The sequence below is a fragment of the Pseudomonas sp. 1912-s genome, assembly GCF_029269205.1.
GTDB lineage: Bacteria > Pseudomonadota > Gammaproteobacteria > Pseudomonadales > Pseudomonadaceae > Aquipseudomonas.
The window spans coordinates 55,114-170,456 of the sequence record NZ_JARIXR010000005.1; the positions used below are offsets into that span (position 1 = coordinate 55,114).

Below are 115,343 nucleotides of genomic sequence, written 5' to 3' on the forward strand. Positions count from 1 at the left end.
GGCGAGGCGATTCGCGGCAGGCGCGACCAGGTGTTCCTGGTCAGCAAGGTGTACCCGCACAATGCCAGCCGCAAAGGTGTTCCGCAGGCCTGCGAGGCCAGTCTCCAGCGTCTGGGCACCGACTACATCGATCTGTATCTGCTGCATTGGCGTGGGCAGTATCCCCTTGAAGAAACGGTGGAAGCCTTCGAGCGCTTGCGTGAGGCTGGCAAAATCGGTCGTTGGGGCGTGTCCAACTTTGATGTGGCCGACCTGCAGGAACTGGCGTCCCCGGCCTGTGCCACCAATCAGGTGCTCTACAACATCGAAGAGCGCGGTATCGAGTTCGACCTGCTGCCCTGGTGGCAGCAACACAATTTGCCCTTGATGGCCTACTGTCCCATCGCCCAGGGTGGCGAGCTGTTGACCAGCCCGACCCTCAAACAAATTGCCCGTCGCCACGAGGTCACACCCGCCCAGGTTTCCCTGGCTTGGGTCTTGCGCCAGGACGGTGTGATCGCGATTCCCAAGGCCGTGACGCCCGAGCATGTGCGGCTCAATGCTGCGGCGGCGAAGCTTGTGCTGGATGAGCACGACCTGGACGCAATTGACCGGGTTTTCGGTGCGCCCAAACGCAAGCATCCGCTGGCGATGGTCTAGTGCCCGACAGAAACGGCGCCGTCCATGGCGTTGCCGTTTCTGTTTCGGGTTGTGCTTAGCCAGCTACCGGGCTGCGCCAATCATCAGAGCCCGAGGTGCCGGACACTTCGTGGGTCCAGACGATTTTCCGGTAAGTGAAATACACATCCTCCAGGTGCGTGAAGTGCGCGTTGTTCGGGTCCTGGCAGTTAGGCATCCGTGACTGGATGTCTACCAGGATCGCGTCCTCCAACTCGATGGTGAAGTAGTGCTCCTGCGTGCCGGCTGAAGAGGTGCGGTACCACTCAAGGCGGCACTTGACCATTTCCCCGGAGGTCAGGGCGCTGAACAGCAGCGGCGAAGACTTATCGAACACCTTGCTGATCATCAGGGGTTTGTGCACGCGCTGACCGGTCGGCTGGCCGGATTGCGGGTCTCGGGGAATGATCACCTGATGCTGGAAAGCTTCCACCAGGATCTGGTCTTCGTGGCCTTCCTGATAAATGTTGCCGACCGAGTCCTGGGTGAATGTGCCTGCCGTGATCAAGCCTTGCTTGGTGCCGGTGATGGAGAGATACGCGGGTGTTGGCATGACGGGTTTCCTTGCCTGATAAATGAGGTCGCCCCAGCCGACTGATTTGCCGGCTGGGTAATGCTCGATATCAAGAAGCGTGCCGGAAAGTTAAGGAGGTAATGAAAACAGGGAGTTAAGATTTTATCGGGTCTTGTTTCGACGGAGAGTGCTGATTTGTAGCTGGCGTTAATTGTATTTATTTGCGCATAGGTGTGCAGTTAGTTGCTCATGTCGATACAGGGTTTCGTTCGCAGGGTCTGCTTGATTAATGGTGTTAGTTGTTGTTTTGGCTGCGCAAATTGTTGCGCATCGTCGAATTATATATTTTCGTAGGAAATTCCTTAACCATCGTTTCGTGGCTTGAACATTGTTTTTTGCACGGATAAGGTTCGTGCTCTTCCCGCCGGGAAGACGAACTTTAAACAGTGTTCTGGTGGGCGCTTGAATTGCCATTAGTTCGCTGAATATATCCAGGGAAGTAAAGTGCGGCCAATGATGGTTTATTCAGACAGGCTTTCCGATTATTACCTCGAACTTGCGCAGGCACCCAACTCAAAAGCGAGTTTTGCGGGCGTCGATATGCGTTTTTCGACCGAGTATGAGGCCCTTGAAACCGAGCTCGGCAAGGCGCATTCCCTGCACGGTAACAGTCAGCCTGACTGGCAGTGGGTGGTGGAAAAAAGTGAGGCCCTGTTACGTCATCAATCCAAGGACTTGCGGGTTGCCGTCTGGTTGACCTGGGCATTGCATCAGCGCGAGTCCTTCGCCGGCCTTCTCGCCGGCCTCGGATTGTTGCGCTACCTCTGTGAGCATCATTGGGCGGTCGTATATCCAGGCAAGCTGCGCACCCGCAGCGCCGCATTTGGCTGGCTGGTGCCGCGCCTTGGGCAGGTGCTTGCGCAAAATCTTTCGTTCAAGGACCAGCGCCCCCTGTTCCATTGCATGCTCGAACACCTGGTCCGGCTGGATGAGCTATGGACCGAACATCTCTCTGAAGACGCGCCGCTGTTACTGCCTGTTCGCAGGCAACTGTCGGACAGGCTGAAGCAGGCCACCGAGAGTGACCCCCCTCCAGGCGGTACGGCCGCGGTGATCGCCCAGATCAAGCAGGTGGCCACTCAGCTGCTGGCGCCCGAGCCGGTCGTGGATAACGAAAAGGACGCTCATAAGCTGCTGCGCACGTTGCAGGAGAGTGCCCGGCCTCTGTCGGCCTGGTGGCAGCGCCAGAATGCCACGGACCTGCGTGCGCTGCGCCTGAACCGAACCTTGACCTGGCTGACGATCACCAGCCTCCCGGATTGCAACAGCGAGCAGGTCACGCCTTTGCGAGGCCCTGCGCCGGACAAGCTCAAACGTTACCAGGAGCGCTTCGCCCAGGGGCAGCACGCCGACCTGTTGTTGGAGCTTGAGGCCAGCCTGGCGTGCGCACCTTTCTGGTTTGACGGTTTGTACCGGGTGTGGGAGTGCCTGCAGGCACTTCAGGCCGATCTGGCCATGACCGAGCTGGAAGTGCACTTCGCCCTGTTGCTCCAGCGATTGCCGGGGCTCCTACAGCTGCGCTTCCACGATGGAACTCCCTTCGCCGACTCCGTTACCCGAGGCTGGATCAACACCCAGGTTACCCGCCATTTGCAAGCCACGGTGACCCCCAAGTCGGTGCCTGATGCCCAGGCAGCGCCCTGGGACAAAGCGTTGCATGACGTTATGCCCGTATTGCGCAAGGACGGGTTCAAGGCGGCCGTTCGGTCGCTCAAGCAAGGCATGCAAAGCGCTGCAGGTGAGCGTGCCCGGTTTCATTGGCGACTTGGCCTGGCCCGGTTGTGTGTCCTGGCGGGCAAGCATGACCTCGCCAAAGTCCAGCTCGACCATCTGGACCACGAACTGCAGCAATCAGGCTTGCAGCGCTGGGAGCCCGAGCTGGCGGTTGAAGTGCTGCAACTCTTGTATGGCTGTTGTGATGTGTTGCCGCAAAGCCATTCCGTGCGTGAGCGCAAGGAAGAAGTCCATCGCAGGCTGTGCCACTTCGATCTTGAAGCGGTACTTGAATAGGCTTTCGAGCCACCCGAAAAAGGAGAAACACCATGGCGAAAGAAGGTTCGGTAGCCCCCAAGGAACGCATCAATATCACGTTCAAACCCGCCGTCGGCACTGCGCAGGAAGAGGTCGAGCTGCCGTTGAAACTGCTGGTGCTCGGCGACTTCACCCAGCGTGAAGACCTGCGCAAGCTGGAAGATCGCAAGCCCATCGGTATCGACAAGAACAGCCTTGACGAAGTGCTGGCCAAGCAAGCCTTGAGCCTGACGTTAAACGTTGCCAATCGGCTCCAGGACGCTGCCGAACCTGATGAGTTGGCGATCCAGGTCAGGATCAATGCGATGAAGGATTTCAACCCTGCACACCTGATTGAGCAAATTCCCGAGCTGAAAAAGCTCATGGAATTGCGTGATGCACTTGTTGCGCTCAAGGGACCGCTGGGCAACACACCCAGCTTTCGAAAAGCCATTGAAGACGCCCTCGGCGATGACGAGTCCCGCACCCGGGTCTTGGCTGAACTGGGGCTGGACAGCTCCGCCGTATGACTCTTTCAGTAAAAGGACACTGACGCCATGACAACCCGCCAAAGCCCGCTGCACGCTCCGAAAACCGATGAATACAGCATTCTCGACAACATCATTGCCCAAACCCGCCTCAGTGCTGACGACGAGGCCTATGGCATCGCGAAACGCGGGGTATCGGCATTTATCGAGGAGCTGATCAAGCCACAGAACAGGGGCGAGCCGGTCAAAAAGCGCCTGGTTGACCGGATGATCGCCGAGATTGACGCAAGGCTCAGCCAGCAAATGGATGAAATTCTTCACCACCCGGAATTCCAGGCCCTGGAGTCATCCTGGCGTGGCCTGCAGTTGCTGGTCGACCGCACCAATTTCCGTGAAAACATCAAGATCGAATTGCTGAGCGTCTCCCGCCAGGACTTGCTGGATGACTTTGAGGACTCACCTGAGGTAACTCAGTCCGGGCTCTACAAGCATATCTACAGTGCCGAATACGGTCAGTTCGGCGGTCAGCCCGTAGGGGCAATCATCGCCAATTATTTCCTGTCGCCCAGTGCTCCCGACGTCAGGCTGATGCAGTACGTCTCCAGCGTGGCCTGCATGGCCCATGCACCGTTCATTGCGGCGGCTGGTCCGGGGTTCTTCGGCCTGGAGAGCTTCACCGGCCTGCCTGACCTCAAGGACCTGAAAGACCATTTCGAGGGGCCGCAGTTTGCCAAATGGCAGAGTTTTCGCCAGAGCGAAGATGCCCGTTACGTCGGTCTCACCGTACCGCGCTTTCTACTGCGTACGCCTTACGATCCCGTGGATTGCCCGGTCAAGACGTTCGCCTACCAGGAAAATGTGGTTAACAGCCACGAGCACTATCTGTGGGGCAACACGGCGTTTGCCTTTGCTACGCGCCTGACGGACAGCTTCGCCCGCTTTCGCTGGTGCCCGAACATTATCGGCCCGCAAAGTGGGGGCGCAGTGGAGGACTTGCCGCTGCATCACTTTCACAGCATGGGCGAGATCGAAACCAAGATTCCTACCGAGGTGCTGGTATCCGACCGACGTGAATACGAACTGGCGCAAGAGGGTTTCATTGCCCTGACCATGCGCAAGGGCAGCGACAACGCGGCGTTCTTTTCTGCAAGCTCGGTGCAGAAGCCCAAGTCCTTTGGAATCAGTGCGGAGGGCAAGGTTGCCGAACTGAATTACCGGCTGGGCACCCAGTTGCCCTACATGATGATCGTCAATCGCCTGGCTCATTACCTCAAGGTTTTGCAGCGTGAGCAATTGGGATCGTGGAAGGAACGTACCGACCTGGAGCTGGAACTCAACAAGTGGATTCGCCAATACGTAGCTGACCAGGATAACCCCAGTGCCGAAGTGCGTGGACGACGCCCACTCAGGGCGGCGCGCATTGTGGTCAGCGATGTCGACGGGGAGCCCGGCTGGTATCGCGTCAACCTGAGCGTTCGCCCGCATTTCAAGTACATGGGGGCGGACTTCACGTTGTCGCTCGTCGGCAAGCTCGATAAAGAATGAGTCGCAGCCACGTGACCCTCCAGAACCGTAGCCTTTTCGAACGCCTGGAGTCCGGCGCGAGTCGCCGTCCGCAGGGCAGCGTCGTGGAGTCCGTGGCGAGCCATTTGGCGAAAATGCTCAGCACCCGTGTGGGTAGCGTGCAGACGCTACCGGATTACGGGTTGCCTGACCTGAACGACATGCGCTTCAGCCTGCATGACGCGTTGAGCCAGGCACGCTTTCTCATTGAGCGTTTTATCCAGTCCTATGAACCACGGCTGAAGGATGTACGTGTCAGGGTATTGCCTCAGGACCGTGATCCGTTGGTGCTGGCTTTTTCCATCGAGGGCGTCATGGAAATCGATGGCGTGAAGCAAACAGTCGCCTTCTGCGCAAACCTGGCCCATGGCGCACAGGTTGAGGTCACGCCTGATGTCCTTTAACCGCTACTACCAAAGCGAGCTGGGTGCACTGCGACAGTTGGGGCGGCGCTTCTGCGAGCGCAACCCGGCACTTGCGCCGTTTCTTGGGGGCGCCGGCCAGGACCCGGATGTAGAGCGCTTGCTTGAAGGCTTTGCATTCCTCACCGGTCGCTTGCGTCAGAAGCTCGATGACCAGTTGCCGGAGCTGAGTCACTCGTTGATGCATTTGCTGTGGCCCAACTATATGCGGCCGCTGCCTTCGTTCAGCATGCTGCAATTCGACCCCCTCAAGCAGGCGGGGCCTGCCATCAACGTCGAGCGGGACACCCCGGTGGAAAGTGTTGCGATCAACGGTGAGCGTTGCCGTTTTCGTACCTGTTACCCGACGCAGGTTTTACCGCTGCAACTGGCCGCCCTGGAATACTCGGTAAAGGGCGAGGGGACGCTGCTGTGCCTTCGCCTGGAAATGACAGCCGAGGGCGACTTCAGCGAGTTGGCACTGGGCTGCCTGCGTCTGCATCTTGCGGGGGAGCAATCCGTCAGTCAGGCGCTGTACCTGGGCCTTTTGCGGCACTTGGATGGGTTCGAGTTGCAACCCTTGGGCCGTGATGGACGGCCGGTAATCGGCAGCGACGGTGAGGCTGTGTCGCTGCGTCTGTCCAGTAGCCAGATCAGTCCAGTGGGTTTTTCCGAGCATGAGGCACTGATCCCTTATCCGTTGAATACCTTTCGTGGCTATCGCCATTTGCAGGAGTACTTCGCCTTTCCCGATAAATACCTGTTTGTCGATGTGGGTGGCCTTGACGTGTTGAACAGGTTGCCCATTGACCTGCTCAAACAGGTCCATGGGCTGGTGCTGTGCTTCAACCTGCGTGGCCGCGGTCTTGAGCGACTGAAGCCGACCCTGGACAACGTGAAGCTGTACTGCACGCCCATCGTCAATCTGTTCAAGCACGATGGCGTGCCGATTCGTTTGGATGGCAAGCAGGACGAATACCTGTTGTTGCCTGGCGAATACACCCGGGGAAACTGCGGTGTATTTTCAGTCGACAAAGTCACGGGATGGCGGCCGGGGGGCCTGGGGTACCAGGAATACGTGCCCTTCGAGTCGCTTGAACACGATTTTGGCGGCGCCTCGCCCAGCTATGGCGTTCGCCAGCGGCCATCACTGCACCATACCGGCCTGGATACCTGGCTGAGTTTCGACCCGCGTCGGGGACATGATCAGGAAACCCTGTCGGTTGAACTGACCTGCACCAACCACAACCTGCCACGCCAACTGCAGGTGGGAGACATCAACCAGGCTTGCGAGCAGACACCCGAGTTTGTTTCGTTCCGCGACATCACGGCGGCAACCCCGAGTTTTGCGCCGCCCCTGGACAGCGACTTCCTGTGGCGACTGATCAGCAATATGTCGCTCAACTATTTGTCGCTGACCGATATCAGCGCCCTGAGAGTCATCCTCGAAACCTACGACCTGCCGCGCTATCACGACCGGCAGGTGGAGAAGGTCAGCCGGAGAAGGCTTGGCGCACTCCAGTCGATCAGCCATCAGCCTGTGGACCGGCTGCACCGGGGCCTGCCATTTCGCGGCTTGCGTGTTGACCTCACCATCGATCCCGAAGGCTACCTGGGGGAGGGCGACGTGTTTGTCTTTGCCTCGGTACTGAATGAGTTCTTCGCGCTATACGCCAGCCTCAACTCATACCACGAACTGCGAGTCATCAGCACACAAGGAGACGTGTACCTATGGCCACCCCGGATGGGCCAGCAGCCCCTGCTTTAAACGCATTATCCCGAGTGATTCGCGAGTACTCGGTGTTTCAGGCTGTCGCGCAGATCATCGAGCGCTTGCGCGAGGCGCACCCCTCTCTGGACGAAGAGGGGTTGTACGACCAATTGGAGTTCCAGGCCAATCCAGGCTTTGGGTTTCCCGGCAACGATATTGACCGTGTGGAGTTTTTTGTCGAGCACGGCCATTTGCGGGCGCGGGTTCGTCTCAACGTGCTGGGCCTGTTTGGAACAGGGTCGCCGCTGCCGGCGTTCTATGGCGAGCAAGCCTTTGCCGAGGTCTCGGGCGGCAATACGACGCGTGATTTCCTGGATCTTTTTCACCATCGCCTGCACCGGCTGATAGTGCCGATCTGGCGAAAATATCGTTATCAGGCGAGTTTTCGAACCGGCGCCAGCGATCCATTTTCCGAGCAGATGTTTGCGCTGGTGGGCCTCGGCGGCAGCGTGATTCGAAGCACCGCTCGACTGAACTGGAAGCGCCTGTTGCCCTACCTCGGGCTGCTGAGTCTGCGGGCGCACTCTGCCGCGCTGATCGAGACCGTGCTGCGTTATTACTTCAAGCACAGCCGGCTGGTTATAGAGCAGTGGGTCAAGCGCACGGTAGTGATTGCCCACGAGCAGCGCAATGACCTTGGCCGCAGCTATAGCTCGTTGGGTTCCGATCTGGTGCTGGGGGATTCCATCCTCGACCGCAGTGGCATGTTCAGGGTCCATGTGCTGGCACTCGACTGGGAGCGTTTTCACGAGTTTTTGCCCACCGGGACGGGTTATGAGCCGCTGTGTGCGCTGGTGCGTTTCGCCGCCCGGGACCCCTTGGAATACGACGTTCGGCTGGTGTTGGCAGAGGGTGAGGTTCGGCCATTGCACATCGGTGAACACAACGTCTGCCGCTTGGGCTGGACCAGTTGGCTGGGGCATGAGCGGGCTGACGGCATGGTCACCCTGACCAGTAAATCTCATTAGGGACGGATGAATATGATGAATGTGGATCTGCAACAACTTATCCAGGCATTGACGGCGCCCACACGGCGCGATCTGGAACGCTGCGCGGAACGTTGTGTCACTCGGGGCGGCGGCGAGGTCTTGGTGGAAGACCTGCTGTTGACCCTCCTGGAACATCCAGAAGGCCTGTTGATGCGTGCGCTGCAGGACGCGGGCGTGGATGCCGGCGAACTGCACGCCGTGCTGCAACCAAGGATCGACCAGAGCGCCTCCCGAAACCCGGTGTTTTCACCTGCGTTGGTGCAATGGTTGCAACAAGCGGTGCTGGTTGCCCGCCTGGAGTTGGGCCGAATCGAAGTGGAACACGGTGCCTTGTTGCTGGCGGTGTTGCGCAACCCGTTGCAGCACGCAGGCAGCCGATACCAGGCGGTGTTGAGCAAGCTGGATGTGCAGCGTGTGCTCGGTTTTGTCTTGAGTGAAAGCCCGCAGACACCTTCACCTGAAGGAGGGCATTCATTGCTGGAGCGTTTTACCCATGACCTGACTCGCCAGGCTCGGGACGGAAAACTCGACCCGGTACTTTGTCGCGATAACGAAATCCGGCAAATGATCGATACCCTTGCGCGGCGGCGCAAGAACAACCCGATCCTTGTAGGCGAAGCGGGTGTGGGGAAAACCGCGATAGTCGAGGGCCTGGCTATGCAGATCGTGAGTGGGCAAGTGCCAGAGGTGCTCAGGAACGTGCGTCTGCTCACGTTGGACATGGGCTTGCTGCAAGCCGGCGCCAGTATCAAGGGCGAGTTCGAACGACGCTTGAAAGGCTTGATCGACGAGGTCGGTGCTTCTTTGCAACCGATCGTCCTGTTTATCGACGAGGCCCATACCCTGGTGGGCGCAGGCGGCCAGGCAGGCGCTTCCGATGCTGCCAACCTGCTCAAGCCGGCGCTGGCCCGTGGCGAGTTGCGCACCATCGCCGCCACGACCTGGTCGGAGTACAAGAAATACTTCGAGAAAGACCCGGCGTTGGCGCGGCGTTTCCAACCGGTACTCGTGCGCGAGCCGGTGATTGAGGATGCGGTGACGATTTTGCGTGGGCTGGCCCCGGTATATGAGGCCAGTCACGGCGTTTACGTGCGCGATGATGCCGTGGTCGCCGCCGCGCAGTTGAGTGCCCGTTACCTGACGGGCCGCCAGTTGCCGGACAAGGCTGTGGACGTATTGGACACCGCTTGTGCCCGGGTGCGTATCAGCCTGGTGACGGCACCGGACGAACTGCAACGTCTGCGCGCCGAGCTGGCCGAAGGCACGCGTCAGCAGGCCGCCGTGCGCCGGGATGCCGACGCAGGATTGACCATCGATGAACCGGCGTTGCAGCAACTCACACGGCGACTGGAAGAAGTAAAGGTCGCACAGCTACAGCTTGAACAACGCTGGGCCTACCAGCGCGACCTGGCCGAGAAGGTGCTCTCGCTGCGCCAGCAACTGGCCGAATCCCGCGGCAGAGGCGAACGGATTGAGGCCCTTGAACAGAGCCTCGCTGAAAACCGGCAAGCGTTGCAGGCTGCGCAGCACGAGCAACGATTGGTCAGCTTCGAAGTGTGCCCGCGGTTGGTGGCACAGGTGATCAGTGCCTGGACCGGTATCCCGCTGGAACAGCTTGCCCGTGAACACAGTGCGAAGGTCCTGAGCGTTGCCGAGGATCTGCGTGGCCGCATTCTCGGCCAGGCGTACGCTGTGCAGGTCCTGGATCGTTGCCTGCGCGCTGTCGCGGCCGGCGTGAACAGGCCTGATGCGCCGGTAGGTGTATTCCTGCTGGTGGGCCCCAGCGGCGTGGGCAAGACAGAAACTGCACACGTTCTGGCCGACCTGTTGTATGGCGGCGAGCGTTTTGTCACCACGATCAATATGTCGGAGTACCAGGAGAAACATTCCCTGTCCCGGTTGATCGGTGCACCGCCGGGTTACGTCGGCTACGGGGAGGGCGGGGTGCTGACTGAGGCGGTGCGACAGAAGCCCTATTCCGTTGTGCTGCTCGATGAGGTCGAGAAGGCCGACCCGGATGTGTTGAACCTGTTTTATCAGGTGTTCGACAAAGGGGTGGCCAATGACGGCGAAGGGCGTGAAATCGATTTTCGCAACACCCTGATCCTGATGACTTCCAACCTGGGCAGCGAACGTATCACCGAGCTGTGCACCGACGGGCAACGACCGGATATCGAGGTGCTGCATGCCGCTATCCGGCCGGCCCTGAATGCTCATTTCAAACCGGCGTTGTTGGCTCGTATGCGTGTAGTCCCGTATTACCCGATTGCGGGCGCAGTGCTGCATCAGCTGGTTGAAAACAAGCTTCAACGCCTGGCGCACCGGCTGCTTCAACGCAAGCTGACATTCAGTCACACGGAGGCGTTGGTCACCCACATGGCCGAGCGCTGCAGCCACAGTGAGAGTGGCGCGAGGTTTGTCGATCAATGGATCGAGGCGAACCTGGTGCCACAGGTGGTGGACCGACTGCTGGAGGCCATGGCCGCTGGCAAGTCCCTGGAGTTTGCCCACGCCAGCCTCGATTCCAACGGCACTGTTGTCTGTGAGTTCAACTGATGGCGGACGACCTGTTTACCCACCTGCCAAGCCCGCTGGATTACGCCGCTGCCTTGCTGGGGTGTTTCGCCCGATTAGGTGTTGCTGGCGACGAATCGACATTGGCCGAGGATTTTGCGGCAGCCGTCGCACAGTTGAGTGCGTGCGAACTCAGCCAGTTGTACCTGCTGGATCAGGCCACCGGCCGCCTCGATCTGGCTGCCCAGTATTTTCCGGAACGGCCACCATCCGGTGATGGTGCAAACCCGGCAACGGACTTCAAGAACGAGCAACTGTTGCAGTACGTTCTGGGACAGAACCGCGTAATCAACCTCGTTGAGCTGGACAGCAGTGTGTATGACACGGGGTTTCTACCGGCAGCCACATTGCCTTGGCAATCCCTGTTGTGTGTGCCATTGCCGGGGCAGGGCAAGCAGATGTCCGGGGTGTTGTTGTGTGCCAGTCAGCGAGCGATGGAGCTGGCTGGCTACGGTGCCTCCCTCGGGCAATTGGGGTGCTTTGTCGTGAACCAGTTGGCCATGTTGCGGCGAATGCGCCGGGGCAGCGGCGCTTTGAAGGTGGTGCGCAGTACCCCTGTCGCCAGCGCCTACGGCTTGATCGGTAACAGCACGGCGATGGACGAAACGTGTCGCTTGATTGGCAAGGTGGTGCACAGCCCCTACACCGTTTTGCTGCGGGGAGAGACCGGCACCGGAAAAGAAGTGGTCGCACGGGCCATTCATGCGGCCGGGCCGCGCAGCAACAAGGCGTTTGTGGTGCAAAACTGCGCCGCATTTCCCGAGGGCTTGCTGGAAAGCGAGTTGTTCGGCTACCGCAAGGGTGCTTTCACGGGGGCTGAAAGAGATTACGCCGGTCTGTTTGACACCGCCCACGGCGGCACGCTGCTGCTCGACGAAATCGGTGACATGCCGCTGTCACTGCAGGCCAAGTTACTGCGGGTGCTGCAGGAAGGCGAGATCCGGCCGTTGGGCGCCAATACGGCCCACAAGGTCGATGTACGGATCCTCGCGGCGACCCATCGGGACCTCACTGGCATGGTGGCTGAGGGCAGCTTTCGCGAGGATCTTTATTACCGCTTGGCGCAGTTCCCTATCGAGTTACCGGCGCTGCGCCAGCGAGACGGTGACGTGCTGCAACTGGCCCGGCATTTCGCCGATAAGGCCTGCGCGATGCTGGGTCGGGCGCCGGTAGGCTGGTCGAGTGCGGCCCTGGACCAACTGTCCAGCCACAGCTTCCCCGGCAATGTTCGCGAGCTTAAATGCATGGTGGAGCGAGCAGTCCTGCTTTGTGATGACGACGTCATCCTGCCCACGCATTTATTGCTGTCGTCCGGCCTCGCTGCACCAGCGGTTGACGCGACGTTTCGCCAGCGGATGGAGCGGGTCGAGCGCGTTGTTTTGATCGACTGCCTGCGCAAGAACCGCGGCAATCGCACCCGCACTGCCCGTGAGTTGGGCCTCGCGCGGCGCACGCTGCTGTACCGCCTTGCACGCCTGGACATTCCCTTTGGCGACGCCAGGGGAGAGTGCTGAATGGTGCCCCCTTCAAATTCTGCAATGGCCCGCTTGAAAGCGGGACCCACCCCAATGGGAGATACCTCATGGCTGTTTGTCAGTGGCAAGCCCTGGTGCTTGTGTTGTTTGTGCTGGGTGGCTGTAACACCAATCACGTCTTTGACGACGGTGACTACCGCCCGCTGGGTGACCCGCAGCCCATCAGTCGTGGCCGTTGAGCGCAGGGGAGTTCAACCATGCAACTAGTGTTTGAGGTGTGTCCTGTGGGGCACGCAGGTTCAGCGCCGGCCCTGCGTAAAACCTTTGACCGTGTTGGCGGTGTCATAGGCCGGGGAGCCAGTTGTGACTGGACGCTTCCTGACCCCAGCCGCCAGGTTTCCAGCCGTCACGCGGTGGTTAGCTATCGTGACGGCCGGTACTTTCTGACGGACGTCAGCAGTAATGGAACCCGCCTGGCAGGCAGCGGTGAGCGTTTGCGGGAGGGGCTGGAACGACCGATAGACGACGGCACGGTCTTTCAATTCGGGCCGCTGAATATCCGCGCATGGCTGGTCAGTCCGGCGACGGCGTCAGGCCCGGATGGATTGCACACGCTGATACCCGATGATGCATTTCTTGACCTGGATCCGGTGCGGGCACTGGCCTGCGAACGTCAGCTGGAGGACGAGTCGCAAGAGTTGGCCGCTCTGGTCATGACACCCCATGAGGCATTGCAGTGGACAGATCATGCAGCCGCGGACAGGAATCATCTGACGGTTCCTGAGCTTGTGGAGCCGGGGCACAACGCTGCCATGAGCGTGGAGGCGCCGCAGCCAAGCCAGGGTTCAGAGCAATTTTGGTCGGCGTTTGCGCAGGCACTTGGAATCGACCTGGACACCCTTGATGGGCCGGGAAGAGAGGTGCTTGCGATCAAGGCGGCCGGGTTGCTCAGGCAAATGACTGAAGGATTGCAACAGAACCTGGGCACCCGCAACGAACTCAAGCATGAGCTGAAACTGGCGCCCACCCACACGGCGCTCCAGAGCCCCAATCCTTTCAAAGACAGCTCTGACGCCAGTGAGGCCTTGGGGTTGCTGCTGGGCACCGGGCAGTTGGGACAGGTGCCGGCCGAGAGGGTGGTCATGCGCGCCTACCGCGACATGCAGGCTCACCAGGTGGCTTTACTGGTGGCCTGCCGCGCAGCCGTGCGCGGGGCTCTGGTGGCCTTTGCACCGGGTCATCTGCTCCTGTGCTTCGAGCGTCAGGCGAAGCCTGCGCTGATTCCCCGGAGTAGCACCCACTGGCGGGCGTATCAACGCCATTACCAGGCGCTGATCGAAGATGAACATCTGAGTGAGCGCCTGCTGGGCAGTGACTTCAGCAAGGCCTACGAGGAGCAGATTCGTCTGATCTCAACCCTTCACCGTTATCCAGGATGATCGTCATGTCCCGAGTCACCGCTGCATTGTTGTGCGCCGTAATCGGCTTGCTGGGGGGGTGTTCGCTGTCGCCCTTTTCGACGTTGACCAAGCTGGACCTGACACTGACGGCCAGCGAGCGGGTCAACCCGGATATCCATGGCCGGCCATCGCCGATTGTGGTGCGGCTGATGGAGCTTCGACACCCAGTGGCTTTCGAGCATGCGGACTTTTTCAGCCTTTACGGCCATGGAGCGCAGGCGCTGCCCAAAGACCTGGTGAACCTCGAAGAACTCGAGTTGCGCCCCGGCGAGCACACCACCCTCAAACTCAGTCTGGAGCCGGGCAGTCGCTATGTCGGCGTGCTGGCGGCTTACCGTGATTTGCCCCACGCGCAATGGCGCTATGTGTTGCCGGTGACGGTGCAGCAATTGACGCGCGCCGAACTGGTACTTGATCAAACCGGTATTCGGTCAGCGAGCCCACACTCGGCCAGGGCGGGGGACTGACATGCACAGTCAAAAAGTCATCTGGCAGGAAGGCATGTTGCTGCGCCCTCAGCATTTTCAGCAAAACGATCGGTATCACGATCAGCAACTCAAGCGTCGCACCCAGTTGTTGTGCCGCCATGCCTGGGGTTTCCTGGCCCTGGACATCGATGTGCAGTACCTCAATATGGGCAAGATCGTTGTCAGCCAGGCCAGCGGGGTATTACCGGATGGCAGCCTGTTCGAGCTGGGCGGGGCCATGGAGTCACTGGTGCTGGAGGTGCCAGCAAATACCGGAAAACAGGCGGTGTACCTGGCGTTGCCGCTGACCACGAGTAACTGTGTGGAAGCCCGTCTACCCGAACAGCTTGAGGTAGTGGCGCGCTACAAGACCCTTGCGATAGACGTCAGTGACTCCAACGCCGGGGAAGACTCTCGCCGTCAGGTCAATTGCGGGCAGCTGGATTTTCGCCTGCTGCTGGGGGAGCAGCACAGCGACCAACATTACGTGAAACTCAAGGTTGCGCAGGTGCTCGGTTGCACCGAGGAGGGTATCCGCCTGGATGCCGATTTTATTCCGACCTTCATTCACCTGCAGGGCTCCGGGTACCTGTTGTCTTGCCTCAAGGAGGTGATCAGCCTGCTCGCTTACCGGGGAGACGCCATCGCCGGGCGGATTCGCGCCAACGGCACTGCCGCCGGCGCGGAGGTCGGTGACTTCCTGATGTTGCAATTGATTAATCGCACCGAACTGGTCTTGCGTCACTACCTGGGCCTGAGCCAGGTCAGCCCTGAAACGTTGTATCGAACACTGCTGTCGGTCCTGGGTGAGCTGGCGACGTTTGCCAGCGACAGCAAGCGTGCGCATTTTGAGGGGCATTACCGGCACAGCGATCAGGGCGCCAGTTTTCGTGGGTTGATGGAGCCGATTCGCAGCCTGTTGTCGAGGGTGCTTGAACAGCATGCCGTTGAGCTTGGGCTGCAACCTCGCCAGTACGGGGTATTGGTGTGCCCGGTAAGCGACCTCAACCTGTTGGGCTCGGCGACTTTCATTCTGACCGCCAGTGCACATTGTGACTCCGAGGAACTGCGCCACCGGCTTCCGGCGCACCTCAAGGTTGGCCCTGTGGAGCGGATTCGCGAGCTGGTCAACCTGCATTTGGCGGGCATCAAGGTCAAACCGCTGCCGGTGGCTCCCCGGCAGATCCCGTTCCATGCCGAAAAAACCTATTTCTTGCTTGAACTCGATGCCCGCGACATCGAGCAGTTGAAGCATTCGGGAGGGTTTGCCTTCCACGTCAGCGGCGAATTTGCCGAACTGGAACTGAAATTCTGGGCCATCAGGAACTGAGACCATGGACAGGGAACACCCGCAGGATGAAAAAACCGTCCTGCTCGATCGACAGGGGCGCGGGCCGGTGCAAGGGCCGATAACCGACTTCGCTTCGCCGCCCCATTTCGAACACCTGGAAGACCGGATGATTTACGCCGCCCGATTGCAGGGCGCGGAGCACTTCAACGTTGGCCTGAATGGTTTGGTAGCGCCTGCCTGGGAGTTGTTGTCCGAGGTGGTGAAGCTCAAGCGCAGCAATGCCGAGGAAAGCCTGCGGGCACTCAACGAACGGTTGTCATCCGCGGTCACGCTTTTCGAGACCAGGGCTCGACATGACGGAGCGCAGGGCAGCGAGGTCATGGCGGCGCGGTATGTGCTGTGCAGTGTGATCGACGAGGCCGTGGTCACTACTTCATGGGGCAGCCAGAGCGATTGGTCGAAGATGAGCCTGCTGAGCAGCTTTCACAACGAAACCTTTGGCGGCGAGAAGTTTTTCCAACTGCTTGAGCGGATGTCGAGAGACCCCGTCAAGCACCTGGCGATGCTGGAGCTGATGTACCTGTGCCTGTCACTCGGATTTGAGGGCAAGTACCGGGTGATGGAGCGCGGGTTGTTGCAGCTTGAACAGGTTCGGGACGCGCTCTATCGGCAGATCCGGCATGTACGGGGCGACTCGCCTCCTGCATGCGTACCGCCGCCCAGGACGGGGCAGCCACGTCAGAGGCGGCTGAGGGTGGTGCCTGCCACCTGGGTCGCTGTGGGTGTCGTGGCCTGCCTGTTGACCCTGTATTCGGGGTTTGCCTGGGTGCTGGGCCAGCAGCGCGAGACGGCGCTGCAACCGTATCAACTATTGGCGCCGGATATTACCCGGACGCCCCTCTAACGCAGGGAGCAACTCATGAACGCATTCTTCCGGAACGCGGGCACCGTGCTGGGCAGGATTTGGGTCTGGAGCCTGTTGCTGGTGCTCGCGGTCGCGATGATCGTGTGGTTCTTCGGGCCATTGCTGGCGGTCGATGATTATCGATTCTGGCAAACGGCAGCGGCGCGCCTGCTGACGATCAGCGCGCTGTTTTTGTTGTGGGGCCTGGGGATGGTGTATGCCAATTGGCGCAGCACGGCCCGGCAAGGAACCGTCGACAATGTTGAACTGCGCTCGCGTAAAGGGCTGGTCGAAAGCGAGCAGCGGCATCTGCGCGGTCTTTTCAAGGACGCGCTGTACACCCTGAAAAACTCGAGCATTTACGGCGAGCGCAGCCCGCGTTGGCGCAATGCGTTGCCGTGGTACCTGCTGATCGGCAAGGAAGGCAGCGGCAAATCCCGAATGTTGGCCGCCAGTGGATTGCAATTGCTCCCGGATCGGGGCGGGTCGATGGCGACGACAGACGTCGGTGGCACCGGTTACGGTGAGTGGCATTTCACCGAAGACGGCGTGTTGCTCGACACTGCTGGCCGCTACCTCACCCAGCCCGACGGCAGTGTGGATGGCGCAGGCTGGTCGACGCTGCTGGGCCTGCTCAAGGCGCGTCGCCGAACGCGCCCGCTGAATGGCGTGGTGGTGGCGCTGTCCATGGACACACTGCTCCATGGCAGCGAGCGTGATCTGGAGAAGGAGGCGCGGGCGGTCCAAAGTCGGCTGCAGGAAATCCGGCACACGTTGCATGTGGATTTGCCGATCTATCTGGTGGTGACCCAGGCCGACCGTCTGCCGGGGTTTGCGGAGTTCTTCGAGCATCCACTGGGGGAGGGCAGTGACGCGGTGCTCGGCGAATATATCGTCCCGGGCAAAGCCGGTATTGAAAACGGCCAGGTCCGCCAGGCGTTCGAAGCGCTGCTGCAGCGTTTGAGCGGTGAACTTGTACAGCGTCTGCACCAGGAGCGTAACAGCGACCTGCGTGGCCGGATGCTCGATTTCCCTCATCAGGCGGCCCGGATTGGTGAGCGTCTCAGCCTGTATATCGAAGTGGCGTTTTGCGGTCCGCGTTATCAGCGCACCAACGGATTTCGTGGCTTCTACTTCACCAGTGCGGGCGGTAGCCCACAGGCGCTGGAACCTCGGCCGCGTTTTATCCAGGGCCTGTTCAGCCGGGTGATTCTGGCTGAAGCGGATCTGGCGGGCCTCGACAGCCTGGAGCGGCGTCGGATTCGCTGGCGCCAGGGGCTGATGGCGCTGAGTGCGTTAGTGGTTGTCGGGACGGCGGGACTGCTTTGGAGCCACAGTTACTCCTCCAATCATCAACGTCTGGAACAACTGCAAAGTCTGGTGCACCCACCCACGACCGCGCAGCCCGGCCTGGACGCTACCCTGGCACTCTTGCCTCTGCTGGACAGCCGCCTGGCGGCCACACAGGTTTTCCCTGCCCAGGGTGAGGCCAGGCTGGCTGAGCGGATGGGCTTGTATCAGGGCAATGTCACCCGCCCCGTACTGGAACAGGCCTATGAGCAGGCGCTGGGTCAGTTACTGCTGTCCCAGGTCAGCGAGATGCTGCAAGAGCAGGTTCGGGGCAGCCTGGAAGATCGTGAGCGGTTGGTGGACAACCTTCGTGCGTACCTGATGCTCAACCTGCGAGAGCGCCGGGACGTCGGCTGGCTGCGTGAACGGGTGGCGGGGCATTGGTCGGTACGGTTTGCCGGCGAGCCCTCTGTGCAAAGTCGTTTGAATGGGCACTTCGCGCGCTTGCTGGAACAGCCCTTCGTGCAGCCGCTCGATGACGAACTGGTGGCCCACGCGCGGCACGTGTTGCGAGGCGAGTCACTGGTCGATGTGGTGTACCGCGTGCTGCGGGAACAAGCCCGCGACCTTGAACCTGTGCGCCTTGCCCACGGGCGGGTATTTGACGGCGGCGACCGTCCCATTCCGGGGTTTTATACCCGCAAGTACTTGCGGCATTTCGAAGAGCAGGGCGGGCGACTGGTGAACGCCATTGTTCAGGACAACTGGGTACTGGGAGAGGGCGCCGACCTGAGCGCCATGGACCTGCAACGGTTGATGGTGGAACTCGAACAGCGCTACTTCAGCGAGTATGCGGATGCCTGGGGCGAGGCACTTGGGCAGATTAGCCTGCGTGAAACTGACAGTTCCAGGCAAGGTACCGAGCAGCTCGCCAGTTTGACGTCGGCCCAGTCACCGTTGTTGCAGTTGTTGCAACAGGTGCGTGACAACACGCGCTTACCGTCGGCCAGTGAGCGCCTGGACGAGCTGGCTGCCAAACTGCCGGGCGCTGTGGCAGAGCGGGTACAGACCGCTGCCGGGCTGGCCAATACGTTGCCCGATACCGCCCGGCGTGCCATGCAACGTCGCTTCGAGCCCTTGCACCAATTGCTGGACAGTCAGCAAAACCCGGGCACCGAGTTGACCGGGATGCTGCAGGCACTCAACGACTTGCACCTGCAGTTGGCGGCCTTGAATCGCGAAGGGGCGCCGGAGCCGGTGGCCTTCGAGATGGTCAAGCGGCGGATCCAGGGGCAGCAGGACGCCCTGGGTAACCTGCGTAACGTTGCCGCACGTTTGCCATTGCCGTTGGCGGGCTGGTTCGAAAGCCTGGCCGACGAACATTGGCGCCGGTTGCTCGACCAGGCCTATCGCCATGTGAACCAGCGTTATCAGAGCGAGGTGTATGGGTTTTACGCCAAGGCGATCAAGCAGCGTTTTCCGTTCGATGCCCATGCCAGCAGCGACGTTTCCCTCAACGATTTTCAGGAGTTCTTCAAGCCGGAAGGGGTGATGGCGCGTTTTTTTGACAGCTACCTGAGGCCGTTTGTCAGCGGTGAGGCAGGGCGCTACAGGCTGCGTAGCCTGGATGGGCGCAGCTTGCCGATATCACGGGCATTGCTCGACCAGCAAGCGAAGGTGCAGGTGATCAGGCGCGGTTTTTTTGGGGATGAGCCGGGTGACTTGCAGGTTCGTTTCACGCTGGCGCCCTACAGCCTGGACTCGTCGGTGAGTCGCGCGGTGTTGCGTTTCGGTGATCAGCAGATGGAGTACCGGCACGGGCCGATTGTACCCATGGCAATGCAATGGCCAACCGAGGTTGAAAATGGCCGCAGCAGCCTGGTGCTGGAGCGGGCCAGTGAGCGGGCGTTGGGCCTCGAAAAAAATACCGGGGCCTGGTCCCTGTTCCGTCTGTTCGACCTGATGCAGAGCGAACCCTCCAGCGGGCAGGATGTGCTGGTCCTCAAGGCGGACCTTGCGGGCTTGCGCGCCAACTACCTGCTGACCAGCCGGCGTACGCCCAATCCGTTTCAGATGGCGCAGTGGCGTACCTTCCGCCTGCCGGAGCAGTTGTGAGCCGGCCTCTCGACCGCTGGCACAGCGCAGGCCGAACGGACCGTGGAAAGGTCCGGCTGCGCAATGAGGATGCCTTTCTCGATTGCCCCCGGAACGGGTGCTGGGCCGTCGCGGACGGGATGGGCGGGCATCAGGCGGGGGATATTGCCAGCCAGATGGTGGTCGATAGCCTGGCGTCGTTGCCAGGCCAGGGCAGCCTGGACGAACGCGTCGAGGCAACCCGCCGTTGCCTGCAATGGCTCAACCGGCGGCTGGGCGAGGAGTTAACGTTGGCCGGCCAGGGCGCCGACTGCATCATGGGCAGCACGGTAGTGGCGTTGCTGCTTCAGGGCGACCGCGCCGCGTGTGTCTGGGCGGGTGACAGCCGTTGCTACTTGTGGCGCGGGCAGACGTTGTACCAGCTGTCGCGGGATCATTCGCTGTGCGAGCAGTTGGTTGATCAGCGAGTGAGCCTGGAACAGGCCAGGGCTCATCCTGATGCGCGGGCCTTGACCCGGGCCATCGGCTCGCGGGCTCCTCTGAATCCGCAGGTATTGGAACTCGGGACCATGGCGGGGGATGTTTTTCTGCTGTGCAGTGATGGCCTTTACCAGGCGCTTAGCCATTATGAGTTGGGCCAGGCATTGAGCCTGGGCAGCCCGCAGCAGGCGCTGGACCAACTGTTCGCCGGTGTATTGCGGGGGGCCGCCGCTGACAACCTGACCGCTGTGGTGGTGCAGTCGTGAGCGATGTGACCCACTTTGCCTTTTCCGGGGCACAGGCAACCCCGCCGCGTGACGGCACACCCGAATTGCTGGCCGGGCGCTACCTTATCGAACGTGTGCTGGGGGCTGGCGGCATGGGGGTGGTCTATCGCGCACGAGACCTGCTGCACGAAGAGTTTGGCGAGCCGCGCTCCAGTGTGGCGATCAAGGTGCTGGGTGAAGCCATCCGCGAGTCTGCAGATGCCCATGTGCTGCTTTACAGCGAGTTCGCCCTGACCCGTAGCCTGCGGCATGAGCAAGTGGTGCGTGTGTTTTCGTTTGAAGTGGACGCTCCCTGCCAGATCGCCTTCTTCACCATGGAGTTGCTCCAGGGCATGACCCTGGATCGGTTGCTGCTGGAGTGTCCTGGTGGCTTGCCCTGGCGAGAGCTGCAAAGCATCGCCGTGCAGTTACTGGATGCGCTGCGCCATAGCCATCAGCACGGCGTACTGCACGGGGATGTGAAGCCCGGCAATATCATGGTGGGCGATGGTGGCTTGCGTTTGTTTGATTTCGGCCTGGGCCAGGCTTGCGGGCAGGCTTCAACGGGGGCGCCCGGCTTGAGTCGCAGTCGTTTCAACGCCTGGACGCCCGCATACGCCGCGCCGGAGTTGCTGGCCGGCGGAGCGTTGTCGGCCAGTGCCGACCTGTATGCCGCGGCGTGTGTGCTGTATGAGTTGGCACACGGCCGACGCCAGCCCGCTGAACGTCCGCCCCGGCCCCGGCAATTACCCCGCCGTTGCTGGCCGGCATTACGCACGGCGTTGGCGGTCGACCCCGAACGCCGGACCATCACCCTTGATGAGTTACACGAGGTGCTTGGCGATACCCGCGAGGGACTGGGCCGCTGGTTCTAGCCGGGCAGGTCATGCAGTTGGCAATATTCCGTCCAACTCAGGCCTGCCATTTGCGCCACTTCCTTGTGCACCTCAAGGCGCTGGGCCTCGAACTCCGCAGGGGAGTGCGCCGTCAGTTTCAGCGTCAGCTCCCACGCAAACAAGCCTTGCTGCTCGGCTTCAGCCTCAAACGCTTCATGCAGGCGCTCGGCGCGGTACTGCTCGATGGTTTCCCCCTTGGCCTGGGCCGCCAGGGGGTTCAACGTATTCAGTTCTGCGGCCAGGGCCGGGTGCTCGTTCAGGAATCGGTCCAGGGCTAGCTGGTGGTTTTCGCCGGGTTGGGACAAAGGTTTACTCCAGGATAAGAGAGGTCAGTCTGGTTGGGTCATCAAAAAAGCCGCCATGGCCGCATAGGCCGGCAAGGTTACCCCGTCATTGGCCGCATTGCCCGCCACAGGATGTGATGCGTAGCGAACAATCACCATTTCAGCCTTGGGGTCAATGTAGATGCTCTGGCCATGTACCCCACGGGCCATGAAGGCGCCGTCCGGATTGTGGGTCACCCACCACATGTTGCGATAGCTCCAGCCCTTCAATTGAGCATAGCCGGCTTGGGCGAACGCCTGCTTGTCGCCGCCCTGGCGAATATCCTTCACCACGCTTTCGGGCACGATTTGCTGGCCATTGAAGCGCCCGCCATTGCGCAGCATCTCGGCAAACCGGGCGAGGTCCCGCAGCCCGGTGTTCAGGCCGCCACCGGCAAACGGTGTGCCGATGGAGTCGACGGTGAAGTAGGCGTCCTGTTCGGCGCCGAGCCGGCTCCAGATCCGCTCGCTGAGCAACTGCGCCACGTTGCGCCCGGTCGCGCGGGCGATCACCCAGCCCAGCACGTCGGTATTGACGGTCTTGTAGCCGAAGGCGCGGCCATGTTCGCCACGCTGTTTCACGGTTTGCAGGAACTCGTAGTAGCTGCGCGGCCCAGTGTAATCCTTGGGTTTGGGCAGCGGGTTGCCGGCCTGGGCGTGGGCCCAGACTTCGGCGTTGGGGTCGGCGTAATCTTCGCTGTAGTCCAGGGCAGTGGTCATGTCCAACACCTGGCGCAGGGTGGCGCTGCCAAACGCGGAATGTCCCAGTTCGGGCACGTAGTCGACGATGTTTTTCTGTGGATCAAGGGTGCCATCGGCCACCAGCATCGCGCCCAGGGTACCGATCACCGATTTGGTGACTGACATGGCCGCGTGTTGGCCGTCGTCCTTGAGCACTCCGAAGTAGCGCTCATACACCACCGTGCCGCGATGCATCACCACGATGCCATCGGTGTAGGTGGCGTCCAGGGTCTGGCGCCACGTCAGCGGCTTGGCGGCACCGGCGGGCTGTACGGGAAGTGCGTCGAGCCCGGGGTCGAATTTGCGCGGCAACACCAGCGGCGCCCCCAGCCCTCGGGAGACATTCACCGTGGGCATCAATTGGCGAAAGTGGGCGACACTCCAGCGCATGGCCGGGAAGCGGAAATAGCTGCCGTCTTCAAAGCGCAGGGTGCGGTCTGCCGGCGGTGGTGAGCCGACCATCCATTGCAGCCGGGCCGGGTCGCTGGCCTGGGCATCCGGGAAGGTCGGGGTGGCGGCGCCGGCCAACGGGCTGATCAGGCCGAGCAGCGCGCAGGCCATGAGGGGAGAGAATAGCAGCATCAGTCGAGTCCGTTCGAAGAGAGCGTCGTTTTTGACGACAACCAATACGCCGAAGGATGGGCCAACCCGAGCCAATCGACAAGCAGCAGGCCCATACGGCGATTCTGAATAATTGCCCCTGGGGTGGCAAAAACCTTTCGCTCGCGGTGTCAGGGCGTGTAGCGTTACCCCGTGATAAGGCGACAGCCAGGTGTTATTTTTCGAACCTGGCACCGGCGACCGAGGGACAGGTGATGGCGCAAACGCTGTTCAAGCTTTTCTTCACCCAGCGGCTGGCAGCCCTGGCCAGCACCGAGTCGTTGCGGGCCATACGCGAGGGGCTGTTGTGGATCCTGCCATGCCTGCTGGTATCGGCGGGTTTCCTGATCCTGTCCGAATGCGCCCGGGTGCTGGGTTTCGACCCGCAGGTGGTGGCTTTCCTGGCGGGCCTTCACAACAAGATCAGTTCGGTGATCCCGTTGCTGGTGGCCGCTTCCATCGGTTACATGCTCGCGATTCAATACCGCCTGCCGCAGTTGCCGGTAGCGTTCCTCTGCCTGGCCCATGTAGTGATCGCCACGTTTGTGTTGCGGGATTTCCCCCGCGCCTCCGCGACCTTTGTGTTGTTTATCGCGATTGCCTCGCCGCTGCTCAATGTGCCGGTTATCGCCTGGCTGCACCGGCGGCGCTGGACCCGGTTGGTCAACGAAGACCTGGTGGGGCACAACCTCAAGGGCACCATCAATATGGTGGTGCCGGGGGCGATTACGGCGCTCGGGCTGGTGATCGTGCTGTCGTTGCTGTTGCAGATTCCCCAGGTGGCGCAACTTCAGGGCCCGCAGGTGCTTGACGCACTGCAGTCGCCCTATGGCACCGGCTTGTTTGTGACCCTGATGAATTCGCTGCTGTGGTTTTTTGGCATCCATGGTGTCTACGCCATGCAGCCGTTGTTTGATGTGTTGGACCAGGCCGTGGCGCTCAACAATGCGGCGATGGCGGCGGGCGAACCGATCAAATATGTGTTGAACGGCGGCTTGCTGGGCAGCTTCGCGTTTATCGGTGGCTCCGGCGGTGCGTTGAGCCTGCTGCTGGCGATCCTGGTGTTTTCCAGGAGCCAGTCCATGCGATTGGTGGCGATAGCCAGCCTGCCGCTGTCCTTGTTCAATGTCAGTGAAGTGCTGTTGTTTGGCCTGCCGATTATCCTCAACCCACGCCTGTTCATTCCCTTCCTGCTGGTGCCGGCGTTCAACGCGATGCTGGCGATCACGGTGGTGCAACTGGGCTGGGTGTCGCCGGCGGTGGTCAGTGTGCCGTTTACTGCGCCGGTGTTGCTCAACGCTTACCTGAGTACCCATGGCGACCTGGCGGCGGTCGTGCTGCAGGTGCTGTTGCTGGGGGTTGGCACGCTGATTTACGCGCCCTATGTGCGGGCGATTCATCGTCAGGCCACGGAAGGTGGCACGGTGTATTTGAAGTCGCTGGACATGACCTTTCGCGGCCTGGAAGAAAAAGGCCGCTTGCTGGAACTGGACCCCGTGATGGCCTCCCATAAGGCCCAGGCGCGCCAGATTAGCGAGTTGAGCCATATCCAGCAGATCTGCGACTATGAGTTTTACCTCGAATTCCAGCCGCAGGTTTCGACCCGGACCGGGCTCTGCACCGGTTGCGAAGCGTTGATGCGTGCCCGGGACGCCGAAGGTACGGTGCATTCGCCCTGGGAATTCCTGCAATGGCTGGCCCACGCCAGGCTGATGCCCGACGTGGATGTGTGGGTGGCGTCCCAGGCTGTGCGCCAGTACCAGAAGTGGCAGAAGGTCGGCTTCGGGTTGCCGATGACGATCAATATTTCCAGCGCCACCCTCACCACCCCGGCGTACGGTGACCGGCTGGTGGAGATACTGGCCCAGGCCCACGGGCAGGTGTCGGTGGAAATCACCGAGGATGCGTTGGTGGGGGATATCCAGGGCACGCGGCAGATGATCGAGAAGCTGCAGGCGATTGGCGCCAAGGTTTACATCGATGACTTCGGCACCGGGTTTTCGGCGTTGAGTTATCTGCACCAGTTTCCGGTGGATTTCATCAAGATCGACCGCAGTTTTGTGGTGGCCCAGCATGATCCAAAGGGCGCCCAGGTGTTGACCGGGATGTTGCGGTTTTGTGAGGCGCTGAACCTCGGGGTGGTGGTCGAAGGTGTGGAAACGGCCGAGCAGTTGGCGTTTTTGCAGTCGGGCTCGGAGTTGATCATCCAGGGCTGGTATTTCAGCAAGGCGCTGCCGGGAGATGAACTGGAGCAGTTCGTGCGCGGGCGGTACACCCAGATGCAGTCTAGCGCTCCAGAACCCCTCTGAAGGTTGCACTCAAGGCCCGCAATGTCTCGCGGGAGCGGCCATCACTGATCCGGCTGTGCAGCACGATTTCGCTGACGGGCAATGCCGGTAATCCATATTGTTCACTCACATCCACAGCGCCCGCCGGTGCCACCCGCCGGGCCAGCGCCGCCACGCCCAGGCCGGCGCTGACTGCTGCCCCCACGGCCATGACGCCACCGCCGACAAACACTTCGGTCCAGTCAATACGCGCCTCATCCAGTGCGCGTACTGCCAGGTGCCGCACGCCGCAGGGCGAGGCCATGGTTGCCATGCGCAACGGTGTGCCGGGTGTGTGCTGCCAGGTGGGTGCGGCAAACCAGCCAAAACGTTCCATCACCAACACTTCAGCGTCCTGGCGATCGCCTTCGTTGCGCACGATCACCGCGTCCAGTTCGTTGCGGTCAAACGCCGCGACCAGGTCCCGGGAGGAGGCAATCCGCACCTCCAGGATGACCAGCGGGTCGTACGCGGCCAGGCGGCTGAGCCACAGCGGCAGGTCCGGCCCGGCCACATGGTCGCTGATGCCGATCACCAGCCGTCGCGGTGCACCGTTGCCCATGTCGCCCAAGGCGCGCTCATGCGCATTGAGCAGCGCACGGGCGGCCACGATGAACTGCTCGCCCTGGGGCGACAGCCGCACGTGCCGGGGCGTACGCACCAACAGGCGGTAACCGAGGCGGTCTTCCAGGCGCTTGAGCTTGAGGCTGATGGCTGCCTGTGAGGTGTCCAGGGCCTGGGCCGCCCGGGTGAAACTGGCGAAATCGGCCACCAGTACAAAGGCGTGCACCGTGTCGATATCCAGGGGCTTGAGTGCGTCGGTCATTTCAAATCCTTATCACACTTATATCCGGTGATATCTTGATGAAATCATGGCCGTTGCGCAAGCTGGCCGCTCATCTGAACAGGAGCGCCATGATGTTTGCCAAACAGTATTCACACCGCTTGCCAGCCGATTACGAGATGGGTGTCATCCGTGAGCGGGCCGCGCGCCTGGGGCCGTTGTGGGATCACGCCGAGGGTTTGCTGTTCAAGGCGTTTATCGCCCAGACCCGGGGGCAGGCGCCGGGCGTGGGCAACCTGTATTCGTCGGTCTATCTCTGGTCGGACCCGTTGCAGGCCGCGGACTTTATGCTCGGCGAGCGTTTTCAGAAAGTCCTCGACAGTTTTGGCCAGCCACACATTGAGTCCTGGCTGCCGCTGGATGTGCAGCGTGGGCCGGCGCACAACGCCTTGAGCCTGTATCGGGAGGAATGGGCGCTGGCGCCGGGGGCGGACCGTGGGCAAGTCCTGGCCGCCGAAAAGGCGCGCAATCAGCAGATCGCAGACAGCGGCGATAACTTCGCGGTGTTCCTCGCGCTCGATGTACAGGCGTGGAAACTGGTGCGGATCACCTTGTCTGGCAAGGCGCTGGATGTGAGCCATCCGGGCAGTGGCTACGAGGTGTTTTACCTAGCGCGGCCAGGGGTGTGATTGCCGGTAGCCGCCGATCCGTCGGCGGCTACCGGTGCCATCAGGAGTTGAGACGCGCCTGAGGCTGGCTCAACTTGCGCTCGGCCACGGCGCCGAACACCAGGCCCAGGGTGGTCCACAGCACCAGTTGAATCCCCAGGGAGGCCACGCGGAACTTCCACAGCAACACCGCCGAGAACTGCTCAGGCACTTCATTGATGGTCGGGAACACACTGCCGGCCACCGACACGATCACGACGTACAGCGCCACACCCAGAATGGCGCCGGCCCACACGCCACGGCTGGCAATCAGCTTGCGTGCGGCGTTGATCGCAATCACGGCGGCCGCCACCGACACCAGCAGCATCAGGAAGAACAGTTTGGTACGTTGCGCGATGGTCGCCGGGTCGCCCACCGACGGCGGGTTGGCCGGGTACTTCAGCCCCGGCACCACGATGATCGTCACAAACGCCGCCAACGCCAGCAGCGCCGCCAGGCCACGGGGGCCGACCCGGCCAATGCGGCCCAGGGAGTAGGCGAACACCAGGGCGAAAATGCCGCCCAGGGAGACGCTGTACACCACCACACCGGTGAACAGGCCGAAGGTGCTTTGTACGTCGCGACTCACCAGCTCTTCTTCCGGCGCGTCGCCGTGCATCTGTGCCATCTGATCTTCGAAGGCGATGGCCTTGTCGATCTGCGGTTCACCAAAGGTCTTGGCGAAACCAAACGCCAGGATCCCGGCCAGCAAGCCCACCAGCATCCCGCGAACGAGTAAATGCCCTGTCATGTCGTCACGCTCCAATCAATGGCAGGGGAAACCCAGCAGGTGACGACCGTCATGCACAAACTCATGCACGTACATGCCCTTGAACACGGCGGTTGCGCCTTGCTCGGCGCCAACGAAGTAAATCGCCAGCAACAGCAGCAGGCCGCCGAAGATCGCCCAGGGCAGGATTTCGCCCAGGGGAATGGACGGGATGGAAACGTTGGAATCAGTTGCAGCGGTATAAGCCATGAAAACCTCCAGGGATGACGCGTCCCGAAATGGATAGCGAGTTGGCTGAAACAGGGTCTGGCTTACGGCTATCAGGCCGAATACAGTGGCGCGACCGCGCCGGCATTGAACCGGCTTCCTGTTGCAGAATTTTTGAAACATATTGAAACAACCTCGCAAGTCTACGCTGACTGCACCTTAAAACCAGAGCGATTTGTCATGCAGGCTACCCGTTTGACCCTTATTTCCCACGCCAGAACCCGCGCCCAGAAACAGGCACGCTTTGCGCTGGATGAGTCGGTGGAGATGGACTGGCAGCAGGCGCCGTTGTCCCTCGCGCAGCGCTTCAAGCGTGCGCCCCAGGTGCTGTGTGGCCCGGAGGCACGAACCCGGCAGACGGCAACGTTGTTTGCCGCCGATGCGTCGGTTGAAGCAGCCCTGCGCGATTGCGATTTCGGCCGCTGGCAAGGGCTCGCCATCGATGAAGTCCAGCAGGCCGAACCGCAAGCGCTGCAGGCCTGGTTGACCGACAGCACCTCGGCGCCCCATGGCGGCGAATCGGTGGTGCAGCTGTGTGAGCGGGTAGGGCAGTGGTTGCAGTCCCTTGAGCAAACGCCGGGGCATGTGCTGGCCGTGACCCATCCGTTTGTCATCCGCGCAGCGCTGTTGCACGTGATGCAATGCCCGCCGTCGCAGTTCAACCTGATCGACGTCGAGCCGCTGTCATCCACCGAGTTGCGTTTCAACGGCCGTTGGCGCCTGCGCCTGGAAACTCACGCCTGACGCCCCGAACATGGCAAAATCCGCTCCCCGCACCGAGAACACCCATGAAGACTTTCCCATGAAACGCATCCTGATCATCGGCATTGGCGCCGGCAACCCCGACTACATCACGATGCAGGCGGTCAAGGCGCTCAACCGCACCGACGTGTTTTTCCTGATGGACAAGGGCCAGAGCAAGGACAAGCTGATCGACCTGCGCCGGGAAATCTGCGAGACCTACATCACCGATCAGGCCTACCGCTTTGTCGAGGCCGATTGCCCCGAGCGGGTGCGCGGTGACATCGACTACACCACCGCCGTCAAGGACCTGAACCGCGACAAGCAGCAGACCTTCGAGCGGATGATCAATGAAGAAATGGCCGACGGCGAAGTCGGCGCCTTCCTGGCCTGGGGCGACCCGGCGCTGTACGACAGCACCATCCGTATCCTGCAGGCGATTCTGGCCAGTGGCAGTTGTGTGTTCGAGTTTGAGGTGATCCCCGGGATTACCAGCGTCCAGGCCCTGGCAGCGCAGCACAAAGTGCCGTTGAACCGCATCGGCCGCTCCATCGAAATCACCACCGGGCGCCGGTTGGCGGCGGGGCAGGCGAGTGATGCCGACACCCTGGTTGTCATGCTGGATGCCGAAGATTCCTACCGCACCGTGGCCGACCAGGACCTGGATATCTACTGGGGCGCCTACCTGGGCACACCGGACGAAATCCTGATCAGCGGCAAAGTGGCCGAGGTGGCCGAAGAAATCGAACGGGTGCGCAAGGCGGCGCGCCAGGCCAATGGCTGGATCATGGATACTTATTTGTTGCGCAAACCCTGAAGGTTGATGCCCATGCTCAAACTGATCGCCCTCACCTTGGCGCTGTTTACCAGCGCTGCCCATGCCGAAGCTGAATTGCACACGGACTTGCCGCTGCCGTATCTGGAGCAGACCCAAAGCGATGCGCGCAACGAGCCACTGGTGATCTTCCTGCACGGTTATGGCAGTGACGAGGCGGACTTGTTCGGGCTCAAGGACCGCTTGCCGTCGACCTGGACCTACCTGTCTGCGCGGGCACCGATGCCGGTAGAGGGCGGTGGTTATCGCTGGTTTCGCAAGAAGCCGGGCGACGGCGATTTTGATGGCGAGACCGCCGATTTGCAGAGCAGCGCGAAGCTGATCGAAGACTTCGTCGCCCGGGCCACCACCAAGTATCACACCCAACCTGAGCGGGTGTTTCTGGTGGGCTTCAGCCAGGGGGCGATCATGTCCTACGAGGTGGGGCTACGGCATCCCGAAACCCTGCGCGGGATTGCGGCGTTAAGTGGCAGCGTGCTGCCGGTGCTCAAGGCTGAGCTAAAGCCGGACGAGCGTCTGGGCAAGCTGGCGATTTTCATCGGCCACGGGACGCTGGACCAGGCGCTGCCTTACTACTCGGCCACGCGGGCCAATGAGGCGTTGCGGGGGATTGGCCTCACGCCGGAATTCCACGGCTACCCGGGAATGATTCATACCGTCGGTGAGGCGGAATTGCTGGACTTGAAGCAGTGGCTGGAAAACAGCCTGCGCTGAGTCCCGCGATTCATTTACCGCCGATAATCTGCTTCACCAACAGCGCATGGCCTTTCTCGTCATCCGCCCGGGAAATGGCCTGCACCACCAACTGGTGGCTGCCGGAGCCCGTGAGGAATGTGGAGCTCAGGGTCTTGCCGCCGCCCATGGTCGCGGTGCTGTCAACCTGGCGCAGGGCCAGGCCCTTGACGGTGAGTTTCTTCTCGGCGCCTTTCTTGAAGTCTGGCAGGGCAGCGCTTTGCTCCTTGACGAAATCCGCCACGGCACCGTCGAGGAACTGCGGGTCATTGTCCTTGATCAGGCCGGCAGCGCTCGGCTTTTCGACGACAAAGATCACGCTTTTAGTGGCCTGGTCGCTGTACATCGTACCGGTGGCGCCTGCGGTGCCGTGCTCGGCATCACCGGCCGGCAGTGGGTCGGCCAGGTAGGACTTGGGCAGGTTGAAGCTGAACTTGCCGTCCAGGGTGGAGATGGTCTGGGTAGCGGTTTTCTGCGCGGCCGGCTTGCTGGCGGCGAGGACTTGGCTGGCGCCGAAGCCGGCGGCCAGCGCGAGGGCCAAGAGGGCTGCGGTCTTGCTGAGGGTGGCCATGAAGCTCTCCAGGGATGAACGAAATTGCGCCGTATTCTGTCAGAATTTTCGCAAGATCGTTCATCTCCGTCCTTACACCTTGTCGGACTCCTCCTCGAGTCGGTCCATCTCAAACAACCGCGCCAATTCCGTCCGGGCTTCCTGGGCCGACTGCATCACCTTGGCCGCGTCGTCATACACCGCGTGTTGCGCTGCCAGCAGCTGCAGGTCATGGTTTTTGAAGCGGCTGATGCGCGCGTCGGCCTGGGCTTGGGTCAAGCCAAGGCCCACCAGGGTGCGGCGGCTCATTTCCAGGCTGGAGTAAAACGTCTCGCGCACCGGTGACGCGTCGAGGTCCACCAGGCGGTGCACGTGCTGGCGGTTACGGGCGCGGGCGATGATCTTCATGTGCGGGTAGAGGTTGCGCACCAGCTCGGCGGTCTTGATGTTGATTTCGGGGTCGTCCATGGCGATGACGAAAAACTCGGCCTGGTCGACCTTCGCCGCGTGGAGGATTTCCGGGCGCTGGGGGTCGCCATAGAACACCGGCATGCCGCCGAAACTGCGGGTCAGCTCGATGGTTTCCACCGAGGTGTCGAGGGCGATAAACGAGATGTTTTGTGCCCGCAGGATCCGCGCCACGATCTGCCCCATACGGCCCATCCCGGCGATCACCACCCTTGGCGAATCGCTTTCGATGGCGCGGTATTCCTCGGGCACTTCCACAGGCTTGACCTTGGGCTTGAACAGCTTCGGGCAGAGCAACAGCAGCAGTGGCGTAACGGCCATGGACAGGGTGATGGTCAGCACCAGGATGTCGTAGAGGTGCGGCTCGAACAGGCCCTGGTCGCGGCCGATCTTGAACACCACGAAGGCGAACTCACCGCCGGCCGCCAGCACCACGCCCAGGCGCAATGCGCTTTCACGGTTCAGGTCACCGGCCAGGCGCCCCACGCAAAACAGCAGCGGCAGCTTGATGGCGATCAGCAGCAGGGTCAGCCCCAGCACGATCACCGGCGCGCTGAACAGCAGGCTGATATTGGCGCCCATGCCCACGCTGATAAAAAACAGGCCCAGCAGCAGGCCCTTGAACGGTTCGATTTGCGACTCCAGCTCATGCCGGTATTCGGAGTCTGCCAGCAGCAGCCCGGCAAGGAACGCGCCGAGGGCCATGGAGACGCCCACCAGTTCCATCAGCCAGGCCGTGCCGATCACTACCAGCAACGCGGTGGCGGTGGACACTTCCCGCAGGCCGGTCTTGGCCACGATGCGAAAGACCGGACGCAACAGATAACGCCCGCCGATGATCACCACCGCGATGCTGGCCAGCACCTGCAGGCCGTGCTCCAGCCCCTGGGAGGCGGTGGTGGGGTGATCGCTGCCCGCGAGCAACGGCACCATGGCGATCAGCGGGATGGCCGCGATGTCCTGGAACAACAGAATGGCAAAGGCCAGGCGCCCGTGGGGCTGGTTGAGTTCCTTGCGCTCGGCCAGGCTTTGCAGGCCAAACGCGGTGGAGGAAAGCGCCAGGCCAAGGCCCAGCACAATCGCACTGTTCCAGGATTGGCCAAACACAAACAGCGCCACCACGCCGATCACTGTACCCGTCAGCAACACTTGCGCCAGGCCCACGCCGAACACCGCCTTGCGCATCACCCACAAGCGTTTCGGTGACAACTCCAGGCCAATGATGAACAGCAGCAACACCACCCCAAGCTCGGAAAACTGGCTGACGCTTTGCGGGTTGCCCACCAGGCCCAGCACTGACGGGCCGATGATCACCCCGGCCAGCAAGTAACCCAGCACGGCGCCCAGTTGCAGGCGCTTGGCCAGGGGCACGGTCAGTACGGCGGCAAGCAGGAACACAACCGCCGCTTGTAACAGGTTGCCTTCATGGGGCATTGGGGACTCCAGGATCTTTTTGCTGAATCTACAGGTTTTACCGTAGGAGCAAGCTTGCTCGCGATGGTCGTTAACGATGACGCTGATGGGCGTGACTACACGCGATGCCTTAGCGTTTTTCGCGGGCAAGCTCGCGCCTACAGGGGTAACACAGGGCGCTATTACAGCGCTTTTTTACGTTTTGAAATCTGAATTTTTGCAGGGGCCAACGCTGTCGCCTCAGCGTTCATTGGAGGACGCCCGGTTCTTACGAGGTACTCGCGAAAGTATTAATACCATTTATTTCAATGACTTTTATGTACCCGGCTAACGTTTTGACAAACAGGATCAGTTGTCACCACGGTCAGGTATTTCGAAGTCGATGCGTGTTTGGATCTGTATTAGGGGCTTCTGCGCATTCATGGATGAAAGGCTTTGACCACAAGGAGTTTCACGTGGAAAGAAGACTTGCTACTGCCGCCATACCTCGTATTTCTCCTCTGAACCTTGCTATTCGCCTCGGTATTGCCGGCCTGGTTCTTGGCCTGGCGAGCCCGGAGGCGATGGCTGCTTGTACGCCGGCAAGTCCTGCGGCTGGCGCCACGGTCACCTGCACCGGCGTGCCTTCGCTGCCGTTGTTCTTGAACACCTTTTCCAGTGCGGTGAATGACCTGACCGTCAATGTGGGCTCGGCTGCCCAACTGAACGCGACGCTGGCTGGCCAGGCCCTGAATCTGACGGGCAACAACGTTACCTTGAACAACGCGGGTCTAATCGACCCGGCGTTGCTCGGGCTTGTCACACTCTTGAGTGGCGGTGTCGTGGTGGGTAACGCGGGGGCGAGTGTGGTGAACGTCACCAACGCCGCCACCGGGATCATCCGAGGGACCGCAGACCTGTTGGGGGTCAATCTCGCCAGTCTCAATGGTATGGCACTTAACATCCAAAACGGCGTTGGTGGCAGCACCAACATCGTGAACAATGGCACCATCGGTTCGACCGCATTGCTCAACGTGACGTTGTTCGCCGCGGACGCGCCGGTGGTGGCGATTCGCGGGGGCTCACAAGTCAACGTGATCAACGCGGGCACGATCAACGGGCGGGTAGCCTTTGAAAGTTCCACCACGGGTAATACCTTCGTCAACTCCGGTACGATTTCCGGCGGCGTCTCCATGGGGGCCGGCAGCACCAACACCTTCACCGCCATCACCGGTTCGACGATCTCCAGCGGCGGCGGTATAGGGCTTTCGCTGGGTGGCCTGATTGGCGTCAACCTGACCTTCGCCCCGACCGGCCAGATTGATGGCGGCGCAGGCGGCGTCAACTCGCTGATCCTGCAAAACTCCATTGGCATCGGCGGCGGCACCAGTGGTGCGGGCACGGTGTCCAGCGCCAACTACGTCAACTTCAACAACCTGACGCTCAACAGCGGTACCTGGACCCTGCAAGGGCCGCTCGTCAGCGGCAGCACAACCCTCAATGGCGGCATTGCGTCGTACAACAACGCTCAGTCATTCGGCACGGGTGTGCTGACCTCCAACGGCGGGACGATTCAGGCCAGTAACGCCGGGTTGACCCTCAATAATCTGATCACCCTTGGCAGTGGTGGCCTGGCCCTACAGGGGGCCAACGACACGACGCTGGGAGGCGTGATCTCCGGGACCGGCGGGTTGACCAAGTCCGGCACCGGGCAGTTGAGCCTAAGTGGTGCCAATACGTTTGCCGGCAATACCACGCTCAATGACGGTTCGGTTCAGGTCCTCAATAATCAAGCCTTCAGCACCGGCTCTGTGACGTTCGCGGGTGCGGCGACTTTGAGTGCACCGGGCACTGTCAGCCTGGACAATCTCATCACCGTCAACGGTGGAATGACGGTGACCGGATCCGGGGCCTTGACCCTGGCAGGCGTGATCAATGGGGCAGGTGGTATCAGCAAGAGTGGCAGCGGTAGCCTGACCCTCAATGGCAGCAACACTGCCTATACAGGCGCCACTAGCCTGAACACCGGCACGTTGATAGCCGGCAATAACAATGCCTTGGGTACCGGCGTACTGAACGTCAATGGCGGCGCCAACCTTGACACCAGCGCCAATGTCACCCTGAACAACGCCATGGTCCTCAATGCCAACCTGACCACGGTCGGTAGCAACGCGCTGACCCTTGCGGGCGCCATTTCGGGGGTGGGCGGCATCCTCAAGAATGGCGCCTCGACCCTGACGGTGACCGGCAACAACTCTCAGAGCGGGAATACCGCGCTCAACGCCGGCACGCTGCTGGTGGGCAATAACAATGCGCTGGGCACCGGGGCCCTGACTACCGCTGCCGGCGTTACCCTCGATGCGACCACGGCGGTGACGCTGGCCAACGCTGTGGCGCTGACTGCCGATTTGACCATTGGCGGGACCCAGGCACTGGGCCTGACGGGTGTGATCAGCGGTGCTGCCGGCCTGATCAAGAACGGTGCGGCCGCACTGAGCCTCGGTGGCGCCAATACCTACACTGGCAACACCTCGCTCAACGCCGGTTCGCTGATTGTGGGGTCCAACACCGCACTGGGCGTGGGCGGAACCTTGAACACCGCCGCCGGCACCACGCTGGACGCAAGCACTGCCGTTACCCTGGCCAATGCGGCCAACATCACCGGCAACCTGAACATCGGTGGGACCGCTGACCTGACCCTTGGCGGCCTGGTCGGGGGCAGCGGCGGCCTGACCAAGAACGGCACCGCCAAGTTGATCCTCAACGGCGCCAATACCTTCCTCAGCGGCGTCACACTCAACGCGGGTACGCTCACCGCTGGCAATAACGCCGCCCTGGGCGTCGGTAACCTGACCGTCAGCGGCGCCGCGACCCTCGACAGCAGCGCCAATGTGACCCTGGGCAATGACGTTGCGCTGAACGCCGACCTGAGTGTGGCGGGCAGCAACGCCCTGACCCTGGGTGGTGTGCTGGCCGGCACCGGTCAGTTGATCAAGAACGGCGCGGCCAACCTGACCCTCAACGGCGTGAACACCTACAGCGGCGGCAGCACCCTTAACGCCGGTTCCCTGACGCTGGGCAATGGCGCGGCGCTGGGCACCGGAGCATTGACCGTGGGCGGCGCCAGCAGCCTCAACGGCACCGGTGCGCTGGTGTTGAGCAATGCGATCAACCTGAACGCCAACCTGAGCGCCGGCGGGGCCAACCCCTTGACCCTCGGCGGGGTGATCGCCGGCACCGGCGGCCTGATCAAGACCGGCCCTTCGAGCCTGACCCTCAATGGCAACAACACCTATACCGGCACCACGGCGCTCAATGCCGGGACCTTGATTGTCGGTTCCAATACCGCGCTGGGCACGGGCGCGCTGAACGCGGCCAACGGCAGCACTCTGGATGCCAACGCTGCCATCACCCTGGCCAATGCCCTCAACCTCGGCGGCACCCTGACCGTCGGCGGCAGCAATGCGTTGACCCTCGGCGGCAGCGTCAGCGGTATCGGTGGCTTGATCAAGAACGGCGCGGCTGACCTGACGCTCAATGGCACCAATAACTACCTGGGCAATACAACGCTCAACACCGGCAAGATTATCGTCGGTGCCAATAACGCCTTGGGCAACGGTACATTGAGCACGGCGGTCAACACCGCCCTGGACGCCAGTACCTCCGTCAGCCTGAGCAATCAAATAAGCATGACCGGCCCGCTGACTATCGGCGGTAGCGCGAATCTGACCTTGGGCGGCGCAATCAGCGGCAACGGCAACCTGGTGAAAAACGGAGCGGCGAACCTGATCCTCAACGGTGCCAACACGTTTATCGACGGCACCGTCTTGAACGCGGGCACGCTGACCGTCGGCAGCAACACTGCCCTCGGCACCGGCGGCCTGGCGGTCAACGGCGCGGCGACGCTGGACAGCAATGCCCCGGTGGCGCTGGCCAACAGCATCGTCCTCAACGCCGACCTCACCGTCGGCGGCACTCAAGACCTGACGCTGGGCGGCCTTACTGGCGGCAGCGGCCAGTTGATCAAGAACGGTACGGCCAACCTGACCCTTAATGGCATCAATACCTACAGCGGCGGCAGCACCCTCAACGCCGGTACCCTGACGCTGGGCAATGGCGCAGCGCTGGGCAGCGGCAGCCTGACGGTAGGGGGCACCTCGACGCTGGACAACAGCGCGGCGATGATCGTGAACAACGGGATCGTGCTCAATGCCGGCTTGAGCGTGGCCGGCAACAACAACCTGGTGCTCGGCGGCGTCATCAGCGGCGCCGGGGCGCTGAATAAAAATGGCCTGGCCGACCTGACGCTCAGCGGCCCCAACACCTTTACCGGCGCCTTGAATATCCTGTCCGGCAGTGTCACCACCGCCAGTGCGGGCGCGCTGGGCAATACCTCGGGCGCGAATGTCAGCGCCGGTGCGTCGCTGATCATGGGCAGTGATGCCAGCCTCGCGACTCTTGCCGGCAGCGGTGATGTGCTGGTCAGCGGGAGCAACACGCTGTCGGTAGGTGGCCTCAATTCCACCAGCACCTTCGACGGCGGCCTGAGCGGCAGCGGTGGCCTGGCCAAGGTCGGCACCGGTACCCTCAACCTCACCGGCATCAATGGCCTCACCGGTGACACCAACGTGAATGCCGGCACCCTGAACCTCAGCGGCTCGCTGGGCAGTGCCAACGTCAACGTCAATACCGGCGCGACCTTCACCGGTACCGGTTCGGTGCTCGGCACGCTGAACGTCAACAACGGCGGCCACCTGGCCCTGAGCAGCGGCAATACGCTGTCGGCCGGCTCGCTGGTGATGGCCGGCAACGGCAACCTGGACGTGGCGCTCGGCGCACCCTCCACCAGCTCACTGCTCAATGTCGGCGGCAACCTGACCCTCGACGGCAACCTGAACGTCACCGATGCCGGCGGGTTTGGTGTCGGGGTGTATCGCCTGATCAACTACACCGGCTCACTGACCGATCTTGGCCTGAATGTGACGGGTGTGCCGGTGGGCTTCGGCCTTGGCGACCTGGTGGTGCAGACCTCGGTGGGCAATCAGGTCAACGTGCTGGTGTCGGCACCGAACGCCAACATTCGCTTCTGGGACGGCAGCCAGACCATCGCCAACGGCGTGGTGGACGGCGGCACGGGCACCTGGACGGCGGTCGGTACCAACTGGACGTCGGTCGACGGCCTGGTCAACCAGCCGTGGGCCGCCGACTTCGGCGTGTTCCAGGGGGCGGCGGGCACCGTCACGGTGGCGGGCACGCAAGCGTTCACCGGCCTGCAGTTTGTCACTGATGGCTACAACCTGGTGACGGGGGCGGCGGGGCAGTTGACGGCGGTGAACGGCACCGGCGGCAACACTGCGATTCGCGTCGACCCGGGTTCCACCGCCACCCTCGGCGTGGGCATTAACGGCAGTGGCACCCTGGCTAAACTCGACAGCGGCATCCTGGTACTCAACGGCGCCAACACCTTCACCGGAGGCACCGAGCTGCAAGGCGGTACCTTGGTGGCGGGCAGCAACACCGCCCTTGGCACCGGCCAACTGAGCGCATCGTCCGGCACCACGCTGGACAGCAACGCCGCCGTCACCCTGACTAACGGGGTTAGCCTGCTCGGCAACCTGACGGTGGGTGGCAGCAATGCGCTGACCCTCAACGGTGTGATCGGCGGCACAGGGGGCCTGATCAAGAACGGTGCGGCCAACCTGACCCTCGGCGGCAACAATACCTTCCTCGGCCCGGTTGCCCTGAATGCCGGCGGGCTGATCCTGGCGTCCAATTCGGCGCTCGGCAGTGGCGCGCTCAACGCCGCGAACGGCACTACGCTGGATGCGGCCACGGCGGTGAGCGTCAACAACGGGATCAACCTGGCTGGCAATCTCGGGATTGGCGGCACTGCTGACCTGACCCTCGGTGGCGCCCTCAACGGCGCAGGCAGCCTGACCAAAAACGGCGCGGCCAATCTGGTCCTCAATGGCACCAATGGCTTCCTCGGCGGGATTGCCTTGAACAGCGGGACTGTGACGGCGGGGAGCGCCACGGCGTTGGGCCTGGGCAACCTGACGGTGGCCGGCGCCTCGAACCTGGACAGCAACACCGCGGTGAGCCTGGGCAATAATGTCGTCCTGAATGCCAACCTGGCGGTCACCGGCAGCAATGACCTGACCCTCGCGGGCGTCGTCAGTGGCGCAGGGGGCTTGGCCAAGAACGGCAGCGCCAACCTGACGCTCAATGGCGTCAACACCTACACCGGCGGCACCACGCTGAACGCCGGCACCCTGACCCTCGGCACTGCCACGGCACTGGGCTCCGGTGCACTGACGGTGGCGGGGCCTTCGACACTCGACAACAGTTCGGCGCTGGTGCTGGCCAACAACGTCACGGTCAACGACAACTTGAGTGTGGCCGGAAACAACAACCTGACTTTTACCGGCGCACTGGAGGGCGCGGGCACCCTGACTAAAAATGGCGCGTCCGACCTGACGCTCGGTGGCAACAACAGCTTCAGCGGCAACTTCAACGTACTGGGCGGTAGCCTGACCACCGCCAGTGCCACGGCGCTCGGCAATAACGCCGGCTTGAACCTCGGTGCCGGTAGCCAACTCAACCTCGGCGCTTCCAACAGCCTCGGTAGCCTCACCGGCAGTGGCACGGCACTGATCGGCGCCGGGAACACCCTCAGCCTGGGCGGTGGCAACCTGAGCAGCACCTTCGCCGGTGTACTCGACGGTGCCGGGCAACTGAGCAAACTCGGCAGCGGCACCTTGACCCTCAGCGGTATCAATACCCTGGCCGGCGACACCAGCATCAACGGCGGTACCCTGAACGTCAGCGGCTCCCTGGCCAGCGGCAACGTCGCGGTCAACAGCGGTGCGACGCTGACGGGCACTGGCAGCCTGGGAGGCGCCGTCACGGTGGCTGATGGCGGTCACCTCGCAGGCGCGACCGGCAGCACCTTGTCGGTGGGCTCGCTGGTGCTGTCGGGTAATTCCAACCTGGATGTCGGGCTGGGCACACCGGTCGTCGGCGGTGGCAACGCGCTGATCAATGTCGGCGGCAACCTGACCCTCGACGGCAACCTCAATGTCAGCGATATCGGCGGCTTTGGCAGCGGCGTGTATCGCATCATCAACTACACCGGCGGCTTGACCGATAACGGCCTGGTGGTCGGCAGCGTGCCTGGCAGCGTGACGCCGGGGGATCTGCAAGTGCAAACGGCGCTTGCCAATCAAGTCAACCTGCTGGTGACGGCGCCGAACACCACCGTGCAGTTCTGGGATGGCAGCCAACTGGTGGGCGACGGCAGCATCAACGGCGGCAGCGGCACCTGGGGCACCGGCACCACCAACTGGACCAGCGTGGATGGCACCGTCAACCAGGCGTGGGGCAACAGTTTCGCGGTGTTCCAGGGCACGGCGGGCACCGTCACGGTCAACGGTACGCAAAGCATCACCGGCCTGCAGTTCGCCACCGACGGCTACAGCCTGGTGAACGGCACGGCAGGCGCGTTGAACCTGGTCAATGGCGGCACGGGGAACGCGGCAATTCGCGTCGACCCCAACAACACCGCCACGATTGGCGTGGCCATCAACGGCGCCGGTACGCTGGGCAAATACGACACCGGCACCCTGGTCCTCACTGGCACCAATGGCTACACCGGCGGCACTGCCCTCAACGGCGGCAAGCTGGTGGTGGGCAACGACAGTGCGCTGGGTACCGGCGTATTGACCACGGCCAACGGCACGGCGCTGGACAGCAATACCGGCGTCAACCTGGCCAATGCGGTGGTACTGAACGGGGCCTTGAATGTCGCAGGTTCCAACGCCTTGACCCTGGGCGGCGTGGTCAGTGGCAGCGGCAGCCTGGTCAAGAGCGGCGCAGCCAGCCTGACCCTCAATGGCAACAATACCTACAGCGGCGGGACGCAGCTGGCGGCAGGTACGCTGGTGCTCGGCAATAACAATGCCCTGGGCAGCGGCGCACTGGGCGTTACCGGCAATGGGACGCTCGACAGCACGGCGGCGTTGCAACTCAACAACGCGATCAACTTAGGTGCGCAACTGGCCCTCGCGGGGACTCAAGACACCGTCCTCGGTGGTGTTATCAGTGGCACCGGCAGCCTGTTGAAAAACGGCACTGGCGCACTGCTGCTGACCGGCGCGAACACCTACAGCGGCGGCACCACCTTGAATGGTGGCACCACCACGGGTGACTCCAGCAGCTTGCAGGGCGCGATTGCCAACAATGCGACCCTGACCTTCGAACAGGCGGCCGATGGCACCTACACCGGCAACCTCACCGGCGCCGGGGTGCTGAACAAAAACGGTACGGGCGACCTGCTGCTCAGTGGCAACAACACCTTTACCGGCGATACCAACGTCAATGCCGGCGGCCTGCTGGTCAACGGCACCCTGAACAGTGCCACTGTGCTGGTTGGCAGTGGCGCGTCCCTGGGTGGTTCAGGCCAACTGTCGGGCACGGTCACCCTGGCAAGCGGCTCGACCCTGACCGCAGGCACCGGCGGTACGCCGTTGTCGGTCGGCGGCCTCAACCTGTCCTCGGGCACTCACCTGGACTTCAGCCTCGGCGCACCGGGGGCTGCTACCTCGGTGGTGAATGTCGCGGGCAACCTGACCCTGGACGGCACACTCAACATTACCGACGCCGGTGGTTTCGGTACCGGGGTTTACCAGCTGTTCCGCTACGGCGGCAGCCTGACCGACAACGGCCTGGCGTACGGCACGTTGCCGTCGGGCATCCTGCCGAGCGCACTGACCTTGCAAACGGCACTGGCCAATCAGGTCAACCTGTTGGTGCAAACCACGCCGGGGCAAATCCAGTTCTGGAACGGCGGCACCACCAATCCTGACGGCACCATCACTGGCGGCAGTGGCACGTGGGGCCCAGGCACCAACTGGACCGATCCGAACGGCACCCAGGGCCAGGTGTCGACCAACCAGTTCGCCGTGTTTGGCGGCCAGGGCGGAACCGTGACAGTGGCGGGCAACCAGAGCTTTACCGGCGTGCAGTTCCTCGACCCGGGCTACTCGCTGGTGGCCGGTGCAGGCGGCAGCCTGAGCCCGACCAATGCACCAGACGGCAGCCTGGCCACAGCGCGGGTGAATGCCGGCGTGACCACCCAGATTGATGCGCCACTGGTGGGCGCGGGCGGTATCAACAAACTGGATGCGGGCACCCTGGTGCTGACGGGCGCCAACACCTACACCGGCGGCACCACTGTCAGTGGCGGGACCCTGGCCGGTAACACCACCAGCCTGCGGGGCAATATCCTCAACAACGCGCGGTTGCTGTTCACACAACTGAGCAGTGGCCAATTCAACGGTGTGCTGAGCGGCACCGGTGCGCTGGTCAAGCAGGGCTCGGGTACGCTGCTGCTCACCGGCAACCAGTCGTTCAGCGGAACGGTGGCGGTGGACCAGGGCGTGTTGCAAGTCGGCAACGCAGCCAATCCCAACGCCATCCTGGGCGGGCAGGTCACCGTGGCCAACGGTGCCGGGCTGACAGGTAATGGCAGTGTCGGCTCGCTGGTCAACCACGGTGCGGTGACGCCCGACAGCGGCAAACTGAGTGTTGCCGGCAACTTCACCAACGCCGCCGATGGCGCGCTGAACCTGGTCATCACCCCGTCGGCCGCCGGTGCCCTGGCGGTGGGCGGCACGGCAAACCTGGCGGGCACGCTGAACGTGGTTAACCTGGCACCTTATGCCGGGCCCACCACCTACACCTTGTTGACGGCGGGTGGCGGGGTCACGGGTACGTTTGCCAGCACCAACCTTGAGAACCTGGCGTTCCTCAATACCGCCCTCAGCTACAGCCCGAATGAGGTCGCCCTGGCGGTCAGCCGCAATAACGTCAGCTACGCCAGCGTGGCAGCCACCGGCAATCAGCGGGCGGTCGCGGCGGCACTGGGCAGTGGGGCAGCCGTGGGCGGTGCAGCGGTGCAAAACGCGCTGCTTAACGGCAGTACAGCCAGTGCCCGCGCCGCGTTCGATAACCTCTCGGGGGAAATCCACGCCAGCACCGCCAGTGCTTTGCTCGAAGACTCGCGTTACATCCGTGATGCAGTCAATGAGCGCCTGCGCCAACCCGGTTGCTACCGCCAGGACGATCCACGCAGCAGCCTGGCACCGAGCGAAAACCAGTTGAGCAGCGCCGGTTGCCAAGGCGAAATGGTCGGCTGGGCACGTGTCCTGGGCACCTGGGGCCATATGGGCGGCGACAGCAACACCGCCAACCTGGACCGCAACCTCAGTGGCTTCCTGCTGGGCACCGACAAGCAACTCGACGACGCCTGGCGCGCCGGCGTTGCTGCCGGCTACACCCGCAGCGACCTTGACGCCAAGCACCGCAACTCCAGCGCCGATGTCGACAGCTATCACCTGATGGCCTACACCGCGTACCAGCAGGAAGCGTTCGCCGCACGCATGGGCGTTGCCTACAGCTGGCATGACATCGACAGCAAGCGCGACGTGGCAGTGGGCGGTGTGGGTCAACGCCTGAAGGCCGACTACAAGGCCCGCAGTGCGCAAGTGTTTGGTGAAGTCGGCTACACCCTTCAAACCGCCAGCGTTGTCCTGGAACCGTTCGCAGGCCTGGCCTACGTCAACTACGACAGCGACACCATCAAAGAGAAGGGTGGTTCGGCGGCGCTGCGCGGTGATGCCGATCAAGACATTACCTTCTCCACGTTGGGCCTGCGTGTCGGCCAGACCCTCACCCTGGGCAACGGCTCGAAGATCACCCCGCGGGGCAGCATCGGCTGGCGTCATGCCTTCGGCGATACCAAGCCGGATGCCGACCTGAGCTTTATCAACGGCGGTGGAACTTCATTCAGCACCCAAGGCGTACCGATTGCCAAGGACAGCGCCGTACTGGAAGCAGGCATCGACTATCAGATCAGCCCCAACGGCAAGCTAGGCCTGGGCTACTCCGGACAAGTCTCGCGCAACGACAAGGACCACGCGATGACCATCAGTTTCTCCCTCGGCTTCTGATCAAGGCCGGGTCCCTTCAACCGCCCGAGAGGGCGGTTTTTTTTGATCTTTCCTGCGCTCTGCGCAGGAATGCAGCCTGGGATGCTCTGCGTCCCGCTCCGCTCCGCCAATAATCATGCGGGAATAATCTACAAACACTTTCCCGGGAAGAACGGGAGGTTGTGTGCCTCCCAAGCCTCTACAGTTATGTCCTTGAGTTTATATTCCATGGATGGCATATTTGCATGAGTTGGGACGTTGAATACACGGACGAGTTTGGAGACTGGTGGGGCGGTCTGGATGCAAGGGAGCAATCCTCAGTATCGGCCAGTGTGGATTTGCTGGGCCTCTTGGGGCCAGGCCTTGGGTTTCCTCACTGCAGTGATATCAAGGGTTCGCGGCATGGCAGCCTGCGAGAGCTGCGGGTACAGCACGCGGGGCGACCTTATCGTGTTCTGTATGCATTTGATCCACGCCGGTGTGCCTTATTGTTGATAGGCGGGAACAAAACCGGACGAGGCCGTTGGTATGACGAATACGTCCCGCTGGCTGAGAAGTTGTATGACGAACATTTGGAAACACTGCGTATAGAGGGCCGTAACCATGGCTAAAAAATTTAGCGAGCTCCAGGCTCGCATGACACCGCAAGCCCGGGCCGATGCGGAGCAAATCCTCCAGCAGCATCTGAAAGAAATGCCTCTGCATGAACTGCGCAAGGCGCAACAGATGAGCCAGGACACCTTGGCCAAGGCGCTGAATATCAACCAGGCGGCGGTGTCCAAAATGGAGCGGCGCACAGACATGTATATCAGCACGCTGCGTAATTACATTCGCGCCATGGGAGGGGAACTGGAGATCGTCGCCACGTTTCCTGATGGCCAGGTAAAGATTGAGAACTTTGCCAACTGAGTCATTCTTTCCATCAAAGCCCGGCCATGCGCCGGGCTTTTTGTTATTTGATTGGTTGTCGCTATTGTGCAGTTTTATGCACAATAATTGGAATTCTCTATCCGTCGGACATCACCGTGAACCAACTCCTTGCCATGCGCGCCTTCGTCCGTGTCGTCGAAACCGGCTCCTTCAGCCGCGCATCCGACCAACTGGCGCTGCCACGCTCTACTGTCAGCAAGCTCATCACCGACCTGGAGAAGCACCTTGGCGTCAAGCTGATGCATCGCACCACCCGTGCGCTGGCGGCTACACCGGAAGGGTTGGAGTACTACAACCACGCGCTATGCCTGGTGGCTGAACTGGACGAACTGGATAACGCCCTGCGCGGGCAGAAGCTCAAACCCGGTGGGCACCTGAAGGTGGATGCCCCCGCGTCCTTCGGCAATTGCCTGCTGATCCCGGCGCTGGTGGATTTTCATCGTGAGTATCCCGATATCACCATTGCCCTGGGCATCAGCGACCGTGCCGTGAATATCGTAGGGGAGGGGGTGGATTGTGTGCTGCGGGTTGGCAAGCTGGATGACATGGCGATGATCGGGCGCAAAGTCGTGGACCTTGAGTACGTCACCTGCGCCGCGCCGGGTTACCTGGAGCGCATGGGCACGCCCGTGTCGCCGGAAGACCTCGAACACAACCACCTCAAGGCCGGCTATTTCTTTGCCGGGTCGGGCAAGCCGGAGCCGTTGATTTTCGAGAAAGGCGCGGTCCGTCATGAAATAGGCAACTGTGCGTTTTCGACCAACGAAGGTAATGGCCTCAAGGAAATGCTGCTCGCCGGCCTGGGCGTCGGGCAGCATTTCAAGACCATCGTCGACTACTACGTGGAGGCCGGCCAGTTAGTCCCGGTACTGGCGGACTGGACTCGGCCGGCCACGCCGTTGCACATCATCTACCCACCCAACCGCCATCAAAATGCACGGTTGAAGGTGTTTATCGACTGGGTGATCGAGCGGTTTGGCGTCAGGCAATAATTGCCGTCACGCGGATCTCAATGCGCATCGCCGGCAATCCCAGGGCCTCCACCCCCAGTTCGGTCCAGATCGGCGTGTGGTTGGGCATGTAATGGCGGTACCACTTGACCATCTGCTCGTTCACTTCGGGAGGAAAACCGCCCACGTGGTAGGAGTTGACGTGGATCACGTGCTCCCAGCCGGCGCCGGCTTGTGCCAGGGTGCGTTCCAGGTTCTGAAAGGCCAGGGCGATTTCGTCGGTAAGGGATTCGGGAATCCGGAACTCGTCGTCCCAGCCGCCCTGGCCTGAGGTCTCAACGCGGTTTCCGATTTTGACGGCCTGGGCGTAATGCAGGGTGTCGCGTGCGATGTCGCCATAGCCGGGAGTGATGAAAAATTCGGGCTTGCTCATGGTGTTCCTCGGTTTCAGTGGTTGACCGAGCAAAGGCTAATGGACTGAAAGACCGAACAAAATCCGTGTTTTCTGTCATCACTGTGCATGGCTGTGGACAGTCCGGGTATCAGTTTTTCACATTCCCGGGCCTCACCCTTTGTTACTATCGCCCTCCGTCGTCACCAGGAGTCACCGCCACATGCAACACCAGTGGGATGAAATGCACCGCACCCGCAAGCCTACGTTTGTGTTGTGTGGCGAACCCCAAGGGGATGTGCTCAATCTCTATGTCCATGGTTATTCGGCGTTCTTCAACCAGCAGCAACTGGGCAATTTCTCGCAGCAACTGGCAACCATCGAAGGCTCGACCAACCTGATGCTGTTCTGGCCGGCGGGGCATTTCCTGGAAAACCTTTTTGCGCCGTTCAAGGATGTGATCACCTCAATGCTCGGCGGCGGTAGCCTGGGCGCGGCGACCATCGGGGTGGGCAAGGCGATTGCCTATTTCCTTGACCACTACAAAAGCGTCGAGGCGCGGGTGGATGAGGTCGCCAAAAGCCTGTTGCCCGAACTGGCCAACTACCTGCACGGCGAGTCGATCAAGGTGCGCCAGATCAACCTGATCGGTCACTCCCTGGGCGCGCGGATTCTGGTCAAGAGCGTGCTCGCAAGCCCCGAAGTGGCCCGTGAGCTGCCGCTGAACAACCTGTTGCTGATGGGCGGCGCCATTTGTACGTCCAGCCCGTGGGACCTGGTGTCGGCGCCGCTCAAGGGCCGGGTGATCAACTGCCACTCCAGCAAGGATTGGGCCCTGGCGCTCAAGCCCGACACCGAGCGCTGCATTGGTCGTTATGCCATCCCCCTGACACCCGCGCTCAAGGCCAAGGTTGCCAATGTGCACCTGGCCACGTTCGACCATGCCGCTTACTGGCCGCAATTGAAGACGGTGGTGCAGTACACCGACTTGCTGCAGGAGCGCCGGGGCATGATCCGCGCCGATCAGCGCAGCAGCGAAGTTCGGTTTGCCGAAGAGGATGTCGACCTGTTCCCGCTGTTGGTTCAGGCACGCCCGGAAGAGTTGAAGTTCTTCGCCGAATTGATGGCGCAGAAGCGCAGCGCCTCGATCGACGCCACGGTGCGCGAGCCGTTGAAACTGGCCATCGAATTGCAACGCATGGGTGGCGACACCTTTATGAACCTGGCACGCGGCCATGGCGTGAGCTACCGCGAGATTGCCCAGGATGTGGCGCAGCGGGTGGGCATCAAGTTCGATGAGCCGATTGAGCAAGTCGCACTCGCGGATCTGGAACTGCAAGTCGCCGAGCGGCTGATCGAGCAATACAAGGACAAACTCAGCCAGGCCGACCGCCAAGTGTTCGAGGCAGAGTTGAAGGCTGCGGCACAGAAGGAACAGGGTTTTTTCAATCGTTTCGATGTCGGGCGTTCAGCCACTACTGCCCTGAGCGGCACGGCGCTGGCCGGGCTCACCGGGTTTATCCTGCGCCGGGGCGCGGCCACGGCGATTCCGGTGGTAGGGCAGGCGTTGGCGGCGGCGATGCTGCTGGTGACCGGGGTGCGGGCATTTTCCGGCCCTGCGTATTCCATCACCACCCTGGCGGTGCTGGTGATCGGGGTGATTCGCGAGCGCATGGAGCGCGAGGCGCTGAACCAGGAGCTGGATCTGGTGGTCCAGGTGGTAGAGGCATTTGATCTGCCTCGGGAGACGGTGATGCGTACCGTGACGTCTGACTGATAAGCTGCGTAAACGTCTTGTGTGAAAGCCTGGTACCCCGCGTGAAATTCAGCCTGCCCAAAATCGCTACCGCCCCGTTCTGCCCGCCGGAAGTCGCCGGCACCATCGCCGTCGACCCCAGGGCTTCGTTTTTCAAGCGCGTGTTGAAATTTGCCGGCCCAGGCTTGCTGATCTCCATCGGTTACATGGACCCGGGCAACTGGGCCACGGCCATCGAAGCCGGCTCGCGGTACGGCTACAACTTGTTGTTTGTGGTGCTGTTGGCCAGCCTGGCGGGGATGGCGGTGCAGTGCCTGTGCTCCCGGCTGGGCATCGCCACTGGCAAGGACCTGGCGCAATTGAGCCGCGAGCGCTACAGCCGGCGCTCGTCGTTGGTGCAGTGGGTTCTCGCGGAAATCTCGATCATCGCCACCGACCTCGCCGAAGTCCTCGGCTGCGCCCTGGCGTTTCACCTGTTGCTGGGCGTGTCCCTGACCACCGGGATCGTGATCACCGCCTTCGATACGTTGTTGATCCTGGCCCTGCAAAACCGCGGTTTCCGCCGACTGGAAGCGATCATGCTGGCGCTGGTGGCAACCATCGGCGTGTGTTTTTTCATTGAGCTGGTGCTGATCAAACCTTACTGGCCCGACGTGTTTCGTGGCTTCACGCCCTCGCTGTCGGTCATCAGCGATGCAGCACCGTTGTACCTGGCCATTGGCATCCTGGGCGCCACGGTGATGCCCCATAACCTGTACCTGCATACCTCCATTGTGCAAACCCGGATGTTCGGCAAGGACCTGGCGAGCCGCCAGGACGCGGTCAAGCTGGCACGTATCGACACCATTGGTTCCCTGGCCCTGGCGCTGCTGGTCAACGCGGCCATCCTGATACTGGCCGCCGCGGCGTTCCACCAGACCGGTCACACGGACGTGGTGGAAATCCAGGACGCCTACCACTTGCTGGACCCGCTGGTGGGCGGCGCCTTCGCCAGTGTGCTGTTTGGTGTCGCGCTGCTGGCGTCCGGCCAGAGCTCCACGTTCACCGGCACCATCGCCGGGCAAGTGATCATGGAGGGCTACCTCAACCTGCGTATTCCCTGCTGGCAGCGGCGCCTGATCACCCGTGGCCTGGCGCTGATCCCGGCGTTCCTCGGGGTGTGGCTGATGGGGGACGATGCCATCGGCAAGTTGCTGATTCTCAGCCAGGTGGTGTTGAGCCTGCAGTTGCCGTTTGCGCTGTACCCGTTGATCCGCATGACGGGCGACAAGCGCCTGATGGGACCGTTCGTTAACCGTTTGCCAACGCGACTGCTGGCCTGGGGCTTGTTTGTGGTGATCAGCGGGGCGAATGCCTGGCTGATCGGGCAGTGGTTGTTCTGAACGAAGCGGCTTACGCCAACACAGCCAGCGATGTGTATTTCGCCACTATCGGGTCCGCCGTTAACAGCTTCATCGGTTCGATGATGGCCGTCGCGATGATGAGTCGATCAAACGGGTCCCTGTGATGGGCCTCAAGGTCCTTGACCGCGATAGCGTGTTCGGAGGTGATGGGTAATTCCACGTAGCCGCTTTCAAGGCAGTACTCGCGGATTTCCTCCAGGTTTACGTTGAGTTTTCCGAGACCGACCTTTATTGCCAGCTCCCAGAATGTGGCGGCGCTGACGTAGATTTCTGCCGCGTTCTCGATCAGCTTCCTGGCCCTGGCAGACAGTTTCGGATCATCGCTCAGGGCCCAAAGCAGGATATGGGTATCCAGCAATACCCTCATGGGTGATTTCCCTCGAACGCGTCCAGCATGTCGTCTGGCAATGGCGCATCAAAGTCGTCCGGCACCACCAGTTTTCCTTTCATGGCGCCGATACGCCGGCCTGTCGGTTTCCCGACGGGGACAAGGCGAGCCATGGCGCGCCCATGCTTGGCGATGGTGATGATTTGGCCGGAGGCGGCATCATCGACCAGTTTTGACAGGTTATTTTTTGCTTCGCCCAACGGTACGGTAATCATGTGGTCTTCCCCGGATTTTGGCCAAATATAGCCAAAATTTCGTAGGCAGGCAAAGATCAGCCGACTGCTGGTTGAGGGTGATTTTTGCGAGAGTGGTTGTGTGTTTCCGAACGGGTAATGACTGGCATCCATGACGTCTCTCCTGAAGGAAGTTGTCGGAGTCTGCCGGAGTGCAAGTGGAATTGGACCTGTGTTTCATAAAAACAGACAGGCCTTACGGGGAGGGGGATTTTTCCTGACACCTCAACGGTCCCAGTACGGCACCGTCCCAAAACACTCGACGAAGTAGTCGATCACCGTGCGTACCTTCAACGACAACCGCCGGCTGCCCGGCCATAGCGCTGCAATCTGTTGCGGCTCCAGGGTCGTCGCCACTTCATAGTCGGTCAGCACCGCCTGCAGCGTGCCGGCGCGCAGGCCTTCGCCGATCAACCACGATGGAAATACCACCAGCCCCAGGCCTTGTTCGGCAGCGTGGGTCAGGGTGTCGGCGTGGTTGCCGGTGATCGGGCCCTTGACGCTGTAGGACGTCCAGTCACCCTGGTCGCGGCGGAAGAACCAGCGCTGCTGGCCCGTTACGCCCTTGTAGGCGAGGCATTGGTGGTTGGCCAGCTCGTCGGGATGTTGAGGGGTACCGAAACGCTCCAGGTAGCCGGGGCTGGCGGCGAGGCGAAAGCGTTGGGGTGCGAAGATTCTCGCCTGCATGCCGGAATCGTTCAGCACGCCAATGCGAAACAGCAGGTCTGTACCGTCTTGCAACGGGTCGACATAGGTGTCGGTTTGCTGGATATCCAGTTGCAGCTTCGGATAACGCCGGCACAACTCCCCCAGCCACGGCGACAGATGGCGCTGGCCAAACACCATCGGTGCATTGATGCGCACCAGGCCACTGGGTTCGCTTTCCTGTTCCTGCAGTGCCTGGCCGGCGGCTTCCAGCTGCTCCAGCATCAGCCGTGCATGGCGGCCCAACAGGCGCCCGGCTTCCGTAGGGCTGACCGCACGGGTATGCCGATACAACAGCTGTTGGCCCAGGGCCTGTTCCATCAACTGGATTTGCCGGGAAATGGAGGAGGGCGCCAGGCCCTCGCGGCGTGCGACTTCAGAGAAACTGCCGTAGTCCAGCACGGCGACAAACAGGCGAAGCGCCTTGAAACTCAGTTCGTTCAAGCCCTGCATCATGACTCCGTGCTGTGCGAGTTACGCAAAGGTGTTGTCGGCATGCTCCCATTTATCGCACAGCAGTGCCACCGGATAATGCGCGCCATTGTTCCTCTCCCTAACGCGCAGGTGATGTATGCAGGCTTCTTCAACGGCGGCTGTGGCTCAGGCCCGGCCCAAGACATTTCTTCGATTACTGTTGCTGCCGCTGGTGATTTTCGCCGGCATGGGTTTGTCGGTAGAGGCCGGGTTGCTGGGCCCGCTGGGTGTGCAGGTCGGGCACTTGTGGGCGACCTTGAGCATCTTCGGCGTTGGCTCGGCGATTTTGTTTCTGCTGCTGCTGTTCAGCGGCCCGCAAAAGGGTCCGGCGTTGACCGATCTGCCGCGCTGGCAACTGGTGGGTGGGTTTCTGGGGCCGATGTACGTGGTCGTGCTGACCCTGGCAACGCCGCACATCGGCATCGCGATGACCATGATTGCGATTTTGTCGGGCCAGGTGGGCAAGAGCGTGCTGATTGATCACTTTGGCTGGTTCGGCACTGCCCGCAAGCGGGTCAACGTGGAGCGCTGGATCGCATTGGGGTTGATTGTGGTGGCACTTGTTTTGATTGCGCGGGGTTAAGGCGATGAATCTGATTCTGTTGTTGGTAGTGGTCGTGGCCGCCGGTGCGGTGTTGAGTGTGCAGGCCGCCATCAACGGCCGCCTCGGCCAGGCGGTGGGTGTATTGCGCAGCAGCCTGCTGACGTTCGTGGTGGGGGCGATCAGCACCGGGTTGCTGATTCTGTTTTTCGAACCGGCCCATGCGGTCAGCCTGCTGGATGTGCCGAAATGGCAATTGACCGGGGCGTTGTTTGGCGTGGTGTACATGATGGTGATGGTTGGCGCGGTACCGATTGTGGGCACTGCGGTGGCCACGGTGGCGGTGATTGTCGGCCAGTTGGGCATGGGCATGCTGATCGACAACTTCGGCTGGCTCGGCAACCCGGCCATCGAGTTATCCGGCAGCCGGATTGTGGCGATGCTCTGCCTGGCGCTGGCCCTGGTGTTCATGTACCGCAGCAACGCTCGTCGGGCTGACTGACGGGCCTTTGAACCTTGCATGATTGCCTATAGTCATTCCTTGAGGTGCCGGCGTTCGCCGCACCGGGACGACCACGAAAAAGGAGTCTGACCATGCAAGAGAAAACATGCGCCTGCCCTCACTGCAACTGCCAGTTGGGGAAAAACGCGGTGATGAAGGATGGCAAGGGCTATTGCTGCCAAGGCTGCGCCGAGCATCATGCCCATGGTGAGCCTTGTGCTTCGGCGACCGGGTGCGAGTGTGCCAAGTCGGCGCACGGCTAACGCGGGCTGCCGCCTGTAGGAGCGAGCAAGCTCGCTCCTACAGTTTCACGCGCTGGGGCGCGCATCCGAGCGGCGCCATTGCACGTTTTCGATGCCGAATTTCTCGGCCTGTGGCTGGCTGGTCTTCTTCACTTGCTCCCGGGCAAAGCGTCCGATACGACCCACGCCCGCGTCGCAGCTCGCCCAATGCCAGGCTTCGGCGTTGTCGAGTTTTTCCAGGCGGATGATGAATGACTTGGGCTGGCCATGCAGCGTGTAGTCGATCACGAAAAGTTTTGCGTTAGTCATGGATCCGTTAACCCTCCTTGTGTCTTTAAGTGACCCTCCCCAGGCGGTAAAAATTCACTCGGATTATCCGGCACGGGTCATTACCATGGCTGTCCATCCTTGACCGATGTGCCTTCCATGGCCCTGGCCGCACCCCCCGACCTCAGTGATCACGCCGTCCCCGTGCAACCCTTGGCGCGTACCTACCCGCGTGGGTTGTACGTTGAGCCTCATCAACACGATTGGGGCCAGTTGCTTTATGCGATGAGCGGTGTGATGTGGGTCGAGACGCCGCAGGAAGCGCTGGTGGTGCCGCCTCAGCGCGCGGTGTGGCTGCCGCCGGGTGTCGAGCACGGGATTCGCGTGGTGTCCGACTTGCAGATGCGCAACATCTACCTGCGCCCGGCGCTGGCTGCGACCCTGGACAGCCAGGTGCAAGTGATCGAGGTGGGCGGGTTGCTGCGCGAACTGATCGTGGCGTTGGTCGAACAGGGCGACAAGGGTGATCAGGCCTACTACGAGGCAGTGGTCGGCCTGGCCCTGCTGGAGCTGCAGCGGGCCCGGCGTTCGCCGATACGCATTGCCTTGCCCGTGGGTGCCGACCGCCGCCTGATGAGTGCCTGCCAGGCAGTCATGGCGTCGCCTTCCCTGGACATTCCCTTCGAGCAGCACGCCGAAGCCTCCGGCGCCAGCGTGCGCACCCTGGCCCGGCTGTTCCAGAACAGCCTGGGCATGGGCTTTGCCGAGTGGCGCCGCCAGGTGCAGTTGGCCACAGCAGTGGCCGAGCTGATCCAGGGCCAGTCGGTCAGCGCTATCGCCCGCTCCCTGGGCTATTCACCCAGCAGTTTCAGCGACATGTTTCGTCGCGAACTGGGAATGGCACCGTCGCAGTACCCCGTCTGAGGCTTGGCCGAAATTCTGAAGCAGTTGGCCGATGCTTCGGATTTGGGGCCCCTACACTGACCGCATCAACCCTTGCTGCGGAGTGTTCCATGAATTACCTGATTTCCTTGGCCATCGGCCTGTTGGTCGGCGTGATTTACGGTGCCCTGGACTTTCGTTCGCCCGCGCCTCCGGCCATTGCCCTGGTAGGGCTGATGGGCATGTTGCTGGGGGAAAAGCTCTGGCCCATGGGCCGGCAGCTGGTCAGCGCCTGGTTGTCCTGAAACCCTTTTAACCTCGATGGATATTGGCCATGAAAGCACTGCAATTTTCCGCCACCGGCGATCTCGCTGCCCTCGCTTACGTTGACGTCGCTACTCCGGTGCCGGCGGCCGGTGAAGTCCTGGTACACATCAAGGCTGCCGGGCTGAACCCCAGCGACGTGAAGAACGTACTCGGGCGCTTCCCCTACACCACCTTGCCACGCGTCCCCGGCCGGGACTTTGCCGGGGTGGTGGTGGAGGGCCCGCAGGAGCTGGTAGGCCAGGAAGTCTGGGGCACCGGCCGCGACCTGGGCTTTTTTGCCGACGGTTCCCACGCCCAGTACCTCACCGTGTCGGCCAAGGGCGTGGCCCACAAGCCCAGCCATCTGAGCTTTGCCCAGGCTGCCAGTCTCGGCGTGCCGTACACCACGGCGTGGGATGCACTTGAGCGCAGCGGTGTTGGCCAAGGCACGCGTTTGCTGGTGATTGGCGCCAATGGAGCCGTAGGCAGTGCGGCCCTGGCCCTGGCGAAAATTCGTGGGGCCCAGGTGCTCGGGGCGGTGCGTCGGCCGGAACAGGTCGAGGCATTGCGCGAGCAGGGTTTCGAGGGGCTGTTACTGGGCCAGCCGGAAGCGCTGGGCGGGCAGGTCAATGCGCTGTTTGGTGCGGGCGCCGATGTGATTTTCGACACCACCGGTTTCTGGCTGCCGGCAGCCGTGGCGGCGCTGGCACCCTTTGGCCGGATCGCGATCATTGCCGCACCGGTGGACGGGCACGTACAACTGCCGGCCCTGGCGTTGTACCGCAAGGGCGGTTCGGTGGTGGGGATCAATTCGTTGCTCTACAACTGCGAGCAATGCGCGGTGATGCTGGAGCAGTTCGGGCGGTTCTTCGATGAAGGCTTGTTGCCGCTGCCGACCGGCTTGCGGGAAGTGTCGCTGGCCGACGGTGTGAAGTGCTTTGAGGAAGTGAACCAGGGCAGTGCAGACAAGATTATCTTCCTGCCCTGATCACCAAGGGAGAGGGGGCAAGCCCCCTCATCCGGTTCAGGCGTCGGGAACGCCTTTCTCCCACGCCGACCAGTTCTTCAGAATCGCCTGCACCAGCGGGTTACCGGTGCGGTACAGGTTCTCCAGCGCCGGTACAAAACCGCCCTGGTCCGCGTACTTCAACAGGTTGTCCACTTCGCTGTAGCCCGGGTATGGCCGATCAAAGTCGGAGCCGGCCCGCACGACGGCCAAACGCTTGATATCCACCAAGCCTTCGCGGCTGGCTCGCAGCAACGCCTCATAGGTGGAGTTGTCTTCCTGCTGGGTGGTGCAATACACGCCTTTATTGTCCGTCAGCAACTTGGTCCAGACTTCGGCGCGCTCACTCAGGCGAGTCCCGGAGAACCAGGTATTGCCCGCCAGGGTGTCACACTGGGTAACTTGCGGCGGCTGATTGGCCGGTGCGTACGGGTAGTGTTTGCGCCAGGCCGTGGACTCCTTGCTTTCGCTGAGTTCGACTTTCTGCGACAGCGCAAACGCCTTGGCCTGCAGCTTGGGGTTGAGCTCAAACACTTCGGTCTTGTAGTCCAGCGGCGGCTTCTCGTTCGGGCCCTTGGTGTTGATGCCGATATAGCCGGTCGGCCAATCCTTCGGCGCATCCCGTGAATCCAGCTCCCACTGGGTGCCGAACTCCACCAGGTAATGGGCCCACGCGGCGGTGCCGATGGTGCCGTGGTGCGGGTTGATCCCGGCAATCCCTGCGATCAGGAAGTAGCTCTGGCGCAGGTCGAACTTGGGCGACAACGCCAGCGCCAGGGTCGAGGCCGCTGCGTTGGTCTGGCCCATGCCGGTTACCAGCAGGCACACGTCCTGGGTGTTGCAGCGGATCACCGGGTACTCGGCCGACAAGCCCGGCACGCGTACTTCCTGTTTAAGCTCCAGGCGGTCGATCCAGTTCTGCGCCTCGGGGGCGAACATGGTGATCAGCATCACCTTGGGCTTGATCGGGGCCGGCGTATCGGCCAACGCGACCTGCGGCAACAGCGCCCCGGCGGCCAGGCCGATGGCGATAGAAAGGCGGGTAAAGGTCTTCATCTACTGCTCCTTGTTCACACTCAGAATTGATAGCCCACACCGGCGTAGTAACCCCAGCCGTTGGAGCGGGCGCGGAAATTACCGTCGCCAAAGTTCAGCTCGCTGCCGTCTTCCCAGTTGCCGCCGTTGTGGAAGTAACGGCCGACCAGGGTGAAACGCAAGTGAGTGAACGAATACAACAACACGTTTGTTGCAACCAGGGAGTTGGCGGTGCGCGCGGGGTTGTCTTTGTGCAGGTCCGAGCCGAAATCGTAGTTGGTGAAGCCGATATAGGTCAGCGAAGCACCATTGTCGAAGCTGCCGATGGGCACGATGTACTTCATCTGCGCCCGGTAGCCGTCCCACGAGTATTCGTTGCTGGCGCCGTAGTTTTCCCACTGGTAGCGGCCATAGAAGTTCGCCGACAGGTTCACCCGCGAGTGGGTCTCGATGTCGGTGCCCAGGCCGCTGTACAAGGTGTTGGCGCGGTTGGCCTTGTTGCTGCCGTGGTCGTAGATCCAGTCAAACGCCACGTACCATTCCTTGAACGGCCCGATGGCCAGGCTGCGACCGGCCAGGTAGTCGATGGAGATACGCGGTTCGTGTTCCATGAACACTGGGGAACCGTGGTCCCAGGCACCTTTGTCATTGCTGTTGCCGATGCCGAAGATCTTCGGGATATCGACGTAGCCATACAGTTCGAACGGGCCCTTGCGGCCGAAGTATTCGTACTCCAGGTAAACGTCATCGGCGGGTTTGGGGCCGAAGCTGATGTCTTTGCTGCCGATGACCGTCAGGTCCTGGTTGATCCAGTCCGACAGGTACACGCCTTTTTTCGAGGGGCTGGCTTCCGGGGCCAGGGTTTCGCCCTGTGCTGAGTCATCGGAGGGTTTTTCCTGCGCCAAAATGGGTGCGCTGAGTACTCCCGTAACGGCAGCCAGTAGCAGGGAAACAGCAAAAGGAGTAGCCGACGCGGTTCGTCTGGAAGTGGGGTGCATTGAAAATCCCTGTTCGTACGCGGTTTGGGCCCGATTCTTCGGGTTGAGGTGAACTTGGCTGCCAAGTTCGTTCCGCAAACGTTTGCACAGGTTGTACCAATTTGTGTCAATTGCATGAAGGAATTGAGAAAAGTGGGAAATAGTCGGCCTTTTGGTCAGAAACCGGAGGGGTCGGGTAAACACGCTTGTGGCATCCTGAAGGGCCTCGCACTGGGAGTCATCCGATGTTCGATCATTATTTGAAACGCTGGAAACTCACCCCCGAGGGTGACGCGATCATCACCCACAGCAGCGATCTGCTGCCGGTACGCTGGGACGGCCAGCCGGCGATGCTCAAGATCGCCCGCGAGCCCGAGGAAAAACTCGGCGGTGTGTTGATGACCTGGTGGGCGGGCGAGGGCGCCGCACGGGTATTTCTCCATGACGACGATGCCGTGGTGATGGAGCGCGCGACCGGCCCGCGTTCACTGATGCACATGGCCCTCAATGGCCACGACGATGAAGCCAGCCGCATTGCCTGCGCCACCGTGGCTTTATTGCATGCCCCGCGCCCGTCGCCGCCGGAGGGTTTGCATTCATTGGAGCAATGGTTTGAGTCCCTGTGGCTCGCCGCTGAGCGCAAAGGCGGGCTGATACGCGAGTGCGCCACCACGGCGCGCAACCTGCTGGCGTCGCCCCAGGAACAGGTGGTACTGCACGGTGACGTGCACCACGACAACATCCTAGACTTCGGCCCACGGGGCTGGCTGGCGATCGACCCCAAGCGGGTGACCGGCGAGCGCGGCTATGACTACGCGAACCTGATCTGCAATCCGGATTTGCCCACGTGTACCGACCCTGTGCGATTTGCACGCCAGGTCGAGGTCATCGCCCGGGCAGCGGGCCTGGAGCGCCAGCGTCTGTTGCAATGGGTGATGGCCCATGCCGGTTTGTCCGCGGCCTGGTTTCTGGAGGATAACGAGCGGCACCGGGCCGATGTAGACCTGGAAGTGGCCCGCCTGGCTCAGTGGGCCTTGGTAAACGGCAGTGCCTGATCACCGTTGCGGTTGAACAGGTACGTCGCGGTTTCCCGGCGATACTCGCTGGGCGTCTGGTTCATCTCGATGCGAAAGTGCCGGTTGAAGTTGGAGAGGTTGGCGTAGCCCACTTCAAAGCAGATATCTGCCACCGACATGTCGCTTTGCAGCAACAGGCGGCAGGCGCGCTGCACCCGGAACTTGCGCATCAGGTCGATAAAACCGTGGCCGGTGACGCGCTTGAAAAAGCGCGAAAACCCCGGCTCGCTCATGTCCAGGCGCTGGGCGATGACCGACAGCCTTAAATCGCCAGTCAGTTCCGTCATCAAGTATTCGAAGGCCTTGTGGATACGCTCCGAGCTGCGGGCATCCAGGCTTGGCGTGTAGCAGGCGCTGGCCAGGCAGTGGGTTTCGCGGTCGGGCGCCTGCATCAAGGTGTGCAGCAACTGGATGAACAGGATCAGGCGCGCCAGGCCTTGGGCAGGGCCGATGGATTCCAGCAGATGCGCGGCCTTCAGGGCGGTTTCGCCGGTGAATTCCAGGCCGCGGCGGGCCCGGTCAAACAGGGATTGCAGGTCACCCAGCTCCGGCAGGGTGGTGCGCAGGGCCAGCAGTGCGGCGCCGTCGAACTGCAGCACCACATCGCGCCCGGTCAGGTAGTCGCCGGGCGCCAGGTCGCCGATCCAGTCGTGGGGCAGGTCGGGGCCGATCAGCGCGACGTGGCCGGCGCCAAACGCACCGATATAGTCACCTGCCACCAGCTTGCCGCTGCCTTGGCGGATCAGGTGAATCTCGAATTCCGGGTGATGGTTCCAGCGGGCGAGTTCGAACGGATAGTCATGTTCGTACCAGCGAAAGGCATGCTCGGGCTCGGCCAGAATCACTTCCAGCTCGGCGGGGCGTTGCTCGAAAAGGGCGGAGCGGCTTGCAGGCATGGGCTTGGCCCTTCTGGGCTTTTTGGAATGGAACCAAAATACGCCCTTTGCCCAGGCAGCCGCTACCTCGGGTTTTGCCCGCCACTGATACTTTTTTGATTTCGTGGTGGCGGTTAAAAAAGTATCAGTCAGGCATCCGCCATGCGTTTGTCGAGCCCCGGGCAAGCTGCTGTAATCGGCCCGTCAACAACAAAAACAATAAGTGGAAACCGCCATGTTCAAGATTTCGAAAGCGCTGTTCCTGCTCTCCGGCCTCACGCTGGCAATCGCCGCGCACGCGGCCGAAACCGTGACCATCGCCACGGTCAACAACAGTGACATGATCCGCATGCAACGCCTGTCCAAGGTGTTCGAACAACAACACCCCGAGGTGAAGCTCAATTGGGTGGTGCTCGAAGAAAACGTCCTGCGCCAACGCCTCACTACCGACATCGCCACCCAGGGCGGCCAGTTCGACGTGCTGACCATCGGCACCTACGAAACCCCGTTGTGGGGCGCCAAGCACTGGCTGGAACCGATCACGCCCCTGCCCGCCGACTACGACGTGGACGACATCTTCCCGGCCGTGCGCCAGGGCCTGTCGGTGAACAACACCCTCTACGCCTTGCCGTTCTATGGCGAAAGCACCGTCACCTATTACCGCACCGACCTGTTCAAGCAGGCGGGCCTGACGATGCCCGAGCACCCGACCTGGACCCAACTGGGCGAGTTCGCCGCCAGACTCAACCAACCCGCCAAGGACCAATACGGCATGTGCCTGCGGGGCAAGGCTGGCTGGGGTGAAAACATCGCGCTGCTGAGCACCATGGCCAACGCCTTTGGCGCCCGCTGGTTTGACGAACAATGGAAGCCCGAGCTGACGAGCCCCGAGTGGACCGCCGCGGCGAACTTCTACGTCAATACCCTGAAAAACTACGGCCCGCCGGGCGTCTCCAGCAACGGTTTCAACGAAACCCTGGCGCTGTTCAACAGTGGCAAATGCGCAATCTGGGTGGATGCCAGCGTCGCGGGCTCGTTCACCACCGACAAAACCCAAAGCAAGGTCGCCGACAGCGTGGGCTTTGCCGCCGCCCCCACCGAGTTTACCGACAAGGGCTCGTCGTGGCTCTACGCCTGGTCCCTGGCGATTCCGGCCACCTCCAAACACAAGGACGCCGCCAAAGCCTTCATCACCTGGGCCACCTCCAAGGAATACATCCAGTTGGTGGCGGACAAGGACGGCATTACCAACGTGCCGCCGGGCACACGCCAGTCCACTTACAACGCGGCGTACCTGGCTGCGGCGCCGTTCGCCCAGGTGACCTTGCAGATGATGCAACACGCCGACCCGGCGCATCCGTCGGCCAAGCCTGTGCCGTACGTGGGCATCCAATACGTGACCATCCCCGAGTTCCAGGCCATCGGCACCTCGGTGGGCAAGCTGTTTTCGGCAGCGCTCACCGGTGGCATGACCGTCGACAAGGCACTGGCCGTGGCGCAGGCCACCACGACGCGCGAAATGAAACGCGCCGGCTACCCGAAATAATCACCTTAGGGACACTGCATTCATGAAACGACTGGAAGGTAAAAGCGCGCTGGTCACCGGCAGCGCCCGGGGCATTGGCCGGGCGTTTGCCCAGGCCTACATCAACGAAGGCGCCACGGTCGCCATCGCCGACATCAATCTGGAGCGGGCCCGGGCCACCGCCGCCGAATTGGGCCCGAAGGCCTACGCGGTAGCGATGGACGTCACCGACCAGGCCTCCATCGACGCGGCGATTGCTGCCGTGGTGGCGCAGGCCGGCAAGCTCGATATCCTGATCAACAACGCGGCCTTGTTCGACCTGGCACCGATCATCGAGATCACCCGCGACAGCTTTGACCGGCTGTTCTCAATCAACTTCGCCGGTACGCTGTTCACCTTGCAGGCGGCAGCCAAGCAGATGATCAAGCAGGGGCACGGCGGCAAGATCATCAACATGGCCAGCCAGGCCGGGCGTCGGGGGGAGCCGCTGGTGGCGGTGTACTGCGCGACCAAGGCCGCGGTGATCAGCCTCACGCAGTCGGCGGGGTTGAATCTGATCAAGCAGGGCATCAACGTGAATGCCATCGCCCCGGGCGTGGTGGACGGTGAGCATTGGGACGGGGTGGATGCGATGTTCGCCCGGCATGAAGGGCTGCCGCTGGGGGAGAAGAAAAAACGCGTCGGGGCCGAGGTGCCTTACGGGCGCATGGGCACGGCGGAAGACCTCACCGGCATGGCGATTTTCCTCGCTTCAAAAGAGGCCGACTACGTGGTTGCCCAGACCTACAACGTCGACGGCGGGAACTGGATGAACTGACGGCACTTGCTCCTGTACCTGGCCTTGTGCTTTTGTGCGCATGCCAGAGGAGAACGCCAAAATGACCGTCCCGAAAAACGCTGTTGCCTCATTTGATGTCGATGCCCAGAAGAGCTTCACGCCGCTGTGCCCCGCTGAACTGCCGGTGGCCGGCGGCGACCAGATCGGCGCCGAGCTCAACTATATGGCCAGCCTCGCCGGGCGCCGTGTGGGCAGCAAGGACGCCCACACCCCGCACGCGCCCTGGGTGGTCTCGCAGCACAGCGAGATGCTGCAACCCACCGGCCTGGTGCACGCCGATGTCACCTGGGTGGCCCACTGCGTGCCCGGCACCGTGGGTTTCACCCTGCTTGACGAATTGCCTGCGCCCTATGACTACGACTACTTCATCTGGAAAGGCGTCGAGCCCGACCTGCATCCCTACGGCGCCTGCTACCACGACCTTCACGACAAACTCTCCACCGGGGTCATCGAGTACCTCAATGCCCAGGGTATCCGGCGCGTAATCGTCGGCGGCCTGGCGCTGGACTACTGCGTCAAGACTACCGTGTTGCAGCTGTTCAAGGCCGGTTTCGAGGTCATCCTGCACCTGCCGGCGTGCCGTGGCATCAGCGAGGAGGGAGGTGTGGCAGCGGTTGACCATCTTGCACAAATCGGCGTGATGATCAGCCGCAGCCGGGAAGAACTGGCCGCGATGGTGGTGGGCGCTGTCGAGCCTTAGCGAGGCTGCGACGGGATTATCGCGGTGTGACCGAGGTACCGAGTCGCCCGCATTGCGGGCAAGCCCGGCTCTCACGCTAGAGCTTCATGCCGACTAAGACTTCCTGCTCCTTCCCCGCACTGTTGACGTTGACCGTACGCGCCACACGCACGCGGTCACCGTCAAACTCACACACCACCCGATCTCGAAACGCCGTCTGCGGATAGATCCAGGTCATCTCCAGCGTCCGGGTATCCAGCCAGCGCGCGCCGGCAATAATCTGCGCGTCCTTGAACTCATAACCGTGGTGCAACGCCCGACCCGGCATGCTGGTGGTGCCGCTGACCCAGTGATCAATCCCGATTTCCAGGGCATGCCCAGCCTTGCTGTCGGTCAGCTGGAAGCGCAGTACATTGCCCTCAACGGCAAACGCCACTTGCTGCACATCCAGCCCATTCGGTTCTACCTGATAGACACCGGTGAAATCCGCCAGCCCGGCACACGCTGAAAGCAAATCAGGCCGCAGCGCCATGCTCGCCAGACGTTGCTCCAACCGCGCATCCGCGTCAGGCTTGACGTTGCAATCACTGCCGAACGCCGCCGGAAAATGCCGCTCTACAAACGGGATCAGCTCCGCCGAATTCTTCATCCCGCCGATCACCACCAGCGTTGCGCCGTATTCGCGGAACACCATCGCCATTTGCACAAACACGCCAACGGCACTGAATGCTTGAGCCGGTTTCATCATCCAGTGATAACCGTAACGGCTGTCCGACCCGCCTTGTGGCCGGGTGGCCGCAGCAACCCAGGCGGCCGGCAGAATCTGCTGGCCATTCCAGACTCCGCCTTGTGCATGCAGCACGGCCAGCTTGAGCATGGCCGACGTCGGTGCTTTCAGCCCGTTGCCGCCGGGATTCACCCCATCGGGGCCGATGTCCCAGCTTTCATTATGGATGTCCAGCGGCACAAACAGCCGGGGCTTGAGGTACGCGTGCAAGGTTTGCCCACTGACCTTGTTGATCAGCGCCGAGAGCATGTAACTCGCCGCACTGGTATAGACGTAGGTGGTGCCCGGCGCATAGGCCAGCGGGATCTTGAAGAATTCGGCAATCCAGCTGGTCTCGATTCCGCGCCACACCGAGCCCGAGGTATTGGCGGCGTGGCCGGTGCGCATGCTCAGCAGGTGTTCCACGGTCATGTCCGCCACGCGCGGGTCAGCGGCCGCCGGTACGAACTCGGGGAAGAATTCAACGAGCCGGTCATCCAGCTTCAGCAACCCTTCATCCAGGGCCAGGCCAATGGCGCAAGCGGTAAAGCTCTTGGCCACCGAGTGCAATACCCGGGGTTCGTTGGGGTCCACCGGCCAGCTCCAGCCTTCGGCGACCACCTGGCCGTGGCGATGCAGCATCAGGCCTTGCAGGTCGAGACCGGCGGCTTTCACCTCATCGAGAAAGGCAATCAGGTGCTCGGGATCAACGCCGACGCTGCTGGCGCTGGCGCGGGACAAACCATCGTAGGACATGGGCATAAACAGGCTCGTGGGGGGAGGAGAGTCAACGGCTGCGGTGCACCAGCCGCGAATAGGAAATCAGCATGCTGGTCAGTTCCTGGCTGACGCTGGTGAGCGGCGATGAGCGGCGGCTGATCAGGCACACATCGCGGGTGGCCAGCGGTTCTTCGATGGCGATGGTGGTCAGGGCGCTGGAAAACAGCTTCATCCCCGGCAGCATGCGCGGCTCGATGGTCAGGTAATCGGTTTCCGAGACGATGTGCAGGGTTTCCAGCAACGAATCGGTGGTGATCGCGATCTTCGGCGGCGCCAGGCCCTGGGTGCGGAACAGCTCGATCAAGCGGTTCTCCGCGCCGCCTACCACGCCGGCCGGGCGCACGCTGATCCACTGGCAGTCGGTGAGGGCTTGCACGGATTTTGCGTGCGCCTGGGGGTGGCCCTTGCGCGCAATGATGCCGGCGTTGGAGCTGTAGAGGCGGTCGATGGCCAGGTCGATATCGGCGACGTTGGGCGCCAGCGGGCACAAGACGAAATCCAGGCGGCCATCGCGGACCTTCTCCACCAGCCCCTTGGTGGTGCCGCTGGCCACGTGCACCTGCATGCGCGGGAAGCGCTGGGTGAAGTTGCTCAGTACCGGCAGCAGCAATTCGGCCAAGGGTTCGGAGGTCACACCCAGGGCGATATGGCCTTCGGGTTCGCCTTTCCAGGGTTGCAGGTCGAGCAGGGCGCGTTCGCAGTCGAGGGTGATGGAGCGGGCGCGGGCCAGGAACACCTCGCCGGCCGGCGTCAGGTTGATGCCCTGGTTGGAACGTTGCAGCAGCACCACCCCGAGTTCTTTTTCCAGGGTCTGGATCGACTGGGTCAGGGTGCTTTGCGCCACATCCAATTGACGCGCGGCAGAGCGGAAGCTGCCTTTTTCAACCACGGAGCAGAACGCACGAAGATGGGTGAGGGTCATGGCGGTTGGCTCAGTCAGTGCTGCATTTAAACCATTGAATGTCAGCCAGCTTATCTGATGACTCCAGGTGCGCACAGATCGGTATTTACGATCACGATCATTATTTTTGATCGTTAAAACCGCATCTTTTCCGGCTCAAGGCCCTGATTTCTCGATACGGTAAGGCCAGGGCAACACACGGACGGTTGATGATCGGATAAACCGAGCCCGATCACTCGGAGCGTTCTTCTCAAGTTCATTGGGTGGCGAATAAGATCGGTCCAGGAACATTCGCAAACCGTAGTCAGCGACTAAAACAACAACAACTATTCAGGTGTTCGGCCGTGCCTCTTTTTGGGTCCTGCCAGCGTCCGAACCCAAGCGTAAGGATCATTCAAGGTGCATTTATCATGAACAAGACTTTAATCCTGGCTGGCGCCTTGTCCGCCGCGCTGGTGGGCACTGCCCACGCCGAGAATCTGCTGAAGGTCGCGTTGAACGCCGACATTCGCAGCACCGAGCCAGGCGTCAACCGTGACACCAACTCCGACGCCGTCATCTTGCACATTACCGAAGGACTGGTGGCCTTCCGTGAAGATGCCACCGTCGGCCCGCTGCTGGCCAAGGACGTGCAGGTGTCCGACGACGGCCTGCGCTACACCTTCCACTTGCGCAGCGGGGTGAAGTTCCAGAACGGTGCGCCGTTGACCTCCGCCGAAGTGCTGTGGACCTGGAAACACTACCTCGACCCGAAAACCCAATGGCGCTGCGCCCCCGAATTCGACGGCCATGGCGGCGCCAAAATCGTCGACATGAGCGCCCCGGACCCGCTCACCGTGGTGTTCACCCTGGACAAGCCCAACGGCCTGTTCCTCACCAGTACGGCACTGCCCGAATGCGGCGGCAGCGGCATCCTGCACCCCGACTCGGTAGTCAACGGCCAATGGAAAGCCCCGATCGGTACCGGCCCGTTCCGCCTGGGCGAGTGGAAGCCCGGCCAGTACGTCGACCTGCTGCGCAACGCCGACTACACCCCGCGTGACGAGAAAGAGCCGGACGGCTACACCGGCAATAAAACCACCACCCTGGACCGCGTGCGCCTGCTGGTGATCCCCGACCCGGCGGCGGCCAAGGCGGCCTTGCTGTCGAAGAACGTCGACCTGCTGATTGACGTCACGCCGCTGGACGCCACCGAACTGGCCGCCAACCCCGGCATCAAGGTCACCTCCAGCGGCACCATGTCGGTCAACGCACTGTTGTTCCAGACCCGCGACCCGTTGCTCAAAGATGTGCGCCTGCGCCAGGCCATCGCCCACTCGCTGGACACCGCACAAATCGTCGCCGCCTTGACCGGTGGCCGCTCCCAGGCCAACAACTCGATGGTCGCCAGCGGCAGCCACTACCACCAGGCCATCGAGAACCAGGGCTTCGACTTCGACCCGGCCAAGACCGCCCAACTGCTGCGCGAAGCCGGCTATAAAGGCCAGCCGATCAAGCTGATCGTCAACAAGCGCTACGCCGCGATCTTCGACATGGGCGTGTTCGTGCAAGCCATGGCCAAGGCCAGTGGCCTCAACCTGGAACTGGAAACCCTGGAGTGGGGCACTCAGCTGGAGCGCTACCAGACCGGCAACTACCAGATGATGGCGTTCCCGTATTCCGAACGCCTCGACCCGGCCCTGAGTTTCGACTCCATGACCGGCGACAAGGACAAGGAAGCGCGCAAGGTCTGGGACAACCGCCAGGCTCAGGAATGGCTGCGTGAAGCCCAGCGCGAAGGCGACATCACCAAGCGCCAGGCGCTGTTCGATCAACTGCACCAGCAGATGCTCAAGGACGTGCCGCTGATCCCGATGTACAACGGCAACGCCATCGCCGCCAGCCGCGACTACGTGCAGGGGCTGCGTACCTGGCCGGTGTCCAAGCCGCGCTTGTGGACCGTCAGCGTGCCTGCGACCGGGAGTAACTGAGGATGTTGCGTTTCATCTTCCAACGGCTGGCGATGTCGATCCCGACCTTGCTGCTGATCTCGCTGATGGTGTTCGCGATCATCCGGCTGGTGCCCGGCGACCCGGCGCTGCTGATGCTCGGCGACATGGCCGATGCCCACAGCCTGGAGGTCGCGCGTGCGTCCCTGGGCCTGGACCAGCCGTTGCCGCTGCAGTTTGTGATCTGGCTCAAGGCGGTGCTCAGTGGCGACCTTGGGCATTCCATCACCACCAATGAGGCAGTGCTGCCGCTGATCCTTGACCGCTTCCAGGTGAGTGCCGGGATCGTGCTGGTCTCGGTGTTGCTCGCGGCGTTGATTGCGGTACCGGCCGGTTTGCTCTCGGCCTGGAAACAGAACAGCTCCCTGGACTTTGGCGTGGTCTCCACCGCGACCCTGTTGCTGTCGATCCCGAGCTTCTGGCTGGGCCTGCTGTTGCTCTACGCGTTCGGTATCAAGCTGGGCTGGTTGCCGGTGGTGGGTTATGTGTCGTTCGGCCAGTCACCGTGGCAGGCCTTGAGTTTTATCGTGCTGCCGATTGTCACCCTGACGTTGGTGGAGCTCGGGGCGATCACCCGCATGGCCCGGGCCAGTGCGATTGAAGTGCTGCGCCTGGAGTACATCACCCACGCCCGGGCCAAGGGCCTGTCGGAACGGGCGGTGTTGTGGCGGCATGCGCTGCGCAACTCGTTTGCGCCGACCCTGACCCTGATCGGCCTGATCCTCGGCAACCTGCTCAGCGGCATCGCGGTGCTGGAGACCGTGTTCACCCTGCCAGGCATCGGCCGGCTGATGGTCGACGCCATCTACGCCCGGGACTACCCGGTGCTGCAAGGCTGCCTGCTGCTGGTGACCTTTGTTTATGTGCTGGTCAACCTGTTGGTGGACCTGCTGTACCCGCTCTTCGACCCCAGGGTTAAGTTATGAATAAGCCTCTACCTGCCGCACCCGAGGTGCTGTTGCCGGCACCGGCGCGTGCCCCTAGGGCCTGGCGTGTGCCGCCGTTGAACGCGCTGATCGGTGCGCTGCTGCTGGCCTTGTTGTTGATCATGGCCTTGCTGGGCTTGGTCTGGACGCCCCATGACCCGTTGGCCCTGAACCTGTTGGCGCGTTTGCAGGCGCCCACGGCCGCCCACTGGCTGGGCACTGACGAATACGGCCGCGATGTGCTGAGCCGCCTGATGATCGGCGCGCACACCAGCCTGTGGGTGAGTGTGTTGACGGTGACGCTGGCGATCACCGCCGGCACGGTGCTCGGCCTGCTGGCCGGGTTCCTGCGGGGCTGGGTCGACCGTGGCCTGATGATGGTCAACGACGCATTGCTGGCATTTCCCGGGATCCTGCTGGCCCTGGGCTTGATGGCAATCATCGGCCCGAGCCTGTACGGCATTGTCTTCGCCTTGAGCCTGGCCTACACGCCGTCGGTGGTGCGGGTGGTGCGCGGCACGGTGTTGTCGCTGCGCGAGAAAGAGTTTGTCGAAGCCTCGCGGGTGATCGGCAACTCCGAGCTGTACACCATGCTGCGGCACATTGCGCCGAACTGCGTGGCGCCGGTGTGCGTGCTGGCCACCAGCATGTTCGGCTGGGCGATCCTCGCGGAAAGCTCCCTGAGTTTCCTCGGCCTGGGCGTCCCGCCGCCGGCCGCCACCTGGGGCAACATGCTCGCCGCCAGCCGGCCGTATATCGCCACGGCCAGTTGGCTGGGGCTGTTTCCCGGTGTCTGCATCGCCATGGCGTTGCTGGCGTTCAACCTGTGCGGCGATGCCTTGCGCGATCGTCTCGACCCGCGGATGAGTAAATGACCATGACTGACATCCTTCTGGCAGTCGACCAGCTGAAAATCCGCGTGGGGGCCAACGGCCCGCTGGCGGTCAACGACCTGAGCTTCACCATCGCGCCCGGCGAAATCGTGGCGCTGGTGGGCGAGTCCGGCAGCGGCAAGACCATGGCCGCCCGCGCCGCCATCGGCCTGTTGCCACCGCCGCTTGAGCAATGCAGCGGCCAGGTGCGCTTCCAGGGCCATGACCTGGGCAGCCTCGCGCCGGAGCAACTGCGCCAGTTGCGCGGGGCGAAGATCGGCATGGTGTTCCAGGAACCCATGGTGTCCCTCAACCCGTCCATGAGCATCGGCGAGCAAATGGCCGAGGGCCTGCGCCTGCACACCAAGCTGAGCGATGCGCAGATCCGTGAGCGCAGCCTGGAAATGCTCGGGCATATCGGCATCAAGGACGCCGAGCGTTGCCTGGCGGCGTTTCCCCACGAGTTCTCCGGCGGCATGCGCCAGCGCATCATGCTGGCCTCGGTGATGCTGCTGCGCCCGGCGTTGCTGATTGCCGACGAGCCCACCACGGCCCTGGATTGCCTGGCGCAACTGGACGTGTTGAAACTGATGCTCGACCTGACACGCGAGCAGGGCACGGCGATCCTGTTTATCAGCCACGACCTGTCGCTGGTGGCGCGCTACGCCGACAAAGTGGTGGTGATGCGCGAAGGCCGCGCGGTGGAGCAGGGCACCATCGAGCAGATCCTGCTGGCGCCCAAGGCCGAGTACACCCGGCAACTGCTGGAGGCGTTGCCTCGGCGCGGCACCCTGGCGGCCTTGCCCAAGGCAGACCGGCCGTTGCTGACAGTCAAGGACGTATGCATCGAGCACCCGGGGCCGCGCAGCCTGTGGGGTCGCAGCCAGTTAAAACGGGTGGTGCATTCGGCCAACCTGTCCATCGCTCCCGGGGAAACGCTGGCGCTGGTGGGCGGCAGTGGCTCCGGCAAGACCACCCTGGGCCGGGCGATTGTCGGCCTGAACAGTCCGTGTTCCGGCGCCATCGAATTTGAAGGCGTGGACATTCTCAAGGCCGGCAACCGCGAGCATCGGCTGCAATGCCAGATGATCTTCCAAGACCCGTATTCGTCCCTCGACCCGCGCATGAAAATCGGCGACATCCTCGCCGAACCCCTGCGCCATGTGCCCGGCATGACGCCTGCGCAACGGCGTGAGCGGGTGACGAAAACGCTGCTGGACATCGGCCTGGCCGAGCAGTTTGTCGACCGTTTTCCGCACCAGTTGTCCGGTGGTCAACGCCAACGCGTGGCCATCGGCCGGGCGCTGGTGCGTCACCCGCGCCTGGTGATCGCCGATGAGCCGATCTCGGCGTTGGACATGACCATCCAGAAGCAGATCCTTGAGCTGTTCGAACGCCTGCAGGCGCAGTACGGCTTTGCCTGCCTGTTCATCTCCCACGACCTGGCGGCGGTGGAACGCATCGCCCACCGGGTGGCGGTGATGAGCGAGGGCAGGGTGGTGGAAATGGGCGCCCGCGACGAGATTTTCGACCGCCCGCAACACCCTTACACCCGCAAGCTGCTGGCCGCCGCCAGCCCCTTGGAGAAACTTGAAAACGGTGGCTACCGCATCCGCCAGGGCCCCGTACCGCTAGCGCTGTAACCCAGGACAGGCATCACCTGCCGCGCAAATCGCTGATTTGCGCGAACGGCGAAGCCATGCCCGAAGAACAATAAAAACACCACCCCCCACCCCACTGCCAGGAGCTAAAAAAATGAAAAAATCCCTGACTCAACTCATCACCGGCGTCGGCGTTGTCAGCAGCGGGCTGGTCCCGTCACTGGCCCATGCAGACTTCATCAAGGACAGCAGCGGTACGCTGGACTTGAAGAACTACTACTTCAACCGTGACTACCGCGAGGCGGCTTCCCAGTCGATGCGCGCCGAGTGGGCCCAAGGTTTTATCCTCGGTATCAAGTCCGGTTTCACCGAAGGCACCGTGGGCTTCGGCCTGGACCTGACCGGCATGCTGGGGGTGAAACTCGACTCCAGCCCGGGGCTGTCCGGTACCGGCTTGCTGCAGCGTGACAGCGACAAGAATGTCTCCGACGAGTACTCCAAGCTGGGGGTGACCGCCAAGGCCCGCTTCGCCCAAAGCGAGCTGCGTGTGGGCTACCTGGTGCCGGACCTTCCGATCCTGCAACCCAACACCAGCCGTCTGTTCCCGCAATCGTTCAGCGGCACCCAGTTGGTGTCCAACGACATCAGCAACCTGAAAATCACCCTCGGGCAGATCGACCAGGCCAAGGACCGCGACTCCACCAACTACGAAGACATGAAGCTGACCACGGTGAGCAAGGTCTACAAAAGCACCGCCCTGAGCGACCAGTTCCGCTTTGCCGGTGGCGACTATTCGCTGACCCCCAACACCTTGCTCAGCTACCACTTCGCCGCGCTGGACAGCATCTACCAGCAGCAATACATAGGCTTCAAGAACAACTTCGGCCTGGGGCCGGGCACGCTGAAAACCGACGTGCGCTACTTCAAGTCCGACAAGGACGGCGCGGGCCTGGCGGGCAAAGTCGACAACAGCGCCTTGAGCAGCCGCCTGACTTACCAGTACGGCGGCCACAGCATCGGCGGCGGCTTCCAGCAGCAATACGGCACCACGCCGTTTACCTACCTGGATGGCTCCATCACCTACCTGTTCACCGAGTACCAGTTCAGCAACTTCACCCAGACCAAGGAGCGAGCCTGGCACGCCCGTTATGACTACAACTTCGCCGACCTCGGCTTGCCGGGCCTGCTGTTCGGCATCAAGTACGCCAAGGGTGATTCGGCCGAGGTGCTCGGCTTCAACCGCGAAGGCCGCGAGTGGGAGCGCGACCTGGACCTGGGCTACGTGGTGCAGAACGGGCCTTTCAAGGGCGTGTCGATGCGCTGGCGCAACGCGCTGAGCAAAGGCAACTACTTCAACGACGTTAACGAGAACCGCGTGATGCTGGGCTACACCCTGGCGCTCTGGTAGGTCCGGGAAGGCCAGGGCTGATCGGATTTACAGATCGAGATAGCCCTGGCCGCCCTTACAGACGATCACGCCGGCTCGTTAATATTTCTTCAGCGTTCATCACTCGAATATCGAGATTTCCGGTTTATGAAACTTAAATCACACCCCTTGCTGCAAGCGACACAAGGCACCCACAGGCACGTGGACAGTGAGCATTACGGTGCAATGGGTGCAGGTCGAAAAATCTATATCCAGGCGGCGCTGCATGCCGACGAAACCCCGGCGCTGCTGGTGGCCGCGCAACTGCGCCGGCACCTGGTGGAACTGGAAAATGCCAACCGCCTGAAGGCTGAAATCGTGCTGGTGGCCGTGGCMAACCCCACCGGGCTGAGCCAGTACATCATGGGCGCCCCCAGCGGACGTTTCGAGCTGGGCAGCGGGCGTAATTACAACCGGGGTTTCCCGGTGCCGTATCAGGCAATCGCCGACAAGATCGAACACCTGCTGGGCCAGGACATTGACGCCAATCGCCAATTGATCCGCCAGGCCTGGGGCGAATGCCTGCTGGACTCGCAACCGCTGGATGAATTCCAGTCGCTGCAACGTACCCTGATGCTGCTGGCCCACGACGCGGATATCGTGCTGGACCTGCATTGCTCCCGTGAGGCCTCGATGCACGTGTACACCGGTGAAGCCGTGTGGGCGACCGTGGAACCGTTGGCGCGCTACATCGGCTCCGAAGCCTCGTTGCTGGCCACCGACTCCCAGGCCAACTCCTTCGATGAGGCGCTGTACCTGCTGTGGGTCAACCTGCGTGAGCGGTTTGGTGCGCGTTTCCCGATCCCGGACAGCAGCGTGGCAGTGACCGTTGAGCATCGCGGCCAGCGGGATGTGTCCTATGAACTGGCGCAGCATGACGCCACGGCGATCATTGATTACCTGACCCACCTGGGCGCGATTGAAGGCACGCCACGGCCATTGCCGGCGCTGCGCAACCCGGCGACGCCGCTGGCCGGCAGCGAACAGTTTTATGCGCCATGCGCCGGGGTGCTGGTACACCGGGCGGCAGTGGGCAGCCGCATCGAGGCGGGGCAGGCGTTGTTCGATATCGTTGATCCCCACAGTGGGCAGGTCACGACCGTAAACAGCCACAACACCGGCGTGCTGTACATGCGCCGCGATGTGCGATTTGTGAAACCGGGCGATCCGCTGGGCCGGGTATCCGGTGCCACGCCGATTCGTAGTGGCAAGCTCCTCAGCGCCTGACGCAGGACAAGTGTGGGAGCTGGCTTGCCTGCGATAGCGGCGGCATATTCGACATCAATGCCGCCTGATACACCGCCATCGCAGGCAAGCCAGCTCCCACATTGGCGCTGCGTTGTTCATTTATTATTTATTCGGCAGGACTTCCCACCATGCACCCCAACCCGGCAATCACCCTCGAAAACCAATTCTGCGCCCACAACTATTCCCCTTTGCCGGTGGTGATCGTCAAGGGCGAGGGCGTCTGGGCCATTGGCGATGACGGCAAGCGCTACCTGGACATGATGTCGGCCTATTCCGCCGTCAGCCATGGCCATGTCCACCCGCGCATCCGCGCCGCCGCCGTGGCGCAGATCGACAAGATCAGCGTGGTCTCCCGGGCGTTCTACAGCGAACCCCTGGGCAACTTCCTCAAGACCCTGTGCCGCATCACGGGCTTTGACTCGGCCCTGCCAATGAACAGCGGCGCCGAAGCCGTGGAAACCGCGATCAAGGCCGCCCGGCGCTGGGGTTATCGAATCAAGGGCATCCCGGCGAACCAGGCCAGCATCGTGGTGGCCGACAACAACTTCCACGGTCGCACCTCGACCATCGTCGGCTTCTCCTCCGAGCCCGACTACAAGGCCGACTTCGGCCCGTTCTGCAACGGTTTCACCGAGGCGCGCTTCGGTGACATCGAGAGTTTTCGCCAGGCCATCACCGCCGACACCTGCGCGGTGCTGATCGAACCGATCCAGGGCGAGGCCGGCATTCGCGTGCCACCGGCGGGTTTCCTGCGAGAGCTGCGCCAACTCTGCGACGAGACCAACACCTTGTTGATTCTCGACGAGATCCAGTCCGGGCTGGGCCGCACCGGCAAGTGGTTCGCCTTCCAGCACGAAGGCATTCGCCCCGACGCGCTGATCCTTGGCAAAGCCTTGGGCGGCGGGATCATGCCGGTGTCGGCGTTCGTGGCGGCTCATTCGATCATGGACCTGTTTGACGCCGGCAGCCACGGCTCGACCTTTGGCGGCAACCCGTTGGCGGCGGCCATTGGCCTGGAAGCATTGAAGGTGCTGGAAGAGGAGGGCTTGATCGATAACAGCGCGCAACTGGGCCAGTACCTGGTGGAGCGCCTGAAGGCGATGAACTCGCCGGCCATTCGCGAGATTCGCGGGCGTGGCTTGTGGGTCGGCGTCGAGCTGGACCGCGATTCGCGGCCAATCTGCGAAGCGCTGTTGGCCGAAGGATTGCTGACCAAGGAAACCCACGAAAACGTGCTGCGCATCGCGCCGCCGTTGTCGATTACCCGTGAAGAACTGGACTGGGGCCTTGAGCGTATCGAGCGGGTATTCAAACAGCTATGAGCGCGTATCTCAGTCACCTCGACATCGACGGCCAGCGCTTCGCCTGGATCGACCTGCACAAGCTGCTGACCCCGGCGCAACTCCAGCGGCTGCCGTATTCCGTGCGCATCCTCCTGGAAAACATTGCCCGCTGTGCCCCGGCGTCGCTGCCCCAGGTGTTGGCGCGGGCCCTCGGCGAAGGGCCGGATTGCGAAGTGCCGTTCCAGCCCAACCGGCTGATGTTCCATGACACCACCTGCCTGCCGGCCCTGGCGGATTTCGCCGGGATGCGCGATGTGGTGGTCGAACTGGGCGGCGATCCCCGGGCGGTGAACCCGTCGATCCCGGCGGTGCTGACCATCGACCATTCGGTGATCGTCGAGCACTACGCCGAGGCGAATGCGGTGGACGCCAACCTGGACATCGACTTTCGCCGCAACAGCGAGCGTTACCGCTTTATCAAGTGGGCCCAGGCCAGCCTCGACAACTTCAAGGTGATCCCGCCGGGCACCGGGATCATCCACCAGATGAACATGGAGTCGATCGCCCAGGTGGTGTGGGAAAGCGCGCCGCGCAACGGCCACGTGCTGTTGCACCCCGACTGCATGGTGGCCACCGACAGCCACACCCCGATGATCAATGCCATCGGGGTGCTGGGCTGGGGCGTCGGCGGGCTGGAAGGGCAGGCGGCGATGCTCGGTGAGCCGGTGCCGATTCCTTTCCCGCAGGTGGTGGGCATTCGCGTCACCAACGCCTTGCGCGACGGCGTGACCGCCACGGACCTGGCGTTGACGGTGACCGAACTGCTGCGCCGGTGCAGCATGGTCGGCAAGTTTGTCGAGTTCACCGGGCCGGGCCTGGCGTCCCTGAGTTGGGCGGCACGGGGCACCGTGGCCAACATGGCGCCGGAATACGGTGCCACCGTGGTGTTTTTCCCGTTTGATGACGAGACGCTGGCGTACCTGAACCTGAGTGCGCGGCCACAAGTCTTGATCAACAAGGTCTCGGCATATATGGCGGCGCAGCCGCTGTGGCGCCGGGAGGGCGACCCCGAGCCAGTGTTTGATGAATGGATCGAGCTGGATCTGGCGCGGGTTGAACCCAGTGTCGCCGGCCCTCATCAGCCGCATCAGCGCCAATCCCTGGCAGACGCCGGGGCTTCGTTTCATCAGCATGTGAGCGCCGACAAACAGGTGTTTTTCGAGCCGTCATTCCAGGTGCCGATTACCCATGGCGCGGTGGTGATGTCGGCCATCACCAGTTGCACCAACACCGCCAACCCGGCGCAGATGGTCCAGGCCGGGCTCTTCGCCCGTAACGCCCGCGCCCGTGGGCTGACGCGCAAACCGTGGGTCAAGACGTCGCTGTCACCGGGCTCGCGGGTGGTGGCCGATTACCTTGAAGCCGCTGGCTTGCTGGAGGATTTTTCCGCACTGGGGTTCGACCTGGCGGGCTTTGGCTGCATGACCTGCATCGGCAACTCCGGCAGCCTTGAGCGCCATGTCGAGACCTTCGCCGAACAGGGCTTGAAAGGCGTGGTGGTGCTTTCGGGCAATCGCAATTTCGAAGGCCGGGTCAACCCGAAAGTCCCGGCCGGCTACCTCGCATCGCCCGCGTTGTGCGTGGCCTATGCGATTGCCGGCAGCATCGACATTGACCTGTCGGCCCAACCGCTGGCGATGGACGCCCACGGGCAGCCGGTGTTCCTGCATGAGCTGATGCCTAGCGAAGCCGAGGTGGCCGCGCAAGTGGCGGCGGTGGTGCGCCCGGCGCTGTTCCGGCAGCGCCAGCAACTGCTGTGGCAAGGCACTCACCATTGGCAAGCGCTGGAAGCCGACGGCAGCGTGCAGTTTGCCTGGCATCCAGACTCCACGTACCTGCGCCGCCCGCAGTACCTCGCCGACGTCGCGCCGGTGCCGCCCGGTTCCTTGTCCATCAGCCGTGCGCGGGCCCTGGTGGTGTTGGGCGATAACGTCACCACTGACCATATCTCCCCGGCGGGCACGATTCCGGCCGACAGCCTGGCCGGGCACTGGCTGCAGGAGCGCGGCGAAGCGCTGGCGGACCTCAATCAGTATTCGACCCGGCGCAGTAACCACGAAGTGATGGTGCGCGGCGCGTTCACCAACCCGCGCCTGAACAACCTGCTGACGCCCGACCAACCCCCGCGCCAGGGCGTCTGGGCCTGGAACGCCGACCGCAGCGACTACCTGCCGCTGTACCTCGCCGCGCAAAGCTACACCGGGACGCCGACGGTCGTGTTCGCCGGGATCAACTACGGTGCCGGCTCCAGCCGCGACTGGGCGGCGAAGGTCCTGAGCCTGCTGGGGGTCAAGGTGGTGGTGGCCCGCAGCATCGAACGGATTCATCGCAGCAACCTGATTGGCATGGGCGTGCTGCCGCTGGTCTTCGATGAAGGCGCGACGGTGCAGGACTTGCACCTCGATGGCCGCGAGTCCCTGAGCTTCCTCGGTCTGGATCACCTGCAGGTCGGCGAAAACCGGATCACCTTGCAGATTGACCGCCCCCACGGTGAAACCACGCGCGCCGCACTGACCTTGCGCCTCGACTCGTTGCAGGAGGTTGGTTACCTTGAACACGGTGGCGTCTTGCCCTTCGTTATTCGCAAGACCGTGCAAAGAACTGTTCAAGGAGCGCGTAATGATTGACCCGCAGGTACTGCAACAACTGGCCCCCGAGGGTGTGCTTCGGGCTGCCATCAACTTTGGCAACCCGGTGCTGGCCCAGCGCGCTGAAGGTGGCGAGCCCCAAGGCGTGTCGGTGGCGCTGGCCAGGGCCCTGGCCGATGAGTTGGGCGTGCGGCTTGAGTTGATCACCTTTGAAGCGGCGGGCAAGGTCTTCGCCGCATTGGCCGATGACCTCTGGCGCGTGGCATTCCTGGCCATCGAACCGGTGCGCGAGCAGGAAATCGCCTTCAGTGCGCCCTACGTGATCATCAAGGGCACGTACCTGGTGGCGGTGGATTCACCCTTGAGCAGCGTGTCGCAACTGGATGCTCCAGGCCAACGCATCGCCGTCGGCCAGGGCGCGGCGTATGACCTGTACCTGAGCCGCACGGTGCAGCACGCCGAACTGGTGCGCGCGCCGACCTCGGCAGGGGCCGTGGACCTGTTTATCGAGCAAGACCTGAATGCGGCGGCCGGGGTTCGGGATTACCTGCGAACCCGAGTGGATGAGCGCTGGCGCTTGCTGGAGGATGACTTCATGAGCATCAGCCAGGCCGTCGCGGTACCGGTGGTGCACGCAGCCGCTGCCGCGTTCGTCAAATCCTTTGTCGAACGGCAGAAAGCCAATGGTTGGGTAAAACAGGCGTTGTCGCACAGCGGGCAAAGCCCGGAACTGGCGGCGCCTTAGAGGCGGCGCAGGAAGGATTTGACGATTTGCTGGGTAGCCTGGGTCGTGTCCAGGTCTTCCAGGCGGGTGAAGGGATGCCACTGGCATTCCTTGATTTCACTCAGAGGCCGGGCTTCGTCGATATTCACCACCGACGCCTCGAACACATGGTGCAGCGTGTCGCTGGCCTTCAATTCCTGCAATAACAGCAAACCGTCCACGTTCAGCCCGGTTTCTTCTTCCAGTTCCCGCGCGGCGGCGCCTGCCGGGCGCTCGTCGCGCTCGACCTTGCCACCGGGCAGTGCCCATTTCGATCGGGCTTTACGCACGAACAGGATGTGCCCGTCGTGCTCGCAAATCACCGTGGCCCTTATTTTCATCGTCTGTGCCCCTGCAGTTGGATGAATGTCATAAAAGTGTAATGCAATTGTCATGCTCAGTCTTTAGCCGGCAGGGTGGAGAGGGCGCAGGAAAACACCGATACTGCCCCATCGAAAAAAACTCACTGCAAGGAGATACAGATGAACACCGTACGCTGGGGCATGATCGGCTGTGGCAGTGTCACTGAACTCAAGAGTGGACCCGCCTTCTACAAAGCGCCAGGTTCCGCGCTGGTGGCCGTGATGGGGCGCCGCGAGGAGGCCGTGCGCGATTATGCGGCACGCCATGGCATCGCCCGGTTCTACACCGACGCCCAGGCGCTGATCGACGACCCTGAAGTGGACGCGGTCTACATCGCCACACCGCCCGACAGTCACCTGGAGTACAGCCTGATGGTGGCCGCCGCGGGCAAGCATTGCTGCGTCGAGAAACCCATGTCGCTGAATGCCGAGCAAAGTGCGCTGATGCAGCGCACCTTTGAACAGGCCGGGCTGCACCTGTTTGTCTCCTATTACCGGCGTTCCCTGCCGCGCTTCCAGCAAGTGCGGGATTGGCTGCAGGACGGGCGCATCGGTGAGTTGCGCCACCTGACCTGGACCTTGTGCAAGCCGCCTTCCGAGGACGACGCCAGCAGCAGCAACTGGCGCACCGACCCGGCGATTGCCGGCGGCGGTTATTTTGCGGACCTGGCGAGCCACGGTTTTGACCTGTTCCAGTACCTGGCCGGGGATATCGTCGATGTGGCCGGGTTTACCGCGCGCCAGGCCGGGCGTTATGCCGCCGAAGACGCCGTGACCGCCTGCTGGACCTTCGCCTCGGGCGCGCTGGGCATGGGCTGCTGGAACTTTGTTGCCGACCGTCGCGAGGATTTGGTGGAACTGATCGGCAGCAAGGGCCGCATCACCTTCTCGGTATTCGATGAAGCACCGTTGCGCCTTGAGGCCGAGACCCGCGAGGAAGTGGAGGTGCCCAATCACGCGCATATCCAGTGGCATCACGTGCTGGGGATGAACGCGCACATTCGCGGCGAGAGCAAACACCCGGCGCTGGCGATCGAGGCGTTGAAGACCGACCGGGTCATGGACCGGGTGCTACAGCGTAACCCCAACCTGGCTGTTTAACCGTGCTGGAATGTTCTCTTTTAAAGGAATGAACAGATGAAATGGAACGCAGCCTGGATGGGGTTGTTTCTGGTGCTGGCGGGCGCCGCCACGGCAGCACCGCGGGCGCAGGGGCAGGCGGGGGAGTTTGATTTTTATGTGTTGTCGTTGTCCTGGTCGCCGACCTTCTGCCTGACGCATCCGGACGACCAGCAGTGTTCGGGCAAGGGCTACGGGTTTGTCCTGCATGGCCTGTGGCCGCAGTACGCGAAGGGCGGCTGGCCGGCGTCGTGTGAGCCGCAGTCGCGGTTGTCGGATGCCGACTTCGCCCGGGGCAGGACGTTGTTCCCGTCGCCCAGGCTGCTCAGGCATGAGTGGGCCAAGCACGGCACTTGCAGCGGGCTTGAGGCGTCAGCCTATCTGGACAAGACCGATGCCGCGCTGGGCGTGGTCAAGATCCCGCAGCAGCTTGAGCCCTTCAATGTCCGTGGCGGCCTGGCTGCGCGGGACATCGAAGCGCTGTTTCGCGAGAGCAACCCGGCCATGGGCAACCACGGGCTGGCCGTGATCTGCAAGGGCGCGGTGTTGACCGAGGTGCGAGTCTGCCTGACCAAGGACCTGGCGTTTGCCGGCTGCCCGCGCAGCGTCAAGAGCCAGTGCCGGGACGGCGAGATTCGTATCCCGACCCAACGCTGAGCGGATTCACGCGGACCCATAACCGTTATGGGTCTGCTCGATTTCCTCCACCAATCGGTCAATGCCCGCCAGGCGCGCCCGGTTGTCATGGTTCCAGGGATGAAACCCTGGCTTGAAGTAATGCAACCAGGGCAACGCCATGCGCGGGAACACGCCCTTGGGTCCGTAGAGAAACTTGAGCATCCGCCAGAAGCCCTTCAAATGCCCGCCCGAACGGCGGTCGGCAAACAGCAGGCGCAGGTGGAAATCAAAGATCACCAGCCAGAAGAGCAGCGTGGTGACGAGCATGGTCCCGGTGCGCAGCAAATACCGCTTGGGCCCAGGCTTGATCACACGGTTCCACACATCAAACGCCACGGCCTTGTGCTCGGTTTCCTCCAGGGCATGCCAGTACCACATCTGTTGGTATCCCTTGACCGAATCACCAAACCGTGACGGGTCGCTGAGGAGGATTTCCGCGAGCATCGCGGTGTAATGCTCCAGGGCAATGGTCACCGCCAGGTTGAACGAGGCGGGCATGTACTTTTTTTGCGCGTCGAGGATCATCTTCAGCCGACGATCCAGGGTATGCGCCGGCAGCCCGGCGGCTTGCAGCAGGTCGTTGTAGGCCACGTGCTCGCGGCTGTGCATGGCCTCCTGGCCGATGAACCCCTGGATTTCTTTCTTCAGTTCCGGCTCTTCGATGCGCTGGCGGTAATGGCGCACGCTGTCCATGAAGAACAGTTCGCCCTGGGGAAACAGCAACGACAACGCGTTGAAAAAGTGGGTGATGAACGGGCCTTGTTCATGCCAGTTCTTGATGCGTTCGGCCGGCAGGGCAAAACGAATATCGCGGCGAATCGGCAACATGATCGGTACTCCAGGTCAGAGACGGTGCTCTTCGTTGGTTTCAAGGACGGGGGACGGCGCGCTGCGTTGCTTGGGCGCCATGCGTTTGCTGGCGAACACCACCAGCGCTTGATAGGCCGCCGGCAGGCAGCGGGCGAGCAGGTCCAGAAAGTAAGCATCGCGGCCAATCAGCACGCGGCGTTTGTTGTTGCGTACGCCGTGCAGAATGACCTTGGCGGCCTGGTCGGCGTCGGTGATGAACAGCTTTTCAAAGTCGGCCCGGGCCTGCTGTTCGCTGTGGATCAGGAAGCCGGTCATGTTCGCGTCGATCCGGCTGCTGCGGCAGATGTCGGTACGGATCCCGCCGGGGTGCACGCAAGTGGCCGAGACCCCGCTTTTTTGCAGGTCGAGTTCCTGGCGCAGGGATTCGGTAAAGCCGCGCACGGCGAACTTGGTGGCGTTGTAGCCGCTCATGCCGGGCTGGGCGAACAGGCCGAATACGCTGGAGGTGTTGACCACATGGCCGTCGCCGCTGGCCTTGAGGTACGGCAAAAAGGCTTTGGTGCCGTACACCACGCCCCAAAAATTGATCCCGACGATCCACTCCAGGTCGGCGTAGTCCACGCCCTCGACGGTGCTCGACAGGGCCACCCCGGCGTTGTTGAAGATCAGATTGATTTGGCCATGGTCGATGGCGCACCGGGCGGCCCAGTCCTCCATGGCCTGGCGGTCGGAGACGTCCAGCACCTGCGAGGTGACCAGCACCGGCGCAAGCACCTGGGCCTTGATCAACTCGACCGTCTGCTCCAGGCCCTGGCTGTTTTTATCGGCCAGCGCCAAGTGGCAGCCTTCACGCGCCAACGCCAGTGCCAACGCGCGGCCCATGCCCGAGGCCGCACCGGTAATCGCCGCCACGCGGCCGTTGAATGACTTCATGACAGGCTCCCTTCAGGGGTGGTGTGGGGCGGCGCCTCAGCAGGGCGCGGTGTGGACGGCAGCGGCGCCAGGCTGGCGACGTAGTCCTTGAGGGCGAAATGCCGGGTGACCTGCTTGAAGCGCCAGGTCGAGCCGGGCCACAGCGTGGTGTTCTTGCCGGTGCGCGGGTCGAGGTACCAGCTCTTGCAGCCGCCGGTGGACCAGATGGTGCCCTTGAGTCTGTCCTGCAGCCTGGCGTTGTAGGCCAGCTCCACCGTCGGCTTGACGTCGACCGTGGCGATGCGATGGCGCTGCATGTGCTGCAGGGCGTCGAGGATGTAGGTGACCTGGGCCTCGATCATCAGAATCATCGAGTTATGCCCCAGCCCGGTGTTGGGCCCGACGATCAGGAACAGGTTCGGATAGCCCGGCACTGTGGTGCCCAGGTAGGCGTGGGCGCCGTCTTGCCAGGTGTCCATCAGGTCGATGCCATGCCGGCCGACGATGCAGTTGCGGGGCAGGGGATCGGTGGCCTGGAAGCCGGTGCCGAAAATGATGCAGTCGGCCGGGTGCTTGATGCCGTCGGCGGTGATCACCCCATCGGCCTCGATGCGCAGCACGTTGTCGGTCACCACCTGCACGTTGCTGCGCGACAGCGCCGGGTAGTAGTCGTTGGAGATCAGCACACGCTTGCAGCCGATGGTGTAGTCGGGCGTCAGGGTCGCGCGCAGGGAAGGGCGGGCCACTTGTTTGTGCAGGTGGCGCACGGCGATTTTCTGCACCATTTTCATCAGGCCCGGGTGCCGGGCAAAGCCCACCACGCGACCTTCCAATGCCCAGTAGAACGCCCCGCGCACCAGGCGCTGGGTGAAGGGCAGGTGCTTGAAGGCCCAGCGTTCGAGGCGTGAAATCGGCCGGTCGGGCTTGGGCATGATCCACGGGGGCGTGCGTTGGAACAGGTCCAGGTGGGCCACCTGCGGCGCGATCTGCGGCACGAACTGAATGGCACTGGCGCCGGTGCCGATCACCGCCACGCGTTTGCCTTTCAACGAGTACTCGTGGTCCCACTGCTGGGAGTGGAAGCGTTTGCCCTTGAAGCTGTCCAGGCCGGGAATGTCCGGCAGCGCCGGGCGTGACAGGCCGCCCATCCCCGACACCAACACCCGCGCGCTGACCTGGCGGCCATTGCTGAAACTCAGGCTCCAGCGCTGCTGCGCCTCATCAAACACGGCCTTCTGCAGGCCCAAGCCAAAGCGCAGGAACGGCGCCAGCCCGAAGCGCTGCGCGCACTGTTCCAGGTAGGCGCGAATCTCCGCCTGGGGCGCGAATTGCCGCGTCCAGTCCGGGTTGGGCGCAAAGGAAAACGAATAGACATGGGATTGCACGTCGCAGGCGCAACCGGGGTAGTGGTTGTCCCGCCAGGTGCCGCCGAGGGAATCGGCCTGCTCGGCAATAAAGAAGTCGCTGAAGCCGGCTTCCTTGAGTTTGATCGCCATGCACAGCCCGGCAAATCCGGAACCGATGATGGCGATGTCGACGGTGTCATGGGCATTCATAGGCTGTCCCTCGTGGGCCGCTGGCGCCTTACGGGTTTCGACATCGGATGTGCTCCTTGTTTTTGTTTTGTCTTTTTAGATAGAACACCATTGCAAAGAAAAATTGAATTATTTATTTTAAAAAAGATTTTAAATAATCTACCTGAAAATATCGTCTAGGCTACGACCCAGTTCCTCAAGTGCGACTTATCCGACGGACGAGAGCTTTACGCACGCAGTTAAGGTCCAGGGGTGGACGATGGCTGAGGTCTTGACCAATACCGGTCGGGCCGCCAGCAACGCAGGGATGCAGAGGACCGAGCTATGGCTGTCGAGTGGGTTGTCGCTGCGGGTGTGTGTGTAGGGCTGAGCGTAGTGTTGTGGGGCTTCAGTGCCCGGATGACACGGCGTATAGAAGCTGCTGTTCCGATCAACGGGCGCTTTCTGGAGATCAATGGCGAGCGCTTTCATTATGTAGACGAGGGCAAGGGTCCGCCGCTGGTGATGATCCACGGACTGATGGGCAGCAGTCGTAACCTGACCTATGCCTTGTCTGCCCAATTGCGTGAGCACTTTCGGGTGATCACCCTGGATCGTCCGGGTTCGGGTTATTCCACCCGGCATGCTGGCACCGCCGCCGACCTGCCTAGCCAGGCCCGGCAAGTCGCCAGCTTTATCAAGACGCTGGACCTGGATAAGCCGCTGGTGCTGGGACATTCCCTCGGCGGGGCGATTTCCCTGGCGTTGGCACTGGACCATCCCCACGCGGTGTCCGGATTGATCCTGGTGGCGCCGCTCACCCATCCCCAGCGCATGCTGCCTTTGGTGTTTATGTCGTTGGCGATACGCCCCGGATGGTTGCGGCGCTTCATCTCGCACACCCTGACCATGCCCCTTGGGATGTTGACCAAGGAGGCGACCGTCAAAGGCGTGTTCGCCCCCGACCTGGCCCCCGCAGACTTTGCCACCCGCGGTGGCGGGTTGCTGGGCATGCGGCCCGATAACTTCTATGCCGCCTCCACCGAGATCAACCTGGTCAACGATTTCCTGCCGGACATGGTCAAGCGCTACCCGCAGCTGACCTTGCCGATCGGGCTGATCTATGGCGCGCAGGACAAGGTGCTGGACTTCCGCAAACACGGCCAGGCCCTGGCCAGCCGGGTGCCGGGCCTGAAGCTGCAGTTGGTGGAAGGGCGCGGGCACATGTTGCCGATTACCGCCGCCGAGCGTGTCGCAGCGGTGGTCGAGCAGGTGGCCAAGCGCGTCCGGCCTCCCGAAAGCGCCACGGTTTTGCATCCGCCGTTTGCGTTGGCGAGCAAATAATTGTGCTACCGAACTCGCGGTTCGACCCCGTCAATGCTTGCCCTAGACACCTGACCAAACGGCTGAAAAACAGACTGCCCGGTCACGTTCAAAAGGGTTCAAAAATTTAGTTGACGACCTAACGATTCCGCGCTATTTATTTAAAAAAATATTTCAATGTCTAATTTGAAATAATTTTTGAAATGCCTAAGAGCGAATAAAATAATGAAAAAAACGCCTTTTATCGCATGGTTGAATTCTCGGAGCAGTCACCGCTCCGTGTACCTGTTCAGTGTTGATTTTTGCTCCCTGCCCACCTGCCTCGTGCGGAGGCTGCCATGAATCAGACCCTGGCTGCCCCGAATGTCTGGACCGACGGCAAGCGCCACCTGTGGTGGCTCGGCATCATGCCCCTGGCAACCCCATTGCTTTCCGGCGCCCTGGCCATCACCACGGGCGTACAACAACTGTGGTGGGTCGGCGTACTGGTGATCTTCGGCCTGATCCCTTTGATCGACGGCCTGCTGGGTGAAGACGTCAGCAACCCGCCGGAATCCGCCGTCAGCAACCTCGAATCCCAAAGCTACTACCGCTGGATCGTCTACACCGGCGTGCTGTTCGTCATCTCCTCGGTGGTGATCACCGGGTGGCTGGCCGCAGGCGGCATCGACTGGATCATCAGCGGCGGCCTGTTGAATGCCACCGCCACCCTGGACCCATCGAGCTGGCTGGCGAAAACCGCTGCCTTCATCACCGCCCGTACCCAGCTGCATGGCGAGATCAGCTGGTTCACCTACCTGGGCATGGCAATGTCCACCGGCGCCGCCACCGGTATCGCCATCAACACCGCTCATGAACTGGGGCACAAGCCGCGCCTGCTGGAAGTCGTCCTGGCCAAGATCACCCTGGCGCCGACCTTCTACGGGCACTTCTACACCGAACACAACCGGGGCCACCACGTACGCGTCGCCACCCCGGAGGACCCGGCCAGCTCGCGGTTGGGGGAGAGCTTCTGGGCCTTTCTGCCACGCTCGGTGTGGTTCAGCGCCCGCTCGGCGTGGAACCTGGAACGTGAACGCCTGCGCAAACTCGGCCTGCCGGCCTGGCACTGGAAGAACGCCGTACTCAGCGCGTGGATGTACAGCGTGGTGTTGTGGGGCGCGATGATTGCCTGGCTGGGGGCGGCCGTGATTCCGTTCCTGATCATCCAGGGCATCTACGGCTTCTCGCTGCTGGAAGTGGTGAACTACGTCGAACATTACGGCCTGAAGCGCCAGAAGTTGCCCAACGGTCGTTATGAACGCTGCTCGCCACGCCATTCCTGGAACAGTAATCGGATTGTGACCAATATCTTTCTGTTCCAACTACAGCGTCATTCCGACCATCACGCCAATCCAACCAGAAGTTATCAGTCCCTGCGTCACTTTGATGAATCGCCGCAACTGCCATACGGTTATGCCAGCATGATTGTCTGGGCGTATGTACCTTACTTGTGGCGACGACGCATGGACCATCGGGTACTTAATCATTATGCCGGGGATATCACCCTGACCAATCTTCAACCTTCACAGCGTTTGAAGTATCTGGAGAAGTACAGCAACACCGCCAGACCCTTCTAATGTAAAGCAGTCAGTTGTAAGGCGTACTCGGGATCTGTGTGTCGCGCAGGTTTTTATCGCCCTGAATAACCGGTTTCGAGTACGGCTTAGTTGCAAAAATTTTGTTTGACCCGAACAAAAATAAAATTAAGGGAAGGACGTACACCATGCAAACCCCTGCCAAGTTTACGACGCATATTGTATTGGCCGCCCTGGGCCTGATCGTTTACCACCAGGCCCAGGCTGCCCGTATCGAACCCGCCGGCAGTGCGTTTACTGCCCAGGGGCCCATCAGCTTTTCCAAGGGCGCGCTGATCAGCGCGGACTGCACCATCAAGGTCGCCGGCAAGGTGGCGGCGGATGGCTCGTCGGTGAATGTCGACAAAGTTGAATTCGACGGCGGCCTCAAGTGCAGCCGGGTGGAAGCGATCAACTTGCCGTGGGTATTAGTGGCCAAAGACACCAAGAGCGGCTCGATGTCGAAGATTGCCGTGGATGTGCACGCCTTTGGCCTGGGCGGCAAATGCGGGCCCTCTACCGCCGACGGTACCTGGGATAACGCCACCGGCAAGTTGGAAGCTGTCAATGTGCCGATCGGCGAAGACTGCAAGATCAAGACGGTGTCGATCAAGATGCCGCCAAGTTTCAAAGTTGTTGAGTAACAGTTGGATGTTGTAGCGGTAATTGAATTGAAATTTGGCTGGAAAGGGAAGTTCTGCAGATTCACCGTGACCTCTCGATCATGGCCATTACCCCTGGCGAAATGACTCGCCATAACATGTGAGGAAAAATAATGAAAAGCTTGAAAACCCTCGTGTCTTTGACTGCTTTGACTGTTTGCATGGGTGCTGCTTCGATGGCCAGTGCGGCGTCTTTCAGCCCTATTGGTGCAAGCATCACCGCTAACGGCAGCATTACGGTCAAATCGCCGTCGTCGTTTCAGCAGCCAGTGACTTGCAATATCCTTTTCCAGGGTGTTGTTAACTCCGATGGTACTGCCAATATCAATAGCGCCACCGTATCGGGCTCCAACAGCCTGTGCGCATTGCCCAAGATGACTAACCTGCCATGGAAACTGTCGGCTACCTCCGTTACTGCGGGTACCGTGACCAACGTTGGCTACACCATCGCAGGTGCACCGCCAATCATTCCTGCCACCAACTGCGGCCCGACCACTATTGCCGTGGGCCTGGCGTCAACTGCTAGCCCAGCTTCCAGCACGATCACTGCAACCAACCAGACGCTGACCGGCAGTTGCACCGTGGTGTCGCTGAGCCTCACCGCACCGGGGGCCGTGGTAATTCCTTGATAGGCGTACTCCGTAAAAAGGGTTGATCACCCCGATGGAAGGCAGGCGCCTCGCGAGAGGCGCTTGTTCAGGGATGGATAGCCAACGGATCGGCTGACAACACCGTTCATTGCGCTTGGTGAATACGTCACCAGATAGGTGGAAAAACATGGAAAGCTTGAAAACGTTCGTGGGTGCTACTGCTTTTGCAATGTGCATTTGTACGGCTTCGATGGCCAACGCGGCGTCTTTCATTCCTGCCGACCAATCATTTACCACCGTTAACGGCGCCCTGACGCTGAAGTCGCCGTCTTCGATGAGGGCACCTGTAACGTGTAATATCCAGTTTGTTGGGCGGGTATCCCACGATGGTTCCACTGCAAGTCTGACCAGTGTTTATATCGCCGGCAGCAACGCCCTGTGTGCCATGTATCGTGTCAGTAACTTGCCATGGGTATTGAATCCAACAGCCGGTGCTTTCGGGGCATTATCTAATGTCAGTTTCACTGTGGCGGGCCTTCCGCCAATCACTCCTGTTACTAACTGCGGTCCTGCAACTATTAGCGTTTCTCTCTTCAATAACACCGATGGCTTAAATCTTAATGCAATAAATCAGGTACTTCCCGGTAGCTGTGAGGTTGTGTCGATGCGCTTCGCAATTCCATACCTGATGATTAATCCTTGATAAACGCATTTTGATCGGCTTGCGCCTCAGGCGAGGTGTTTGGCCATGTAACTGATGCCGGCGGAGCCGGTGGATAAAAATAAAAAGTCTGGGGACTAAGACAATGCAAAGCCTTACCACACGTGTTTCTCTAACTGCGCTGCTGCTTGGCCTGGCATTCACATCCTCAATGACCCACGCGGCATCGTTTGCCCAAGCGGGCGCCGCATTTACTGCCACTGGCTCGATATCTACCGCAGTAAAGCTTTTGGTATGGACACCCGTCCCCTGCACTGTCGCGCTGACCGGACAGGTCGCTTCCGACGGTTCGAGTGCGACCATCACCGGTGCCACTTTTACGGGTAACGCACTGTGCGGAGTTTCCGCGCCGCTTAATCTGCCGTGGACGCTCGTACCGACGAATGCCAACACCGCAACACTTTCAGGTTTCGCCGAGAAGTTCTTCTCCGACACTTGCGCGTCTCCAAGTACGTTGACCACGCAATGGAGTTCTGCTGATAACACCTTTAGCCTCCTTAGCCCTCACACCGTAAGCGACAGCTGCCGAATCACGGCATTCAGTTTCAAGCCTTCGCCAGTCCTCACGATTAGCCCTTGAACTTGATCGTCAGATCAAAGGTTGAAATATGCCCCTGAACGGGCAAACGAAGCAGCAAGACGAGCCGGCTCGAGCAGGTTCAGTTTGATAACAATAAGGAGTGCCGCATGAATAATAAAAAACAACAGGTGCAGGCTGTATTGGGGCTCGCATTACTGGGGGGGCTGATGATTACCGCTCCGGCGCAGGCAGGTGGTTTTGCTACCCCGACCTATGGCGCGCAGGGCTGGGGCCGTGCCTTTGGTGGTGGTTCGCTGTTCAAGGATGACCCTTCAGCTGCGTATAACAACCCGGCTGCCATGGCATTTATTGATCACACCATCGTGCAGCAAACCGTCGACTATGCCCGCGTCAATATCAAGTACAAGGGCAATGCTTACGACTACAAGGGAGATCCGAGCAGTTCCAGCGTCATTGATCCCTTGACAGGTATACCTACCTCAACCCCGCGCACAGGCAACGGCGGTGAAGCAGGCTTCACCGCTTGGCTGCCTACCGGCTTCGCAGTGATTCCGCTCAATGACCGTTTTGCGCTCGGCTTGAGCGCTGTTGTCCCTCAAGGCATGAAAAGTACCTGGGACCCGGACTGGAAGGGTCGCGACTTCGCCGTCGACACCAAGATCGAAACGGTGGGTGTGACGGGCTCTCTGTCGTTCAAGGTCAACGACCAGTTCTCCATTGGTGGTGGCGCCATCGTGCAGCACAGTAGTGGCTTCGTCAGCCAGAACGTCGACCTGCTGGCAGCGGCGGCCTTGTCGCCAGGATTGGGCGGTGCACCCTTTCCTTCGGGGGTTGGGCATGCCTTGATGCGGGTCAAGGTAGATAACACCTCTGTCGGCTGGTTCGCCGGCGTGGTTTGGAAGCCAACGCTGCAGGATACTGTTGGCCTGAACTACCACGCCAAGATCAAGAACAAGCTGGAGGGCAACTACAATATCTATGCCGATGACGGCTCCAGAAGCCTGATGACCGATATCAACCCTGCTTTCGGCAAAACCCTGGTAGAGCAGGCGTACCCGGGCCTGCATCTGTACCCTGATGGCGCCAACGCCTCAACCCAGCTGGATATCCCGGCCAATGCCGCGATTGATTGGGTGCACGTGTTCAACGACCGCTTCACCCTGGGTGTCAGCGCCATGTGGACGCAATGGTCTTCGTTCAAGGACCTGACCCTGAAGTCCGACGGCAGCACCATTGTGTCGATTCCTTACAAGTACCGTGACGTCTGGATGCTGTCGGTGGGCGGTGACTACAAGCTCACCGACGACTGGACCGTGCGTGCCGGTGTCGCCAATGACCAGACTCCAACCCGTAACTCCACACGTGACCCACGTATTCCTGACGGTGACCGCTGGTTTGCTTCCCTGGGCCTGAGCTACGCCGTAAGAGCTATTCCGGGGCTGACCCTGGACGGTGCGTACTCCCGGCAGTTTGTGGAAGAGGTCAAATTGAAGACGCAGAACGTCGATCGTCTCGGCGGCGCACGCCTGGATGGCAAGGTCGACAGCAAAGGGGAGGTGGTCAGCCTATCAGCGACTTACGCGTTCTGATCGCGTGTAGTGAAGTGTATTGACTAGCCGATAAAGGAGGGCGGCAAGCGCATCTTGCTGCTCTTCCGGCATTTCTCCCGCTTTCCCTTTGATCCATCAGGCTGACTTCCTCAGCCGTTGATTTTTTCGCCCAAGCATTAAATAAAAATTTCAAAACAAAATTTGAATTTATCTTTTCAAGTTTGTAGTGTGGCTTTACGTCACAGGTCATTCCGATCTGCTTGGGCGTTGGCCGTACCCTGAATTGAGTAGAGGTATCCCCATGGTTATCTGGTTATTGGCGGGACTCGCAGCAGCGATTGCCCTGGCGTATCGACAAGCCGCCGGCACCCTCTGGCTGGGTGCCGGCCTGGTGTGGCTGGCGGTCGGTTACCTGTTCAACGTGGTCGCCGGTTTCGGCGCCAGTGTGGTGGCGGTGCTGGTGCTGTTGCCCACGCTGCTGCTGACGATCAAACCCCTGCGCCGCGCCCTGTTGACCAGCAAGGCCCTGGGCCTTTTCCGCAGCATCATGCCGGCGATGTCCGACACCGAGCGCGCCGCGATCGAATCCGGCACCGTGTGGTGGGACGCCGAGCTGTTCAGCGGCAAACCGCGCTGGGAACGCCTGCTGCAAGCTGCGCCGGCAAGCCTCAGCGCTGAAGAACAGGCGTTCCTCGACAATGAAGTCGAGACCTTGTGCGACATGTCAAACGACTGGGAAACCACCCAGATCTGGCAAGACATGTCCCCCGAAGGCTGGCAGTACACCAAGGACGCCGGTTTCCTCGGCATGATCATTCCCAAGGAATACGGCGGCAAAAGCTTCTCCCACTATGCCCATTCCCAGGTGGTGATGAAGCTCTCGACCCGTTGCTCGGCGGCGGCGATTTCGGTGATGGTCCCCAACTCCCTCGGCCCGGCCGAACTGTTGCTGCACTACGGCACCGACGCCCAGCGCAACTACTACCTGCCACGCCTGGCTCGTGGCGAAGACATCCCGTGCTTCGCCCTGACCAGCCCGTATGCCGGCTCCGATGCGGGGGCGATTCCGGACCTGGGCATCGTCTGCAAAGGCCAGCATGAAGGCGAGGAAGTGCTGGGTTTTCGCGTGACCTGGGACAAGCGCTACATCACCCTCGGCCCGATTGCCACGGTGCTCGGCTTGGCCTTCCGCGCCGAAGACCCGGACGGTTTGCTCGGCCAGCCTGGCTCCCTGGGCATCACCTGTGCGTTGATCCCCACGTCCCATCCGGGGGTAAACAGCGGCCGGCGTCACTGGCCACTCAACGCCGTGTTCCAGAACGGCCCGACCACCGGCAAGGACGTGTTTATCCCGCTGGAATGGGTGATTGGTGGCCGCAAGCAAGTCGGCAACGGCTGGCGCATGCTGATGGAATGCCTGGCAGCCGGCCGGGCGATTTCCCTGCCATCGGCCAACGTCGGCCTGGGCAAGGTGGCCGTGCGCGGCACTACGGCGTATGCGGCAATGCGCAAGCAGTTCGGCCTGCCGATCGGCAAGTTCGAAGGCGTGCAGGCGCCCCTGGCGCGCATGGCCGGGCATCTGTATGCCTGCGACGCAGTGCGCAAGGTCTCGGTGGCTTCACTGGATGCCGGTGAAAAACCGTCGGTGATTTCGGCCATTGCCAAATATCACGTCACCGAGCGGGCACGCATCATCGTCAACGACGGTATGGACATTGTGGCCGGCAAGGGCATCTGCATGGGGCCCAACAATTTCCTCGCCCGGGCCTACCAGCAAAGCCCCATCGCGATCACGGTGGAGGGTGCGAACATCATGACCCGCTGCCTGATCATCTACGGCCAGGGCCTGATCCGTTGCCATCCCTATGTGTTCCGCGAGATGGAAGCGGCGCGCAACACGGACCGGCGCAAGGCCCTGGTGGACTTCGACAGCGCGATGTTCGGTCACCTGAGCTTTGTGCTGGCCAATACCGTACGTGCAGCGGTGCATTCGCTGACGGGCGGACGGCTGATTTCCGTGCCGGGCAAGACCGACCCGGCGCTGGCGTCCTACTACCGCCAGGCCAATCGGCTGTCGGTGGTGCTGGCCCTGATCTCGGACATTTCCATGGGCGTGCTGGGCGGTGCCCTCAAGCGCAAGGAAAGTATCACCGGGCGGTTGGGGGACATTCTGTCCCAGCTGTACATCCTGTCCTGCGTGCTCAAGCGTTTTGAGGATGATGGCCGGCCCCAGGCCGATTTGCCGCTGGTGCACTGGGCGGCGCAGGACGCGTTGTTGCGCGCTCATGAAGCCCTGGCTGAAGTGCTCGATAACTACCCGTCGAAAGCCGCCTCGGCCGTGGTGCGTGGCCTGACGTTCCCGTTCGGTATCCCGCAGCGCAAACCATCGGATCGCCTGCTGGCCCAAGTGGCGGAACTGGTGCAGATCCCGGGCGAGACTCGCGACCGATTGCTGGGCAACTCCTATATCCCGCGGCCGGAAATCGACAAGCTCGCCTATGGTGAATTGGCTTTGCGCCTGCTGCCGCAGGTGGAGCTGATCGAGGCGCGGCTCAAGGGCGCGATCAAGCAAGGCCTGATCGAACCGATGCCGATTTCCGGCGCGGCGTTTACTCCGTGGCGGGTCAAGGCGCGGGCGCTGGACCTGATCAGCGAGGACGACGACAGCTTGCTGGCGCGCTACGTGGAATACGGCGATCACGCGATTCAGGTGGACGACTTCCCACAGGACTTCGGTTTGCTGGAAGCCTTGCAACAGCGCCAGCAGGCGCTGGAACAGGCCGCCAAACCGAGCGCAAGACGCCGCGCCAGCCAAGGCGAAAACGCGCCGGTCAACTGACTGGAACTGGAGGAACACGGTCAATGTGGGAGCAGGCAAGCCAGCTCCCACAGGGGGTCGGGTTTCCATGGCAACACCGTGTTGTGAGTGAGTTTACCCATGAGTGACAGCTACCTTTCTTTCGTCAATTCCCCTTGGGGAGCCTGGCTGGCCCGCACTGCCGGGTTGCCCCAACCCCTGGCACTGCAACGCCACCGAAGCGGCCAACAAGGCCTGGCCAACCCGGTAATCGTCGCCGGGGCAGGGCGCCTGGGGGCGGAAATCCAGCGCATCTTCACCGCCACCGATACAGTGACCGCCACCGCTGCGACCCTCAAGGCGCCTTCCACGGTCAAGGTCCAGGGCGCGGTGTTCGACGCCAGCGACGTCGCCGACCTCAAGCAACTGGACGAGCTCTACGAGTTCTTCCACATCAATGCCAAGCGTCTGGGGCAACACGCCCGGGTGGTGGTGCTCGGCACCGCGCCGGAGTTGTGCAAGGACCTGCCCCAGGCCATCGCCCAGCGCGCCCTTGAAGGTTTGGTGCGCTCACTGGCCAAGGAACTGCGCCGGGCGATCACGGTGCAGTTGATCTACGTCGCACCGGGTGCCGAAGGCGCGCTGGAGAGCAGCCTGCGGTTCTTCCTGTCGCGGCGCTCGGCCTATGTCTCGGGGCAGGTGGTGCGCCTGGAAAACCCGGTGGACACCCAAGCCGAGATCAACTGGGACAACCCCCTCAGCGGTCGCCGCGCCCTGGTCACCGGCGCTTCCCGTGGCATCGGGCTGGCGATCGCTCAGGTGCTGGCCCGCGACGGTGCGCAAGTGGTCTGCGTGGATGTGCCCCAGGCCCAGAACTCGTTGCAACAAGCCGCCAGCAGTGTCGGCGGCACTGCACTGGCCCTGGACATCACCGCCACTGATGCCGCGCAACAGTTGCAAGCCCATATCAGTCAACACGGTGCCTTCGATGTGGTGGTGCACAACGCCGGGATCACCCGCGACAAAACCATCGCCAAGATGACCGAAGCCGCATGGCGCAGCGTACTGGCGGTGAATCTGGAAGCGCCGTTGCACCTGAGCACCGCGTTGCTGGAAAACCAGGGCCTGAAGCCGGGTGGGCGGATTGTGTGTGTCTCGTCGATTTCCGGCATCGCCGGCAACCTCGGCCAAAGCAATTACGCCACCTCCAAGGCCGGGGTAATCGGCCTGGTACAAGGCCTGGCACCGCAGGCGGCGGCGCAGCAGGTGACGGTGAATGCGGTGGCACCGGGCTTTATCGAAACCCAGATGACCGCAAAGATCCCGCTGATGATTCGCGAAGCGGGGCGACGGATGAATTCCATGTCCCAGGGCGGGCAGCCCGTGGACGTGGCGGAAACCATCGCCTGGCTGGCCCATCCGGCGTCCGGCGGGGTCAATGGCCAGGTGGTGCGGGTCTGTGGCCAAAGCCTGTTGGGAGCCTGACACATGGACTATGTGATGCAGATTATTGACCCGCCGCTCTCACGTAGGCGGCTGTTGCTGGATGGCGTGTTGGGCCTGCGCAAACCCAAGCCAGAAGGCGCACCCACGTTGCCCAAAGAACGTCTGGTGCGTTTGGCCGTGGAGCTGTCTGCCCAAGGTATCGCCGCCTACGGCCGGGCCTGTGGTTTTCGCCGTGAGCAAGGCGTACCACTGTCTTATCCTCATGTGCTGGCGTTCCCCTTGCACCTGATGTTGCTGACGCGCCCGAGTTTCCCGTACCCGGCCAGCGGCATGGTGCATTTGGCCAATCGCATCCGTCAGCATCGACGCCTGGAGGAGGGCCAGGCCCTGCGCCTGGAGGTGTATTGCGAGCGCTGGGTGGCCCATCCCAAGGGCCAGGCCCTGAGCATCGCCACCCGGGCCTACAGCGCCGGCACCCTGGTGTGGGAGAGCGACAGCCTGTACCTGCGCCGTGACGTAAACGCCCCGGTCGGCGAGCCCTGGAGCGACGTGCTGCCGTTGCAGGAAGACGGTTTGCTGCGTACCCAGCGCTGGGTGCTGCCGGCGGATCTGGGGCGGCGTTTCGCCAAGGTCTCGGGGGATTTCAACCCGATTCACACCTCGATGATTGGCGCCAGATTGTTCGGTTTTCGCCGGGCCATCGCCCACGGCATGTGGACCCTTGGCCGCGCCCTGGCGGCCCAGCAACCGCCCGGCGGACTCGACCAGGCCGAAGCCCATTGCGACTTCAAGCTGCCGATCTTCCTGCCCGGCCAGGTCGCCCTGTGGAACGCCCCGCCAACCGGCCCGCGCCGTGAGTTTGAAGTGCGCAATGTCACCGGTGACAAACCCCATATGCGTGGGCTGTTTATCTGGAAAGAGAGCCATTGATGAGTGACTACAGTTTTAGCCCGGCACCGACCCGCCGCGTGGCGATTATCGGCGGCAACCGCATTCCGTTCGCCCGCTCCAACACCGTGTACGCCCATGACAGTAATCAGGATTTGCTGGTCGCTGCCTTGCAAGGTTTAGTGGACCGCTACAATCTCCACGGCCTGCGCCTGGGGGAGTTTGCCGCCGGTGCGGTGATCAAGCATTCCCGGGATTTCAACCTGGCCCGGGAAAGCCTGCTGTCCACCACGCTGTCGCCCGAAACCCCGGCCTACGACCTGCAACAAGCCTGCGGCACCGGCCTTGAAGCGGCGCTGCTGGTGGCGAATAAAATCGCCCTCGGGCAAATTGAAGTGGGCATTGCCGGTGGCGCCGACACCACGTCCGACGCGCCCATTGGCATTAACGAATCCCTGCGTCGAACCTTGCTGTCAGCCAACCGCGCCAAGGGCACCGGCGCAAAGTTAAAAGCCTTGATGGGCGTGCGCCCGTCGATGTTTTTCAAGCCGCTGCTGCCGCGCAATGGTGAGCCGCGCACCGGCTTGTCCATGGGCGAACACTGCGAAGAAATGGCCAAGCGTTGGCAGATCAAGCGCCTGGCCCAGGACGAACTCACCCTCACCAGCCACCAGCGGCTGGACGCGGCGTACAAGCGGGGATTCTTCGACGATTTGATCAGCCCGTATCGTGGCCTGGCCCGCGACAACAACCTGCGGCCCGACGCCAGCCTGGAGAAACTCGCCGGCCTGTCGCCGGCCTACGATCGCCAGAACGGCACGCTCACCGCCGGCAACTCCACGCCCCTGACCGATGGCGCTTCAGTGGTGCTGCTGGCCAGCGAAGCGTGGGCCGCCGAACGTGGCCTGCCCGTATTGGCCTATTTAAGAACCGGCGAAACCGCGGCGGTAAATTTCGTCGACGGCACCGAAGGCCTGCTGATGGCCCCGGCCTACGCCGTGCCGCGCATGCTTCAGCGCGAAGGCCTGACGTTCGCCGACTTCGATCTGTTCGAAATCCATGAAGCCTTCGCCGCCCAGGTGCTGTGCACCCTCAAGGCCTGGGAAGACCCGGCTTACTGCAGCGACCGCCTGGGCCTCGATGCGCCGCTGGGCAGCATCGACCGCGCCAAAATGAACGTCAACGGTGGTTCCCTCGGCTGCGGTCACCCGTTCGCCGCCACCGGTGGCCGGCAACTGGCGGCGCTGGCCAAGGCCATCCACCAGCGGGGCGGCGGGCGTGGCTTGATTTCGATTTGCGCGGCCGGTGGGCTGGGCATTACCGCTATCGTCGAAAAGTAGTTCCCGCCATAAAAACAACAAGGAGACTGCCATGAACGCTGTAAGCCTGGAACAGACCGAACGCCTCTGGTTGAACGCTTACCTGCCCGGCGTGCCGGCCGACATCGACGCCGGCATCGAGGATTACCCGTCGTTGCGCGAGGTGTTCCTGGAGCACCTGCACAAGTTCCGCGACCGCGTGGCCTACGTCAGCATCGGCACCGAAATGACCTACGCCGACTGGGAGATTCAGGGCATTGCCTTTGCCGCCTGGCTGCAAGCCCAGGGCGTGAAGAAGGGCGACCGGGTGGCGTTGATGATGCCCAACTGCTTGCAGTACCCGATCTGCCTGCTGGGCACGATCCTGGCGGGCGCGGTGGTGGTCAACGTCAACCCGTTGTACACCGCCCGGGAGCTGCAGCATTTGCTCAAGGACAGCGGAGCGGAGACCCTCGTGATCTTCGAAAACTTCGCCCACACCCTGGAGAAGGTGGTTGCTGCCAGTACCGTCAAACGCGTGGTGATTGCGGCCATCGGCGACTTGCTCGGCACCTTCAAGGGCGCGGCGATGAACTTCATCCTGCGCAGCGTGCAGAAGCAGGTGCCGCGTTTCAATTTGCCGGGGGCCGTGCGTTTCAACCAGGTGTTGAAACAGGGACGTGGGCAAACCCATCTGGCCGTGCCGATGAACCGCGAAGACCTGGCCTTCCTGCAATACACCGGCGGCACCACCGGCGATGCCAAAGGCGTGATGCTCAGCCATCGCAATATCATTGCCAACCTGTTGCAGGCCAAGGCGTGGGTCGGTGATCAACTGGATCAGAACCAGCAGGAAACCAACGTCACCTTGCTGCCGCTGTACCACATCTTTTCCCTGACGGTGAACTGCCTGATGTTCATGTGCCTGGGCGGGCGCAACATCCTGATCGCCAACCCGCGGGACGTGAAACGGGTGCAGATGATCCTGCGCAAGGAGCGTTTCAACGGGATTGCCGGGGTGAATACGCTGTTCAACGGCTTGCTGGAAAACAAGGAGTTCTGCGCCCGGGATTTCTCCGACCTGCGCATGGTGATCGCCGGCGGCATGGCCACCCACACCGCCGTGGCCAAGCGCTGGAAGGAGGTCACCGGCTTGCCGATCATTGAAGGCTACGGCCTCACCGAGTGCTCGCCGGTAGTCAGCATCAGCCCCATCGACATCTCACGCATGCGCGAAATGGAATTCACCGGCAGCATCGGCGTGCCGCTGCCGTCGACCTGGGTGCGGTTTATTCGCGAGGACGGAGAGCTGGCGGAGCTGGGCGAGCAGGGCGAACTGCAAGTGCGCGGGCCGCAGGTGATGCAGGGTTACTGGAAACGCCCGGCGGAAACGGCCGAGGTGCTGGATGCCGAAGGCTGGCTGTCGACCGGGGATATCGGGGTGATGAATGAGCAGGGCTTCATTCGCCTGGTGGACCGCAAGAAGGACATGATCCTGGTGTCGGGGTTCAACGTGTACCCCAACGAGATCGAAGACGTGGTGGCGCTGCACCCCGGCGTGGCGGAAGTGGCGGCGATTGGGGTGGAGGATGGCGTGACCGGCGAGCGGGTGAAAATCATCGTGGTGCGCAAGGACCCGGGTCTGACCCAGGAGCAGATTCTGGCGCATTGCCGGGAATACCTGACGGGATACAAAGTGCCGCGGTTTGTGGAGTTTCGTACCGAGGAGTTGCCCAAGACGACGGTGGGCAAGGTGTTGCGCCGGGCACTGCGCTAACCCCGAGTGAACGCGGTCAAAAATGTGGGAGCTGGCTTGCCTGCGATGGCGGTGGATCAGTACCAGATGAGCTAGCTGACACACCGCCATCGCAGGCAAGCCAGCTCCCACATTGGATATCTGATGGCTGAAAGTTATTAGTCAGTCGTCGAAACCCACCTGTTCATGAATCTCATCAACCTTCAACTCCAGCCGATACGCCACGGCAATAAACAACGCCTGGCACAGGCACAGCGTCGCACTCAGTGACCTGAACGCAAACGACGAGCCTTCATTCACCAGCAACACCGTGCTCGCCCGCTTGGCCAGGGGCGACAGGTTGCTGTCGGTAATGATCAACGTCTTGGCCTGATGATGCTGGGCAATCCGCAGGCAGTGCTGGGTTTCCTTGCCGTACGGCGTGAAGCTGATGGCGATCACCAAATCATTCGCCCGCACACTGCGCATCTGCTCGCGGTAGCTGCCGCCCAACCCCGAGACCAGGTGAATGCGCTTGTTGGTGTGCTGCAGGTTGTACACCAGGTAATCCGCCACGGCGAACGAGCGGCGCACGCCCACCACGTAGATATTGTCGGCATTCACCACCAAGTCCACGGCCTTGTCGAAGGCTACGTCGTCCAGCTCCAGCCCCAGGCGCTCGATCCCGGACAGCGTGGCATTCACGCACTCACGCGCCAGGTCGCCGCCGCTGGCTTTCTGCGACTTGTTGGCGATCATGCTGCGGATGCGCTGCTGGTAGTTCTGCACCGGCGTGGTCTTGTGGGTGTAGGCCTCGCGGAACAACGCCTGCATCTCACTGAAACCACTGAAACCGAAACGCTGGGAAAACCGCACGATGGCCGACGGGTGCACTTCGCATTCACGGGCGATGTCGCTGATGCGGTCGACCATGATCCGGTCGCTCTGCTGGCTCATGTAGCTGGCGATGCGCTTGAGCTGGCGCGGCAGGCTCTCGTATTCGTCGGTGATCAGCTGCAACAGCCGCTCGGCGTTGATCGGCGGGCTGGCGAGTGCGTCTTCCGGGGCGCTCTGGGACATAGGGAATCCTTCTGGCTTGTTCTTATAGGGCGCGGTGAGCCGCCCCTGACAATAAGTCGATGTGCGCAAGTCTACAGGGTAGGCGCAAAAAAATACCTCGGCATCCCGCCACCCGGTGCGGCTGAAACGATGCACCGTGGCTGGAACACACCGATGATGGCGTATTGGAAAATATATTCCACAAAAAATATTTATAGAATAAATATTGATTGGCGCCCCCAGACGTTCTAGTCTGCTTGCACCAAGAGCGTATGCCGCCACCACGACGGCAGACGCAGGCTGATAAAAATAACAGGAGCCAGCATGGGCCAGACTCGTTTTGCCAGTGGGCGTCAATTGGATCTGATTTGCCTGGGACGCCTGGGCGTCGACCTTTACGCACAACAAGTGGGTGCACGGCTGGAGGATGTCTCAAGCTTCGCCAAGTACCTCGGCGGTTCTTCCGCCAACATCGCGTTCGGCACCGCGCGGCTGGGGCTCAAGTCGGCGATGTTGAGCCGGGTGGGTGACGACCATATGGGGCGTTTCCTGCTGGAGTCCCTGGCCCGCGAAGGCTGCGACGTCAGCGGCATCAAGGTCGACCCGGAACGCCTCACCGCCATGGTGCTGCTGGGCCTCAAGGACCGTGAGACCTTCCCGCTGGTGTTCTACCGCGAGAATTGCGCCGACATGGCCCTGCGCGCCGAAGACATCAGCGAAGCGTTCATTGCTTCCAGCAAGGCGCTGCTGATCACCGGCACTCACTTCTCCACCGACGGCGTGTACAAGGCCAGCATCCAGGCGCTGGACTATGCCGAGAAGCACAACGTCAAGCGCGTGCTCGACATCGACTACCGCCCGGTGCTCTGGGGCCTGGCCGGCAAGGCCGACGGTGAAACCCGGTTTGTGGCCAACCAGAATGTCAGCCAGCACGTGCAAAAAATCCTCCCGCGGTTTGACCTGATCGTCGGCACCGAAGAAGAATTCCTGATTGCCGGCGGCAGCGAAGACTTGCTGACGGCTTTGCGTACCGTGCGCGGCCTGACCTCGGCCACCCTGGTGGTCAAGCTCGGCCCGCAAGGCTGCACGGTAATCCACGGCGACATCCCGGCCCGCCTCGAAGACGGCGCGATCTACCCCGGCGTGCGGGTGGAAGTCCTCAACGTATTGGGCGCCGGTGACGCGTTCATGTCCGGCTTCCTCAGCGGCTGGCTTGATGACGCCAGCGACGAGCGCTGCTGCCAGTTGGCCAATGCCTGTGGCGGCCTGGTGGTGTCCCGCCATGCCTGCGCCCCGGCCATGCCGACCCGTGCCGAACTCGATTACCTGTTCAACAGCCCGGTGCCGATTACCCGCCCGGACCAGGACGCGGTGCTGCAACGCCTGCACCAGGTCAGCGTGCCGCGCAAAGTCTGGAAGCAGCTCTTTGTGTTTGCCTTCGACCATCGCTGGCAATTAGTGGAACTGGCACAAAAGGGCGGCCAGGACCCGGCGCGCATCAGCGCCCTCAAGCAGCTGTTTATCCAGGCTGTGGAACGGGTTGAAAACAAACTGGCGGAGCAGGGCGTCGAGGCCGATGTGGGGATTCTGGCCGACCAGCGCTTCGGCCAGGACGCACTGAACGCCGCCAGCGGTCGCGGCTGGTGGATCGCCCGCCCCGTGGAAGTCCAGAACTCCCGGCCATTGGTCTTTGAGCACGGTCGCTCGGTGGGCAGCAACCTGATTGCCTGGCCTCAGGAACAGATCATCAAGTGCCTGGTGCAATTTCACCCCGACGACGAACCGCTGCTGCGCCTGGAACAGGAAGCGCAACTCAAGAGCCTGTACCAGGCGTCCCTGGTCAGCGGCCATGAGCTGTTGCTGGAAGTGGTGCCGCCCAAGGATCACCCGTCCACCTATCCCGATGTGCTCTATCGCAGCCTCAAACGCCTGTACAACCTGGGTATCTACCCGGCGTGGTGGAAGATTGAAGCGCAGTCGGCCGAAGACTGGAAGAAGCTCGACGAACTGATCCAGGAGCGTGATCCCTATTGCCGTGGCGTGGTGCTGCTGGGGCTGAACGCCTCGGCCGAATGCCTGGCCGATGGCTTCCGGCAAGCCAGCCAGAGCCAGACCTGCCGTGGTTTCGCCGTGGGCCGCACGATCTTCCAGGAGCCAAGCCGTGCCTGGCTGGCCGGGGAGATTGACGATGAGGGGTTGATTCAACAAGCCCAGGGCATCTTTGAACAATTGATCAATGCCTGGCGCAGCGCCCGAAGTTAAACACCGGTCGTTGAATTGGAATGCAATCAAATGTGGGAGCTGGCTTGCCTGCGATGGCATCACCTCGGTACACCTGTTAGACCGAGTCGCCCGCATCGCAGGCAAGCCAGCTCCCACATAAAGCAGATCTCAGGCAACTCTGAAAAAACAATAATAGGTGCAGCCATGCCCGCTATCCGAATTGGCATCAACCCGATCTCCTGGAGCAACGACGACCTGCCGGCCCTGGGCGGCGAAACGCCGTTGAGCACAGCCCTCAGTGAAGGCAAGGACATCGGCTACGAAGGCTTCGAACTCAACGGCAAGTTCCCCAAGGACGCCAAAGGCGTAGGCGATGTACTGCGCCCGTATGACCTGGCGCTGGTCTCCGGCTGGTACTCCAGCCGCCTGGCCCGGCGCTCGGTGGCGGAAGAGATCGAGGCCATCGCCGGTCACCTCGAACTGCTGCGCGAGAACGGCGCCAGCGTGCTGGTGTACGGCGAAGTCGCCGACTCGATCCAGGGTTCGCCGGTGCGCCTGATGGAACGCCCGCGTTTCCACAGCGAACAGGCCTGGCAGGCATACGCCGACAAACTCACCGAGCTGGCACGCTTCACCCTGTCCCAGGGCGTGCGCCTGGCGTACCACCACCATATGGGTGCCTACGTCGAATCCCCGGAAGACATTGACCAACTGATGCGCCGCACCGGCCCGGAAGTCGGCCTGCTGTTCGATTCGGGCCACTGCTACATGGGCGGCGGCGAACCTATCGAGGTGCTGCGCAAACACATCGACCGCATCTGCCACGTGCACTTCAAGGACGTGCGCAAACCGGTGGTGCAACTGGCGCGCAACCAGATGTGGAGCTTCCCGGACTGCATCGTCAACGGCACCTTCACTGTGCCCGGCGACGGTGATATCGACTTCGCCGCGCTGCTGGACGTGCTGCTGGCCGCCGACTACCACGGCTGGCTGGTGGTGGAAGCCGAGCAGGATCCGGCAGTGGCGCCCAGCTACATCTACGCGAAGAAGGGTTACGACACCCTGCGCGCACTGTTGAGCGAGAGGACTGGACAATGAGCCTGTTGGTCAAAAGCAGCAAACGCGGGCAGACCATGGTCGCGCTGGAAGAAGGGCGCCTGGAATACGTGGGCTTCGCTGCCTACCGCCTGAGCCTGGGTGAAAGCTTGCCGGTCACCGCCGGTGATAAAGAACTGTGCCTGGTGCTGCTCAGCGGCCGGGTGACCATTCAGGGCGAAGGCTTCAACTGGGAAAACCTCGGCGATCGCCACTCGGTGTTCGAAGACAAATCCCCCTTTGCTGCCTACCTGCCACCGGGCACCGACGCCCAGGTCACCGCGCTGAGCGACGTGCAAATCGCGGTCTGCGCGGCTCCCGGTTCGACTGACGCAGGCCTTGCGCCTCGATTGATCCGCCCCGAGCAATGCAAACGCAGCGTACGCGGCAAGGGCGCCAACACCCGCTACGTGTGCGACATCCTGCCCGACAGCGAGCCCGCCCATTCGCTGCTGGTGGTGGAGGTGCGCACGCCGTCCGGTCACTCGTCGAGCTACCCGCCCCACAAGCACGACACTGACGATTTGCCGCACCAGAGCTTTCTTGAAGAAACCTATTACCACCAGATCAACCCGCCCCAGGGCTTTGTGTTCCAGCGCGTCTACACCGACGACCGCAGCATCGACCAGGCCATGGCCGTGGAAAACAGCGACCTGGTGGTGGTGCCCAAGGGGTATCACCCGGTCAGCGTGCCGTATGGCTACGAGTCCTACTACCTGAACGTGATGGCCGGCCCCAAGCGCGCCTGGCATTTCCATAACGACCCGCAGCACAGCTGGCTGCTGGATCTTTAAGCACTTTCGACGGAGAACAAGAACAATGAGCAACGCCCCGGTAATCGGCCATTACATCAACGGCCAGGTGCAGGACAGCGACAGTGAGCGTTTCAGCCCTGTGTTCAACCCAGCCACCGGCGAAGTCCAGGCCCGCGTCGGGCTGGCCAGCCAGAAGACCGTCGATGAAGCCGTGGCCTCGGCACTGAACGCCTTCCCGGCGTGGTCCGAACAATCGTCCCTGCGCCGTTCGCGGGTGCTGTTCAAATTCAAGGAATTGCTCGACCAGCACCACGATGAACTGGCCGAAATCATCAGCCGCGAGCACGGCAAGGTGTTCTCCGACGCCAAGGGCGAAGTCACCCGCGGCATCGAGATCGTCGAGTACGCCTGTGGCGCGCCCAACCTGCTGAAAACCGATTTCAGCGACAACATCGGCGGCGGCATCGACAACTGGAACCTGCGCCAGCCCCTGGGCGTGTGCGCCGGCATCACCCCGTTCAACTTTCCGGTGATGGTGCCGCTGTGGATGATCCCGCTGGCCCTGGCCACCGGTAACTGCTTCATCCTCAAACCGTCCGAGCGTGACCCGTCCGCCAGTTTGCTGATGGCCCGCCTGCTGACCGAAGCCGGGCTGCCCGTCGGTGTGTTCAACGTGGTGCAGGGCGACAAGAGCGCGGTGGACGGCCTGTTGCAGCACCCGGACATCGAAGCGATTTCATTTGTCGGTTCCACGCCGATTGCCGAGTACATCCACCAGCAGGCCACCCAGCGCGGCAAGCGTGTGCAGGCGTTGGGCGGGGCGAAGAACCATATGATCGTAATGCCCGATGCCGACCTCGACCAGGCGGCCGACGCCTTGATCGGTGCGGCCTACGGCTCTGCCGGTGAGCGTTGCATGGCGATCTCGATTGCGGTGGTTGTCGGTGATGTCGGCGACAAGCTGATCGAAAAACTGCTGCCGCGCATTGACCAGTTGAAGGTCGGCAACGGCATGCAGAAAGACAGCGAGATGGGCCCGTTGGTCACCGCCGAACACAAGGCCAAGGTCGAGGGCTTTATCGACCAGGGCGTGGCCCAGGGCGCGAAGCTGATCGTCGATGGCCGTGGCTTCAAGGTGCCGGGGGCGGAGGGTGGTTTCTTCGTCGGCGCGACCTTGTTCGATAACGTCACGACCGAGATGAGCATCTACCAGCAAGAGATCTTCGGGCCGGTGCTGGGCATCGTGCGGGTGGCGGATTTTGCCAGTGCGGTGGCCTTGATCAATGCCCACGAGTTCGGCAACGGCGTGTCGTGCTTTACCAGCGACGGCGGCATTGCCCGCGCGTTTGCCCGCACCATCAAGGTCGGCATGGTCGGCATCAACGTGCCGATTCCGGTGCCCATGGCCTGGCATTCGTTTGGTGGCTGGAAGCGCTCGCTGTTCGGCGACCACCATGCCTACGGCGAAGAAGGCATTCGTTTCTACAGCCGCTACAAAAGCGTCATGCAACGCTGGCCCGACAGCATTGCCAAGGGCCCTGAATTCAGCATGCCAACCGCCAAGTAATTTTTTCGAGTGTGGAGCACAACAATAATGAAGTCGCCTCTACGTTTTGCCCTCAACCGCATGGTCGCCCCCAGCCTTTCCCTGCCGGATTTCATCCAGCTGGCGGTGACTCTCAAATGCGATGCCATCGAGATCCGCAACGACCTCAAGGGCATCGAGATTGAAGACGGCACCCCCGCCAGCCGCGTGCGCGAATTGTGCGCGGTGCACGGCATCACCGTGCTGTCGATCAACGCGCTGTACCCGTTCGACGTGTGGAATGACGAGCGCCGTGCCCAGGCGATCAAGCTGGCCGCCTATGCCCGCGAAAGCGGCGCGCAGGCGTTGGTCATGTGCCCGTTGAACGACCGCGCCGACCCGCGCAACGAAGCCCAGCGTGCCGCCGGTTTGCGCACGGCCTTGAGCGAGCTGGCGCCGATCCTGCGGGAGTACGGAATTCTCGGGTTTGTCGAGCCCCTGGGCTTTGAAGAATGCTCCCTGCGCCGCAAACGCGTGGCGGTGGACGCGATCAAGGCCATTGGCGGGCTGGATGTATTCCGCGTGGTGCACGACACCTTCCACCACCACCTGGCCAGCGAACATGAGTTCTTCCCGGAGCTGACCGGGCTGGTGCACATCTCCGGTGTGGAAGACGCCGACGCGCCGCTGAACTCGATCCGCGACGGCCACCGCGTGCTGGTGGGCGAGGCGGACATCCTCGGCAACGCCGCGCAGATCGATACCTTGCTCAGCACCGGCTACAGCGGCTACCTGTCGTTCGAGCCGTTCGCCGAAAGCGTGCACGGCCTGGCCGACATCAAGCAGGCGCTGGGGGCGAGCATCGCCCACCTGCAAAAACGATAAGGGGCACCCCATGACCACAACCCGATTGACCATGGCCCAGGCCCTGGTGAAGTTTCTGGATAACCAGTACATCGAAGTCGACGGTGTGCAGAGCAAATTTGTCGCGGGCATCTTCACGATTTTCGGCCACGGCAATGTGCTGGGCCTGGGGCAGGCCCTGGAGCAGGACAGCGGCGACCTGGTGGTGCATCAGGGCCGCAACGAACAAGGCATGGCCCACGCGGCGATTGGTTTTGCCAAGCAGCACCTGCGCCGCAAGATCTACGCCTGCACCTCTTCGGTCGGGCCGGGCGCGGCGAACATGTTGACCGCTGCGGCGACCGCGACCGCCAACCGCATTCCGTTGCTGCTGTTGCCCGGCGATGTCTACGCCAGCCGCCAGCCGGACCCGGTGCTGCAGCAGATCGAGCAGTTTCACGATTTGAGCATCAGCACCAACGACGCCTTTCGTGCGGTGAGCAAATACTGGGACCGTATCAATCGCCCGGAACAGCTGATGACGGCGGCGATCCACGCCATGCGCGTGCTCACCGACCCCGCCGAAACCGGCGCGGTGACCCTGGCTTTGCCGCAGGATGTGCAGGGCGAGGCGTGGGATTACCCGGATTACTTCCTGCAAAAACGCGTGCACCGTATCGACCGCCGCCCGACGACCGAAGCGATGCTGGGCGATGCCGTGGCGGCGTTCAAAGGCAAGCGCAAACCGCTGATCGTGTGTGGCGGCGGGGTCAAATACTCCGGCGCGAATGCCGCGCTGCAAGCCTTTGCCGAACGCTTCGACATTCCTTTCGCGGAAACCCAGGCGGGCAAGAGCGCGGTGGTGTCCAGCCATCCGCTGAACCTCGGCGGCCTCGGTGAAACCGGCTGCCTGGCGGCGAACCTGCTGGCGCCGGAGGCTGATCTGATCATTGGTATCGGCACGCGTTATACCGACTTCACCACCTCATCCAAATCCCTGTTCAAGCATCCCGAGGTGCGGTTTCTCAACCTCAATATCAGCCCGTGCGATGTGCTGAAACTGGACGCCGTGCAATTGCTGGCGGATGCCAAGGTGGGCCTGGAAGCGCTGGCCGAGGCCCTGGGTGACTACCGCTCCAGCTGGGGCGATCAACCACGGGACGCCAAGGTACAGTTGGACGCCGAAGTCGACCGCATCTACCAGGCCGACTACCAGACTGAAAACTTCGTGCCGGAAATCAACGACCACATGGACCCGGCGGTGCTGCGTGAATTCATCGAATTGACCGGCTCCTGCCTGACCCAAAGCCGCGTGCTCGGCGTGCTCAATGAAACCCTGGCCGACGACGCGATCATCGTCGCCGCCGCCGGCAGCCTGCCCGGTGACTTGCAGCGCAGCTGGCGCAGCAAGGGCGTCAACACCTACCACGTCGAGTACGGTTATTCGTGCATGGGTTATGAGGTCAATGCGGCCCTGGGCGTCAAGCTGGCCGAGCCTGAGCGCGAGGTGTACGCGCTGCTGGGTGACGGCTCCTACATGATGCTGCACTCGGAGCTGGCGACCTCGATCCAGGAGCGGCGCAAGATCAACGTGGTGCTGCTGGACAACATGACCTTCGGCTGCATCAACAACCTGCAGATGGAACACGGCATGGACAGCTTCGGCACCGAGTTCCGGTTCCGTAACCCTGAAACCGGCAAGCTCGACGGCGGTTTTGTGCCGGTGGACTTCGCCATGAGCGCGGCGGCCTATGGCTGCAAGACCTACAAGGTCAACACCGTGGAGCAGCTGCAGGCGGCGCTGGCCGATGCGCGCACGCAAACGGTGTCGACGCTGATTGATATCAAGGTTCTGCCCAAGACCATGATCCACAAGTACCTGTCGTGGTGGCGGGTCGGTGTGGCGCAAGTGTCCACCAGCGCGCGCACCGATGCGGTGGCCAAACAACTCAATGAACGCCTGGCCAAGGCCCGGCAGTACTAATAACAAGAGGAGTGTTTTCATGTCTTTGAAGTTGGGTGTTATCGGTACTGGCGCCATCGGCCAGGACCATATTCGTCGTTGCAGCCAGACCTTGCTCAACAGCCAGGTAGTCGCCGTGACGGACATCAACCTTGAGCAAGCTGCCAAGGTCGTCGCTGACCTGAAACTCACCGCCGAGGTTTACCCGGACGGCCATGCGCTGATCAACTCGCCGCAAGTCGAAGCGATCCTGGTGACCTCCTGGGGCCCGAGCCACGAAGAATTCGTGCTGGCGGCGATTGCTGCCGGCAAACCGGTGTTCTGCGAGAAGCCGTTGGCCGTGACCGCCGAAGGCTGCCGCAAGATCGTCGAAGCCGAAGTGGCCCACGGCAAGCGCCTGGTGCAAGTGGGCTTCATGCGCCCTTATGACCACGGCTATCGCGCCCTCAAAACCGTGATCGACAGCGGCCAGATCGGCGAGCCGTTGATGCTGCACTGTGCTCACCGCAACCCGAGGGTGGGTGAGAACTACAAGACCGACATGGCGATCACCGACACCCTGATCCACGAGCTGGATGTGTTGCGCTGGTTGCTGGCCGATGACTATGTGTCGGTGCAGGTGGTGTTCCCGCGTAAATCGAGCAAGGCGCTGGCACACTTGCGTGACCCGCAGATCGTGCTGCTGGAAACCGCCAAGGGCACGCGCATCGATGTGGAAGTGTTTGTGAACTGCCAGTACGGCTATGACATTCAGTGTGAAGTGGTGGGGGAGACCGGCATTGCGAAATTGCCGGAACCGTCCCAGGTGCAGATGCGCAGCGGGGCCAAACTGTCGAACGCGATTCTGATGGATTGGAAAGACCGGTTCATCGCGGCTTATGACGTTGAGCTGCAGGCGTTTATCGACGGTGTACGGGCCGGGCAGGTGGGTGGGCCGTCGGCGTGGGATGGTTTTGCGGCGGCGGTGGCGGCGGATGCGTGCATCGAGGCGCAGAACAGTGGGCAGATTGTGAAAGTGGGGCTGCCAGAGCGTCCACGTTTTTACGGCTGACACCTATTCCACTGGAGGAACCCGATCAGTGTGGGAGCTGGCTTGCCTGCGATGACGGCGGCACATTCAACAAGACTGTCGCCTGATACACCGCTATCGCAGGCAAGCCAGCTCCCACATTTGATCGGGTTCCAACATCAGATTTGGGAGCGTTTCTAACATGCGCATCGCATTAGACCCCTACATGTACCGCCACCTGCCCCTCGGCCAAATGGTCGACAAGGTCGCCGAGCTCGGCTACCAGCACATCGAACTCTCGCCCCGGGAAGACTTCCTGCCGTTCTACAAGGCCGCCCGGGTCGACCGGGCGCGCATCAAGGAATTTCGCAAGGCCCTGAGCGACGCCGGTGTGCAGCTCTCGTCCCTGTTGCCCATGTACCACTGGGCCGCCGCCGACGAAGGCCTGCGGGTTGCCGCCGTACGCAACTGGAAGCGCGCGATCCAGATCGCGGTGGAAATGGACTGCGAGCTGGTCAACACCGAATTCACCGGCCAGTCCGACAACCCGCTGGTGTGCGAAAACCAGTTCATGCGCTCCATGGACGAGCTGATGCCGGAGTTCGAGCGCGAAGGCGTGAAGCTGGATATCCAGGCGCACCCGTACGACTTCTGCGAGCGCAACAACGAGTCGGTGGACATCATTCGCGGCCTCGACCGCGACTGGATCAACTACCTCTACGCCGCGCCCCACACCTTCTTCTATGACGACGGCAAGGGCGATATCGCCTCGATGCTCAAGTACGCAGGCGCCAAGCTCAGCCACTTGATCATCGCCGACACCTACAACCACCGGGCGTCCTCCAACCTGCGCTACATCGTCAACCCGCCGGGCGTCACGGCCACCGTGCATCAGCACCTGGACATCGGCCAGGGCGAGGTCAACTGGGAGGCGTTTTTCGGCACCCTGCGGGAAATCAAGTTCGACGGCATCGCCACGGTGTCGGTGTTTGCCTGGGAAGACCGGCCGGATGAGTCCAACCGGATGATGCTGGAGCGGGTCACCCGAGAGCTGTGCGGTTAGACCGTTGTGGCTTGCTCTGTGGCCTGGGAGCAAGCTCCCTCGCCACCATTAACCAAGGAGTATTTGTATGCGAATCGGACTGGTTGGATACGGCCACGGTGGCCGCTTTTTTCACGCACCGCTGATTGCCAGCCTGCCGGGGGCGACCTTTGTCGGCGTGGTCACCCGTTCACCTGAACGCCGCCAACAGTTGGCGAAAGAGCATCCCGGCGTAAAAGCCTTCGATAGCATCGGCCAGATCGTCGAGGCGGGCGTCGATGCGCTGGTGATCTCCACCACCCTCAAGGGCCGCCCCGCGTTGGTGCTGGAAGCCATCGAGCACGGCGTGGCGGTGGTCAGTGACAAACCGTTTGCCAGCAATGCCGAACAAGCCCAGGCGTTGATTACCGCCGCCGAGCGCCAGGGCGTGTTGCTCAGCGTCTACCAGAACCGGCGCTGGGACTCGGACTTCCTGACCCTGCGCAAGCTGATCGACGCCGGCGCATTGGGCACCGTCACCCGCTTCGAATCCCGGGTGGAACGCTACAACCCGGGCTCCGTGGGCAATGCCAGCGGCGGCGGATTCCTGCGGGACCTGGGCAGCCATCTGGTGGACCAGGCCCTGCAACTGTTCGGCCCGGTGGACCGGGTGTTCGCGCAATTGCACTACACCGGACAGGAGCCCACTGTGGATCACGGTTTCTTCGTGTCCATGACCCATGCCAACGGGGTGATTTCCCACCTGTGGGGCAGTGCCTTGCAGAACAGCCAGGCGCCGCGTTTCCGGGTGAATGGCACCGCCGGTTGCTACACCGTGGAAGGGCTGGACGGTCAGGAAGCGTTGCTGATGGCGGGCAAGACGCCCAAAACCGAAGGCGAGCACTGGGGCGCCGAGGAGCATCGACGCTGGGGCTGGTTCGAGCAAGGCGAGGAGCGCGAGCGTGTCCCGTCGGAAAAGGGTCGCTGGAATCAGTTCTATAGCCAGCTGCAAAGCGCGGTGGAAGGTCATGGCCCGCTGCCGGTGGATGCCCGGGATGCACTGGAAACCACCCGTGTACTGGACGCGGCACGCCTCAGTTCCGAACGCCAACAGGTGGTGGAAATGGCCGCTTTGGAAAGCCATAAATGAAAAATAGAATAAAATTCTAAAATAAGTTGATATGGAAATTATTTTCCAATAAAGTCATTTCCAGGTTGCATAAAGTACGTTCGGACTCGATTCGGGCGACTCGACAAAAACAAGATCAAAACAACCAGGTACCGTCAGATGAAAATCTTCAACGCTGTACTGCGAGTTTTACGTCCTGCCCTCACGCCACGCGGTCTGCCCCGCGCCCGGCCGTTTTACTTCTCCCTCCTGAATGTCCTGTGCGTCGAAAGCAAGGGTTCCCTGGTGTGCTGCATTCCGGGGGCGCCGATCGTTCGACTGCCGACAGCTTCGCTCTGAAAAACGCAACGTCCACAAAACCAACAAGAAATTGGAGACAGACCGTTCATGAAGACCCCGATCCGTTTTACCGCACTGGCCCTGTCCATGATGCTCGCCAGTGGTTTCGCCACGGCCGCCGATATCAAGGTGGGCGTGAGCATGTCGGCATTCGACGACACCTTCCTGACCTACCTGCGTGAGGACATGGACAAGCAAGCCAAGTCCTACCCCAAGGGTGACGGCGTACAGCTGCAGTTCGAAGACGCCCGCGCCGACGTGGTCAAGCAACTGAGCCAGGTCGAGAACTTTATCAGCCAGAAAGTCGACGCCATCATCGTCAACCCGGTCGACACCGCGTCTACCGCCAATATCAGTAAAGCGGCGCTCGCGGCAGGCATTCCGCTGGTGTACGTCAACCGCCGTCCCGACCAGACAGATTTGCCCAAGGGCATCGTGGCGGTGACTTCCAACGATGTCGAGGCCGGCCGGCTGCAAATGCAGTACATCGCCGAAAAGCTCGGCGGCAAGGGCAAGATCGTGATCCTGCTGGGTGACCTGGCGAACAACTCCACCACCAACCGCACCAAGGGCGTCAAGGAAGTCCTGGCCAAATACCCGGACATCAAGATCGAGCAGGAGCAGACCGGCATCTGGCTGCGTGACAAGGGCATGACCCTGGTCAACGACTGGCTGACCCAAGGCCGCGAATTCAACGCGGTGCTGGCCAACAACGACGAGATGGCGATTGGCGCGTCCATGGCGTTGAAATCGGCCGGTACCAAGCCGGGCACCGTCCTGATTGCCGGGGTTGATGGCACGCCGGACGGTCTGAACGCGATCACCAAGGGTGACATGGCCGCGTCCGCCTTCCAGGACGCCAACGGCCAGGCCGTGGGTTCGGTGGAAGCCGCACGCAAGATGGCCAGGCACGAGCCGGTCGAGCAGAACGTGGTGATCCCGTTCAAGCTGATCACCCCGGACAACGTCAAAGACTTCAAGTAGCCCTTAATAACAACAATAAACCGGCAGGGCAGCCACGGCGGCCCTGCTGACGGAGTACCCGATATGTTTGCTCAAGCCACTGCTTCGCAAGCCCCGCTGCCGGGCCCTCAGCCCGACGGGCCGAGCGAGCCCTACCTGCTGGAAATTTCCAACATCAGCAAAGGCTTTCCCGGCGTCGTGGCCCTGGCCGATGTGCAGCTGCGGGTGCGCCCGGGCTCGGTGTTGGCGCTGATGGGCGAAAACGGCGCGGGCAAGTCGACGCTGATGAAAATCATCGCCGGTATCTATCAGCCCGACGCGGGTGAAATCCGCTTGCGTGGCAAGCCGATCAAATTCGAAACGCCGTTGGCGGCGCAAAAGGCCGGGATCGCGATGATCCACCAGGAACTCAACCTGATGCCGCACATGAGCATCGCCGAGAACATCTGGATCGGCCGTGAGCAGCTCAACGGCCTGCACATGGTCAACCACCGGGAAATGCACCGCTGCACCGCGCAATTGCTGGAGCGGCTGCGGATCAACCTCGACCCGGAAGAACACGTCGGCAACCTGAGCATCGCCGAGCGGCAGATGGTCGAGATTGCCAAGGCGGTGTCCTATGACTCCGACATCCTGATCATGGATGAACCGACGTCAGCCATTACCGACAAGGAAGTGGCCCACCTGTTTTCGATCATTGCCGACCTCAAGTCCCAGGGCAAAGGCATCATCTACATCACCCATAAAATGAACGAAGTGTTCGCCATCGCCGATGAAGTGGCGGTGTTCCGCGACGGCGCCTATATCGGCCTGCAGCGGGCCGACAGCATGGACAGCGACAGCCTGATCTCGATGATGGTGGGGCGTGAGCTGAGCCAGCTGTTCCCGGTGCGCGACAAACCCATTGGCAAGCTGCTGCTGTCGGTGCGTGACCTGCGCCTGGACGGGGTATTCCAGGGCGTCTCGTTTGACCTGCACGCCGGGGAGATTCTGGGCATCGCCGGGTTGATGGGCTCTGGCCGTACCAACGTGGCCGAAACCATTTTTGGCATTACCCCAAGCTCCGGCGGCGAGATCCAGCTGGACGGCAAGACCGTACGCATCACCGACCCGCACATGGCCATCGAGAAGGGCTTCGCGCTGCTGACCGAAGACCGCAAGCTCAGTGGCCTGTTCCCCTGCCTGTCGGTGCTCGAAAACATGGAAATGGCCGTGCTGCCGCATTACACCGGCAACGGGTTTATCCAGCAGAAAGCCCTGCGGGCCCTGTGTGAGGACATGTGCACCAAGTTGCGGGTGAAAACCCCGTCGCTGGAGCAGTGCATCGACACCTTGTCCGGCGGCAACCAGCAAAAAGCCCTGCTGGCCCGCTGGCTGATGACCAACCCGCGGTTGCTGATCCTCGACGAGCCCACCCGCGGTATCGACGTCGGCGCCAAGGCCGAGATCTACCGGCTGATTTCCTACCTGGCCAGCGAAGGCATGGCGGTGATCATGATTTCTTCGGAGTTGCCGGAAGTGCTGGGCATGAGCGACCGGGTGATGGTGATGCACGAAGGCGACCTGATGGGCACCCTGGACCGCAGCGAAGCGACCCAGGAAAAAGTCATGCAACTGGCTTCCGGTATGACGGCGGTCCACTAACGAACAGACGGCGCCGGCCCGTTGCGGCCGGCGCAATGCGATAAAAAAAGGTGAGTGGTTATGAACGCGATACTGGAAAGCAAACCCGAGGAAAAGAAGCCCGCTGCGGCGCCGGTCAAGCACCGTCGACGCATGCCCACCGAGCTGAGCATCCTGCTGGTGCTGATTGGCATCGGCCTGGTGTTCGAGCTGTTTGGCTGGATCGTGCGCGACCAGAGCTTCCTGATGAACTCCCAGCGCCTGGTGTTGATGATCCTGCAAGTGTCGATCATCGGCCTGCTGGCGATTGGCGTCACCCAGGTGATCATCACCACGGGTATCGATCTGTCGTCGGGCTCCGTGCTGGCGTTGTCGGCGATGATCGCCGCCAGTCTGGCGCAGACTTCCGACTTTTCCCGGGCGGTGTTTCCCTCCCTGACGGACCTGCCGGTGTGGATACCGGTGGCGATGGGCCTGGGCGTGGGGTTGCTGGCGGGGGCTATCAACGGCAGCATCATTGCGGTTACCGGGATCCCGCCGTTTATTGCGACCCTCGGCATGATGGTTTCGGCCCGTGGCCTGGCGCGTTACTACACTGAAGGCCAGCCGGTGAGCATGCTCTCGGATTCCTACACCGCGATCGGCCATGGCGCGATGCCGGTGGTGATCTTCCTGGTGGTGGCGGTGATCTTCCATATCGCGCTGCGCTACACCAAGTACGGCAAATACACCTACGCCATCGGCGGCAACATGCAGGCGGCGCGCACCTCGGGGATCAACGTCAAGCGCCACTTGATCATCGTCTACAGCATCGCCGGCTTGCTGGCAGGCCTGGCCGGTGTGGTGGCCTCGGCACGGGCCGCCACCGGGCAAGCGGGCATGGGCATGTCGTATGAGCTGGACGCGATTGCCGCCGCAGTGATCGGCGGCACCAGCCTGGCGGGCGGGGTAGGGCGCATCACCGGCACCGTGATCGGCGCGCTGATCCTCGGGGTGATGGCCAGCGGGTTTACCTTCGTCGGCGTGGATGCGTACATCCAGGACATCATCAAAGGCCTGATCATCGTGGTGGCGGTGGTGATCGACCAGTATCGCAACAAGCGCAAGCTCAAGCGCTAACACGGTCCTCAGGGCCGCATCGGTCAAAATGTGGGAGCGGGCTTGCTCGCGAAGACGGTGTATCAGTTAAACATTCAGTGACTGACACACTGCCTTCGCAAGCAAGCCCGCTCCCACATTTAACCGTTTGTCTTCTATATAGCTCCACAACACTGAATTTCTTGCTATAAACGCACTCCGATGACCGTTCGCCGAGCCCGTCCTGGTGCCTTTGCGGGTTATCTTGGAAAAAATGCCTGTCATTTCAGTTGCTGAGCCCTCAAGTCGGCCTTAGACTGCCGCCCCTCGTAAATTGAGTGCCGGGTGGCGCTTGAAATGGATGGCGCCTTTCCGAGACCTGCAGAGGCCTGCCGGAACGCTCCCTTATTCGCCTTGATGCACGTATTTTTTATAGAGAAATCAATGACAAAGGAAAAGTTGCTGGCCATGCCGGCGGATGACTACATGAATGCCGAGCAGCACGCTTTTTTTGAGCAGTTGTTGCAAGACATGAAAGTGGAACACCACGAGCGCATTGAACAGAACCGCATCGCCATCGAAAGCCTGGACACCCCGGCTGACCCGGCTGACGCTGCTTCTGTCGAAGAAGAGCGCACCTGGCTGGTGAATGCCATTGACCGCGACCAGCGCATGCTGCCGCAACTTGAGCAGGCCCTGGGCCGTATCAAGGAAGATTCCTTCGGCTGGTGTGACGACAGCGGCGAGCCTATCGGCCTCAAGCGCCTGCTGATCAGCCCTACCACCAAGTACTGCATCGAAGCGCAAGAGCGCCACGAGCAAATCGACAAGCACCAGCGTCAAGCCTGATGCGGTGAACTGCTGGAGCCGGGTTGCCCGGTTCCCAGCAGAAAACAGCCTGTACCCCCCGTTTATTGATCTGCTGCAAGCCCCCCACTAAAGGCCCATGGATAATGGCCACATAGTGGCGTCTAATGCAGTCACAATAACGACAAGCAGTGGGGTAACGAACATGGCTGGAGACGGATCTCTCATGGGCGCGGCAGCGTCATCACCCGCGGTGGTGCGTCAGTTGCCGGGCTGGTTGACGCCGCTCCTGCAAAGTACCGCCCTGGTGCTGTTGCTGCTGGGCCTCGCGT

The 115,343-nt window shown here is 61.9% G+C and carries 98 protein-coding genes and 1 riboswitch (2 of these 99 only partly in view); of the genes, 75 read left to right on the forward strand and 23 right to left on the reverse strand.

Annotation, left to right across the window (positions count from 1 at the left end; translation table 11 throughout):
* Window positions 1–639, forward strand: partial view of an aldo/keto reductase gene (locus P3C29_RS08320; RefSeq protein WP_275964272.1) — the 3' portion only. The gene continues 183 nt to the left of window position 1, outside the view; 639 of the gene's 822 nt are visible here — the last part of the coding sequence; its start codon lies beyond the left edge, outside the window; its stop codon occupies window positions 637–639.
* Window positions 640–694: 55 nt separating this feature from the next.
* On the opposite strand, the gene P3C29_RS08325 is transcribed toward P3C29_RS08320, so the two are convergent.
* Window positions 695–1,210, reverse strand: coding sequence for a type VI secretion system tube protein TssD (locus P3C29_RS08325; protein WP_003208034.1), 516 nt, complete (start codon window positions 1,208–1,210; stop codon window positions 695–697).
* A gap of 477 nt (window positions 1,211–1,687) precedes the next feature.
* Between P3C29_RS08325 and tssA the strand changes: the two genes are divergently transcribed.
* The 16 genes from tssA to P3C29_RS08405 all read left to right on the forward strand — a co-directional run bounded on the left by tssA (window position 1,688) and on the right by P3C29_RS08405 (window position 21,629).
* The gene (gene tssA / locus P3C29_RS08330) at window positions 1,688–3,241 is read left to right on the forward strand and encodes a type VI secretion system protein TssA (protein WP_275964364.1); all 1,554 of its coding nucleotides are present in this window, start codon (window positions 1,688–1,690) and stop codon (window positions 3,239–3,241) included.
* Window positions 3,242–3,273: 32 nt separating this feature from the next.
* Complete coding sequence (gene tssB / locus P3C29_RS08335) at window positions 3,274–3,771, forward strand: type VI secretion system contractile sheath small subunit (RefSeq protein WP_201123368.1); 498 nt, start codon at window positions 3,274–3,276, stop codon at window positions 3,769–3,771.
* Between the two features lie 27 nt (window positions 3,772–3,798).
* On the forward strand, window positions 3,799–5,274 hold the full coding sequence (tssC, locus tag P3C29_RS08340; RefSeq protein ID WP_275964273.1) for a type VI secretion system contractile sheath large subunit: 1,476 nt from the start codon (window positions 3,799–3,801) through the stop codon (window positions 5,272–5,274).
* Window positions 5,271–5,696, forward strand: a complete 426-nt coding sequence (tssE, locus tag P3C29_RS08345) for a type VI secretion system baseplate subunit TssE (protein ID WP_275964274.1) — start codon at window positions 5,271–5,273, stop codon at window positions 5,694–5,696. Before tssC ends, tssE begins: the two co-directional genes overlap by 4 nt.
* Entirely contained in the window at window positions 5,686–7,461 is a 1,776-nt protein-coding gene (tssF, locus tag P3C29_RS08350) for a type VI secretion system baseplate subunit TssF (RefSeq protein ID WP_275964275.1), read from the forward strand. The genes tssE and tssF overlap by 11 nt, the downstream gene beginning before the upstream one ends.
* On the forward strand, window positions 7,425–8,432 hold the full coding sequence (tssG, locus tag P3C29_RS08355) for a type VI secretion system baseplate subunit TssG (protein WP_275964276.1): 1,008 nt from the start codon (window positions 7,425–7,427) through the stop codon (window positions 8,430–8,432). The genes tssF and tssG overlap by 37 nt, the downstream gene beginning before the upstream one ends.
* A gap of 12 nt (window positions 8,433–8,444) precedes the next feature.
* On the forward strand, window positions 8,445–11,009 hold the full coding sequence (tssH, locus tag P3C29_RS08360) for a type VI secretion system ATPase TssH (RefSeq protein WP_275964277.1): 2,565 nt from the start codon (window positions 8,445–8,447) through the stop codon (window positions 11,007–11,009).
* Window positions 11,009–12,541 carry a sigma 54-interacting transcriptional regulator gene (locus P3C29_RS08365; RefSeq protein WP_275964278.1) on the forward strand — a complete coding sequence of 511 codons (1,533 nt, stop codon included), beginning with the start codon at window positions 11,009–11,011 and terminating at the stop codon, window positions 12,539–12,541. The genes tssH and P3C29_RS08365 overlap by 1 nt, the downstream gene beginning before the upstream one ends.
* 68 nt (window positions 12,542–12,609) lie before the next feature.
* The gene (locus P3C29_RS08370; protein ID WP_010173304.1) at window positions 12,610–12,741 is read left to right on the forward strand and encodes a hypothetical protein; all 132 of its coding nucleotides are present in this window, start codon (window positions 12,610–12,612) and stop codon (window positions 12,739–12,741) included.
* 18 nt (window positions 12,742–12,759) lie between these two features.
* Window positions 12,760–13,941: a type VI secretion system-associated FHA domain protein TagH gene (gene tagH, locus P3C29_RS08375; RefSeq protein ID WP_275964279.1), complete on the forward strand. Its 1,182-nt coding sequence runs from the start codon at window positions 12,760–12,762 to the stop codon at window positions 13,939–13,941.
* A 5-nt stretch (window positions 13,942–13,946) separates the two neighbouring features.
* The gene (gene tssJ, locus P3C29_RS08380; RefSeq protein ID WP_275964280.1) at window positions 13,947–14,429 is read left to right on the forward strand and encodes a type VI secretion system lipoprotein TssJ; all 483 of its coding nucleotides are present in this window, start codon (window positions 13,947–13,949) and stop codon (window positions 14,427–14,429) included.
* Between the two features lies 1 nt (window position 14,430).
* Complete coding sequence (gene tssK / locus P3C29_RS08385) at window positions 14,431–15,759, forward strand: type VI secretion system baseplate subunit TssK (protein ID WP_275964281.1); 1,329 nt, start codon at window positions 14,431–14,433, stop codon at window positions 15,757–15,759.
* A 4-nt stretch (window positions 15,760–15,763) separates the two neighbouring features.
* Window positions 15,764–16,624, forward strand: a complete 861-nt coding sequence (gene icmH, locus P3C29_RS08390) for a type IVB secretion system protein IcmH/DotU (protein WP_275964282.1) — start codon at window positions 15,764–15,766, stop codon at window positions 16,622–16,624.
* Between the two features lie 15 nt (window positions 16,625–16,639).
* Window positions 16,640–20,029, forward strand: coding sequence for a type VI secretion system membrane subunit TssM (gene tssM / locus P3C29_RS08395; protein WP_275964283.1), 3,390 nt, complete (start codon window positions 16,640–16,642; stop codon window positions 20,027–20,029).
* Window positions 20,026–20,754, forward strand: a complete 729-nt coding sequence (locus P3C29_RS08400; RefSeq protein ID WP_275964284.1) for a PP2C family serine/threonine-protein phosphatase — start codon at window positions 20,026–20,028, stop codon at window positions 20,752–20,754. The genes tssM and P3C29_RS08400 overlap by 4 nt, the downstream gene beginning before the upstream one ends.
* Complete coding sequence (locus P3C29_RS08405; protein ID WP_275964285.1) at window positions 20,751–21,629, forward strand: serine/threonine-protein kinase; 879 nt, start codon at window positions 20,751–20,753, stop codon at window positions 21,627–21,629. Before P3C29_RS08400 ends, P3C29_RS08405 begins: the two co-directional genes overlap by 4 nt.
* Here P3C29_RS08405 and P3C29_RS08410 read toward each other — a convergent pair.
* Together P3C29_RS08410 and P3C29_RS08415 are read right to left on the reverse strand one after the other, a co-directional pair.
* On the reverse strand, window positions 21,626–21,955 hold the full coding sequence (locus P3C29_RS08410; protein ID WP_010173290.1) for a DUF6388 family protein: 330 nt from the start codon (window positions 21,953–21,955) through the stop codon (window positions 21,626–21,628). The genes P3C29_RS08405 and P3C29_RS08410 overlap by 4 nt on opposite strands.
* A 24-nt stretch (window positions 21,956–21,979) precedes the next feature.
* A complete protein-coding gene (locus P3C29_RS08415; protein WP_275964365.1) occupies window positions 21,980–23,275 on the reverse strand; it encodes a serine hydrolase in 1,296 nt (431 codons plus the stop codon).
* A 254-nt stretch (window positions 23,276–23,529) separates the two neighbouring features.
* On the opposite strand from P3C29_RS08415, the gene P3C29_RS08420 reads away from it, so the two are divergent.
* Window positions 23,530–25,623 carry an EAL domain-containing protein gene (locus P3C29_RS08420; protein WP_275964286.1) on the forward strand — a complete coding sequence of 698 codons (2,094 nt, stop codon included), beginning with the start codon at window positions 23,530–23,532 and terminating at the stop codon, window positions 25,621–25,623.
* On the opposite strand, the gene P3C29_RS08425 is transcribed toward P3C29_RS08420, so the two are convergent.
* A complete protein-coding gene (locus P3C29_RS08425) occupies window positions 25,601–26,467 on the reverse strand; it encodes a LysR family transcriptional regulator (protein WP_275964287.1) in 867 nt (288 codons plus the stop codon). The genes P3C29_RS08420 and P3C29_RS08425 overlap by 23 nt on opposite strands.
* A 92-nt stretch (window positions 26,468–26,559) precedes the next feature.
* Here P3C29_RS08425 and P3C29_RS08430 point away from each other — a divergent pair, with 92 nt between their 5' ends.
* A complete protein-coding gene (locus P3C29_RS08430) occupies window positions 26,560–27,114 on the forward strand; it encodes a DUF4865 family protein (protein WP_275964366.1) in 555 nt (184 codons plus the stop codon).
* Between the two features lie 40 nt (window positions 27,115–27,154).
* Here the strand turns inward: P3C29_RS08430 and P3C29_RS08435 are convergent, their stop codons facing one another.
* Window positions 27,155–27,883 (reverse strand): CbtA family protein, encoded by a 729-nt coding sequence (locus P3C29_RS08435; RefSeq protein WP_032882004.1) that lies wholly within the window; start codon window positions 27,881–27,883, stop codon window positions 27,155–27,157.
* A gap of 15 nt (window positions 27,884–27,898) precedes the next feature.
* Complete coding sequence (locus tag P3C29_RS08440; RefSeq protein ID WP_275964288.1) at window positions 27,899–28,111, reverse strand: CbtB domain-containing protein; 213 nt, start codon at window positions 28,109–28,111, stop codon at window positions 27,899–27,901.
* 31 nt (window positions 28,112–28,142) lie between these two features.
* Window positions 28,143–28,273, reverse strand: a riboswitch (cobalamin riboswitch).
* Between the two features lie 36 nt (window positions 28,274–28,309).
* Between P3C29_RS08440 and P3C29_RS08445 the strand changes: the two genes are divergently transcribed.
* Genes P3C29_RS08445 through P3C29_RS08455 form a run of 3 tightly spaced genes read left to right on the forward strand, consistent with a single transcriptional unit; the run spans window position 28,310 to window position 30,419 of the window.
* The gene (locus P3C29_RS08445; protein WP_275964289.1) at window positions 28,310–28,873 is read left to right on the forward strand and encodes a histidine phosphatase family protein; all 564 of its coding nucleotides are present in this window, start codon (window positions 28,310–28,312) and stop codon (window positions 28,871–28,873) included.
* A gap of 58 nt (window positions 28,874–28,931) precedes the next feature.
* Window positions 28,932–29,687, forward strand: a complete 756-nt coding sequence (gene cobF / locus P3C29_RS08450) for a precorrin-6A synthase (deacetylating) (RefSeq protein WP_275964290.1) — start codon at window positions 28,932–28,934, stop codon at window positions 29,685–29,687.
* Between the two features lie 12 nt (window positions 29,688–29,699).
* Entirely contained in the window at window positions 29,700–30,419 is a 720-nt protein-coding gene (locus P3C29_RS08455) for a dienelactone hydrolase family protein (RefSeq protein WP_010173271.1), read from the forward strand.
* 10 nt (window positions 30,420–30,429) lie between these two features.
* On the opposite strand, the gene P3C29_RS08460 is transcribed toward P3C29_RS08455, so the two are convergent.
* Both P3C29_RS08460 and P3C29_RS08465 read right to left on the reverse strand, forming a co-directional pair.
* Entirely contained in the window at window positions 30,430–31,008 is a 579-nt protein-coding gene (locus P3C29_RS08460) for a hypothetical protein (protein ID WP_177044568.1), read from the reverse strand.
* A gap of 72 nt (window positions 31,009–31,080) precedes the next feature.
* Window positions 31,081–32,889: a monovalent cation:proton antiporter-2 (CPA2) family protein gene (locus tag P3C29_RS08465; RefSeq protein ID WP_275964291.1), complete on the reverse strand. Its 1,809-nt coding sequence runs from the start codon at window positions 32,887–32,889 to the stop codon at window positions 31,081–31,083.
* A gap of 404 nt (window positions 32,890–33,293) precedes the next feature.
* On the opposite strand from P3C29_RS08465, the gene P3C29_RS08470 reads away from it, so the two are divergent.
* The 4 genes from P3C29_RS08470 to P3C29_RS08485 all read left to right on the forward strand — a co-directional run bounded on the left by P3C29_RS08470 (window position 33,294) and on the right by P3C29_RS08485 (window position 45,757).
* Complete coding sequence (locus P3C29_RS08470) at window positions 33,294–43,856, forward strand: autotransporter-associated beta strand repeat-containing protein (RefSeq protein ID WP_275964292.1); 10,563 nt, start codon at window positions 33,294–33,296, stop codon at window positions 43,854–43,856.
* 224 nt (window positions 43,857–44,080) lie between these two features.
* Window positions 44,081–44,446, forward strand: a complete 366-nt coding sequence (locus tag P3C29_RS08475) for a type II toxin-antitoxin system RelE/ParE family toxin (protein WP_081480111.1) — start codon at window positions 44,081–44,083, stop codon at window positions 44,444–44,446.
* The gene (locus P3C29_RS08480; RefSeq protein ID WP_010173261.1) at window positions 44,439–44,744 is read left to right on the forward strand and encodes an XRE family transcriptional regulator; all 306 of its coding nucleotides are present in this window, start codon (window positions 44,439–44,441) and stop codon (window positions 44,742–44,744) included. The genes P3C29_RS08475 and P3C29_RS08480 overlap by 8 nt, the downstream gene beginning before the upstream one ends.
* Window positions 44,745–44,860: 116 nt before the next feature.
* Window positions 44,861–45,757, forward strand: coding sequence for a LysR family transcriptional regulator (locus P3C29_RS08485; protein WP_029616015.1), 897 nt, complete (start codon window positions 44,861–44,863; stop codon window positions 45,755–45,757).
* Here the strand turns inward: P3C29_RS08485 and P3C29_RS08490 are convergent.
* Window positions 45,747–46,148 carry a RidA family protein gene (locus P3C29_RS08490; RefSeq protein ID WP_275964293.1) on the reverse strand — a complete coding sequence of 134 codons (402 nt, stop codon included), beginning with the start codon at window positions 46,146–46,148 and terminating at the stop codon, window positions 45,747–45,749. The genes P3C29_RS08485 and P3C29_RS08490 overlap by 11 nt on opposite strands.
* A gap of 181 nt (window positions 46,149–46,329) precedes the next feature.
* On the opposite strand from P3C29_RS08490, the gene P3C29_RS08495 reads away from it, so the two are divergent.
* Together P3C29_RS08495 and P3C29_RS08500 are read left to right on the forward strand one after the other, a co-directional pair.
* Window positions 46,330–47,883 (forward strand): DUF726 domain-containing protein, encoded by a 1,554-nt coding sequence (locus tag P3C29_RS08495; RefSeq protein ID WP_169388068.1) that lies wholly within the window; start codon window positions 46,330–46,332, stop codon window positions 47,881–47,883.
* Between the two features lie 41 nt (window positions 47,884–47,924).
* A complete protein-coding gene (locus tag P3C29_RS08500; RefSeq protein ID WP_275964294.1) occupies window positions 47,925–49,244 on the forward strand; it encodes an Nramp family divalent metal transporter in 1,320 nt (439 codons plus the stop codon).
* Window positions 49,245–49,254: 10 nt separating this feature from the next.
* On the opposite strand, the gene P3C29_RS08505 is transcribed toward P3C29_RS08500, so the two are convergent.
* The 3 genes from P3C29_RS08505 to P3C29_RS08515 form a co-directional block, all read right to left on the reverse strand.
* The gene (locus P3C29_RS08505) at window positions 49,255–49,632 is read right to left on the reverse strand and encodes a type II toxin-antitoxin system VapC family toxin (protein WP_010173254.1); all 378 of its coding nucleotides are present in this window, start codon (window positions 49,630–49,632) and stop codon (window positions 49,255–49,257) included.
* Window positions 49,629–50,000, reverse strand: coding sequence for a type II toxin-antitoxin system Phd/YefM family antitoxin (locus tag P3C29_RS08510; RefSeq protein ID WP_275964295.1), 372 nt, complete (start codon window positions 49,998–50,000; stop codon window positions 49,629–49,631). Before P3C29_RS08510 ends, P3C29_RS08505 begins: the two co-directional genes overlap by 4 nt.
* A gap of 111 nt (window positions 50,001–50,111) precedes the next feature.
* On the reverse strand, window positions 50,112–51,044 hold the full coding sequence (locus P3C29_RS08515) for a LysR family transcriptional regulator (RefSeq protein ID WP_275964296.1): 933 nt from the start codon (window positions 51,042–51,044) through the stop codon (window positions 50,112–50,114).
* Between the two features lie 118 nt (window positions 51,045–51,162).
* Between P3C29_RS08515 and P3C29_RS08520 the strand changes: the two genes are divergently transcribed.
* The 3 genes from P3C29_RS08520 (at window position 51,163) to P3C29_RS08530 (ending at window position 52,371) form a co-directional block, all read left to right on the forward strand.
* Window positions 51,163–51,648, forward strand: coding sequence for a DMT family transporter (locus P3C29_RS08520; RefSeq protein WP_275964297.1), 486 nt, complete (start codon window positions 51,163–51,165; stop codon window positions 51,646–51,648).
* Between the two features lie 4 nt (window positions 51,649–51,652).
* Window positions 51,653–52,108 carry a DMT family transporter gene (locus tag P3C29_RS08525; protein WP_088425290.1) on the forward strand — a complete coding sequence of 152 codons (456 nt, stop codon included), beginning with the start codon at window positions 51,653–51,655 and terminating at the stop codon, window positions 52,106–52,108.
* Window positions 52,109–52,200: 92 nt separating this feature from the next.
* Window positions 52,201–52,371 carry a metallothionein gene (locus P3C29_RS08530; RefSeq protein ID WP_008437063.1) on the forward strand — a complete coding sequence of 57 codons (171 nt, stop codon included), beginning with the start codon at window positions 52,201–52,203 and terminating at the stop codon, window positions 52,369–52,371.
* A 45-nt stretch (window positions 52,372–52,416) separates the two neighbouring features.
* Here P3C29_RS08530 and P3C29_RS08535 read toward each other — a convergent pair whose 3' ends face one another.
* Window positions 52,417–52,659, reverse strand: coding sequence for a DUF6555 family protein (locus tag P3C29_RS08535; RefSeq protein WP_003208104.1), 243 nt, complete (start codon window positions 52,657–52,659; stop codon window positions 52,417–52,419).
* 117 nt (window positions 52,660–52,776) lie between these two features.
* Between P3C29_RS08535 and P3C29_RS08540 the strand changes: the two genes are divergently transcribed.
* The 3 genes from P3C29_RS08540 to P3C29_RS08550 all read left to right on the forward strand — a co-directional run bounded on the left by P3C29_RS08540 (window position 52,777) and on the right by P3C29_RS08550 (window position 54,793).
* Window positions 52,777–53,541, forward strand: coding sequence for a helix-turn-helix transcriptional regulator (locus P3C29_RS08540; RefSeq protein ID WP_010173246.1), 765 nt, complete (start codon window positions 52,777–52,779; stop codon window positions 53,539–53,541).
* A gap of 89 nt (window positions 53,542–53,630) precedes the next feature.
* Complete coding sequence (locus P3C29_RS08545; RefSeq protein ID WP_010173244.1) at window positions 53,631–53,804, forward strand: DUF1427 family protein; 174 nt, start codon at window positions 53,631–53,633, stop codon at window positions 53,802–53,804.
* A gap of 29 nt (window positions 53,805–53,833) precedes the next feature.
* On the forward strand, window positions 53,834–54,793 hold the full coding sequence (locus tag P3C29_RS08550; protein WP_275964298.1) for a zinc-binding alcohol dehydrogenase family protein: 960 nt from the start codon (window positions 53,834–53,836) through the stop codon (window positions 54,791–54,793).
* Between the two features lie 36 nt (window positions 54,794–54,829).
* Here P3C29_RS08550 and P3C29_RS08555 read toward each other — a convergent pair whose 3' ends face one another.
* Both P3C29_RS08555 and P3C29_RS08560 read right to left on the reverse strand, forming a co-directional pair.
* Window positions 54,830–55,867 (reverse strand): purine nucleoside permease, encoded by a 1,038-nt coding sequence (locus P3C29_RS08555; RefSeq protein WP_201123415.1) that lies wholly within the window; start codon window positions 55,865–55,867, stop codon window positions 54,830–54,832.
* Window positions 55,868–55,887: 20 nt separating this feature from the next.
* Window positions 55,888–56,844 carry a nucleoside-specific channel-forming protein Tsx gene (locus P3C29_RS08560; protein ID WP_275964299.1) on the reverse strand — a complete coding sequence of 319 codons (957 nt, stop codon included), beginning with the start codon at window positions 56,842–56,844 and terminating at the stop codon, window positions 55,888–55,890.
* A 224-nt stretch (window positions 56,845–57,068) separates the two neighbouring features.
* Here P3C29_RS08560 and P3C29_RS08565 point away from each other — a divergent pair, with 224 nt between their 5' ends.
* Window positions 57,069–57,878 (forward strand): aminoglycoside phosphotransferase family protein, encoded by an 810-nt coding sequence (locus P3C29_RS08565; RefSeq protein ID WP_201123417.1) that lies wholly within the window; start codon window positions 57,069–57,071, stop codon window positions 57,876–57,878.
* Here the strand turns inward: P3C29_RS08565 and P3C29_RS08570 are convergent.
* Window positions 57,848–58,795, reverse strand: coding sequence for an AraC family transcriptional regulator (locus tag P3C29_RS08570; protein ID WP_275964300.1), 948 nt, complete (start codon window positions 58,793–58,795; stop codon window positions 57,848–57,850). The two genes, P3C29_RS08565 and P3C29_RS08570, sit on opposite strands and share 31 nt — an antisense overlap.
* A gap of 214 nt (window positions 58,796–59,009) precedes the next feature.
* Between P3C29_RS08570 and P3C29_RS08575 the strand changes: the two genes are divergently transcribed.
* The 3 genes from P3C29_RS08575 (at window position 59,010) to P3C29_RS08585 (ending at window position 61,837) form a co-directional block, all read left to right on the forward strand.
* Window positions 59,010–60,320: a sugar ABC transporter substrate-binding protein gene (locus tag P3C29_RS08575; RefSeq protein WP_275964301.1), complete on the forward strand. Its 1,311-nt coding sequence runs from the start codon at window positions 59,010–59,012 to the stop codon at window positions 60,318–60,320.
* A 22-nt stretch (window positions 60,321–60,342) separates the two neighbouring features.
* A complete protein-coding gene (locus tag P3C29_RS08580; protein ID WP_201123423.1) occupies window positions 60,343–61,116 on the forward strand; it encodes an L-iditol 2-dehydrogenase in 774 nt (257 codons plus the stop codon).
* A gap of 61 nt (window positions 61,117–61,177) precedes the next feature.
* Window positions 61,178–61,837, forward strand: a complete 660-nt coding sequence (locus tag P3C29_RS08585; protein ID WP_201123425.1) for an isochorismatase family protein — start codon at window positions 61,178–61,180, stop codon at window positions 61,835–61,837.
* Window positions 61,838–61,913: 76 nt separating this feature from the next.
* Here P3C29_RS08585 and P3C29_RS08590 read toward each other — a convergent pair whose 3' ends face one another.
* A complete protein-coding gene (locus P3C29_RS08590; protein WP_201123427.1) occupies window positions 61,914–63,344 on the reverse strand; it encodes a serine hydrolase domain-containing protein in 1,431 nt (476 codons plus the stop codon).
* A gap of 25 nt (window positions 63,345–63,369) precedes the next feature.
* Window positions 63,370–64,284, reverse strand: coding sequence for a LysR substrate-binding domain-containing protein (locus tag P3C29_RS08595; RefSeq protein WP_003208132.1), 915 nt, complete (start codon window positions 64,282–64,284; stop codon window positions 63,370–63,372).
* A 389-nt stretch (window positions 64,285–64,673) separates the two neighbouring features.
* On the opposite strand from P3C29_RS08595, the gene P3C29_RS08600 reads away from it, so the two are divergent.
* From P3C29_RS08600 to P3C29_RS08640, 9 genes are all read left to right on the forward strand, one after another.
* Window positions 64,674–66,233 (forward strand): ABC transporter substrate-binding protein, encoded by a 1,560-nt coding sequence (locus P3C29_RS08600; protein ID WP_275964302.1) that lies wholly within the window; start codon window positions 64,674–64,676, stop codon window positions 66,231–66,233.
* 2 nt (window positions 66,234–66,235) lie between these two features.
* Window positions 66,236–67,177 (forward strand): ABC transporter permease, encoded by a 942-nt coding sequence (locus P3C29_RS08605; RefSeq protein ID WP_003208135.1) that lies wholly within the window; start codon window positions 66,236–66,238, stop codon window positions 67,175–67,177.
* The gene (locus P3C29_RS08610) at window positions 67,174–68,052 is read left to right on the forward strand and encodes an ABC transporter permease (protein WP_003208137.1); all 879 of its coding nucleotides are present in this window, start codon (window positions 67,174–67,176) and stop codon (window positions 68,050–68,052) included. The genes P3C29_RS08605 and P3C29_RS08610 overlap by 4 nt, the downstream gene beginning before the upstream one ends.
* Entirely contained in the window at window positions 68,049–69,692 is a 1,644-nt protein-coding gene (locus P3C29_RS08615) for an ABC transporter ATP-binding protein (protein ID WP_275964303.1), read from the forward strand. The genes P3C29_RS08610 and P3C29_RS08615 overlap by 4 nt, the downstream gene beginning before the upstream one ends.
* A 112-nt stretch (window positions 69,693–69,804) precedes the next feature.
* Window positions 69,805–71,058 (forward strand): OprD family porin, encoded by a 1,254-nt coding sequence (locus tag P3C29_RS08620; protein WP_275964304.1) that lies wholly within the window; start codon window positions 69,805–69,807, stop codon window positions 71,056–71,058.
* A 126-nt stretch (window positions 71,059–71,184) separates the two neighbouring features.
* Window positions 71,185–72,303: a succinylglutamate desuccinylase/aspartoacylase family protein gene (locus P3C29_RS08625; RefSeq protein ID WP_275964305.1), complete on the forward strand. Its 1,119-nt coding sequence runs from the start codon at window positions 71,185–71,187 to the stop codon at window positions 72,301–72,303.
* A 149-nt stretch (window positions 72,304–72,452) separates the two neighbouring features.
* The gene (rocD, locus tag P3C29_RS08630; protein ID WP_275964306.1) at window positions 72,453–73,646 is read left to right on the forward strand and encodes an ornithine--oxo-acid transaminase; all 1,194 of its coding nucleotides are present in this window, start codon (window positions 72,453–72,455) and stop codon (window positions 73,644–73,646) included.
* Entirely contained in the window at window positions 73,643–76,294 is a 2,652-nt protein-coding gene (gene acnA, locus P3C29_RS08635) for an aconitate hydratase AcnA (protein WP_275964307.1), read from the forward strand. The genes rocD and acnA overlap by 4 nt, the downstream gene beginning before the upstream one ends.
* On the forward strand, window positions 76,287–77,000 hold the full coding sequence (locus P3C29_RS08640) for a transporter substrate-binding domain-containing protein (protein WP_275964308.1): 714 nt from the start codon (window positions 76,287–76,289) through the stop codon (window positions 76,998–77,000). Before acnA ends, P3C29_RS08640 begins: the two co-directional genes overlap by 8 nt.
* On the opposite strand, the gene P3C29_RS08645 is transcribed toward P3C29_RS08640, so the two are convergent.
* The gene (locus P3C29_RS08645; protein WP_275964309.1) at window positions 76,997–77,359 is read right to left on the reverse strand and encodes an NUDIX domain-containing protein; all 363 of its coding nucleotides are present in this window, start codon (window positions 77,357–77,359) and stop codon (window positions 76,997–76,999) included. The two genes, P3C29_RS08640 and P3C29_RS08645, sit on opposite strands and share 4 nt — an antisense overlap.
* 141 nt (window positions 77,360–77,500) lie before the next feature.
* Here P3C29_RS08645 and P3C29_RS08650 point away from each other — a divergent pair, with 141 nt between their 5' ends.
* Together P3C29_RS08650 and P3C29_RS08655 are read left to right on the forward strand one after the other, a co-directional pair.
* A complete protein-coding gene (locus P3C29_RS08650; protein ID WP_010173210.1) occupies window positions 77,501–78,481 on the forward strand; it encodes a Gfo/Idh/MocA family oxidoreductase in 981 nt (326 codons plus the stop codon).
* Between the two features lie 36 nt (window positions 78,482–78,517).
* Window positions 78,518–79,156: a ribonuclease T2 gene (locus P3C29_RS08655; protein ID WP_275964310.1), complete on the forward strand. Its 639-nt coding sequence runs from the start codon at window positions 78,518–78,520 to the stop codon at window positions 79,154–79,156.
* A gap of 6 nt (window positions 79,157–79,162) precedes the next feature.
* On the opposite strand, the gene P3C29_RS08660 is transcribed toward P3C29_RS08655, so the two are convergent.
* Genes P3C29_RS08660 through P3C29_RS08670 form a run of 3 tightly spaced genes read right to left on the reverse strand, consistent with a single transcriptional unit; the run spans window position 79,163 to window position 82,455 of the window.
* Complete coding sequence (locus P3C29_RS08660; protein ID WP_275964311.1) at window positions 79,163–80,005, reverse strand: metal-dependent hydrolase; 843 nt, start codon at window positions 80,003–80,005, stop codon at window positions 79,163–79,165.
* Between the two features lie 15 nt (window positions 80,006–80,020).
* A complete protein-coding gene (locus tag P3C29_RS08665) occupies window positions 80,021–80,920 on the reverse strand; it encodes an SDR family NAD(P)-dependent oxidoreductase (RefSeq protein WP_010173205.1) in 900 nt (299 codons plus the stop codon).
* On the reverse strand, window positions 80,917–82,455 hold the full coding sequence (locus P3C29_RS08670; protein WP_275964312.1) for an NAD(P)/FAD-dependent oxidoreductase: 1,539 nt from the start codon (window positions 82,453–82,455) through the stop codon (window positions 80,917–80,919). Before P3C29_RS08670 ends, P3C29_RS08665 begins: the two co-directional genes overlap by 4 nt.
* 303 nt (window positions 82,456–82,758) lie before the next feature.
* On the opposite strand from P3C29_RS08670, the gene P3C29_RS08675 reads away from it, so the two are divergent.
* From P3C29_RS08675 to P3C29_RS08725, 11 genes are all read left to right on the forward strand, one after another.
* Window positions 82,759–83,757 (forward strand): alpha/beta hydrolase, encoded by a 999-nt coding sequence (locus P3C29_RS08675; protein WP_275964313.1) that lies wholly within the window; start codon window positions 82,759–82,761, stop codon window positions 83,755–83,757.
* A 317-nt stretch (window positions 83,758–84,074) separates the two neighbouring features.
* Window positions 84,075–85,355: an alkane 1-monooxygenase gene (locus tag P3C29_RS08680; RefSeq protein ID WP_010173199.1), complete on the forward strand. Its 1,281-nt coding sequence runs from the start codon at window positions 84,075–84,077 to the stop codon at window positions 85,353–85,355.
* A 146-nt stretch (window positions 85,356–85,501) separates the two neighbouring features.
* Window positions 85,502–85,996: an alkane oxidation protein activator PraA gene (praA, locus tag P3C29_RS08685; protein WP_010173198.1), complete on the forward strand. Its 495-nt coding sequence runs from the start codon at window positions 85,502–85,504 to the stop codon at window positions 85,994–85,996.
* 131 nt (window positions 85,997–86,127) lie between these two features.
* The gene (gene praB / locus P3C29_RS08690) at window positions 86,128–86,643 is read left to right on the forward strand and encodes an alkane oxidation protein activator PraB (protein ID WP_201123450.1); all 516 of its coding nucleotides are present in this window, start codon (window positions 86,128–86,130) and stop codon (window positions 86,641–86,643) included.
* A gap of 148 nt (window positions 86,644–86,791) precedes the next feature.
* The gene (praB, locus tag P3C29_RS08695) at window positions 86,792–87,307 is read left to right on the forward strand and encodes an alkane oxidation protein activator PraB (RefSeq protein ID WP_201123452.1); all 516 of its coding nucleotides are present in this window, start codon (window positions 86,792–86,794) and stop codon (window positions 87,305–87,307) included.
* A gap of 705 nt (window positions 87,308–88,012) precedes the next feature.
* A complete protein-coding gene (locus P3C29_RS08700) occupies window positions 88,013–89,455 on the forward strand; it encodes an outer membrane protein transport protein (RefSeq protein ID WP_201123454.1) in 1,443 nt (480 codons plus the stop codon).
* A 262-nt stretch (window positions 89,456–89,717) separates the two neighbouring features.
* Entirely contained in the window at window positions 89,718–92,255 is a 2,538-nt protein-coding gene (locus P3C29_RS08705; RefSeq protein ID WP_275964314.1) for an acyl-CoA dehydrogenase, read from the forward strand.
* Window positions 92,256–92,354: 99 nt separating this feature from the next.
* On the forward strand, window positions 92,355–93,698 hold the full coding sequence (locus P3C29_RS08710; RefSeq protein ID WP_275964315.1) for a 3-oxoacyl-ACP reductase: 1,344 nt from the start codon (window positions 92,355–92,357) through the stop codon (window positions 93,696–93,698).
* 3 nt (window positions 93,699–93,701) lie between these two features.
* Window positions 93,702–94,589 (forward strand): MaoC/PaaZ C-terminal domain-containing protein, encoded by an 888-nt coding sequence (locus P3C29_RS08715; protein ID WP_275964316.1) that lies wholly within the window; start codon window positions 93,702–93,704, stop codon window positions 94,587–94,589.
* Window positions 94,589–95,887 (forward strand): acetyl-CoA C-acetyltransferase, encoded by a 1,299-nt coding sequence (locus P3C29_RS08720; RefSeq protein ID WP_275964317.1) that lies wholly within the window; start codon window positions 94,589–94,591, stop codon window positions 95,885–95,887. Before P3C29_RS08715 ends, P3C29_RS08720 begins: the two co-directional genes overlap by 1 nt.
* Before the next feature lie 31 nt (window positions 95,888–95,918).
* Window positions 95,919–97,622 (forward strand): AMP-binding protein, encoded by a 1,704-nt coding sequence (locus tag P3C29_RS08725; RefSeq protein WP_169388092.1) that lies wholly within the window; start codon window positions 95,919–95,921, stop codon window positions 97,620–97,622.
* 141 nt (window positions 97,623–97,763) lie between these two features.
* Here the strand turns inward: P3C29_RS08725 and P3C29_RS08730 are convergent, their stop codons facing one another.
* Window positions 97,764–98,660, reverse strand: a complete 897-nt coding sequence (locus P3C29_RS08730) for a MurR/RpiR family transcriptional regulator (RefSeq protein WP_010173178.1) — start codon at window positions 98,658–98,660, stop codon at window positions 97,764–97,766.
* A gap of 303 nt (window positions 98,661–98,963) precedes the next feature.
* Here P3C29_RS08730 and iolC point away from each other — a divergent pair, with 303 nt between their 5' ends.
* From iolC to P3C29_RS08805, 15 genes are all read left to right on the forward strand, one after another.
* Window positions 98,964–100,901: a 5-dehydro-2-deoxygluconokinase gene (gene iolC, locus P3C29_RS08735; protein WP_275964318.1), complete on the forward strand. Its 1,938-nt coding sequence runs from the start codon at window positions 98,964–98,966 to the stop codon at window positions 100,899–100,901.
* A 165-nt stretch (window positions 100,902–101,066) separates the two neighbouring features.
* Window positions 101,067–101,960 (forward strand): myo-inosose-2 dehydratase, encoded by an 894-nt coding sequence (gene iolE, locus P3C29_RS08740; RefSeq protein ID WP_169388094.1) that lies wholly within the window; start codon window positions 101,067–101,069, stop codon window positions 101,958–101,960.
* A complete protein-coding gene (iolB, locus tag P3C29_RS08745; RefSeq protein ID WP_201123468.1) occupies window positions 101,957–102,751 on the forward strand; it encodes a 5-deoxy-glucuronate isomerase in 795 nt (264 codons plus the stop codon). The genes iolE and iolB overlap by 4 nt, the downstream gene beginning before the upstream one ends.
* A gap of 25 nt (window positions 102,752–102,776) precedes the next feature.
* Window positions 102,777–104,279 (forward strand): CoA-acylating methylmalonate-semialdehyde dehydrogenase, encoded by a 1,503-nt coding sequence (locus tag P3C29_RS08750; protein WP_275964319.1) that lies wholly within the window; start codon window positions 102,777–102,779, stop codon window positions 104,277–104,279.
* A gap of 27 nt (window positions 104,280–104,306) precedes the next feature.
* The gene (locus tag P3C29_RS08755) at window positions 104,307–105,122 is read left to right on the forward strand and encodes a TIM barrel protein (RefSeq protein ID WP_275964320.1); all 816 of its coding nucleotides are present in this window, start codon (window positions 104,307–104,309) and stop codon (window positions 105,120–105,122) included.
* A 10-nt stretch (window positions 105,123–105,132) separates the two neighbouring features.
* Window positions 105,133–107,064 carry a 3D-(3,5/4)-trihydroxycyclohexane-1,2-dione acylhydrolase (decyclizing) gene (iolD, locus tag P3C29_RS08760; protein ID WP_275964321.1) on the forward strand — a complete coding sequence of 644 codons (1,932 nt, stop codon included), beginning with the start codon at window positions 105,133–105,135 and terminating at the stop codon, window positions 107,062–107,064.
* Between the two features lie 19 nt (window positions 107,065–107,083).
* Complete coding sequence (locus P3C29_RS08765) at window positions 107,084–108,094, forward strand: Gfo/Idh/MocA family oxidoreductase (RefSeq protein ID WP_275964322.1); 1,011 nt, start codon at window positions 107,084–107,086, stop codon at window positions 108,092–108,094.
* 160 nt (window positions 108,095–108,254) lie between these two features.
* Entirely contained in the window at window positions 108,255–109,115 is an 861-nt protein-coding gene (locus P3C29_RS08770) for a sugar phosphate isomerase/epimerase (RefSeq protein WP_275964323.1), read from the forward strand.
* Window positions 109,116–109,182: 67 nt separating this feature from the next.
* Complete coding sequence (locus tag P3C29_RS08775) at window positions 109,183–110,223, forward strand: Gfo/Idh/MocA family oxidoreductase (protein ID WP_275964324.1); 1,041 nt, start codon at window positions 109,183–109,185, stop codon at window positions 110,221–110,223.
* 138 nt (window positions 110,224–110,361) lie between these two features.
* Window positions 110,362–110,541, forward strand: a complete 180-nt coding sequence (locus tag P3C29_RS08780; RefSeq protein ID WP_081480110.1) for a hypothetical protein — start codon at window positions 110,362–110,364, stop codon at window positions 110,539–110,541.
* 48 nt (window positions 110,542–110,589) lie between these two features.
* Window positions 110,590–111,525, forward strand: coding sequence for a sugar ABC transporter substrate-binding protein (locus tag P3C29_RS08785; RefSeq protein ID WP_010173158.1), 936 nt, complete (start codon window positions 110,590–110,592; stop codon window positions 111,523–111,525).
* A gap of 63 nt (window positions 111,526–111,588) precedes the next feature.
* The gene (locus P3C29_RS08790; RefSeq protein ID WP_010173155.1) at window positions 111,589–113,148 is read left to right on the forward strand and encodes a sugar ABC transporter ATP-binding protein; all 1,560 of its coding nucleotides are present in this window, start codon (window positions 111,589–111,591) and stop codon (window positions 113,146–113,148) included.
* Window positions 113,149–113,208: 60 nt separating this feature from the next.
* A complete protein-coding gene (locus P3C29_RS08795) occupies window positions 113,209–114,246 on the forward strand; it encodes an ABC transporter permease (RefSeq protein ID WP_003214704.1) in 1,038 nt (345 codons plus the stop codon).
* 402 nt (window positions 114,247–114,648) lie between these two features.
* On the forward strand, window positions 114,649–115,053 hold the full coding sequence (locus tag P3C29_RS08800) for a TraR/DksA C4-type zinc finger protein (protein ID WP_010173153.1): 405 nt from the start codon (window positions 114,649–114,651) through the stop codon (window positions 115,051–115,053).
* A 184-nt stretch (window positions 115,054–115,237) separates the two neighbouring features.
* Window positions 115,238–115,343: the beginning of a methyl-accepting chemotaxis protein gene (locus P3C29_RS08805; protein ID WP_275964325.1), read on the forward strand. It continues 1,478 nt past the right edge of the window; only the first 106 of its 1,584 coding nucleotides appear in the window; its start codon is at window positions 115,238–115,240; its stop codon lies off the right edge, out of view.

Coding starts and splice junctions, on each gene's coding strand:
- P3C29_RS08610 (WP_003208137.1), top strand. CDS start 67,174: ATGAATAAGCCTCTACCTGCCGCACCCGAGGTGCTGTTGCCGGCACCG.
- P3C29_RS08715 (WP_275964316.1), top strand. CDS start 93,702: ATGGACTATGTGATGCAGATTATTGACCCGCCGCTCTCACGTAGGCGG.
- iolD (WP_275964321.1), top strand. CDS start 105,133: ATGACCACAACCCGATTGACCATGGCCCAGGCCCTGGTGAAGTTTCTG.
- praB (WP_201123450.1), top strand. CDS start 86,128: ATGAAAAGCTTGAAAACCCTCGTGTCTTTGACTGCTTTGACTGTTTGC.
- acnA (WP_275964307.1), top strand. CDS start 73,643: ATGAGCGCGTATCTCAGTCACCTCGACATCGACGGCCAGCGCTTCGCC.
- P3C29_RS08790 (WP_010173155.1), top strand. CDS start 111,589: ATGTTTGCTCAAGCCACTGCTTCGCAAGCCCCGCTGCCGGGCCCTCAG.
- P3C29_RS08510 (WP_275964295.1), bottom strand. CDS start 50,000: ATGGATGCCAGTCATTACCCGTTCGGAAACACACAACCACTCTCGCAA.
- P3C29_RS08600 (WP_275964302.1), top strand. CDS start 64,674: ATGAACAAGACTTTAATCCTGGCTGGCGCCTTGTCCGCCGCGCTGGTG.
- P3C29_RS08445 (WP_275964289.1), top strand. CDS start 28,310: ATGCAGGCTACCCGTTTGACCCTTATTTCCCACGCCAGAACCCGCGCC.
- P3C29_RS08365 (WP_275964278.1), top strand. CDS start 11,009: ATGGCGGACGACCTGTTTACCCACCTGCCAAGCCCGCTGGATTACGCC.
- P3C29_RS08515 (WP_275964296.1), bottom strand. CDS start 51,044: ATGCAGGGCTTGAACGAACTGAGTTTCAAGGCGCTTCGCCTGTTTGTC.
- P3C29_RS08465 (WP_275964291.1), bottom strand. CDS start 32,889: ATGCCCCATGAAGGCAACCTGTTACAAGCGGCGGTTGTGTTCCTGCTT.
- P3C29_RS08490 (WP_275964293.1), bottom strand. CDS start 46,148: ATGAGCAAGCCCGAATTTTTCATCACTCCCGGCTATGGCGACATCGCA.
- P3C29_RS08520 (WP_275964297.1), top strand. CDS start 51,163: ATGCAGGCTTCTTCAACGGCGGCTGTGGCTCAGGCCCGGCCCAAGACA.
- P3C29_RS08325 (WP_003208034.1), bottom strand. CDS start 1,210: ATGCCAACACCCGCGTATCTCTCCATCACCGGCACCAAGCAAGGCTTG.
- P3C29_RS08750 (WP_275964319.1), top strand. CDS start 102,777: ATGAGCAACGCCCCGGTAATCGGCCATTACATCAACGGCCAGGTGCAG.
- P3C29_RS08705 (WP_275964314.1), top strand. CDS start 89,718: ATGGTTATCTGGTTATTGGCGGGACTCGCAGCAGCGATTGCCCTGGCG.
- P3C29_RS08425 (WP_275964287.1), bottom strand. CDS start 26,467: ATGACCGACGCACTCAAGCCCCTGGATATCGACACGGTGCACGCCTTT.
- P3C29_RS08795 (WP_003214704.1), top strand. CDS start 113,209: ATGAACGCGATACTGGAAAGCAAACCCGAGGAAAAGAAGCCCGCTGCG.
- P3C29_RS08665 (WP_010173205.1), bottom strand. CDS start 80,920: ATGAAGTCATTCAACGGCCGCGTGGCGGCGATTACCGGTGCGGCCTCG.
- P3C29_RS08620 (WP_275964304.1), top strand. CDS start 69,805: ATGAAAAAATCCCTGACTCAACTCATCACCGGCGTCGGCGTTGTCAGC.
- P3C29_RS08770 (WP_275964323.1), top strand. CDS start 108,255: ATGCGCATCGCATTAGACCCCTACATGTACCGCCACCTGCCCCTCGGC.
- P3C29_RS08570 (WP_275964300.1), bottom strand. CDS start 58,795: ATGCCTGCAAGCCGCTCCGCCCTTTTCGAGCAACGCCCCGCCGAGCTG.
- P3C29_RS08765 (WP_275964322.1), top strand. CDS start 107,084: ATGTCTTTGAAGTTGGGTGTTATCGGTACTGGCGCCATCGGCCAGGAC.
- P3C29_RS08655 (WP_275964310.1), top strand. CDS start 78,518: ATGAAATGGAACGCAGCCTGGATGGGGTTGTTTCTGGTGCTGGCGGGC.
- P3C29_RS08725 (WP_169388092.1), top strand. CDS start 95,919: ATGAACGCTGTAAGCCTGGAACAGACCGAACGCCTCTGGTTGAACGCT.
- P3C29_RS08640 (WP_275964308.1), top strand. CDS start 76,287: ATGATTGACCCGCAGGTACTGCAACAACTGGCCCCCGAGGGTGTGCTT.
- iolE (WP_169388094.1), top strand. CDS start 101,067: ATGCCCGCTATCCGAATTGGCATCAACCCGATCTCCTGGAGCAACGAC.
- tssE (WP_275964274.1), top strand. CDS start 5,271: ATGAGTCGCAGCCACGTGACCCTCCAGAACCGTAGCCTTTTCGAACGC.
- P3C29_RS08555 (WP_201123415.1), bottom strand. CDS start 55,867: ATGAAGACCTTTACCCGCCTTTCTATCGCCATCGGCCTGGCCGCCGGG.
- P3C29_RS08470 (WP_275964292.1), top strand. CDS start 33,294: ATGAAAGGCTTTGACCACAAGGAGTTTCACGTGGAAAGAAGACTTGCT.
- iolB (WP_201123468.1), top strand. CDS start 101,957: ATGAGCCTGTTGGTCAAAAGCAGCAAACGCGGGCAGACCATGGTCGCG.
- P3C29_RS08440 (WP_275964288.1), bottom strand. CDS start 28,111: ATGGCTTATACCGCTGCAACTGATTCCAACGTTTCCATCCCGTCCATT.
- P3C29_RS08675 (WP_275964313.1), top strand. CDS start 82,759: ATGGCTGTCGAGTGGGTTGTCGCTGCGGGTGTGTGTGTAGGGCTGAGC.
- P3C29_RS08525 (WP_088425290.1), top strand. CDS start 51,653: ATGAATCTGATTCTGTTGTTGGTAGTGGTCGTGGCCGCCGGTGCGGTG.
- tssM (WP_275964283.1), top strand. CDS start 16,640: ATGAACGCATTCTTCCGGAACGCGGGCACCGTGCTGGGCAGGATTTGG.
- tssB (WP_201123368.1), top strand. CDS start 3,274: ATGGCGAAAGAAGGTTCGGTAGCCCCCAAGGAACGCATCAATATCACG.
- P3C29_RS08670 (WP_275964312.1), bottom strand. CDS start 82,455: ATGAATGCCCATGACACCGTCGACATCGCCATCATCGGTTCCGGATTT.
- tssK (WP_275964281.1), top strand. CDS start 14,431: ATGCACAGTCAAAAAGTCATCTGGCAGGAAGGCATGTTGCTGCGCCCT.
- P3C29_RS08780 (WP_081480110.1), top strand. CDS start 110,362: ATGAAAATCTTCAACGCTGTACTGCGAGTTTTACGTCCTGCCCTCACG.
- P3C29_RS08595 (WP_003208132.1), bottom strand. CDS start 64,284: ATGACCCTCACCCATCTTCGTGCGTTCTGCTCCGTGGTTGAAAAAGGC.
- P3C29_RS08755 (WP_275964320.1), top strand. CDS start 104,307: ATGAAGTCGCCTCTACGTTTTGCCCTCAACCGCATGGTCGCCCCCAGC.
- P3C29_RS08775 (WP_275964324.1), top strand. CDS start 109,183: ATGCGAATCGGACTGGTTGGATACGGCCACGGTGGCCGCTTTTTTCAC.
- praA (WP_010173198.1), top strand. CDS start 85,502: ATGCAAACCCCTGCCAAGTTTACGACGCATATTGTATTGGCCGCCCTG.
- P3C29_RS08495 (WP_169388068.1), top strand. CDS start 46,330: ATGCAACACCAGTGGGATGAAATGCACCGCACCCGCAAGCCTACGTTT.
- P3C29_RS08645 (WP_275964309.1), bottom strand. CDS start 77,359: ATGAAAATAAGGGCCACGGTGATTTGCGAGCACGACGGGCACATCCTG.
- tagH (WP_275964279.1), top strand. CDS start 12,760: ATGCAACTAGTGTTTGAGGTGTGTCCTGTGGGGCACGCAGGTTCAGCG.
- P3C29_RS08435 (WP_032882004.1), bottom strand. CDS start 27,883: ATGACAGGGCATTTACTCGTTCGCGGGATGCTGGTGGGCTTGCTGGCC.
- P3C29_RS08560 (WP_275964299.1), bottom strand. CDS start 56,844: ATGCACCCCACTTCCAGACGAACCGCGTCGGCTACTCCTTTTGCTGTT.
- tssH (WP_275964277.1), top strand. CDS start 8,445: ATGATGAATGTGGATCTGCAACAACTTATCCAGGCATTGACGGCGCCC.
- iolC (WP_275964318.1), top strand. CDS start 98,964: ATGGGCCAGACTCGTTTTGCCAGTGGGCGTCAATTGGATCTGATTTGC.
- P3C29_RS08505 (WP_010173254.1), bottom strand. CDS start 49,632: ATGAGGGTATTGCTGGATACCCATATCCTGCTTTGGGCCCTGAGCGAT.
- P3C29_RS08415 (WP_275964365.1), bottom strand. CDS start 23,275: ATGGCCTGCGCGCTGCTCGGCCTGATCAGCCCGTTGGCCGGCGCCGCC.
- P3C29_RS08585 (WP_201123425.1), top strand. CDS start 61,178: ATGACCGTCCCGAAAAACGCTGTTGCCTCATTTGATGTCGATGCCCAG.
- P3C29_RS08590 (WP_201123427.1), bottom strand. CDS start 63,344: ATGCCCATGTCCTACGATGGTTTGTCCCGCGCCAGCGCCAGCAGCGTC.
- tssG (WP_275964276.1), top strand. CDS start 7,425: ATGGCCACCCCGGATGGGCCAGCAGCCCCTGCTTTAAACGCATTATCC.
- P3C29_RS08530 (WP_008437063.1), top strand. CDS start 52,201: ATGCAAGAGAAAACATGCGCCTGCCCTCACTGCAACTGCCAGTTGGGG.
- P3C29_RS08800 (WP_010173153.1), top strand. CDS start 114,649: ATGACAAAGGAAAAGTTGCTGGCCATGCCGGCGGATGACTACATGAAT.
- P3C29_RS08615 (WP_275964303.1), top strand. CDS start 68,049: ATGACCATGACTGACATCCTTCTGGCAGTCGACCAGCTGAAAATCCGC.
- P3C29_RS08660 (WP_275964311.1), bottom strand. CDS start 80,005: ATGTTGCCGATTCGCCGCGATATTCGTTTTGCCCTGCCGGCCGAACGC.
- P3C29_RS08540 (WP_010173246.1), top strand. CDS start 52,777: ATGGCCCTGGCCGCACCCCCCGACCTCAGTGATCACGCCGTCCCCGTG.
- P3C29_RS08545 (WP_010173244.1), top strand. CDS start 53,631: ATGAATTACCTGATTTCCTTGGCCATCGGCCTGTTGGTCGGCGTGATT.
- P3C29_RS08550 (WP_275964298.1), top strand. CDS start 53,834: ATGAAAGCACTGCAATTTTCCGCCACCGGCGATCTCGCTGCCCTCGCT.
- tssJ (WP_275964280.1), top strand. CDS start 13,947: ATGTCCCGAGTCACCGCTGCATTGTTGTGCGCCGTAATCGGCTTGCTG.
- P3C29_RS08430 (WP_275964366.1), top strand. CDS start 26,560: ATGTTTGCCAAACAGTATTCACACCGCTTGCCAGCCGATTACGAGATG.
- P3C29_RS08475 (WP_081480111.1), top strand. CDS start 44,081: ATGAGTTGGGACGTTGAATACACGGACGAGTTTGGAGACTGGTGGGGC.
- P3C29_RS08785 (WP_010173158.1), top strand. CDS start 110,590: ATGAAGACCCCGATCCGTTTTACCGCACTGGCCCTGTCCATGATGCTC.
- icmH (WP_275964282.1), top strand. CDS start 15,764: ATGGACAGGGAACACCCGCAGGATGAAAAAACCGTCCTGCTCGATCGA.
- P3C29_RS08710 (WP_275964315.1), top strand. CDS start 92,355: ATGAGTGACAGCTACCTTTCTTTCGTCAATTCCCCTTGGGGAGCCTGG.
- P3C29_RS08565 (WP_201123417.1), top strand. CDS start 57,069: ATGTTCGATCATTATTTGAAACGCTGGAAACTCACCCCCGAGGGTGAC.
- P3C29_RS08580 (WP_201123423.1), top strand. CDS start 60,343: ATGAAACGACTGGAAGGTAAAAGCGCGCTGGTCACCGGCAGCGCCCGG.
- tssA (WP_275964364.1), top strand. CDS start 1,688: ATGGTTTATTCAGACAGGCTTTCCGATTATTACCTCGAACTTGCGCAG.
- praB (WP_201123452.1), top strand. CDS start 86,792: ATGGAAAGCTTGAAAACGTTCGTGGGTGCTACTGCTTTTGCAATGTGC.
- cobF (WP_275964290.1), top strand. CDS start 28,932: ATGAAACGCATCCTGATCATCGGCATTGGCGCCGGCAACCCCGACTAC.
- P3C29_RS08575 (WP_275964301.1), top strand. CDS start 59,010: ATGTTCAAGATTTCGAAAGCGCTGTTCCTGCTCTCCGGCCTCACGCTG.
- P3C29_RS08370 (WP_010173304.1), top strand. CDS start 12,610: ATGGCTGTTTGTCAGTGGCAAGCCCTGGTGCTTGTGTTGTTTGTGCTG.
- P3C29_RS08460 (WP_177044568.1), bottom strand. CDS start 31,008: ATGGCCACCCTCAGCAAGACCGCAGCCCTCTTGGCCCTCGCGCTGGCC.
- P3C29_RS08680 (WP_010173199.1), top strand. CDS start 84,075: ATGAATCAGACCCTGGCTGCCCCGAATGTCTGGACCGACGGCAAGCGC.
- P3C29_RS08455 (WP_010173271.1), top strand. CDS start 29,700: ATGCTCAAACTGATCGCCCTCACCTTGGCGCTGTTTACCAGCGCTGCC.
- tssC (WP_275964273.1), top strand. CDS start 3,799: ATGACAACCCGCCAAAGCCCGCTGCACGCTCCGAAAACCGATGAATAC.
- tssF (WP_275964275.1), top strand. CDS start 5,686: ATGTCCTTTAACCGCTACTACCAAAGCGAGCTGGGTGCACTGCGACAG.
- P3C29_RS08420 (WP_275964286.1), top strand. CDS start 23,530: ATGGCGCAAACGCTGTTCAAGCTTTTCTTCACCCAGCGGCTGGCAGCC.
- P3C29_RS08480 (WP_010173261.1), top strand. CDS start 44,439: ATGGCTAAAAAATTTAGCGAGCTCCAGGCTCGCATGACACCGCAAGCC.
- P3C29_RS08720 (WP_275964317.1), top strand. CDS start 94,589: ATGAGTGACTACAGTTTTAGCCCGGCACCGACCCGCCGCGTGGCGATT.
- P3C29_RS08650 (WP_010173210.1), top strand. CDS start 77,501: ATGAACACCGTACGCTGGGGCATGATCGGCTGTGGCAGTGTCACTGAA.
- P3C29_RS08535 (WP_003208104.1), bottom strand. CDS start 52,659: ATGACTAACGCAAAACTTTTCGTGATCGACTACACGCTGCATGGCCAG.
- P3C29_RS08605 (WP_003208135.1), top strand. CDS start 66,236: ATGTTGCGTTTCATCTTCCAACGGCTGGCGATGTCGATCCCGACCTTG.
- rocD (WP_275964306.1), top strand. CDS start 72,453: ATGCACCCCAACCCGGCAATCACCCTCGAAAACCAATTCTGCGCCCAC.
- P3C29_RS08700 (WP_201123454.1), top strand. CDS start 88,013: ATGAATAATAAAAAACAACAGGTGCAGGCTGTATTGGGGCTCGCATTA.
- P3C29_RS08730 (WP_010173178.1), bottom strand. CDS start 98,660: ATGTCCCAGAGCGCCCCGGAAGACGCACTCGCCAGCCCGCCGATCAAC.